Below are 115,343 nucleotides of genomic sequence, written 5' to 3' on the forward strand. Positions count from 1 at the left end.
CGGAGGCCCCGCCAACACCGACCCCGCAGGCCCCCGTTGGTGGTGGTTGTACATAATTTGCGGAATCCAGTCAACAAACAATTGGCGACCAACGTTTTGGGTTTCTTTCAACTGCAACATGAAGAAATCGCGGTTGTTGTCGTGGCCTGCGTATTTTTGATATAGGCGAGGCAATTGTCCCAACGAACGTTTCTCAGGTGTCGAGTTACGCATATACCAATTAGCAACCAATTCTTGTCCGTCGGGGTTGATGTGGGTCATCAAAATAACCACATTGTCAAGAATACGAGTCACTTCTGCATCTTTACGCGAAACCAACTGATAAGCCGTTTCGATGAGCTGCATCCAAGCGACCGTTTCGTTGGAGTGAATCCCTCCGTCAATCCAAACAATGGCCTTACCTTCATTGGCAAGCTCACGCGCTTGGGCATCCGTAAGCCCCTCAGCACGAGCCATTTTAGTCGAAATCTCTTGAAAACGCGCCAGTTTTTTATGGTTTTCGGGCGACGTCACAATCAACATCGGTTGATCGCGGCCTTCTTCTGTTTTTCCAATGTTTACTAATTTAACACGGTCAGAAGTGGCCAATTTTTTAAAATAAGACTCGGTTTGGGTGTAGGTGGCAAGCATGTAATCGTCGCCAATGTTGAAGCCAAAATGCTCTTTGGGAGACGGGATTTGCGCCCACCCAACATGACATACAAGCGCCAGGAGTAGAAGCGGTAACAGTTTTCTCATTTGGATAGTTAGTTTGTTTGTGGTCAATACGGGCAGAACGCCCAATTCACTCCACAAAGTAATAAGAAAATGAGAAAAACGGGTGGATACAGGGGCGTTTCAGGGAGTTTTGTTGATAAATCCCCGTTATTTAGCGATTTGTGGGTTTTCGGTTTGAGGCTCTATCGCTGCATTTATTTTAAACACATAGAAAACATAGGATTTACACATAGGCAACATTAGCTATGTTTTCCATTGTGAAAAATTCTATGTTTTCTATGTAGTAATCCAAAACCAACCTATACCAACCCCGTCTCTATGACTTGTTTCTGGCTGCTGGTCTTCATTTCTTCTGGAATATGAGCTAAAATTTCGGTTTTGAGGGCTTCAATCAACTTTTCTTTGACAAAATACCGAAAACTCGCAATGCCTATCTCACGTACTGGCGCGGGCAATTGAAAATGGCGAATGTTATTTTTTTCTTGTTCGCTCAAATCATTAACCGCCAAAGCAGGCAAAACGGTAATTCCTTCGTTGATTTCAACAATCTTTTTAATCGTCTCGATACTCGCCGAAGACAAATCCACTTGGCGAAAATGACGCTCTTGCACTTTCAACTCACACAAATTAATCACTTGATTGCGCAAGCAATGCCCTTCGTCCAGCAACCACAGTCGTTTGAGATCAATGTCTTTGGGCAACAAATACTTCTTGGTCAACAACTGATCTGTTTTGGCTGTATATACCACAAACTCCTCGTAAAACAAGTGCTGCACCGTAATGTCCGTATCTTGTAAAGGAATGGCCAACAACCCCGCATCCAACTGATTTTGTTTCAATTGTCGGATAATTTCATTGGTTGTTAGCTCGTGAATTTGTAATTTTATCTCTGGATATTTTTGCAAGAAAGAAGGCAGAAAAAGCGGAATCAAATACGGAGAAAGCGTCGGGATAATCCCTATTTTCAGTGTTCCTTGCATGTGTTGCGTATCCGATTCGACAATTTCCCGAATACGAGCCGTTTCTTTCAAGATGACTTTGGCCTGTTCAATCAGTTTTTTCCCAATTTCGGTGGGGACAACGGGTTGTCGGCTTCGGTCAAAAACTTTGACCCCAAGCTCATCTTCCAATTTTTTAATCATCATACTCAAGGTCGCCTGAGTAACAAAGCATTTTTCGGCAGCCGTTACAAAATGGCGATAGGTATCAACGGCGATGATGTATTCTAACTGTTGTAAGTTCATTATAGACAATATTTATACAAATATAGATAATATCAGTTTGATAGATAGTGCAATTCGCTCTACTTTTGGTAAAAAATCAGAAACAACAAACCACTTCAAACCACAACCTCACTCAGATGGATTCAGTACATCACAATGGCAACGGCGAAGGTAAATGCCCATTTTCTGGGGCAGTATTAACCAAAGGCGCAGGCGGCAGAGGCACCTCTAACCGCGATTGGTGGCCTAACATGTTGAAATTGAACATTCTTCGTCAACATTCTACGTTGTCGAACCCAATGGACAAAGGGTTTAACTACGCCGAAGAGTTCAAATCACTCGATTTACAGGCGGTTAAAAACGACCTTTTTGAATTGATGACCACCTCACAAGATTGGTGGCCAGCCGATTATGGTCACTATGGTCCTTTCTTTATCCGTATGGCGTGGCACAGTGCAGGTACGTACCGCACAGCCGATGGCCGTGGTGGAGGTGGCACAGGAAACCAACGTTTTGCCCCGCTCAACAGCTGGCCTGACAACGGCAACCTCGACAAAGCACGTTTGTTGCTTTGGCCTATTAAGAAAAAATATGGCAAAAAGCTCTCATGGGCCGATTTGATGATTTTGGCAGGTAACTGCGCCCTCGAATCAATGGGCTTCAAAACGTTCGGTTTCGGTGGTGGTCGTGAAGACATTTGGGAACCCGAAGAGGACGTATATTGGGGAGCAGAAAAAGAGTGGTTGGCGTTAAGCAACAACCCTCATAGCCGCTACTCAGGTGAGCGCAACTTGGAAAATCCGTTGGCAGCCGTACAAATGGGCTTGATTTACGTCAACCCAGAAGGCCCAGATGGAAACCCCGATCCACTTGCTGCGGCGCACGATATTCGCGTAACGTTTGGACGTATGGCCATGAACGACGAAGAAACCGTTGCGTTGATTGCGGGTGGTCACACCTTCGGAAAAGCCCACGGTGCCGCTGACCCAGGCCAGTACGTAGGGGCTGAACCAGCAGGTGCCGATATTACGGCGCAGAGCATGGGATGGCTCAACTCATACGGTACAGGAAATGCAGGACATACCATCACCAGCGGTTTGGAAGGCGCATGGACTTCAACGCCAACCAAGTGGAGCAACAATTATTTCTGGAATCTTTTTGGATACGAGTGGGAATTGACAAAAAGCCCCGCAGGTGCTCACCAGTGGAAGCCTAAGCACGGCATGGGTGCCGATAGCGTACCTGACGCCCACGACCCATCGAAACGCCACGCCCCTATCATGTTTACGACCGACTTGGCGTTGCGACTTGACCCTGCTTACGAAAAAATCTCTCGTCGTTTCTACGAAAATCCTGACGAATTTGCTGATGCGTTTGCGCGTGCATGGTTCAAATTGACGCACCGCGACATGGGGCCACGTGCTCGCTACCTTGGTCCAGAAGTGCCTGCCGAAGAGTTGATTTGGCAAGACCCAATTCCTACTGTTTCGCACGAACTAATTGATGACCAAGACATTGCTTCACTCAAGGCAGCAATTTTAGCGTCAGGTTTGTCAGTTTCTGAACTTGTTTCGACGGCTTGGGCTTCGGCTTCGACCTTCCGTGGTTCGGACAAGCGTGGTGGTGCCAACGGTGCCCGCGTTCGTTTGGCTCCGCAGAAAGATTGGGCTGCCAACGACCCTGCGCAATTGGCGAAAGTATTGGAAGTATTAGAAGGTATCCAAGCGTCGTTCAACAGCACTCAATCGAGCAAGCAAGTTTCTATCGCCGACCTCATCGTGTTGGGTGGAAGCGCAGCTATTGAGAAAGCAGCGAAAAACGCAGGACTTGACATCACAGTGCCATTTACGGCAGGTCGTGGTGATGCCTCACAAGAGCAAACCGACGTTGAATCGTTTGACGTATTGGAGCCAATCGCTGACGGTTTCCGTAACTTCTCGAAAGGTAGCTATACCATTTCAGCCGAAGAAATGCTCGTTGACAAAGCGCAATTATTGACTTTGACAGCGCCAGAAATGACGGCCTTGGTGGGTGGTTTGCGCGTACTCAATGCCAATACTGGCAAATCGAAGCATGGCGTATTCACTGACCGTCCTGAGACACTTACCAACGATTTCTTCGTTAACTTGATTGATTTCGGAACGACTTGGAGAGCTACGTCGGATGCGCAAAACGTATTTGTAGGCAGCGACCGCGCTACGGGCGAGCCAAAATGGACAGCGACGCGGGTTGACCTTATTTTTGGTTCAAACTCGGAGCTTCGTGCCATCGCTGAAGTGTATGCTTGTGAAGATGCGCATGAGAAATTTGCGCACGATTTTGTAGCCGCTTGGACGAAGGTAATGAACCTCGACCGTTTTGATTTAGCATAAATAGCCTATTCTCTTATATGCTCCGCGCGGTGGCCTCTCTGTAGGTCACCGCGTTTTTTTGCCCCTTCCCGAAAGTTCTGAAACTTTCGGGAAGGTAGTTCATGCGGGGATTTTTTAAATAAAACTCAATTTTGGGGTAAATTAAAGCGCATTGAGCACTCGACGCACTTCGCTTACCGACATTCCTGTCAATTTTGAAAGTACCTCTACCGAAAGCCCTTCTGAATACCCTTTTTTTATCACTTCAATCGCTTTTGATACTTCTCCCTCTATTTTACCTTCAATTTTGCCTTCCATTTTCCCTTCCTCGAAAGCGGTATCCAACGAATTTTTCAAATCACGATAATACTTCAAACTGTCTTCGTAAGACTGCAATTCCGTGTTTGGTTCTTCACCAAACAACTTCTTAAATCGCGCGGCGAACCGTCCAAAATCCGTAAAAGGATTGACGTATCGTTCTCTTATCTCGCTCATTTTCTTATGATTGGCTAACAAAGATACAGCTTTTCGGATTGGGTATAGCTGCAAAATTAATAATCGTTATGATAGGCGCTTACCTTCCCGAAAGTTCTGAAACTTTCGGGAAGGTAGTTCACGGTATAGGGCTTTCCTTCCACTGATTTTAAACGACCATCCGACCCAGATTTCACTTAAATAGGTATCAGTTTTCCACGGCTTCTTCTAAACATGTCACAGAATTAGGGTAAATGGCAGATAACGGGTTATTTTTTGACCTCAACATTGTGATACGTTATAATTTTCCATTCGCCATCCGTTTTTGCCATTACCTGTAATAATCGTGTACAAAGACGCCCCTTATCGTCCAACACCGTACCTGGTAAAGGGCCATTTAAAAAACCTGATGTCCAAGTAAGACACTCGACAAGGGCAACATCGGGTCGAACGAATTTTAGTGCTACGATTTTCATCTCAAGCCTGGTATCCTTAAATTTACCTTTGAAAATATCATCATGTCGCGCGACAAAGGCTTGATGCCCTGTAAAAAACATTCCCAAAATATTTGTAAAAGTACCGTCTTCAGCAAAGTGTTTTGAATAATTGATTGCGTCGCCTTTGTTCCAAGCACTTACTTCATCATTCACAATAGTTTCGATGCTTGTTGTATCTGATTTGGTCTGAGCATGTACGTTACTCATTGCTACTACGACAAGGGCACTTATCAATACACTGACAAAAGCATTTAATTTCATTCGTTTTTATTTTAGGGTGAAACCTCTATTGTTGATTGTCCAATCTCTAACATTAAACGCTTATCTTTTTTCCCGAAAGTTTCCACCACTTTTGGGAGAGTAGTGCAAAGTAATAACCAGCCAATCCAAATATGGTAGCTTTTTATTTAGTGTTTTTGGCGATAGCGAATTAATTTGAAGTAGGCTCTCGTAGAGTACAAGGAGATTTACCCACCCCCTCAAGTATCAACCATTGCCTTTATGTTTCTCTATGATTTCTGCTACTCTGTTAATGCTTATTTTCAATGCTTTGGCTATATTTTCAGCAGAAACACCTATTTCATAAAACCCGATGATTGCTTCAATTTCTTTATTTTCTTCTCCTTTTTTTTCTGCCAAAATCAAATCCTGCGCATCTGCCATTTTTGTGTGTTGTTCGCTGGCAATATCCCGAAGTCTTTTTAAATAAGCGTTATATTCTTTTCTTTCTTTCTCTGAAAGTTTCATTTCATCAAGTCTCTCTCCTGCTTCTTTTAACCCTTTCGCTGAAAAGCTATCTTTAACTTCTGAATTTTTTAAAAAATATATCCACTCATCCAATTTATCTTTTATCCGATTTCCAAACATACCCACTTTTATTACCCAATATTCGGGATATATCTGATGCACCTCCATTTTATTATACAAGGTCATTTGTTTATCCGAAAGAGTCAAAATATCGCCTTTGTGAATGCCTTTAAATACGTTTGTACCGTGATATACATAATCTTTGCCTTGCCCTAAATCAAAATAGGCAATGGTTATCGAAATCACTTTTTTTACATTTGCGTAAGCATCTCCTTCTTTAATATGCTCAGTTATCACTTTTGATGCTCCAAAAAGCATACGGTGGAAGTAGTCGTACTCTTTGCTATTTTGTATCTCAATAATCACCAATTCATCTTTTGAATTTTCTACAAGAATATCTACCCGATTATGTTTATCATCATCGGTTACTTTATTGCTTTCACTATCTAATATTTGCTTTATTTTAATATCTTCTTTAAGGAGTTCTGATAAAAAACCTTCAAGAATATCAAAATTGGCTTTGTTTCTCAAAAGCCGTTTCATTGCCCAATCAAATCGAATTAACTGTTTTACTTTCATTTTTTGGGGTTTAAATAGGTTTACGGTTTTTGAGGGATTGTTGTTTTTCTTTCGTGGAACGGTTGCATGAGCGACGTGGCTGCGAGCGTTGACTTTTCGGGTTGGGCTTTCGCGGCGATTGACGGTAGTACGTTGTTCTCAGAATTTTCATTTAACTTTTACTGAGGGATTATTCTGTTCCGATTACTTTTATCGGTTTACACCCTGGACTATTCATTATGTATCTATTGGCTGCTGAAAGAACTAACGAAATTTTCTCTTCAATGCCTGATTTCGTAATTCCTGGCTGAACTAAAATTATTTCAAATTTTATTGGTTTATCATTATGAGTTGCTAAAAACTCCTGTAGCATTTGAGATGTATCATATCTATAACCAATTAATTCTTTGCCTCTATGCACTTTATCTCGCTCTGCTATTTTCCCTATCAATTTGGTCTTTTCCGTTGATTTCAATGACTTTATACCTTGGCCAACAACTTCATAAACATCGCCAACTCTATTTCCTGCACTTGCATCACCAGAACCCTTGCAATGATAAAATTTGATTAAAATATCATTATTATAATCAATTTCTGCTGTGACAAAATCTGCTGTTTCCCCAGTCCCGTGGTCATACAAAATATAGGGTAGATTAAGGGCGACTATGTATTCATTCAAGACCTCGTGGATTGATTTCATGTTTCTTGGATGTTTTCCTCCTGTTTCTTTGTATCGTTTTGGGTCTTCAACTTCAAATGTGATATCAACGTTTAGTCTTTCCCATTCCCAGGTGAAAATATGATTTTCATCGAATGGTTTATCTATGTAAATCGGTTTAAGATACTTATCATTGTTGCATACGACAGAAAAATCACCATAATAAAAATTTAATGGGAAATTATTAATGTAACTTTCTAAATCATATGAACTTTTTTGCCCTTTTTGGACAGTAATTTTCTTTGAGAGTTCACTATCTAATGATGTAAAGTATTTATCATTATTGAGAGAGTAGATGAATTTACAATCAAAATTATTTCCTCTTATAACAAAGAAAATATTGTCTCTATCTGAACTCTCTTTGTCAAATTCAATGTCAATATTTCTTATATCCGTAGTAAAGCCTTCATAGTTAATACTTACAAATCCTTTATATGTCAACACATCCCAATCAATTGCTATAACATTTTCATTAGGCAGCGTATCAATACCTGCGCTGAGAGGCAAATAATCAAGTGGAGTTCCTGTTTTTACATCAGTTAATTCAGTGAGTTTTTGAGCAAGTTTACTTGTCCAAGATAAAAAGCCTGCAATATGGGATGAGTAATTACTCCATACCTTTGAAGAAGAACTCAGTCCAATTGTTATGTCACTTCCATTTTCTTTTCCTTTCCCGAAAATGTGTCCACGATGATAAATATTTGCATCACTTTTATCAATCGAATTATGTGCGGTTTGACCTGATATAATCTTATAACTTTCGTTTGTTCCATAAGTTGCGCGATTACGCATACCTATGTTGAAAAACTCTGGATCAGAAATTCCACCTAACACACTGTTCAATTCTTCATCAGATAAAATTTTTACATCAGATGCATTAGTTGTATAATAAGCAATAATTTCATAAAACTCAATACTATTTTTAATTGAAGAATTGATGAACAAAAAAGAAGATTTTACATCATAATAAACTAAAACCAAATGATGTTTTATATCTTCAAAAGATTTGATTTTTAGCCACTTTGGCATTCTACTTTCTTTTAATATTAGAAGTAATGCACTATCAATTTCATCATCTTGTCTGTAAATAATTTCTGCCTTGAATTGGGAGAAATCTAAATCTGCTTTTGCGTCAAAGGCACCATTAAAGATTTTGAAAATTTTCACATGATAATATGGCTCAATGCTTTGTAGTGAAAATTCTGTCAATTCTTCAATAGTGTCATCAGCATTAATTTCAAAATTATCAACTAATTCTCTATTTTCAATTTCTTGATTTATCTTATTTTCGCTTAGTTCAATAATTAAGTCCTGCCATAATGAATTGCTTCTATAGAGCATTTTTCTTTCAATTTCAATTTCCTTTGGAATAGCAATGAATTTTGCATTGCCAATGTCATTAGCATTTGTTCGTGCAAATCTTCCGATGAATTGTAATGTTGCTGCAAGAGATTTATGAGGTGAGTGTATCGCAGCAACTTTTAAATTAGGAAAATCAAAACCTTCCCCCAACATATCCACACAAACAATTCCGTCAAGGTCTCCGCTTTTTAATTTTTTTATAGTGCGTTCTACTGTACTACTTGTTAAATCACTATGAATTGTTTGTAATCTTAGCAAAGTGTTTTCTGCATAAATTTTTGACAATTCTTCGGCTCTTGTTTTTGTATCTGTTCTCACCATTAGGTAATGTTTTATCCCTTCTGGCTCGCTTTTTAATACTTGTTCTGCTTTTTTGGCTATTGATATATCGTTAGCATTTTCTTCTGTTACAGGAATATATTCCACTTGTCCGAAAACCTTATCTTGATAGGCAAAAGAAATAGGGTAATTGTAAATCAATTTTGCATTTATATTTTTTTTATCTCTGCGGAATGGTGTAGCAGTAAATAAAACTTGTTTGGAGCTTCTGAAGGCGTGCATCAATCCCGACCAAGTTTTGGCAGGAGAATGATGCGCTTCATCAATCAATATCAAATCAAACAAATCAGATGGTGGATGTGCAATTCCACTTATTTCAGGGCTTATACAATTGGGTGTACTTACAATCACATCAAAATCACGTAATTCATTCCATAAGTCTGTGTCTGTCAGTTTATTTAATTGCTCTTTTACTTTTATCTCTGCTTCGTCCACATCAATTACACCAATTTTCTTTAAAGGTTGTATTTTGTTTAGATTCTCTGCTATTTGACTTCTAACTAATTTACTTGGAGTAACTACTAAAACCCTTTGTGATTTGAGTAAAAAAGCACTCATCATTAGTACGGCTGTTTTACCTGTACCTGTGGGCATAACAACCATTGCTGGTTGTTGGCTTACTGTAAAGTGTGCTGCGATGCTATGAATTGCTCCTATCTGTGCATTACGAAGCCCTTCATCTTCTGGCCTTTCCTTGATTGGATATTTTATGCTGTTATAATATTTTGAGAAGAAACTCATTTGCTATTTATTGTGAGTTTATTTTATCCTTTTTTCTAAAAACTTCTATTTACCCGCAACTTATTACAGGCATTTTCACTTTAACAAACATATAAAAAAAGCTGGACAATCCAAGTTTTATGCGAGACAATTAAATATATAAATTTATCCTGCATAAATTAGATATCAATATAGTTCAGTGGACTGTAAGTTTGGATAAGTTCAGATTTGTGTACGTGTAGATAACGCTATGTAGTTAGTATAGAACATCATTTATTATACTTCCAGCACAGGCTAAAAGCAACTCACGATTTGAACTCATTTGTGCAGCCGCTCTTTTCATAATCTGGAGATAGCCCAAAAGCTGATTTAGCAACAAAGGGTCATCTATTTGTTCTATATCAGCTACATTAAGTTGTTTGATACTCATGGTAATTTCTGGTTTTAACAAAACTACGCAAAAAACATGATTTTTTAGTTCATGCCCTTTTCATAATTATTGAAATACTGGCACCGCAACGCCTCCCACCCTATCCGCTCTCCCCACCCACCCCACCCACTCACACCCAAACGACGAATTTTTCAACCTCAGTATAGCATAAACGCCGATTTGTGCGTTAGGGAATTAGCAGCCATTACCTAACCAGCCATCGTTTTGAGAACTATTTTACGTCTATTGGGTCTTCTACTCGTTGCCACTACTGCCTTTTCACAAGAGTTTTACCAACTTCGGGGATTTGTTCATTCCGAATCCAACGAGCCACTTCCTGGGGTTACGGTTCGCGTCGTAAATGCCAATACGGGTACCGTCACTGACAAAGAAGGGCGTTATCAACTCAAATTATTGGAAGGGCTCAACCGCATTTCGGTGTCGTCGATGGGCTACCAAACGGAGGTGTTTGAAGTGGTGGCGGCCAAAGACCTTGTCAAAAATGTGTACCTAAAAATAGACCAAAAGCAACTCGACGAAGTGGTAGTCAAGGTCAAAAAGCGGGATTACTCCTACGAGGTCATCAAGCAGGTGCTCCAGCGCAAAGATTCGCTCCTTAGGCAGTACCAAAACTACCGCGCCAAGGTGTACATCAAGAGCGTCGAGCGACTGGAAACTAAAAAAGTTGCTCCCAAAAAAGAAGAGGATACCCCCGCCAAAGTCGAAGATGCGCTCAAAAAACCTGTCATTACCGACAGCATCCCTAAATTAAACCTCTTTGAATGTCAACTAGTTCGGCACCAAAGTCGGGCAGGACAGCAAAAAGAAGAGCGCGAAGCGGTCAAGCGGCTGGGCGACCAGAGTACGTTGTTTTTTAAGTCGGTGACCGACGGGGAGTTTAACTTTTACCAAAACCACCAAAAAATCGCCAAAATCGGCGATAACGAAATCACCTCCCCCCTGAGCGATCTAACGTTTTTGAGTTATCGTTTTCAGCTGTTGAAGTACTACATCGACGGCCCCTACAAAATATACCAAATAAAAGTCATTCCTCGCGAGCTGGGCAACGCGCTGTACGAAGGCACCATCGAAGTCATTGAAGATGAATGGGTTTTGCGCAATGTTGACCTTCAAATCACCAAGCGAGGATTGCTGCGTTACGATGAATTTGGCGTAAAACAGCAGTTTGAGAAAGTCCAAAATCGCTGGATTCCGACGCGGGTTACGTACCATTGGAAAGTCAAAGAAGGAAACACCAAAAAGGCGGGTAAAACCGAGGTTTTGCAGTCCGACTACGCCTTTGATTTGGCCTTGCCAAAGCGCTTTTTTGGGGACGAAGTGGGCGTCACCACCGCCGAAGCCTACAAACGCGACACCACTTTTTGGGAACAGATTCGCCCGCAACCGTTGACCCGCGACGAACAGAAATTTATCAAAGAAAAAGAACGGCTCGAAGCGCTGGTAAACTCAAAAGCGTACTTGGATTCGATTGATAAAATTTTCAACCGCATTACGTTTCCCAAGGTCGTGTATTTGGGCATGGGGCACATCAACCGCGAAAAAAAGACCACTTGGCACTTCGACCCTGTGCTGGGGCTGGTTGACCCGTTGGCCATTGGCGGCTGGCGGGTACGCTACGGAGCAGGGTTTTACAAACGCCAAGAAAACCGAAAACAATTGTGGGTCAATAGCAACTTGGGCTATGGGTTTAAGAACAAGGATGTGATTGGTTTTGTGAGTGTTAGCTATTTTTACAATCCCCTCAAAGTCTCCAACATCAGTCTGGCGATGGGCTCAGGTTTCAACGTCATCAACGGCGCGGCGACGATTAGCGACATTGCCCGCCGAAGCAATTTTTACCGAAACCAGTACATCAATCTTATGCACCGAACGGAGCTTTTCAACGGCTTTTATTTCAGCGCTCAAGCCTATTACGAAACCCGCAGCGATTTGTCGAATTTTCAGTTTAGCTCACTCGGCGACCGCATTTTTAGCAATAATGCCCCTCAACCTTTCCCGACCACGCACATCTACCGAACCGTTTTCGGTATCGACTATACGCCGCGCCAACTTTACCTGCGAGAGCCCAACGAAAAAGTCATTCTGGGGTCCAACTACCCTACGTTTAGTCTGAGCATCGACCGCGCTTGGCCTGTTTCAGGCAAAAACACCAACGTTTACACCAAGCTGTCGGCCTCCATACGGCAAACTTTTAACGTAGGTATCATCGGCACGTCGGAGTACCGTATCAGCGCGGGTAAGTTCTTGGATACCACGAGCTTGGCAGTGATGGATTATTCGTACATGCGGGGTGGCGACCGCTATTTTTTCTCGCCTGCCATGTACACCTATCAGCTCATTCCTCGGACGTTTCCCGTGTTCGATTGGCATTTGGAGACGCATTACGTACATCAATTCAACGGCTTCTTGACGAGCAAAATCCCGCTGCTCAACAAAACCAAAATCCGCGAAATGGCGGGAGGTGGCTTTTTGTACGTTCCCGAACGTAAATTTCAGTATTCGGAATTGTATTTTGGGTTGAATCGTATCTTCAAATTGGGACGCGAACGGATTCGCTTGGGAGCGTATTATGTCATCGGCCAGTCAAATACGTTTGGCATAAGCAACGGTATCAAATTTTCCATCGAGCCGTACAATGCCGCGAAAAACACGTGGAGTTTTTAGGCCCTTGCGCATTTGCTTACTAATAATTCTGCATGGCAGATTTGAGTCGGCTTGCACTCAATCATTCGTCTAAACCCAGATTTTCTTTCAATCTCATAATTACATCCGATGGCAGCTCTGTTATTTCGCCTATTAAATCAATGGGAAGCCCCTTTTTCAACATATTAGAAGCTATTTCAGTAGCTCGTTCTTCCTTGCCTTTAGCTTCGCCTTCGTCAAAGGCAGTGTCAATAACATTTTTAAGATCTCTATACGATTTTAAACTTTCCTCATATTGTTCTTTCTCTTCATGGCTAAATTTAGCTATTTCAGCTGCTTCAAATAGGCGTTGAAATATCCGTTCTTGTAATTTTTGCGGCCTTTCTGTCAAGTTCGGCAAATGTTTTAATACAAAGAGCCATTTATCATAAGTTGTCTCTAACTCGTCTTCTGATTTATTAAAATGCGGCATTTCAAGATAAACAAAAGTCAATTTATCATAAAATACATCCCCCTTCTGGTTTTTCAATTGTACCTCATGCCGTACTTCTTTGGTTAAATTACTCTTAGAATCTTCATTAAAGGCAAAATCTAAAATTCCTACGGTATAAACTGCTGAAAGTCTATAATTCCAATCTCCTGCTTGCGCTTGTTCTTGAATGGGAAATGTGGAATAAAATACACTTCTATCCTTAAAATAATTTTGCTTGGCTTTCTGCATTTCCACAATAAATCGTTCCCCACTTGGGCTTATGCAATACAAATCAAAAACTGCCTTTCGATCCATTTCAGTATGCCCTATATACTCGTTTTTACGATAGCTCAAATCAGCTACTTTCTTCTGTTGAGGCAGAATGACATCATTTAAAAAGTTGATTAATAAGTCTTTATTAGGCTCAGTCCCAAAGAGCTTCTTAAACCCAAAATCGGTAAACGGATTAATGTATTTTTCTTTGAATGTCATTGCTCTCTTTATTTATACTGCAAAGTTACGCTTTTTAACGTCTAAAGTTGAGCATATTTCTGTACGAAAAAATATTTTACATACAAATAATGAATTTATTAAGCCCATTTTACATACATTTACAGAATAAATAAAATTGATGTATGAAGGGAACAAATTTGGGCGAGTTTGAAGAGTTGGTGTTACTTACGATTGCCGCCTTAGCCAGCGAAGCTTACAGCGTAGCCATTTGCGACGAATTGGAGAAACATACAGGCAGAGCCGCGAAATTAGGGGTGGTTCACGCTGTTCTTAATCGACTGGAAGAAAAGGGATTAGCCAAAAGTTTTTTGGGCGAAGCCACCAGTGCCCGCGGCGGCAAACGCAAACGCTATTACGAAGTAACCCAAGCGGGAAAAATGGCACTGGTCAACGCCCGTGAAATCCGTGAAGGACTCTGGCGAATCATCCCTGAGCTCAACCTTGGGGGAGCGGTATGAGTACCGCCCCCACTCCTCCCCGCAATGCACAACGGCTCTTGGAATGGTATTGCCGCCCCGAGCTCGCCGAAGATTTGCAAGGCGACCTCTACGAATTTTTTGAGCGTAACCTTCAACGCCGTGGCCTTCGCTACGCCCGCTTTATTTATTGGATAGACGTCCTGAAGTTTATCCGATTGTACACCCTACGTGTGCCTAATTTTTATTCATTTTTTACTTATACCATCATGTTTAACAGCTATTTTAAAACATCACGACGCAGTTTGGTTCGCAACAAACTCTTTTCAGCCATCAACATTATCGGACTTTCCATCAGCATGTCGGTGGGATTATTGATGATTTCTTTTTTGAGTGATTTGCTTTCTTACGATGATTTTCACGAAAAAAAGAACCGTATTTACCGCATCAACACCTCACTCCGACCCACAGGACAACCTTCTATTGAACTCGCCTCGGGGTCGGTATTGGCGGGTAAAAAAATTCAAGAAACATTCCCCAACGTGGAACAAGTAACGCTATTGCGGCGGGGTTTCGGCGGGGATGCCAAAGTAAACGAAACCACGCTTCCGCTGGGTGGGTTGTGGGCGGATGCGTCCTTTTTTAAAGTCTTTACGTTTCCGCTGCTTTCGGGCAATCCTGCGACCGCGTTAAAAAATCCCTACACGATTGTTTTGCCCGAAAAAACCGCCCAAAAACTGTTTGGTGACACCGACGTGCTGGGCAAAAGCATTCGATTTGACACCACCGAATACACCATTACGGGCGTCATGAAAGATATTCCCAAGCTGTCTCACTTACGTTTTGACGCCTTGGTGTCTTTCGCCAGTATCGAACTCCAAAAACCCGATTTTGACGGTGGTTTTATGAATTGGGGCAATGTTTTTTCAAATTATACCTACGTATTATTGCCCGAAAACAGCTCACTTAAAACCCTGCAAGCAAACCTCGATAAGCTTTGTTTGTCGGAAAACAAACAACTTAAAAATCAGCAAATTCAGTTGAACCCCCAATCATTAAACGGCATCACGATTGGCAATCGCTTGGAAAATGCCAGTGGCCCTACCATGAACCAAATCACCATTTGGATACTGGCAGGTTTGGTGCTGGTAGTGATTTTGTCGGCCTGTTTCAATTACACCAATCTCTCTATCGCACGGTCGCTTCGCCGAGCGCGGGAGGTGGGTGTTCGCAAAATCGTTGGTGCGTTTAAGGAACACGTTTTGCTTCAATTTATTACCGAATCGGTGCTTATTTCTCTGATGGCACTGTTGTTGGCATTTGTACTTTTCTTGGTGCTACGGGCACAGTTTTTGGGTCTAGCCCCTCAGCTTACCGAACTCGTTTCATTGGAACTTTCACCCAAAATCATCTTGTATTTTGTCGGTTTATCAGCCTTGGTTGGCATTGCTGCGGGTTTCTTACCTGCGTTATTTTTTGCCCGTATCAAAGCCATTCAGGTGTTAAAAGATGCTTCTTCAGTTCCCCTTTTCCGCCGCGTTAATCTCCGCAAAGCGCTTATCGTTGTTCAATATACGTTTTCCCTGATTTTCATCACTACCACGATTCTTGGTTATAATCAATACAAACATTTTATCGTTTTTAACCTCGGATTTTCTACCGAAAACATCCTGAATATCAACCTAAAAGGCAACAAAAGTGAAATTCTTCGGAAAGAATTGGCCGAAATCCCAAGCTTAACCGACATTTCCACCTCTCGACTTGTCACCAGCTTAGGAAGCGTATATGGCACCATGATTAAGTACCAACAACCAGACGATTCTTCCAATATTGCCCAAAACTACGTGGACGAACGCTATTTACCCTTACACGGACATCAGCTGCTTGCGGGACAACATTTTACACCACGGGCCAAAAGCGAAGAGAGTTCGGAAGTGATTGTCAATGAGCAAGTCATAAAACGATTCAACATCGGTGGTGGCCATCCGACCAAGGCCATCGGAGAACAAATCAAAACCCTCGACGGGAAAAAGTTTACCATTATCGCGGTGGTCAAGGACTTCCATTACCGAACGGTCGAACACCGCATTGAGCCTTTTGTGTTTTTTTATTCCCCCAACGAAGGCAACCTTAACCTCAAAATCAACTCCAAAGACTTGCCCGCCACCATGGCGCAGATTGAAGCCGTGTGGAAACGCATTGACAAAGTTCACCCGTTGGATGCCCGTTTTTACGACGACCAAATCGAAGAAGCCTACCGCCAATTTTCGGTTATCGTGAAAGTCATTGGATTTTTGGCCTTTTTAGCCGTTTGCATTGCGTCCTTAGGCTTGTTTGGCATGGTTGTTTTCACGACCGAAACCAAACTCAAAGAAATCAGTATCCGTAAAGTGCTGGGAGCCAATGAGCCCTCTTTGGTTTATTTTCTTAGCAAAGGTTTTTTGGGGTTGTTGGTACTTTCGGCGGCCATTGCCCTACCTAGCACGTATTTGTTGTTTGATAAATTGGTACTTACCCAATTTGCCTACCACCAACCTATCCATTTTTGGGAACTAACGGTCGGTTTTTGGTCCGTTTTGGCGTTGGCAGTTGTGCTTATCGGCTCTCAAACCCTAAAAGCCGCCCGCACCAATCCCGCGAATGTTTTGAAGAATGAATGAGTAATGATTTGTGTTGTGCTCGAAGGCTTTGCTTTCGAGCACAACACAAACTGCGTCTATTTATTTGTTCAAAATCACAAACTCAATTCGACGATTTCGGTACTGGTCGTTCTTACCGTTTTCTGGATACACCATCGGTTGCTTCATGCCGTAGCCAGCATACGATAATCGGGTTTTATCCGAACCATTTGCAACCAAAAACTCATATACTTCTTTGGCACGATTGATAGAAAGATCATACTGACTTGTTTGTTTATCATATACATCTTGCCCCAAATCGCCACAACAAACGTGCCCACGAATTTCCAATTTAAGATCAGGATGGGTTTTAAGCGCAGCCGCCACCGCTTCCAATGCTGGCAGATTGGTGGTGGGCATGAGGTGGTAACCAAACTCAAAACTCAGCCGTCGAATGATAATCGCGTCGCCGACTCCACTGTTTTGCAAGCTGTCTAAAAAAGCCCGAGCAATAGCCGCTCCCTTGGTTTTTTCAGGGATTTCTTTCACCCCTTTGGTGTAAAAAATGCGGGTAGTGTCATTGGCCACATAAATTTTACGGGTGATGAACAAGGTCGTTTTTACCTGCCACATCGTCGTATCAATGTGCAGCGTATCGCCCTTTAGCGGTTTTCGGTTGCCCACCAAATAGACCGAAGGAAAAGGCGGAAGCAGTTGAATGAGGGTATCTCTGATTGAAACCGTTTTAACGGCGGGTTTGGGCGGAAGCGAGTCACGATATACAATCACCGTTTTTATTTTTTTTGTGGTGTCTTCTTTTGCATAAACCGTAATCCACACGACGCGGTTTTCGGCATCAACATACGGCTGCGTTCGATCAACAGGATTGCGGCGACCAAAGCCGATGATGGCATGAATGTTTTCGCGAGCGAAGCCGCTGGCCATTAAAAAATTCTTTACAGCCAATGCGCGTTTGAGCGACAGGCTGTCGTTGAGCGCATCGGAGCCGTGGCGGTCGCCGCGCCCCGCGATGTTGATGTGGGACTGGTTTTTGTGCTGCGCGGCAAAGTCTTTAAGCAACGTTTTAGCCGCAGGACTCAGCCCAAATTTCCCCTCCGAAAAATAGATTTTGAGCAAGAGACTGTCCTTTTGGGCATGAACTTGCTGGATGCTCAGGAGGATGAAGAGCAGGGGGATGAAAAATTTGACGATACAACTGATTTTCATAGTTGGTATTTTATTTTGCTCGAAAACAAACAAATAACTCAGCAAAAGCCCCTTTATAACATGCGCTTTCTATGTTGAATTTTTACTTATTATTGTTGTTTTTGAATTTAAAATCTGCGACTGTTTTCATTTTATTCTTTTTAAATGTAGCAACATAATGTATTTCTACTCCTGTTCCAGGAGGAGCATATGACATTTTTTTGCCATTTTCAAATTGAGGGTCATCCAGGTTCTCCATGATTACTACCCCATCTTCTGGATTTGCTCTTATATGTTCCATTTGCTGCCTTTCCACATCGTTTATAGGTGCGTCGGGAGGTCTACTATTTGTTTTATAACCAGCAGTGGAAGGGCGGTCTTTAGAGACATCACGAATTCCCGCTTTTTTTTCTTTCTTCTTTTTTCCTGCATCTGTCCATCCCTTTCCACTCAGTCCATCAGGGTCTGTTAGTATAGTGGGGCTTTGATAGACATACCCATATACTTCTAAATTGTGCGGACTAAAGACACCCCCATTACGTTTACCCTCCAAATACTCCCCAAAAATTGGCGGATCCACCGATAACCACATAGAAGTAGCCGCATCATAATACCTCGCTCCATAATAATACAATCCCGTTTTGGCATCTCGTTCTTTTGCATTGTACAAATAGGGAGTTGCTTCAGAACTGTTACGCTCTTCAAAAAATGTCTCTCCAAAGGCCGAATACTCCACGTGTTGGACGGCTTCTCCTAGCACATTGCTTACGTAGGAAGTACTTCCCAAATGGTCTCCGTGGTAAAAATATTGGTTGAGCTCTGCAAGGTGTCCCGTTCCTCTAAACCCATACCCTGCCTTTACGGAGTCATTACTCGGAATCGGACTGACATAAATCGGCGGGCCGTTGGTTGGTTTGGTGGTATTGCCAGGCCACCCAGCAGGAATGTTCCCTGCGGTACTATCCACCAACACGGGTGGTGCGATACCACTGTTTTGGGGTTCGGCATAAAACAGCTTTTGGGTAGGTGGGCCAGGACTAACGCCCAAAGTAGCGTAATAATTGACTCGGTCTTGTTTCAACTGCGCGGCTCGTTGGATGTAATTGACTCCCCCCGCCGTCAGTGCCGATTGAGGAAAAGAAATATTGGTAAAACTTCCCGTACCAATTTTGGAAACAATCCGCTCAGTTTCGACGTAAATGTGCTTGGTAAAGCCCGTCCTTCTACATACCAAATACGGACTTACATAAACCGTATAATTGTCGCGGTGATTGATGGTGCCCGCCGCCGCGCCGTTGAGCCAAGTCCCTTGAACTCCTCCACTGCTTTTTATCACCCTATCTCCCGCCGCATCGTAGGTGTATTCGCTGAGTAGGCCGTTGTCGAGGATGGCCATTAAGCGATTGTCTTCGTCCCAAAAATACTCCGCACCGCCAAAAACCGTGAGGTTTCCGTTGAGGTCGTAACGGCTTTTTTTGTTGCCAATCTGAGTGGGTTGGTGGGGAGCAGCGCCACCGTATTGGTAGTTATATTGGTAATTCCCAGAAGTATCGCGTTTTGTTAATTTTTTGCTGAGAATGTTCGACAAGTTGTCGTAGGACATTCCCAACGTATAGGACGCCGTGTCTTTGCTGCCTTCGTACTGTCCCGTGGCAGCGACGAGTCGGTACAAATTGTCGTAGTTGTATTTTTGACTGGCTTTGCCTCCGAGTTTTCCTTGTTGCGGCAAGCTGTTGTTAATAATCCCTGTGATATTACTGACAGCATCGTAGGTGTAGCTGTTGTTCAGCATCGAACGACCACTTGCCGCCGTGGTTTGCAAGCCTTTAAGGCGGCGACGCTGCTCATCAAAAGTATAATTCATTTCGGTGCCATTGCCGTACTTCATATATACTTTGGTTTCGTATTCGTCGTAGCCTATTTTGCTGACGTACGCATACGCATTCCCCGCCTTTTGACCATCGATACTCGCTAGCCCGCCTGCCCGGTTGTAGTGATAATTAACCACTTCACCATCGGGGTAAGTCATTTTTTTGAGGCGATTCCAAGTGTCGTATTCTTGCTCACTGACGTAAGTAGTATAAAAAACTTCATTGACCAACACCGTCCGAATTTCTTTGGTGACTTCGCCTAATTTCCCGTAGAAAAGCTCTCGCCCACCACTTGCATCTTTTACCAGCGTCAGTCGCCCCGCCCGATTGCCCGAGTTGGGAGCGCCGTAGCTGTAACTTACTTTGTTTTGGTAATAAATGGGATAATCGATATCGACAGGGCGTTCGTAATCATAACCGTACTTGATAGCCCCTCCTTTGGGAATTGTTTTTCGAAGTTGGGCGCTTGTTTTTTGTACCAAGTTCCCTGCCAAATCGTAGCTAAATTCGGTCAAACCCGCATCAGGATGCAAGGTACTAATGCGACGTCCTAGGTTATCGTAGGTATTAACAATGTTATTTTTGAGGTGGTCTTCTACCCGCAACAATTCACTCAGGGCATTATAGAAATAATTGGTAAAAATCGTCCCATCGGGGCCGCCGTACTGCCTCACTTGGACTTGACGGCCTCTTACATCGTCCAATTTTTCAATTCTATTGCCCAGCCCATCCTTGCTTTCGGTAATGAGCTGATTATTAACCGCCGAGTAGCTCATGGTTTCAACCGTGCCATCGGCCAATTCTCGCCGCACCACTCGGTCGGTGATATCATAACTGACTGATTCGAGTAGGTTCCCAATCGTCGTTGATATCTTGGTATTTTCAGCCCCCAGCGCCTCCGTCGTAGGGTAATACTTTTTGACAACCCGTCCGAAAGCATCGTATATATCGCCCCCCGATACAATCATTTTTAATTCATCGGCGAGGTTTTTACCTTTGAAGAGCGCGCCCAATTTTTTGGTTTCAATTTCTCTCCCCAAACCATCCATAAAAGTCACAATATCAATGGAGCTGTCGTATTCAGGGTCGTAGTGACGGGTAAGGGCGTACGGGGTGCTGGCCTCGGGATGGTATTCAAAGGCCAAAGTATATGCTTTGCCTGCGGCCAATTCATAAGGCCCAGTAATGGTACTGATACGTCCTCGGTTGTCGATTCCGAATCGAATTGGTTGGTTTTGAATACTGGTACTTTGAATTCTATTTCCAAAACGGTATTCGTACTCCGCTGTGCTGCTGTAGCCATAAGCATCAGTGGTTTTTACGGGGTAGCTGTGCGTCACATTGTCGTAGGCATATTGATAAAACAGCCGTTGCCCTCGGTAATTGGCGGGGCGTAAAAGTTTACTCAAATTACCGTACTCGTCGTATTCAAGGTCAAAATTGGCCGAAGTTCCATCGGCCAAAAACGCCCGCACTTGAGTGAGATGCCCTTTGCTATCTATAGCGGTCGTACGTTTTCTTTTGGTTCCTTCAGCCGTTGTCACAATTACCTCCGCAGGAATGTTCTTGAGATAAGCAACGTCGTTATTATGGTACGAAACCTTGGCAGTGAGCACGTCTTGAGGCGTGCCATTGCCCGCGTCAATGAGCTTACTAATGTTCCCAAAAGCATCATAATCGTACTGCATGTACGTACTCGCACCAGCCACCGCTTTTCCTTCGTATATCCACCTGTCATTTCGAATCAGGGCAGGAAAAAATACGCTATCACGCACGGCTCTTAACTCGTAGGTATTACTACTTTCACTGAATTTATTGCCCGCAGCATCGCGCAAGATTTCGTTTTTGAGTAACCCTTTTAGGTAATAGTTTTGGTTCAAAAAAACTTCTTCCGAAGTGCGGTACACGGCATTATTGTTAGCCGTATTTAGCTCTTCGGTAACAACATTTGCAAAACCATAAAATTCTCTTTCGCGACGATCATAGCGCCCGTTGGCATAACGAAATCGGCTACGCAAGGTGTCTATCCCGTCGCCCGCTACACCGTCGTACACTTCTACGCTACTCAACGCCCATACGTTTTGGGACGACATTTCGTAGGTATTACCCAAGCGTTCATAATTCATTGAAAAATAAGAACCTAAAGGCCGTTGAACGCGCCGTAACATATTGGTACGCCCAATGGTAGAACTACGCACCGACAAATCTCCTTCGTTTTCGGAATGTACGACATCAAGATAACCATCGCCATTGACGTCCAGCAACTGATCCATTTGCCCCGAAACGCCGTGCCCAACGTTAAAAGAAGGGTTGATACAAATTTTTATAATGATGATGTTGATGGCAATGGTCAGGGCAGCGTTAATAGATTCTCCAACGGAAACGGTTTTATTGAGACTTGCCGCTCCTTTCCAAAGTAGCGGGGGTCCCAAACGGCTACCCGTGTTCAATTGAACCGTCAGTGGATTGGTCGAGGTAATTCGGTCGGGTAAGCCATCGCCATTGATGTCTTGGAAGGTTAGTTGGGTATTATCATCACTGCGCGACATTCCAATACCCGCTTCAATGGTTCCCGAAAAGAGATTTACCCCAATGCCCGCCCCGAAGCTAGTTGATTTACCTTCTTCGATATTTTCAAAATTCCAACGCTCGGGAGTCGAAAATGAATACCCAAGATTTAGGGCTACCTCGCCATTTTTATATACTTTATCGGGCAAACCATCGCCATTCATATCGATCCAAGCCGCCGTTCCTGATTGTTCGTTATAACCAATACTTCCCGAAAGGCCAATGGAGGCATTCGCAGATTTCTGCTCACTTCGGGCATTGGAGGCTGTTTTATTGTTTTTGGCACTGCTTCCACTACGTTTGTTGGAAGCCGACGCTTTGGGAAACTTTCCTCCCAAACTAAGTCCAAACGAATTGGCGGTGGTATTGGTAGGCGACAGCGCATTGGGTCGTCCCTTCGATTCCAGCCCTCCGTTTGGCAGGGTGAATTGAACATCATTGACGTGCAAAACATCAGGGTAATCGTCCCCGTTCATGTCCATCATGTCGAGTAAATTGGTCGTTGAGGCATTGGAATAGCTACCCGAAACCACAAATCCCCCCGAAAGGCTATTGACATCACTTCGTTCGATTTTGGAAACCGCCGTCAACGACGCCCCAGCGCCCAACATCAGGCTATCGACGGCCACATCGTGCTTCCACAAACGGGAGCTACTCATGGTTGTTTTTGACACAAATACCGAACTATCACGGCCTATCCACGCGTTTTTTGTCGCATTACCGTACAGCGGAGCAAAATCCGAATTGGTAGGGCTCTGCACACTTTTAAGGGAATTGGGGTCTTTTCGGTAGCTGGCAGTGTCGGCGAGTATTTTTTTGTAATCAACATTTTTCAGCTCGTTGAAATTCAATTTTGACTCATCCAAAGGACCGTTGCCTTTGTCGCCCGCAAATGAAAACTGCCCCCAACCGCGAAAAAGTGGGCTTAATTCATCGTCCGAATTGGTATATATTCCCGCTGACCGCACCTTATACAGTACTTTGCGGTGTTTTCCTGTAGAGTCACTAACGAGCGTATCTATTTTGCTCCCATAGCCAATTAGGGACATGGCTTTGGCAAAACCCACGTTGGGTACGTGGTACTCCACAAAAATGGGGGTTTGAGGGGGCAAAATGAGCGATAGCGTATCAACAGCGCCCACAATTTTTCCATTTTTGACTTGCAAAATTCGCTTGGCTATGACCGAATTAGGGCTTTTGATGGTGAACACAACAGTCCCACTACTATCAGCTTTGAGGGGGACCAATGGGTACACACGAACGGTATCCGGGGTATTTTTTTCGACAACGGGGGTAGGCGAAAACCAAGTAGTGTACTTGTTATTTTCTGGCACTATCCCGCCTTTTTGTGTCACAGGCTGACGCGTCGAAGCATCCACAAACGTTAATTCATAGTTGGGCGACCAACGCACGGCCGTTCGGTCAATGTACGAATCGGCATCTATCTCAAACCGTAACAAATCTTTGACCGTTACGTTTAGCGCGGTATCTTTCAGCGGGCCACTGACGCTGGTATTTCCTGCAAAAACTCGCTGAAATGGAATAGAAATCCCTCCCAGCGAATCCTTCCGAACGATTCGTACAATGACCGTATCTGAGGTAATTGATTTGAAAAAATCACCCGAAATTTTTAAAATTCCCGAAGCAGGAATCCCCAACGGCTGAATGGCACTGAGGATAAAGTCTTCGGAGGCTTGGTAGTGCCGCGTATCTTTTTTGTTGACATCCAACACGGGTGAAACCGCGCTCACGTAATCAACGATGGGATCCCACTCCACTTCATCGTTTTCACCATTATAAACCGATTGCACCCTAAAATAGACACGATCGCCTTTTTTTACCCTTACATTACTCACCCCTGTCGGTATTTTGGGGGTAAAGTTTCCCGCGCCAATGGCCTCGCTCCACACGACCCCCTCTCGTACCTGAATGCTCACCCTTACGCCATCTTCTTTTTTTGATCGAAGACTGTCCGCTGCTTTTAGCAATTGAACGGGGCCTGAAATGCGAACCGCTCCGTCGAAAGGTGCCGTCCAAAAACGTACGATGTCTTGGAGTGGAAACTCTTTTTCTTGGCGGTGTTGCAGGGCTGTATCGGGGGCAAAAAAAGTTTTATCCACCGTTCCACCGAGAAAAAGCGGATTAGGCGTACGCGTACTCGTTCGTTCAAAAATGGGTTCTCCCTGCGGGTCAAGGTGATTGAAAAAAACCTGCCCGTTAGAAGCAATGTCTATCAAACCATCCCCGTTAAAATCAGACAGATAGGTGGTGGTCGTGGTGGTAGTATTGGTATAATTATACCCAAAAAAGCCCAAAGGTGGAACAATCTGTAAGCCCAGTGAAAACGAAAGTGCATTGCTGGCACTAAAATCATTGACGCCACTGATGGGCTTCAGGTTTCCAAAAGCGTTGGCATTTTTTAGATTAGCCCGATAAAATAGCCGATTCCCTAATTTGATGATTTTGTCGGGAAGGCCATCCCCATTGATGTCGGTCATGCTTACCACTCCTTCATTGCCTGTGTAGTCAAACTCAAAACTTCCTCCCACCGTAAACTGCTTGGTCCAGCCGTCGCCTATAAACCCCACGGTGAGAGCCAGCCCTGCCCCAAAGCTGTTGGATTTTTCGGTACTCAGTACCGAACTCTGGTCATTAAACCCTGGAATGGGATTAATGATGCCACCTTTCGCGCCATCCTTCTCTACGTTCCACTTTGTCAATTCGCCCAAGGGAGCGTAACCAGAGGACGCAAGAACATCGTCGAAATAGTCGAAACGATGCGTATAAAACTCCTTTCCTGCATCATCTAGTTCGGTCACGCTTTCCAACAATGTTTTGTAAAAAGCTCCTTCTTTGTATTTCAAATCGTAGGTACGAACAAGCTGATTTACAAATGTTATGGTAACTTTTCGGAGCAAATCGGCCGTGACCATTTTAAAACCATAACGGGCATCCATACTGACATCTTTTCGCTGTGGCTCCGTCAATTGTCGGTCTCTCGTAAACGTCACCGTGTAAGGGCCTTCGGTAGAAGCTTTATTCGTATAATTGATTTTATCAATATACAGTTGTTGTCCTGGCCTACCGCCTACAACCCCTGGATTTTTTACGTTAGCGTACGTATATTGCACTCGGTTATCGTCCAAATCGCGCGTTTGTACCAATGCCCAATGGGCGATGTTTCCTAGCGTATCTTTGAGAACGGCCGCGTCCACTACGCCTTTCTCGGGCAAACCGCCGTAAAAATTTTTGACGCCGTTTTTATTAGTAACTTCCCACCAATAATTCGACGGATGCGAACCATGTCGGACGATTCTATCAAATCCTCCCTCCACCCGTGGAAAGAATTCTTTTTCAGTAACGCGTTTTTCTAACGTAGCTCGGTGCGCCGTGGGAGCCAATTGTCCCCCTTCCAACTGATACGTTTCGGTTTCCCATTGTGCATCATACCTCGGCACTCCCCAACGAGTATCTAGGTTTATGGCGGGAACAGACAAGTCCCAGCCTAGCCCCAACCAGCCATTACCCCCACCATTGTTGTAGCGGATGCTTAATTCTGGCTGCATTCCTTGCCGCCCCGCAGGAAGTTTTAGACCAAAATCCAATGACGCATTACCCATGGTATTTGCCGTGGGAGGTGCTATCATTACAATCCCCGCCGAAGGATCGGCAGGTTTAAAATCTTTGATAGTCGTAGGCGCATAGCCTTGCGTTTCAGGGGATTCGGGCACTTTTATAATCCCGTTAATCATGTCCGTAAAATGCAGGGTATGAGACAAAACTACGTTTGAGGGCGTAGCCACCGAGTCGAACGGTAGAACGAGCCACTTGCGGAGTTGTTCATCAAAATAATAAGTGCGAATGTCGCTGGCCGTATAGCCTTCAGGAATGAGCGTGCTATCGTAAGGAATACTCAACTGAGCAGCCTTACTAAATTGACTTCCATGCGGCAAGAAACGATACCCTGCCGCCCCCGCTGTTACGTTGACCATGTCTTCGTTCAATGCAGGCAAGTCGATGGCGCGTAGGGCCGTGATTGAAATTGGTTTGCTTTGGGATAAAGCATAGGCTGGAATCTCAATGGAAGCCCCTGAAATCGCCGTCGTAACCAAGGTTAAATCTAGCCCTTTTTCACGGTCAAAATGCCCTAAACTTTCTCCTTGCCTCACCTCAGACGTGTAAACTTGATCCGCTTTTTCAGCGCGCACAAAGCAGACATCCTTGGTAACAATTTCACCATTGGAAAAGGTGGCTTTCAACGACGCCCTAAACGATGTCTTACCAGGATTGTCAAGCAACGCTTCAAATTCACCACGATATACAGGGATGCGTTGGTCACCGCAGGTCAACAAAACGGGTTCTTTCGAGCTCCCTTTTTGCGGTTGAGGAAGGCGAATCATTCCTTTGATATAGGCATTTTGTCCATAAAAAACGCTATCGGGTTGGTTGAGCACAATCGCTTCCTCTCCTTTCGATTGCTGCTTAAAAACGATGCGTACTTGCTTAACTTCGTACTGATAATTCGCCTCCAAAGGCAACGAAAAACGAATGACGTTGTCGCCAGAATGCAACAGCGCCAAAGGGATGGTCTCTTGCTGACTACTCCACGCCTTATTGAGCTGAACAAAATGCGCTCCAATCGCTTGCGATTCGTTGATGCTTCGTGCAACAGACTCGTGGGTGCTTACACCGTACAGTTGATACTCTAAAAACGCTTGAAAGTCAGTACCAGGCAATTCAGGAAGTTGGACATGGAATACATTATCGAAAGGACTATCAATTGATTTTTTGTCCGTCGTCCCAATGCTACCATAAGCAATATCGGCATCAAATCCATATCTTACTGGCTTTGAAACAGACACACTTGCCACCGAAAGCGTTTTAGGAGTGGGAAATACTTCGGTTGTAAAGGCGTTGGTCGTTTTAATTTTTGAACCATAAAACGCAAACAGAACAACAAGCGAGGCAACGACCATCCCTCCTTTGACAAAAATAGATACCCACCGAATCGGTCTTAGGGTTTTCAAAAGGCAGGTTAATTTGTTGACACTTTTCATTTTATCGAACGATAAATAGTTTGTGGGTTGTCACTGACCTGCCCGACTGCAACACAATTAGATAAAGGCCGTGCGTGGTTAGCTGTTCGCTAAACAGGTAGTGGTCAGCCCCGAAAGCTTCATCCGTAAGTACTTGCTTTCCTTCTGCCGAGAAAATAGACACGTGAACGGGAGCAGGTTGATGCAACCTTACTTTGATGGAAAATTTTCCGTTGGAAGGATTAGGATACACTATTTCCGAATGAAATACGCTGAGTTGGGGGCCATTCACTTGGATTTCTCGGGTTGAACTACAGCCATTTTGAGTCGTAATAAGTGTATAAACGCCTTGCTGATTTAACTCAATTTCAGGCAATTGCGACTCTGTCTTATCAGGATTTCGCCAGCGGTACGTTATCCCAGCAGGCATATTTTCAGCCGCGTTAACTCGAACAGGCGCAGCTCCTTCCACCAAAGAATAGGTATCAGACAAACCCAGCGGTAACGGTGCTTCGGTGGGGTTGACCCAGAATGAATCAACGTACATTTGCTGCAACGCATCCGTTACGTTAAGGATATAATGCCCTGCAGAAAGACCGCCGAATTGTGCAGTCGAAAGCTTTTCTGGCTGCTGACGCTGGGCCGCAAATCCAGTTGATTTATTAAAAATTGTGAGGGAATAAGGCGGCTGTCCACCCAAAATCCGAACCTCAAACTGCCCCAAATCAGGCTGTGAGCAGCTCGGCGTTGTTGCTTTAGTGGTGACGAGCAGGTCTTGCGCTACGACAAAAGAAAAGTGATTTTTTTGCGCCTTATTCATTGACCAAATCGTATTAAAATAAGCCAAACCCTGCTTATCAAGGTTTTTCATTTTAAAGAAACAAGTTGCCAAAGGTGCAAACTCCCCCGTTCCCGTGGTATCTACCGCCAGCCAAAACACAGGATTTGGGGGAATGGCAGCAAACACCTGTTTGGTATCCCATACAACTTCCGTCTCCCACAGGTTCTTGCCAAAAGAAGACACCAGCCCCTTTCGTTTCAAAAACGTTGGCATTCCCATCGTTTTGGGGGCAAAAACCAAGGCTTGATCATTGTCTCCCCACAGCAAATACTGGTGATTGTTGAGGGAGGACGCCGCCGAAATGGTGAGCAAATGGGGGGAATGACTACTACTAGCGATTCTCTGCGACCAGCCCGAGGCGTCGTCACGACCAATACCCGCTATGTTGTGGTGAAAAATGGGAGACTCTTCCCCATTCCAAAGGGTTTTACCTAAACTATTCACGTACTTCCCGCTCGATTCAGTGAGCGTAATTCCATATTTTAGTGCCAGATAAGACGCTACTTTTAATCGTTCTTCTCGGTCAAGGACTCGGTTAAAGGCAATCAATTCAGGCACGAGACCATTGAAAACGCTGACGGGCAACTCAGGGGAAGTAGGTAGATTGCCTATGTTCCATGTCTGCTCAGCTACTTCACTACTATCGACGGATTTTAATTGCCCATAAATATTGATTTTAGGCATAGCAGGCGCTAAATCCGTAAAATTCATGTATCGAATAGCTTCCAAATCGGCCACGCGCTCGGTTGTCAAGACGAGGCTTGTTTTCTTATTTTTCTCAATGCTCCAAATCAGCTGGTCTTTTTGCCGTTCTTTGGTCTGATATACTGTAAAGAAGGTGGCACTTGGCAATCTTTCATTGCCTAATGGGAGAAAAAGGCCATTGGAAGGAGTAAGCCGCCGAGCAGGGTGGTAATTGAGTCGCTCAGCGTGGTTGCTGTCGGCCATCCACCATCGAATAGCCCCTGCTACGCCGCCTGGCGCAGGCGTCAGCTGGTTTTGGGAAAACGTTGTGAATGCTCCCCACCAAAAGACAACGACAAAAAAGGCTTTAATAGAAGCTGGGTTCATAGGAGTAATGGTTACGATTTTGACAGAATCGACGCTACTAGCTTCTTGGTTTCTTGATGAGAAGAACGCGTTTTTTGGGGTAGCTACTCATAAACTCCCAGCCCAACGTAAATTGAATTGTATTGTTGGTATTTTTATTTTCGATAAAATTATACGCGTTGGCTTCGGTATGAACTATGTCCGTCAGGCCATAATGATAACGTGCTTCAAGGTTGAGTCCCAGCCCTACAAACTCATACCCAAGCTGAAAATTAAGCCCCAAATTATTTTTTCCTTTCAGGACATTCCGAAGCTGCTGTTGTTGTTCGAGGTCGCTACCAAAAGCGGGCAATTTCCCTGTCCCGCCCGAAGTATAATTTATTTTTTCGGGAGTTAAATTTAGCCCTAATTGGGGGCCAACTCCCACGTTAAATCCATGCAGCCCATCGTGTACTTTTTCAAACGGGTATAGCTTCAACATCAGCGGAAAGTTCAGGTAACGGTAGTTGAATTGCAGGGTGTAGTTGAAGTCTTTCTCCAAGTTGTTGAAGGCTAATTCACTACCTTGCTGGGAATATAAAACGTCGAAATTAAGCGAGGCAATGGTATTTTTCAATTCCCAATTGATACCAAATCCTGCCGTAAATCCCCATTTTCGGTTATTATTCAGGGTATAATTTGTAAAAAACGGCTCGCTCAATATAGTCGTTTGTAAGGCACCAATGCCCGAATAAACCGCACCTCCTTTCAGTCCAACTCGTAAACCGTCAACCGTTTGAGCGTTAGAAAACTGTACAAAAACCCCACAAAAGAGGTAGAAAAAAAAGCATGTAGTTTTCGCTGCCATTGAGTAACGGCATAACGGAGAAGAAGTACTAATTAGAGCTTTCATTGTTGAGAATAGTTTTTTCAAACACAGTAATTGGTTTTCCTATTCCCCGCCACTCCGACAATGCTTTTGTTTGAGCAGTCGTCAAAGTTTTATATTGATTTTTGCCATTGATAGCTTCCGTATAGGCTATACGTTTCTTGGTTTAGCTTCCGAAACGGGCGTAATGAGTCTGGTCATACGTAAGGAAGAGGCTTATTTTTCAATTTAGCTAGGGTCGTAAGACAAGGTAGAAAGAAAAATCGAAATAACCTCCTGAAAACCAGTATATTTTTCACCTAAGAAGCTATTAAGTTTTTTACATCCCATCCCTACCTATTTCACCCGAAAATACCCATCCAACGTCGTTTCTTCTGGCTGGTTTTGCTGTTTGACTTTTAGGATTATATACCAAGTGTTGTTATCCATTTTTTTGCCCTCAATTTTGCTCGAAACGATACGGCTCGCCCACGCCCCAAAAAAGCTACTGGTCATCCCATTAATTGCTTGGGCATTTTCAAAGTCCGAAGTGGTCATATAAGAAAAGGTTGAAAGGGTCGGGTCAAATTCAAACGCAATAAAAGGGTTTCCGCAATCATCACAGGGCAAATCCCCTATAATGTCTTTTTCATAATACCCCACATATTTGTTTCCCGTCTTTTCAAAACGATACGCCAAAAATGAACTTTGGTTGCTTCTGGGCGACAAGGCAATGGAGTGGTTTGGCAAAATTTCAAAAATTTCGAAAGGACGAACATCAGCCTGCTTTTTGCAACCAAATAGCCAGAATAAACATAGAATGGGTAGGAGCTTTTTCATAAGTATATGGCTTTTTTTAAAACAACGAATTAGTGGTCTAAAATAGTGCTATCTATATGACTACGCTTTCCAATTGCTTATACCAGAATTCACCGCCCACTCAACATACTTCTCCACTTGCGAAATAGCGAAATAAGGCAGATTCAGCAATTGAAACCGTTTACTTTGGCGGGTTGTGACAGTTTCGATGTTTAGCTCACAAACCTAGTTTGTAGCAAATAAGGGGCAAATTTTAAGGAATTTTGTAACAAATGGGGGGCAAATTCTAGAGCTATAAGGTTTCAAAAACCTTATAGCTCTGAAACCTTATAGCTCTGAAATCAGTAGAATTACCGCAACGCGTTCCAGTTTAAAATCGCATTCCACAAAAGTGGCGCGTCGTGGTGGTTGAGGTAACGGTGAAGTGGGTCAAACGTAAACGCTACCACTTGGCCTTTGCCAACGGGTACGTTGAAAATAGCACCGTGGCCGATGATGGTTTGCTCATTCCGCACCATCCCCGACAGCACATACGGTGGTTCAGGTTTGGGCGTGGCGGGTTTAGGGTCTTTTACTTCTTTTTTATCGGGCATTCCCATAATCAGCCCCTTGTATTCTTCTTCTTCCTTGAGTGGCTTGGTGCCGTATTGCATCAACATCATATCGCGGTCGCGCTTTTCGGTTTGTAACAATGCCCCTTGTCCTTTGAAAATAGGGAAAGTTTCGGGGTAGCCGTACATGATTGGGTGCGATGGCTGACGGTTTTTCACCTGAATAATCGAACCTGGGTGAAACAAGGTGGGTGATTCGTACCGTTTCAATTCGCGCACAATGCCCAAGTCCGACATGATGCTCGACGAGTTATCGAGGGTAATCAATACCCCACCTTCATCGACAAACTTTTTCAACTCAGCTACTCCCTCAAAACCTGGGCCACCCGTCATGTCATCGGTGCTGCTTGGCGTGCCGTGCGACGGGAACTCGGCGGTTTTGGTGTAAGGCATGGGGCCAAATTTGGCATCTACTTCGTGCAAGAAATTGGCTCCCGTACCGCCCACGCGAGGCACTAAAATCACGTCAAACTGCGACCGCAAATTGCCTTTTTTCAAATGGTCTTTATGAATCGAGGTGTAAGGAATGCCGCGTTGCTCAAATGTAAAGCGCGACCAGCCTTCGTCTTGGGTTTGGTACCACGTATGGTAAATCGCGACGCGCGGCAAACTTACCTCGTGCTGCTTCACTGACGGCAGGGTTTTGGTCGAAATCAAATCCACGCTAAACTTCTCTGCCAATTGCTTTGCTTGGTCGGCCGTTAAGCCCGAAAACACCACGGCTCCCTGTGCCAACGTGTCTTTGCGGCCTTCCAAGGTGATTTTCGCATCCAATACGATGGTTTTGGCGTTTTGCGATTTTGCCCAATAGGCGGCTGGCAATACGGTATTTTGCGCTTTGTAATTCACCACATAGTACGTTCCTTCTCCCTCGATTTTTCCATCGTACTTCACATCGGCAGTGAGCAATTTCAAGTCCGATACTTCGTATTTGAGGGTATCTTGCTGGGTTACATTTACGCCATTGAGGTACTGCAACGTCCACGCAATCGCGTCGTAAGGAGGGAATTTAGCTTCTTTCGGATAGTTTTGTTTCGTCAACAATGAGTACGCATAGTTGCGGTACGGTTGGTTCAACAACACTACATAATCTCCCTGATTTTTACCCGTTTCGGCCTTGTGAACTTCAATTCCTTGGGTACGTAACTGATTGACCAAATACGCTGCCATCGCAGGGTCGCGTTGTTGCTTGCCAATCACAAATGCCTTCGGGCCGTCTTTGGCTGCTTTGGACAGGTTATTCAAGCTTTTTTGGTAGAAATTCTTCAACAATAACTTACCATTGGCCGCCGCATATCCCAACGACGCCAATACCCCCGCTTGCATGTAATTGATGTTGTTTCGGAACGACCAATACACTTTTTCGGTCGCAGGATACGGGCGATACCACTCACGACTTGTCACGTTGTCGCCCGCAAATTTGGCATTGGCCAAGTCACGCATGAAGGTATTCGCGCCCGCATTTCCGTAGGTTTCGTAAAAACGCCCCACGGAGTTGTGGTTGTTGGCCACCCAAATGCCGTACCCAGGATACCAGCCATCGTAGAAAGCCCAGTTGAACACCCCAGGAAGCCCTTGCGCTGCCAACGTCGTCATGTCGTGGTCGGCCATGATTTGCCATTCGCCAATCGCTACGGGATCCACGGCCTCGCTATACGGCCCTGTTCCTGTTGAAATGTACAACAACGGCACCGACTCGTGCAAGTCGAGCATCACCGTAGGATGCCAGTCGAAGTAGGCTTTAAAAATACTTTTTGTGATGGCCTGTGACGCCTGCAAACCGTCGCGGTTGTTATCGTGATAGACGTACTTTCCCCAATATGGCGGTGACGCAGGCATTCCGTCGTCAAAATCTTTGCGTTTTTTAGTGTAACGGTTGTACCAGTCCACCATTTTGTCCCAGCCGTCGGGCTCAGACACGGGGTTAATTATCACAATCAGGTTCTCACGAATGGTCTTGATTTCGTCAGACTGTCCCGTTACCAACCGATAGGCCAATTCCATCAGCATTTCGGGCGAACCCGTCTCGGAAGCGTGCATTCCTCCGTTCAGGAAATACACCACTTTACTATCGCCCAAGATTTTTTGCACGTCGGCCGCATTTACTTTGCGCGGGTCAGCAAGGAGTGATAGTTGTTTTTTGTAATGGTCGAGGCGCTTGATAGTGGCCGCATTGGCAATAACGGACATTTGAATGGGACGATTTTCTTCGGTCGTACCAATCTGTTCGTTGACGATGTTGGGCGACGTCTGCGCTAATTTTTGAAAATAGCCGTAAATATCCGCCGTGCGGTGCAGTACGCCAGGGGCTCCGACGATTTGCCCAAATTGCTTCAACGGCGACGGGATTTTAGGGTCGTTGACCAAATCCAGCACCGACGATGGCAAAAAGCGCGGGTCGGTCGTAAATTCTTTGATTTTTTGGTTGTAAGGCTCGTCGATTTGCTGGGCCTGTGCCGTCAGCGCGAGGGCACTTGCACACGCTCCCGACAACAAGAAACGAAAAAAGGATTTCATATAGATTAGGCTTTGTGTAAATGGTTTTAGACCCCTCTCCCGAAAGCGTTCGAGAGAGAGGTGACAAAGGGAGTCACTCCGTTAGCAAAAAACGTTGTTTTACAAGTGATTCCAGTTGATGAGGGTATTCCAAATCATCGGTGCATCGTGGAGGTTGATATAACGATGCAACGGATTAAACGTAAACGCCACCAAACGACCTGCCCCCACAGGAACGTTGAAAATTCCGCCGTGACCCACGATGGTCTGCTCGTTTCTTACCATTCCCGAAAGCACATACGGTTCTTCTTTCTTGGGTTTGGCAGGCGTCATTTCTTTTGCCGTTTTGTGGTCAGGCAATCCCATGATTGGGCCGTTGTATTCTTCATCTTCTTTCAATGATTTGGTGCCATATTGAAGCACCATCATATCGCGATTGTACTTTTTGGTCTGCAACAACGGTGAAATACCTTTGAAAATCGGGAATACTTCAGGGAATCCGTACACAATTGGGCTATCTGATTTGCGTACCTTAACGTTTACAATAGAGCCTGGATGGTAGAGACCTGGCGTTTCTACTTTATCCAAATCGCGGGTAATTCCTGTTTCCGCAATCATCGCAGAAGTGTTGTCCAAAGTCACCAATACTCCCCCTGCTTCCACAAACATTCTGAGCTGGTTCATCCCATCAAAGCCAGGCCCACCCGTCATGTCAGGAGTGGAATCAGGAAACCCGTGCGAAGGAAATTCTGGGGTTTTGGTATAAGGCAATGGCCCAAATTTTTTATCAATTTCGTGGATAAAATCACTCCCCGTACCACGCATTTTAGGAATCACAATGACATCATATTTACTGCGTAAGTCGCCCGCCTTCAAATCATCTTTTTCGATGGAAGTGTAAGGAATGCCACGTTGATCAAACGTAAAACGCACCCAACCTTCGTCTTGGGTATTGAACCAACTGTGGTAAATAGCCGTCCGTGGGAGGGTCACTTCGTGTTGTTTCACGTTGGCCGTCGCTTTGGTCGCGGTCAGGTCAAGCCCAAACTGCGTTGTAATATTCTTAGCCTGCTCAGGCGTAACTCCCTGCAACACCACCGACCCCGCTGCCAAGGTATCTTTTACGCCACTCAGGGTAGTTTTGGCATCCAACACTACTGCTTTACTCGATTTATTCTGCGCTTTTAGCCAGTACAAGGCCGACAGCACCGTGTTTTGGGCTTTGTAATTGAGGACATAGTCTGTACCCTCTCCTTCCACTTTGCCCGTATATTTCACTTCCTGATTCACGAGGGTAAGGTCGTTGGCAGCATACGTAACGTTGTCAAGGGCTTTTACCTCTACTCCATTCAAATACCCGAGTGTCCACGCAATGTCGTCATACGAGGGGTACTTGGTGTCTTTAGGATAGTTTTGTTTGGTCAACAACGACACCGCCAAATTGCGGTATGGCTGTTCCAACAACACCACATAGTCCCCTGAAGAGGCTTTGTGAACCTCAATGCCTTGCCCACGTAGCTGATTAACCAAGTAGGCCGCCATGGTGGGGTCATTTTGTTTTTGGGGAATGGAAAACGCACGTGGCGATTCGGTTTTTCCTTTTTGGATAGCATTTACTCCTTTTTGGTAAAAATTGGTCAACAACAACCGTCGGTTATTGGCGGCATAGGTCAAGCCCGCCAACACACCTGCTTGCATGTAATTGATGTTGTTTCGGTACGACCAATTCACTTTTTCGGTAGCGGGATTGGGCCGATACCATTCTTTACTCGTTACGGGGTCGCCTGAGTATTTTTGGTTCGACAAATCGCGCACATACGTCGTGGCACCCGCGTTGCCAAATGTCTCATAAAAACGTCCGATTGAGTTGTGATTGTTGGCAATAAAAAACGCGTATCCAGGGTTCCATCCGTCATAAAAAGCCCACGTAAACACCCCTGGTAATCCCTGAGAGGCTAACGCTGTCATTTCGTGGTTGGCCATGGTTTGCCACTCACCAATGGTGATGGGGTCGATGGCATCGTTGTACGGCCCTGTTCCCGTAGAAATATAAAGTAACGGCACCGACTCGTGCAAGTCGAGCATCACCGTTGGGTGCCAATCGTAGTAAATTTTGTACATGGCTTTGGTCAACGCCTGCGACGACTGTAAACCATCGCGGTTGTTGTCGTGATAGGTATATTTTCCCCAATACGGCACGCGAGGGAAACCATCCTCATAGTTTTTACGATCTTTGGTGTAGCGATTGTACCAATCCACTTGTTTGTCCCAGCCATCGGGTTCTGATACGGGGTTAATCAACACAATGATATTATCTCGAACGGCTTTAATATCAGGCGTTTGGGCGGTGATTAAACGATACGCCAACTCCATCACCATTTCGGGAGAACCCATCTCGGGCGAGTGAAGTCCGCAGTTGATGTAATACACCAATTTGGTATCGCCCAACACCTTTTCCAGCTCCGACGCGGGTAATTTGCGCGGGTCGGCCAGCAGCGAAAGTTGTTTTTGGTAGTGGGCCACGCGTTTCATGGCGTCTTCGTTTCCGATGGCCACCAAGTGAATCGGGCGACCTTCTTCGCTTGTTCCTACCTGTTGCATGGTCAGGTAAGGCGAACTTTGCGACAGTTTTTGAAAATAGCCATAGATGGCCGTGGTGTTGTGCAAAATCCCAGGTGCGCCCACAATCTCGCCAAAGTGTTTACGCGGCGATGGTACCTTCGGGTCATCGGTTAGATTGAGCACCGACGATGGCAAAAAGCGGGAATCTGTGGTGTATTCTTTGATTTTTTGGTTGTACACCTCGTCGATTTTCTGGGCGTACGTGGCTGCCGAACAAAAAGCAATGGTAGAAACGGCAAGCGGTCTAAGCAGACGTTTGAAGTACATGTGAGTTAGTTTGGTTAGGACGGATGAAGTAATGCAGACATTAACAGCCTTTAAAGATGGCACTATAAATTGCCTATTTCAAGTATCATTACGATTTAATTTTCTATCCCAATCCTCAAACTTTTCATATTCGTACAAAACATTTTTATAATCCATAAATAGCCCATTCCTTTCTTTTCAAGCCCTGTTGTATTCGCGCCAGATTCACTATTTTTGGCTTTTCAATCCATTTAGTTTCATCAACCCTTACGTAGCCATGTTTAAACCCCTATTCTGGGCCAGTCTTTTCTCTGCCAGCGCAGCCATTGCCCAATCGAGCGTGCATTTTGCCACCCACCCTACCCTGAGCCCCGACGCCAAAACGGCCATTTTTGCCTACGAATCTGACCTGTGGAAAACCGACCTTACCTCGGGCATTACCTCCCGCCTCACAGCCATGCAAGGCAACGAATCTCGCCCACGTATTTCACCCGATGGGAAATGGTTGGCATTTACGGGTACTGAAAATGGGAATGCCGATGTGTTTGTGATGCCCCTCGAAGGTGGTACCATTCGGCAACTTACCCACCACAGCACCTACGATTTGGTAGAAGCTTGGTCGTGGGATTCACAAACAATTTATTTTGAATCGGGAGTACAAAACAGCGGCACGACCTACACCATTTCGGTAATCGGAGGAACGCCCAAACGCGTTTTTAAACATTATTTCAACCGCACGCACAACGTCGCCGAAAGCCCGACGGGCGAGTTGTTTTTCAACGACACCTGGGAAAGTGATGACCAAGCCATGCGCAAGCGCTACAAAGGCGACTTTAACCCTGATATTCAGTCGTACAACCTAAAAACCAACACCTATAAACGCTACACCGACTACCGTGGCAAGGACATGTGGGCGACGATTGACAAAAACGGGGCCATTTATTTTGTGTCGGACGAAGCCAACGGTGAGTACAATTTATACACCTTCGTCAACGGCCAAAAGACGGCCTTGACGTCGTTTAAAGAATCCATCAAACGCCCCCAAGTAAGCGCCGACGGCAGTAAGGTTATTTTTGAAAAAGACTACCAACCTTGGGTGTATGACGTTGCGACCAAAGCCGCTGCTCCGCTCAAAATCAACCTAGTCAGAAACTTTACGCTCACCAAGTGGCAAGATTTTAAAGTAAGTGGGTCAATCTCGGCCTTTGATGTCGCTCCTGACAACAAAAAACTGGCCTTCATTTCGCGGGGAGAATTGTTTGTATCGGACATTGAAGGAAAGTATATTAAACAACTGAAAACCACGGCCAACGAACGCGTTCAGGAAGTAAAATGGTTGGCCGACACTTTGACGTTGTTGGTAGGACAAACCGTAGGTGGCTACCAAAACTGGTTTACCCTCAAAGCCGACGGCAAAGGAACACTCAAGCAACTTACCACGGACACGCAAAACAACCGTCAGCTAGTTTTTAACAAAGACCGCAGCTCGGGCGTGTATTTGAGCGGTCGCAATGAAGTTCGCCTACTCGACCTCAAAACCCTTGAAAGTAAGACGATTGTAAAAGATGAGCTTTGGGGTTTTTATAACGACAACGCCTACTTCTCGCCCAATGGCGAGTACGTGATGTTTACGGCTTACCGCGATTTTGAAAGAGATATTTTCTTGCATCACCTCACTAAAAACGAGACTATTAACCTCACCAACACGGGTATCTCGGAGTCAGCGCCTGTGTGGTCGCCCGATAGTAAGTACATTTATTTTGAGTCCGACCGTATTAACCCAGGCTATCCGTTTGGCCCGCGCAATGTGAAAGTTTACCGCTTGGCACTCACCAAAATCGAAGACCCGTTCCGCAGCGACAAATGGGAAGATTTGTTTAAAGTAACCAAAAAAGATTCGACCGCTACGGCAGCCAAAACGCCCGAAAAATCGAGCAAGAAAAAGAAAGCTACGCCTGCCGAGCCTAAAAAAGAGACCAAGAAAGAAATCAAACCCATTGAGATTGACTTGGCTAACATTTGGGAGCGCATGGAGCAAGTAGGGCCGTCGTTTGGTCAACAAGGCTCTCCCGCTGTTTTTCAAAAAGACGATAAAACCTACGTCATTTACGTTTCTGACCACAGCGAGGGCGAAAACAAACTTTGGCGCACGACCTACGAACCGTTCAAAGCCCCCAAAACCGAGAAAGTGGAAGACGGCGTTCGCGGGTACGATTGGGTACAGGTAGGCGATAAATCGTATTTACTCATCAACGGTAAACTCAAAAAATTCACCCCAGAATCGGGTAAAGCAGAAGATATTTCGATTGACTTCACCTTCCGTCGCAACTTGGAAGAGGAGTTTCGTCAAATGTATTATGAAGCGTGGGCGAGTGTAGAAGAAAATTTTTACAATGAAACCTTCCACGGTGCCGACTGGAAAGCCCTGCGCGACCGCTACGCCAAGTACTTGCCTTATCTCAACCAGCGTGACGATTTTCGGACGTTGTTCAACGATATGCTTGGCGAGCTAAACGCGTCTCACTTAGGATTTTATAGCAACGGAAAAGAAGAGGATGTTTTCTACAAATCTCGCACAATGGAAACAGGGATTCTTTTCGACAACCAGCGTCCGTTTGTCGTTGACCGCATTCTAAAACGTAGTGCCGCCGACAAACACGGAAAAAAAATTGGCAAAGGTGACATCCTCACGCACGTCAACGGTGAGGCGATAGACTCGCTCCAAAACCGCGACGTGTATTTTACCAAACCTTCGTCTGATACCGAAATTACACTGACGTTCCGCCGCAGTAACGTCGATTCTAGCTACTCGGTGAGAGTGCATCCAAGAGGCTCATTATCAGGAAATTTCTACGATGAATGGATGGATTGGAACCAAAATTACGTGGACGAAAAAAGTAAAAAACGGATTGCCTACGTACACATGAAAGACATGGGCATGGGCGAATACGAGCGTTTTGTCCACGACATGACCCGCGATTGGTACAAAAAAGATGCTTTAATTCTGGATTTGCGCTACAACACAGGCGGAAACGTCCACGACTTGGTGCTTAATTTCTTGTCGCAAAAGCCTTATTTGCAGTGGAAGTACCGCGAAGGGAAACCCACCCCTCAACCTAATTTTGGGGTAGCGGCGAAGCCAATTGTATTGCTTATCAACGAACAATCGCTCTCGGATGCCGAAATGACCGCCACAGGTTTTAAAGCCCTCAAGTTGGGTAAAGTCATTGGCACCGAAACCTACCGCTGGATTATTTTTACGTCGGGCAAAGGGCTCGTCGATGGCTCGTTTTATCGTTTGCCTTCGTGGGGATGTTATACGCTTGATGGCAAAAACATTGAGCAAGAAGGTGTCGCGCCTGACATTTACATCAAGCAAACATTTACCGACCGCCTCACCGACAAAGACCCTCAACTCGACCGCGCCATCGACGAGATTTTAAAAGACCTGAAGTAGAATTTCTGTTATCTTTGAAACCCGTTATCGGAATGACGATTGAAAGAATGACGAAGTACGAAGTAGAAACGAGGTGCTCCCCATTCCTAATTTCGTCATTCGTAACTCGTTCACTCGTCATTCACAATACTCTAAATTACAACATATGCCAAGCTGGTACTTAGGAAAAATCAAATACCAACAAGAACAAGAAAACGGTGCGCTCAAGACAATCTCGGAAGCGTACCTTGTGGACGCGGTTTCATACACCGATGCCGAAGCGCGAATTTATCGCATCGTAGCTGACAACACACCTGATTTTCAAGTAAGTAGCCTTACCAAAATGAAGCTCTCTGATGTATTTCATTTTGAGGATGAAGGGGGAGAAAAATGGTTTAAGTGCAAAACTTTTTACGTCTCTATCGACGATAGCAAAGGCGCTGCCAAAGAGAAAAAAATCATCAGTTATATGCTCGTAAATGCCGATAGCCCCAAACAAGCCATCGAACGCATTGAAAAGAGTTTGGCGACGATGTTGATTCCCTACGAAATCACGGACGTGAACCTAACGCCTATTTTGGAAGTGTATCCTTATTCACCCGAAGACGAAGCGCAACAAGTTCCTGCGGGTTTTCGCCCCCTCGCCGAAGTGATGGCAGAGCGCGGAGCTGAGTAATAGAAAATTGACGAGGCTGCTCTTTTTGAGCAGCCTCGTTGCCTTTTAAGCAGTAGAGTACAAATTTTAGGGGATTCGCTTTGACGTAATTCACTGTTATCCAACTCAATTAACGATTAACAGATAACAATTAACCGCTCAGGCGGCCTGCGTGAGCACTTATCTTCTTCGTAATGTTTGCAAAGGCGGCATTACGGGCGTAGCGAAAGGTTGTACCTGCTTACGGTACGCACCCGCAAAATCGAGGGCTAAGTTGGAGAGATAAACCATACCTCGTTTAAAAACCAGATTAACAATCACAATATCATCGTGGGGTACTTTGTCGAAGTGCGCGGGTAGCCATTTGGGCATGTCTTTGATAATCTCCGCAATTCGGGTCAACGTCACCTTTTCGCTTTTGCTAAATTGATGCAAAACCGCCACGCTGTCGGCCTGAACTAGCAACTCAAAGGTAAACATCGACATCTCCGAACCTACGTGTATATCTTTGAGCTTCGACCGCAAATACGCCTGAAACGCGTAGTCTCCGCCTGGAAAAGTAGCAACTTCAGAAAACGGGTAAAAATCTATTTCTTCGCCATTTTCATTGTAACAATGTTTTTCCTTCCGCAAACCCGCCCAATGCGTTTCGCGGCGCTTGAGCTCGCCGTTTTCGTGGTAAACGCGCATTTCACCCCAAAGGTCATTGTTGCGATAGTCGGCAATCCAGTACAATTGCCCCGTTGGATAATACCCCTTTGAAAACCCTTGTCGAATGCCCGCTTGGTAGTCTTTAAAGTTGGTTTCAGTCAGGAGAATTCCTTCTTTATTATACGTTTTGAGGGTAGCGAAGCGTTTTTTGCGGTCGTGAAATGTCAGTTCTTCGTCGTGGTCAACAAATTCCCGACGAATAACGGCACGCTGCAACGAATCAGGGAAAGATGCCTGAATTGCTTGAAGCGTTATTCCCCACAAAATCACCAACAATAGACTGACTTTCTTGCCCATAACTTGTAGATTTTCAAGACAGACTTAAAAACAAACACTTTGATTCACATTAATGTAATGCCGCTAGATGCACCCTGCCGTTTTGAAAAATAAGCGAGATAAGCACAATTTCCCCTTGCGGGTTTTTATCGTAGCGGGCAGGTTTCCATTTAGGCATATCTGTGAGAATGTCTTTCAACTTATTGATTGTCATCAGATGACTATTGGTAAACTTGTGTAACACCGCTTTCCCATCTTCTTCTATGTAAATCTCGAAATTATAGATTTGCGAAGTATTACTAGCAACAAGCTCGTTTAGTTTGGTTTGCAAATACGCTTGCAACGCCCGATCTCCGCCAGGGAAACTTGCTTTTTCCACCAGTTCGTAGTACGGGATTTCATTGCCATCCCTGTCGTAGCAGTGTTTTCTCTTTTGAAACCCCGCACGGTACGTCTCTCGGCGCTTTAAACCTCCGTCTTCATAATATACCCGCAGCTCTCCGTGAAGTTTATTGTCGCGGTAATCTGCGAGCCAATAAAGGTTTCCGCTCGGATAATACCCCTTCGAAAACCCTTGGCGAATGCCCTCTGCGTAGTCTTTGAAGTTGGTTTCAACCAGTAAAGTTCCGTTTTTACTAAAGTGTTTTAACGTGGCAAAACGTTTTTTACGGTCATGAAACACGAGTTCTTCATCATAGTCGGCAAACGCACGGTGGCGTATCGTGCGCCACAGCGAATCGGGCGAGAAAGCTTCTACTTCTTGAAAAGCGATACCCCACAAACAAACCAACAAAACACTGATTTTCTTTAACATAGCTGTTCACCTTGACAATTTAATCAAAATTAACTGCTTTTTTTATCAATATCAATACCCATCAACCACGGGCGACTGTATTTCTGAGGCTGCCAGTCCCAGTCGTTTTTTAGCTTCTTCAAGCATCACAACGGTGGCGGTGGCACCAATACGGGTAGCGCCGAGCGCTTTCATTTTAAGCAGTTCGTCCAGTGTTCTTATCCCTCCTGCGGCCTTTACTTGCACTTCAGGCGTGCAGTTTTTGCGCATCAAACGGATATCTGCTTCTGTTGCGCCTTTGTAATTGTAACTACCGTCGGCTTGCTTGGTATAACCGTATCCCGTCGAAGTTTTCACAAACTCCACGCCCAAGGTACTGCAGATTTTACACAGCTTAACTTTATATTTGTCTTTGGGAAGAAAATCGTTTTCGAAGATAACCTTCAAAATAGCCCCGTGTTTGTGGCATTCTTTCAGAATCGCGTAGATTTCTTTTTTGACGTAGCGCCAATCTTCGCTCAGCACTTTTCCTACGTTTACCACCATGTCGATTTCGGTGGCACCGTCTTTACAAGCCTGTCGGGTTTCGGCTACTTTCAGCGCGATGGTATTACCACCATGAGGAAACCCTACCACGGTACAGACGCCAACGTTACTTCCTTTTAGGAGTTCGGCGGCGCGTGTTACGTAGTAGGGTTTGATACAAACTGTGGCGACATCGTATTGCAATGCCAACGCACAACCTGCTTCCAATTCGGCATCGGTCAGGTGCGGTTGCAACAACGAATGATCTATCATTTTGGCCAGTTCTGAGAGAGAAGTAAACATAGCATGAACTTGTTATGGTCTTTTCTCATAAGAACGTGGCAAAGCTATCCTACTTAGAGCAAAGCTGGCTAATCACGTTATATGCTTCTACAAAACCGTATTCTCCCGACTTACTAAAGTCGTAGCAGGCTTCGTTTTTGTCGAGCAATGAAAATTTAATAACTCCTCTCAAGAAAAAGGCTTCGGCGTGGCGTGGTGCTAGTTTAATCGCACTGCTGCAATCCACCAATGCGCCTTTTTGATCACCCAACGAAGATTTCACCACCGCCCGAATAAAATAACTATCGGCGTTGGTAGGCTCAATCTCGATGGCCTTGTCTAAGTCAGCAACCGCAGATTTTCCTTCACCGATTGTATTTTTGGCAATTCCTCTGGACAAATAAACCTCTGGACGGCCTGGCGACAAATCTTTAGGTTGGGTGTATTTTGTGACAATGACATCCAACAATTTGATGGTATTTTCCGTAATCAAGGTGTTATAATAAGGCAACGTATTGGCCGACGCACCGTTGATTTCGATGGCTAGGTTGTAGTCAGCCACGGCATCTTTGGGTTGCCCAAGTTTTACTTTACAAACCCCTCTCCCGTAGTAGGCCATATAATTTTGTGGGTTGATTCGCACCGATTCGTTAAAATCGGTCAGTGCTTCCGCAAACTTACCCATTTTGCTACGCGCTAATCCGCGATAATAAAACGACTCCGAATCATTGGCATTCACTTGAATAGCTTTTGTCAAGTCAGTAATCGCGCCATTCAAGTCGTTCATGTTGGTACGCGCATTACCCCGACCTGCATAGGCCGCGTTGTAACCCAAATCAATGGCTTTGGTAAAATCGGTAATACTTCCCTTGTAGTCTTTTACGCCAATTTTGCACTGCCCGCGACTGTACCACGCTTGGGCGTTATTGGGCTCCAATACCAGTCCTTTGTCAAAGTCTTGCATGGCACGGCGTTGGTCTTCCATTTTAAACCAAATTTGGCCGCGTTGAAGCAATGCTTTGGCTTCGTTAGGGTTGAGTTCAATGGCAGAATTGAAGTCGCGCAATGCTCCTCCCAAATCTTCCTGAATGACTCGGCACATACCTCGGTATAAAAAGGCTTTGGCATCTTTGGATGTAATGCCAATGGCTTCATCATAATCACGCATGGCACCACGATAATCTTTGAGCGAAACCTTCAGCAAACCCCGTTGGTAGTAGCTCGGCGCGTGATCTGGATTGGTCTGAATGGCAGAGGTATAGGCTAACATGGCGCCCGATACGTCGCCTTTGGTCTGCTTCGTAAGCCCTTCTTCGTAATAGGTTTCCGCAGAATTTTGGGCAAAAGTGATATGACACGACAATAATATACCCAAAATAGGTAGTAGAGTTTTTCTCATAATTTAGCGGTTAGGATAGAAAGTACAATAATACGTCAATCAAGGTATTTTTTGCAACATAACCGACATAAATATTATCAGTTTATGTCGGTTACTATTTTCGCAGGTAGGTTTTGAGTACGTCGGAATCTGGAGTATTATTTCGGAATAAAAATTGTAAAAATGGTACGTGAGTCGTTGTACGGACAACAATATCTTCCAACGGCACTTCTGGAACTCCCAATAAATCAGCCACTTCCTTCCCTAAAAGGAAACGCATCTGGGCTATCGGAAAGTTCTGTAACTGTTTTGTAGGAACCTGATTTTGAAGTACTTTCGTAAGGGCTTGGGTCAGCCCTTTCCCCGCTGTAGATGGCTTAAATTGACGGCGATAAATGGCCCTGTCTAGGTGGTATGCCTCGCGCAAATCGACGGGTAAAAGGCGCTCATTGACTCCAAGTAGGTATCCAATTATATCCCAAAAGTGCAAATACGATTCTTCGTCATTTGTTTGCGTCTTTACGTTCATTTTTCGCAACCCTCGGACAACAATATACGAAAAGGCGAGGTTTGTCCCTGCCATGTCTTCTTGATTAATGGGAAGCCCCCAAGTCGAATCCCACTGGGCATGGTGGCTGGTAAAATACCGAACAACGGCGTGCATCAGCCTTATTTTAAGTACTTTTATTACGTTACGACCATTGCGCCAATCTCGCTCCTGCATGATTTCAAACACAAATTCGCCCGTCTCTTCTAGCCGTTTGTAGGTGTCTTTTTTGATTCGTTCGGTCAGCCAAAGTACTTGGGCACCATTGGCGGCGGCGTAGCAATACGGGAGTGAATAGCAGCCCAACAATAACGCTATCTCGGTTTCGTGCTTCCAAAAAAAAGCCATGCCTTGCGCCATTTTTTGGGGATCTGTCCAAGGAGGCAAATGACCCTGCTGTTCAAAAAAATGAACAACTTCGGGAAGCTGCTCGGCGAACGAACCATTTTTTAAGTCGCCCAAAAAACGCATAAAAACAGTTAACCCCTCTCGGCCTGTTTGCTGGACTACCGCCGCTACCAATGCGTCGGCTGCGGGGTCGCCCAGTTGGCGAAAAGGGGTCAATAAAGTATCGTCAAAAATTCGCGTTTGTGCAGGTCTCATGACCTTGAAACCATTTAAACTATAAAAGGTTTGATAACGCGCGCGTTTTGTTTCTTAAGTTCGATAAAAAGACGATTGAGCATTTCTTCGTCGCGGTAAATTCCAATTATTGAGCCACCCGAACCCGTAAACGACGCCGAAGCCCCGCAAGCACGAGCGGTGTCGATAAGCGCTTGGTTGCGGTCGGTGATGGTCATGATTTGGGCGCGGTAGTCAAAATTTTGGTTAATCAATTCCCCCAAACGTTTAAAATCTTGGTTTTTGATGACGTCACAGCCTTGTTCAGCCACTCCCGCAATGTTTTGCAACGTTCCGACCACGTGCGGGTCGCCTTGCTCCCAACGTTCACGGATGGTATTCAGCACTTTTCCCGATACTTTACTAAGGTCAGTTTTATAAGCAATGTACAATTTGGGCAACATTCGAGGGTCAAGGGGTTCGTAGTAGCCGTACCCTTGTTTTTCGATGAGGTCTCTCGAAAAATCCATATACACACAGCCTTCGTAGCACTGAATGACGCGGTCTTGTAAACCTGCCGTAATGCCCAATTCTTCCACTTCCGATTTGAGGGCCAAGGTCGGCAACATCGGCTGCGGGATTTCGACTTTATAAAACTGCATCAACGCCCGAAGCGTAGCTACCACAATGGCGCTAGAACCCGCCAAACCCACTTGGCGCGGTATGGTCGTACGGTAGCGAACGGTAAAGTTTTTATTGGAAAGCTTGATCCCTTCTTTGTCGCAATACTCAACAAACTTCTTGATGGACGCTTTCACCAACGGAACACCTCCGTGGTAGCCAAGCGTACTGATGGTATCGCGCAGGTGGAAGATGTTTTTGTAAATGTGAGTATCTTGAACTTGGGGTTCAATCTGTAGCTCAGGCGATTCGTACAGCGTAATAGAAGCGCCAAAATTGCGCACCGAAATTGAAATTGTTTTCCCAAAATATCCATCGGAAGGGTTTCCTAGAAGCCCAGCACGGGCATAAGCACGAGTTTCAATCATTTTTTGTGTGTCTGTCACGCCGTAAGCGACTTTCGCTTTCAGCAACCGCAAATTAACAACAAAAAAGCGAAGGCTGCTACCTTCGCTTTCTCATCTTTGGTTAACTTCCCGAAAGTTTATATTTTCGGGAAGTTGTTATTTACCAAAAGTAGTACCCTTAGTTTTTCTTTTTTGTGGTAATAATAATCACCCCATTCTTCCCTTTGTCACCATACGTCGTCGTTGCCGACTCGTTTTTCAATACCGAAATATTGTCAATTTCACTGGGGTTGAGCTTCTTTTCAAGTTCTTCATAATTTACTTCTTTACCATCCAGTATGTAAAGCGGTTGTTCCTTAAAAGGACTTCCCTTTCCATTAAAAATAATTTTTACGGGGCCATCCGTAAGTGTGGAATTTGCAGCCACTTTTCCAAACTCAAACCCAATTGGCAATTGGTATGAGAGGGCAACAGGTTTACCGTTTTGCTTGGCAGGCGTCCAGTTGGGCATGATACCCATGATACGCATTGCTTCTTCATCGCACCCAAAACCAATCCCTTTTACGACATGAGGGTCTTTCACCACTCCGTTTTCATCAATCGTAAATTCTATAAATACTTTTCCTTCTACATGCGCACGGCGAGCTGCTGCGGGGTATTTGAGGTTAGTAGATAAAAAATCACTCAGGCCCCTTACGCCACCTGGGAACTCAGGGTTTTGTTCTGCCTTGGTGAAAATAGTCCCTTCTTTCGACATCGTTGGGGCAGTTTGTCCACCCTGCACCTGACGCCCGCCACCGCTTTGTGATGGAATGGGTTCACCAACGACCGTAACACCTTTCAGCTCTGCTATTTCGGGAATCATAACTACATTTTGTTCCCCTTGCAAGGCATCAAGTACCTGCATTTTGAATCCAATAAAAGAAAAAGCCAATTGTTTTCCACGGGCAACATTTATCGCATAATTTCCCTGCGCGTCGGTGATTGTTCCTCGTTGTAAGTTCACCACAACGATACTGACCCCAGGTAGTCCTTTACCGTCAGACGTTACTACTTTTCCTCTTACCACAAACTCCTCACCTGGGTTTACCAACGTTTGTACTGGAGTAGCACTACGGGCCGCCACCAATACCACCAGACCAATCACAACGGGGACAACCATTAAATAACGGCCCAATACCCATTTAGAACTACGTTTTTTTGTCAACATGGCAATTCTGCTTTTCAATTGTTTTACATCAAAAAAATTATTTGTTAATGTCTGTGGCGATACCCCCAGTGCGTAGCCAGCCAACGTATAGGCATAGCTTAAACGGTCACCGTTGGTCGCGTTTTCATCGGCTATAAATTCATGGATTTCTTTCAGCGAGCGCTTATAAAAAATCAAAATTGGGTTAAACCATAAGAGCGCTTGAACCACTTCGACCCATAGCAAATCCCAACTATGGCGCTGTTGGATATGCACAAGTTCATGGCTTACAACGACTTGCCCATAAACGTTGGCATCCTTTTGGTTTAATACTAAGTAATTAAAGAAAGAGAAAGAGCTCATCGATGAGTCATCGACAGTCACAAGTACACAGTCTCCAAAAGGTTGGTGCTCACCTGCACGAACCATCTTAAAAATTTGAGAAAGTCGCCAAATCAAGCGGCCTAACATAAACAAAACACCGACTAAATAGGCCATTAAAATGCCCTGTTCGAGGGTGAATAGTGGCGGCTTTTCAACCTGAATAACACCTCCGCTCACGGCTCCTAGCGCCATTACCTGCATCGGTACTTGCTCATGCGCCGCTTCGGGAAGCACCACCCAAGGCGCAAGACAAGAGAGCCCCATGACCAGTAACAAGTAGATACGGTTTGCGGTGAAATAGGTATGCTTACGCAGCAAACCCCAATATAAGGCGTAGAACAACACTAGCCCAAAGCTGACTTTGAGGAGATAAGAAAAGAATAACATGGCTCAGGTTAAGTTAGAAATAGTATGGTGTTTTGAACTTCCCGAAAGTTTTACCTTTCGGGAAGTTACGAGCTTGAAGCGACGCGATTGCCGCCAACAGAAGAAGGCTTACGCCCTTGAAATGCGATTACTTACCGCCTTCCTGAAGCAACTTAATAATTTCATCGGCATCCTGAACACTTAGGTCTTTGTCTTGAACAAAATACGACACTAAGTCTTTCACTGAGCCACTGAAGTAATTGGACATCAACTTATTAGCTTCATAGGCACGGTAATCTTCCTTTGAAATAATGGGAAAATACTCGTACGTCTTACCACTAATCGGGCGGTGCGCAATGAAACCCTTTTGTTCCAAAATTCGGATAAAGGTAGAGATGGTATTGTACGCTGGTTTTGGCGTCGGAAAACGCTCCAGGACATTCCATACTACGCCTTTGCCCAAATCCCATAGGATTTGCATTACTTGTTCTTCGGCTTTGGTCAACTCTCTCATGGTTCTCAAAAAGTAGGTTAAAAAATAAAATAATAGACAAATATAAACTATCCGTGTAGTTTTTGCAATTAAAATTTTATTAAATTTTTAGGTCTTGCAAAAAACATTCATTTTAGCGCATTTATTTACGTTTTTGGCCTCTGAGGGCAACAACCGCTATTTCGACACTTGCTCCTCCTGGGAGGTTGTTTACTCCAACCGTAGTGCGGGCTGGGAAATTTCCACTAAAATATTTCCCATAGATGTCATTTATTTTTTGAAAATAAGAGACGTCTTTTAAATAAATAGTTGTATTGACAATATCATCCATCGTCAGACCCGCCGCCGATAGTATCGCTTTGATATTTTCCATGACCTGTGTCGCCTCGGCCTCGAAGCCTCCTGAGACCAGCTGGCGAGATTGTGGGTTCAATCCTATTTGTCCTGCAACAAAAATTAGCCCATTGGCTTCTACTGCTTGACTGTAGGGCGCGATTGGAACAGGAGCTTGATCGCTCTTAATAATTTTTTTCTGAGCAAAAATGCTCAAACTACTCAAAAACAAAGCAAAAATAAGGGCAAAGGGCTTCATAGAATTGGATTTATAACACATTCTGTCGATAATATACCGCAGACTACTAATTTTGCTTTCCAAATTCTGTTTTTTTTTACTAAAAACCAATTTTATGAGCTTACAAACTCTTACCGAGAAAGTAAAAACACTGGTTGGCACTGACAGTGGCCTTGATGCGAGCTTCAAGTTCGTCACCGACGAGGGTGTTGTGTTTGTTGACACGAAGCAAGTTCCGAACATTGTCTCAAACGAAGACTTAGAAACCGACTGTGCCATGGAAATCACTACTAAAAACGCCTTGGATCTCATTAATGGTGACCTTAATCCGATGATGGGTTACATGATGGGTAAGTTCAAAATTAAAGGCGATATGGCTGTAGCGATGAAAATTGCACAAACTTTTGGTAGCTAAACTAAAAAAGCGGGCTTGGTATGCCAAGCCCGCTTTTAGGAGTTAGATTAAAAAACTACTCTTTGTCATTTTTGCTACTCTGTACTTCCGAACGTATTGTTTGGGCTAAATTCTTCAACTCCTGCATTCCTTTACGGACGCGTGTTCCAGCTGCTTGGTTACCCTTGCTGTAGAATTTATCAAAGTCAGCTTCAAGGCTTAACACGAGATTCTTGACTTCATCAAATCTTGCCATAATAATGTACGGTTTTTGGTTTTATAAAGTGTCCTAAACGCCTAAAACAGCGTGTTTTGGCCGAAATTTAGTAATTCTACCCTGAAACACAACAGAAATAATCAAAAAACTAATAAAAATAATGCAATTTCTTAGCCAAAACAAAACACAATTCACATAACCACCTCAAATACAAGAAGTTATACAATATTGTAAATTTACTTAATTTTAAACCTTTTTCCTCAAAAACGCCCTAATTCGCTCAAAAAGGCACATTTCTGAAATTAACGCGGGAAGGAGGATTCTTGTTTTACACGCATCGCTTGGTTGAGGTGACGTTGGTGGTGTGCTACCACAAACAGAAAAACATCACCCAGACGAAATTTGAGCAAAGCTGTAAAAGGAGAAATAATTTTTTGATTCCAATCGACACCTTCGGAGCTTTCAAGGCTATTTTCTAAATCCTGAAGAATCATAAAATACCTTTCCAACACTTTTGGCGCATCCAAATGATACGGTTTTGGTTTGAACATTCCAGGTGAAGGGATTTTTCGCGGCGAAGCAGGATCCACAAAACCAAGCATCATTTTACCGTTGAAACTCATCTCAAAGTCCGTAGCAGAAGAGCGGATTGGCGTTTGTGAAAATTTGAGTTTCAATTGGTTTGTATAGTATTGACTGGCCGCATTGAGATGTACCAAACATTCCAAAACTCCCCAACGCTCGGGGGCTGGTTTCCAGAGCAGTTGCGCCTCTGAAAGCGTTTTAAACTCCAGCGAAACGGTTTGACGAATCTGCTGAATATCTTTTAGAAGTTGTTGTCTTGTCTCTGCAATGTTCATTTTAGCTCAATTGTTCACGCGTTTTTTTGGGCAACGACGCCACTACAAGTTCGTATGAATGATCAATCCAATCGCGTATGAGGGCATCTTTGACCGAGCCATCCACAACCACGGTATTCCAGTGTTTTTTATTCATGTGAAAACCTGGGCGCACACAATCGTACTCTTCACGAAGCTGAAGGGCGCGTTCGGGATCACATTTAAGATTGATACTCAAAGGAGTTGAATCAAGCGAACTGAGTGCAAATATTTTTCCCACTACTTTATAAACCAGCGTTTCATCTCCAAACGGAAACTCCTCTGTCACACCAGCTTTCGACAAACAATACGCTTGTAAGGTCTCAATGTTCATTCCTAACCTATCTTGTAAAGAAGCGATACAACATCACGCCAAGGCACAACAAAAACATAACGATAGAAATACGGTTGATGCCGTGCATCACGCGGAGGGAAGCCGTACTAGGCCGCGAAGGGTCTGGTTTTTGAAATACCCGCAGAAAGTATCCGAATACTTCTCCCAACTGCAAAAATTCAACAATTTTTTTCATTTCTGTACTGTGTTAAGTTCTCCAAATGCATCATATTATCTAACCGACCAGACGCAGCATCTCTTTCGATTCTTTCATCCCAAAGTTTAAAGCGATATTCGTCAAACCAGACGGCCAACTCTTTTAATTGCTCAGGTTTAAGTTGCTGAATTTCGTTTTCTATTTCTTGTACATTCATTTTTCCAACAATTTTATATAGACTCCAACGCTTCGGGTTCAAACCATTTGGCGTCTTCTTTGATTAAATTAATCAATTCATCGACTGCCGCTGCCGCAGTCACCGACTTTTTGACAACCTGCTGGCCACGATACAAGGCTATCTTATCTTTACCAATCCCCACGTATCCGTAATCAGCATCGGCCATTTCTCCTGGGCCGTTGACGATACAGCCCATGATACCAATTTTCACTCCTTTGAGGTGATCGGTCCGTTTGCGAATCATGGCGGTGGTTTCTTGCAAATCAAACAACGTTCGTCCACACGACGGGCACGAAATGTATTCCGTTTTTGACATTCGCGTACGAGCCGCTTGAAGAATGCCAAAACCAATGCTATTTTGTTGTTTTGCCAATCCTAAATCGGTCTGAACCGCGCTTAGCATAATACCGTCGCCCATCCCGTCCACGAGTAAACCTCCACAATCGGTCGCGGCAAAAAGCGAAAGTTCGTCGAAATCGTTTCCTGAATAAGTCCGTTGAATAATGACAGGAATAGTCACGTTCTTATCCATTAAATCAATCATAAAACGACGCATTTCGGGCATAGCGTGCGCATTTTGACTTTCTAGTACCAAAACTACTGGAATATTCCCAAGCGTTTCGGCTGACAATGGCGCACTTGTATCCACCTTTACAAAATTCAAGATGGAACTTTGCTCTTCGGCAACAATAAACTCATTAAGCGTAAACAGAGGAAACTTATGTTCACGGTCCGACTGGGTTTTCCACGTTTCGTAATCCATGATTTCTTTCAATCCCATGGGCAACATAAACGGCACAGGACGCGCACCTGAGTAGATAAAATCAGCGCCAATGTCGTTCATTTTCCATTTGTCAGGAACGGGCAAATAGAAATGACCAATGCTGCGCAAGTCTTCGTATTGTTCAACCTCAATTTGTGAAAAATCGGCAATCACCCGTGGCACGTTTCCGCCCCCGAAATTATAGACTTCCTGCGTTTTGCGACGGCTGTATTGGAAAGGATTAATGGGTGAAGCAACCAACGGAGCGATAGGTTTGCTTACTTGCGCCCGTTGCGTATATCGGTCAATGAGCGATTTTGCCACAGGAGCTTCAAATTCGGGGTCTTCAGTCAAAGAAACGCGAACGGTATCCCCTAGCCCATCTTCCAACAGAGTTCCGATGCCAACGGCCGACTTGATACGACCATCTTCGCCCTCGCCTGCTTCTGTCACGCCCAAATGTAACGGATACGGCTTTAACCCTTCGGCATCAAGTCGGTGGACAAGCAAACGGTACGCTTCTACCATCACCAAAGGATTACTCGATTTCATCGAAAGCACCACTTGGTCGTAGTTAAATTCCTCGCAAATCCGCAAAAACTCCAACGCCGACTCCACCATTCCCAACGGTGAATCACCGTAACGGCTCATGATACGGTCAGACAACGAACCATGGTTCGTACCAATCCGCATGGCCGTTCCGTACTCCTTACAAATATTTATTAATGGTATAAATTTTTCACGAATACGTTCCAATTCACGCTGGTATTCATCTTCGGTATAGTCGATGATTTCAAAGCGTTTTTTATCGGCATAGTTCCCTGGATTGATGCGCACCTTTTCCACAATACGAGCTGCTAACTCAGCCGCATTGGGCGTAAAGTGAATATCGGCAACGAGTGGCACTTCGTAACCGCGCGCGCGCAATCCTTTGCGAATATTTTCTAAGTTTTGGGCTTCTTTCACGCTTGGCGCCGTGATGCGCACATACTCGCAACCCGACTCCACCATCCGAATTACCTGCTCAATCGACCCTTCGGTGTTCATGGTATCGACGGTAGTCATGGACTGAACCCGAATTGGGTAATCAGAACCCATAGGAACGCCCCCAATATTGACCGTGATGGTTTTACGGCGAGAATACTCGGTCAACGAGTTAGCGTATTGATACGACTTAATCGCGTCTTGAAGCGATACGGTGTCGTTGATGATTGTCATAAGCAAGAGTACATTTTGCAGTGAGTGATAAGCCTCACCCGTTTAACGCGACAAAATTACTGATAAAACCCCAAAGAAGCAGGGATTGTTTTTAGCCCAACACCGAAAGCATCGTTTGGCATTTCATTTCGGTTTCTTGCCATTCTTTTTCGGGCTCCGAATCTTCCGTGATTCCTCCTCCAGCGTAGAGCGTCGCTACGTTGTTTTGAATTTTCATACAACGCAAATTCACAAAAAGATGGGTTTCGTTTCCAACGTTTACTGGCCCCAAATACCCGCTGTAAAACTCACGGTTGTAGCCCTCGTGTTGTTGAATAAACGCCAATGCTTCCATCTTGGGCATCCCACACACCGCCGATGTCGGATGGAGCAATTCCAACATCACCGTTCCTAGTTCAGGGAAATTTATCGTCTTAGTATCCACCAAATAGTCGCTTCGAAGGTGCATCAGATTTCCAGCAACGACCGTTTTTGGGCCTTCTTCGAGGTACTCACGAACCCGAATTTTTTTGAAACACGAAATAATGTAACGCCCTACCAAGGCTTGTTCTTCTATCTCTTTTTGGGTCCAAGCCGCTTTTTTGACGGAAATCGGCGCGCCCGAAGCATCAAAAGCCGACTGCGTACCCGCCAACGATACCGTCCGAAACATACCTTCTTTATCGACACTCACCAAGGTTTCGGGCGTGGCACCCAACCAAACTTGGTCAAGCTGCGGCAAATACACCATTGACACGAATGCCGTAGGGTATTTTTCGCACAGGCGTTCAAAGACTTCTGAGAATGTAAAATCAGGAGCCAATTCAACCTGCTTTACTCGCGAAAAAACAACTTTTTTGAATGCTCCTGCCTCAATCGCCTTCACTGCTTTTTGAACCGCCTCCAAGTACGCAAAGTTTGGCAATTCGGGTTGACGTGGGCTGTCAGAAGCTATCACCAACGAAGAAGCATTCGCTGGTCGATTTCGGTAATGATTATACCATTTTTCACGGTTGGGAGCAGACAAATAGGCACTTTCTTGCTCCAACCTCGCCTCTCCATTTTCATCAAAACGAAAATACAAATCGGCTTCAATAAAGAGCGAATTATCTCCTTCGATGTTTAGAAACGGGCTCATGGCAAAGCCCGCGGGCAGCTCATCAAGCGTCATTCGCGTACGAGGGAGCTCTGACCCAAAATTAACAATGAGGTGCTTGTCTTTCTGGTGTGGAAGCCGCCACAGCGCTGCCGCAAAGCCTAACTCACGGGTGCTTTGCCACGCAGAAAGTGGATGTAAGCTGTGATCAAAAAGGGAAGAAGCCCCTGTTGTTTTTAGTTTGTCTGACATCATACTCACCTAACACTTTTTAAAGTAAAAGTGTGCCTTATTTTGGGCAAAAACATTTACTCATAAAAGTGCAAAGGAGCACAATTTGTTCGACAAAAGGCACTTTTTGTGATAAAGTTTGGGTACATCTTTCACTAATTACCACAGAAAGACCGATCTACGTACGTTTTATTCCCATTGGAATTGATGTAATAGCAGCCTCCCCTCGGCCCCACGAGCAGTGGCTTACCGTTGTAAGTTCTAACGGTCGCTTCTACGTCAAAACCTGCATTTGCAACATCAAACTTTTTGTTTTTTAGGACCGTCTGCAAGGGCATAGGAAGGCTACTTAGGAAATCTACCCCCGTCACTGACGACTCAATGTCTTTAATAGTAGTGACGTATTTTAACCAGCTGACGTCTTGATTTGCTTCATTTGTGTTGGGAAAATTAGCCGCAATAACCGTGGAATTTGTGGTTATTGACCCCTGTTCAGGATAAAAAACCACAATTTTATACAGTTTTGAAGGTACATTTATTTTTCCATTGATACGCTGCATTGAGCCGTTTGTACCTGCTCCTCCAGAGCCGTCCATACCCGCGATAATCACTGCCTTGTAACCCGTTTTGACCACATTTCGGCAATACTCTTCCAAGTAAGCCCAAGGTTCGCGGTTGAGTACTGGGGCTTGAGGCGCGATGTTGGTCATCAAAAACGTAGCCGAATTATCTTCCTCCGACTTGGTTCTATCGGCCGAAGGGCAAAGGTGCCCTCGATCAAAACCGCTGTTGGTATAATCGGAGGTCACAACACGGTACCAGCCTTGCTTTAAAGTAGAATCGGGACGAAAGTCATTCTGACGGTCAGAGGTTCCCAACCACGAAGTAGAAAGCTCCCAACTGACCCAATTGGCGTGACGTTTGGTGTTGTTATAGCTTAGCACAAATTGCGGCTTCACCATCAACAAATCGGTTGTATCATTTGGTTTGGTGGGTCGGCCTAGATATAGATTGGGGCTAATTGGCGCGGAAGCTTCCGCTAAGAATGTTCCTAAAATTTCAACACTTCCTCCTTTCTCAACCTCCAAGTTTCGGCACAAATAGCCGTTGGTAGTTTTAACGCTGTGCCCTGTTTTGATAATCACATTATCGTTTTTAGTGGGGACACAATGACAAGACCAAGTTGAAGCGGCCTCCCAATTTCCAGACGTAATGCTTTTGATTTGGGCTTGAGTAAAATTGCAAAAAACACTAACAAAAAACGCAAATAAAAATAACGGGGTTTTCATAACTAATCTTAACCTGTAACTACGCTGAATATTTTTTCTGCAAGTTAAGAGAAATAAATAGACCAATAGCAAAACAATAGCAAACCATTTAATAGTATATTTTACCGTGGTCAATATACTATTAGATGGTTTGCTATTACAAATGATTAGCCCGTCACACCGAGGGCAAACAAGCCCCTAAAAGGTGTAACTTTTAAACAAAAAACCCTCAAATTTCGTCAATTTGAGGGTTTTTGTGGAGTCGGCGGGATATTGCCCAAACCGTGTTTTACTCCACTGATAATCAGGAAAATAGGGCTATATTTAGTCAACTGACAAGGTTTTACTGACAAATCAACTGACATTTTTACTTCGTTTTCATTAGTTCGATTATCTGCTTCAAGTACTCAATTTCTTTTTCCTTGCTTTCGAGCTGAATCCTTAATACGGCAATTTCGGTGCTTTCTTCCATAAGCGCTTTTGTACTGTTATACTCAACAGTATTTTCACCCACGGCATTAATTGCCCCTTGCTGAGTTATGGTGATAAGTGCCTTATCATCAAAGAAATAGCTTGATGTTACCCCCGTTGCTTTCAATATCTTTTCTACTACGTCAGTGGTTGTGTGTTCGCGCTTGTATATGCTGAACAAATTGCTTTCTGTCATGCCCAATAATCTTGCAAACTCAGAATTAGAAAGCCCTTTTCGGTCTCTCAGTGTCTTTACTTTTTCTCCAATGTGCATAGTAGGATAAATTTTTTACTACAAAACTTGACAAGTATTATAGTATTTGTTTTACATTTGTAGTGCCAATATATAAGACAGTTGTAATAAATAGCAAAACAACAGGCTTAAATACTTGGAATTGTCACTAACAAATTATTAAACGGTAAAGCACTATGACACTAAGAGACTATTACGACAACCTCCCAAAGCGGAAACAGGCCGATTTTCGGCTAAAATGGATGCAAAAGACCAAAAAAAGCAGGTCAAATTTCTATTTGATGCTTCGAGACGCTTCCGAATCTGATATTCGGTTTTTTTCTCAAATCACGGGCGTAGAAGCCAATGAGATACACAAGCCTATTGAAGTTCAACTACAAATGTTTTCCACAAACTCAAAATATCGTAAAGCACAATGACACTACTAATCAACTCCAAAAACAAGCAAAAAGATGGGTCTCATTTTAAAAATGTAAGTTTTCAGGTTGCGGCTGAACAAATTATAGCTGGTTTCTTGGAATGCCCTGACCTCAAAGAGTACTATTTCAAACTGTACGAAAATGAAGCCAAAGCCTTTGAGTATCAAACATTAACCTCTCATTAATATGAAAAATCTGAAATTGAATCACGAAGAAGTGTATGCTATTATGTGGCTATTGAATGAAATAGACCAACTAGAACTTAATTGGGATGGACACGTATGCCTAACAGAAAAGTCAAAAGTCTTTAAAGATAAGCAAATCCATTTCTTTATTTCTCGTGATAGTTTAATACACCTACAAAGGATAAAAAATAGGCTTTTAAAATCTAAAAAATCATCAAAAAGCAAACCTTAACCTCTAACTAAAATGAAAACAATTCAAATTACTGAATTTGAAGAAGTCTTTTTAAGACAGATTTATAAAAGAATTAATCAGCTGCCTTTAGATGAATTGGGAGGCATATTTCTAACTATTGAAGGGGAACGAAATGGGGATTTAGATTGCATCTATTTAACTGAATCTTGTGTACAAACCATTCAGTCAGTTTGTCAAAAACTAGACTTACACACATAAATAAATTAAGGGATGTTTGACGAACCACTAATTACCATTATGAACACAGGACTGAAACTAGAATCATTGCTACACTTGAGCCGTGTTGCCAATACTTCATACGATTGTGTGATTGAAGTTGATTACACTCCCGATGAACTTGCAAAGGTTGAGAAATTAAGAAAGCACTTTGAAAAGAACCATGAAAACGATGTTCGTAACCACCTTGAAGCGGTGAGAGTTCTTTTCCCAAAGCCTGACTATATTGTTGGAAATGGAGGTACTCACATTTGGGTTCACCGCACCTCTAACACCTACCAACGTATCATTTACATTGGTTCAGTGGGGAACTGTGAAATGTGGCAACCCAAGCAAGCGCCAAATGTTATTTTCCCCTAATCTGATTCCCTCACACAAAATTTTAATCTAATGTCACAATCAAACTGGTACGATACTCAGCTACTCAAAAAGTCAGTAGCCATCACCGATTATTTGGCCTCAAAAGGAATTGAGGCAGAAAAAACCAGTGGTCATCAACTGGTTTACCTCTCTCCTATTACGGAGGAAAAGAACCCGTCTTTTTTTGTTGACCCCCGTAAAAATTCCTTTCATTGTTTTGCGTCGGACGAGAAAGGGGACATCATCAGGTTAGTACGAATTTTGGATAAAAAGGATTTTTTAGGGGCTTGTATATTCCTTGAAAACTTTCAAGTGAATCATGTTCCTTCCCAAAAGAACAATAAAGTAACTCCCGAAGCTACCGAACAAGTTGTAATTCGGCGTGTCTCCGAACTTCGTACCCCTGCCTTGGTTCGCTATGTTGAAAGTCGAAAAATACCCATTGCCCTTGCCCGTCACTACATTAGTGAAGTCCATTACACTTTGAAAAGAGAAACAAAAGACGCTGATTTTTATGCGTGTGGCTTTCGTAACAACTCGAATGGGTACGAACTACGTACACAAAAATTCAAGGGCTGTACAGACACAAAAGACATTCGTTTTTTACAGGGTAAAGACTCACTTTCAAATGGGTGTGGGGTGCTAATTTTATTCGAGGGTTTTTTTGATTTTCTATCCTTCCTAGCCCATAAAAAAATGCACTCCCCGCCATACGACACCATCATACTAAACAGCACTTCACAGCTAAACAGGGCTTTGCCTGTGATTCAGGAATATAGTTCAATTGTGGCCTATTTGGATAATGATTTAGCGGGAGAAAGGGCATTGGTCAAAATCATAGAAGAAACGAAAATTCCACTGCTTAACGCTTCCAAAAAGTTTTTCCCAAACCACAAAGACTACAATGATTTTCTATGTCAAGCAAAACCGTAAAGCCTTCCAAAACCACCAACGAGGGCGAAGACGTTCCCGAAAGACCAAAAGAATACAGGCCACGCACCGAACGGCAAAAACTCATGGAAGCCCTAAAAGAACGATTTCACTTTCACCTTAACGAAATAAAAGGACGTCCTGAATATTGCCGTTCGGGTGAAGAAGACCCGTTTAACATCACAGGATACAAGCCCGTTGACGAATACGCGGTAAACTCAATCATTAATGAGTTAGACCGTGAAACCGACTTAAAAAGGGTTTCTGCCGATGTAATTTTTAGTATTCTAAACTCCGATTTTGTGCCCCTGTATCACCCTGTCAAAGCCTACTTTCGTTCGTTTGAAAAATCCGAATGGTGGAAGAAAACGGAAGGTACAAGGCACATTGACGCATTGGCCGCCACCTTGCAAACGCCCAATCCGAAAGTGTTTGCATTGTCTGTGCAACGCTGGATGACTTCGAGCGTTTCACAGGTCTTTGAGGGCAACGATGTACTAGGCAAGAACCAAACGGCAATCGTACTGTGTAGTGACGCCCACGGAATCGGAAAAACGAGTTGGATTAGTGCGCTTTGCCCAACTTGTTTAAAAGTAGATTACTATTTTCAGGGTAAAGTTCGTGATTTGGATTCAAACGAAATGCCTACTTTACTTACAGAAAAGTTTATTATCAACATTGATGACCAGTTCCACAACTTAGTACGAAAAGATGATAATACCATGAAAACGTATATCTCACATGGTAAGATTACTATAAGACGTACTTACGCGCGTTACTACCAAGAACTACCACGTTTGGGCAACTTCATAGGTTCTATAAATGGTAATGCTTTTATGAGTGATGAAGTACAACGTAGATATTATCCGTTTGTCGCTTTGGGCGTGGACTGGCCGACACTGAACACCATTGACGTCGATTTTGCATGGATGGAAGCCTACAAAATTTACAAGCTGTACAAAGAAACTAGGGACGAAAAATACCGCTATTGGTGGACACCCGAAGACATTGAAAAGCACTTTGGAGATATGGCAGACTTTAAACAGAACTCACAGGAATTTGAACTTTTCATACAGTACTTTGAGCCTTGCCGATTTGAAAGCGATCCTGGTGAATACATGACCAATGCAAATATTCTTGCAGAACTCACATACTTGTCAAAAGCCAAGAACCTGTCTGATAAAAAATTGGGTTCGGCACTCAAACGCCTAAAATGTTTTCAGACGAAAAAGAAAATTAACGGTGGGTCGGCTCAGGTCTATAGAGTCAAAAAACGAGACTTAGAAGACTTCCAAAACCAATTAAACGAAGTGGGTAAATATGCCCCCAAACAAGGAAACATTTTTTAATTTATAACCAATCAATCACAATGCAACAAATTCAAGTAACAGGACATTTGGGCAAAGATGCCATTATCCGAATTGCCAACGGAAAAGAGTTTTTGACCTTTAACGTTTGCGCTACCGATGGCTACAAAAACCAAGCTGGCGAACGCGTAGAAACTTCTACATGGTATTCGTGTTCTTATCAAAAAACGGCTTTAGCCCCCTATTTAAAGAAGGGTGATAAGATAATGGTACAGGGAGAGTTAAAGGCAAAAATCTACCTCAATGACCGACGAGAAAGCCAACTTGATTTATCGGTTTCAGTGACCCGCGTAGAGTTGTTTACAAAGAAAGTGGAAGCCGAAACCGAGGAATAAGAATCAAAATCCTACATAGCCCCTAAATGCTAAGGGGCTATACCCTATAAAAAAATATATCTACCACTATTTGATATTCCAAAATCTATTTTGCACGTTTGCAGTCCCCAATGAATACTTTATTACATACTTAATCTTGTTACGGATATGCTTAAAAACGTGCTTAAAAAGAAATTGCCGCTGCAAACGGGTGGAAGTCCCGAAGCTTCTTGTTTTACCGTAACTGGTAAAGTAGTCGTTGGGGGTGACAGCGGTATATTATTAACAATCAAACATTTACTGCTATGTGTGCAATCCCCAACGACGCAAGCGCAAAAACAAACCGCATTGATGTAGATACCCGTATTGGGTATATGCTTTACAATCTACTGGAATTTTACCCTCCCGATGCCATTAGGAAGGTTCTTAGCAAAACCCTTTTAATGGCAATGCAATCGGAAAGATTCGATGAAGTGCCATCTACGGAACGAACCGAAATTGCCTTTGTCTTTCAAAGTATCCAAGAAGTTTTTGATATGGCCGACGATGCTACTTTCAGAGACGTTTAAAAAAAAGCCCCTCGTTAGTGAGGGGCTTTTTTTATACTACAAATCTAAGAACTTCACTCATTCTTATGGCTACTGGGTAGGCAATGCCAAAAACCCCTAGATTGATTTCTACAATGTAAAAAGGTGTTTTAACCCCTTCATTGTTTATGAGTGTAATTTCTCCCAACCAAGTGGTAGAAATCGTTTGCCCCTTCTTAAACGTCGCCGTAGGCTTGCTAAAGTCTGGCACCCAATCACCATTATAATTTGGGGAGATATAAGCCGTAGTGCCCTCTTTGGCGGCTACAAACTTATAATTCTCTAATGTGGTTTGAGGCGTAGCCTTTTTCCTTAGTAGAAAAGCAGCCGCCACGCCTCCTAAAAGTAAAGCGGCTTTGGTTTTATTTTCCATGAGTAACTTTTTATGTTGATGAATACAACAAAGTTACCCTTTTATCTTGTCAGTTGCGTACTTCTGCAAAGGCCATTTGTAACGTTTATTGTCCCTGACCAAGTAAGCGGGAATACCTCTTTAGTTCTCGCCGTAAAACTATACGCTCCTTCGGGTAGTGTTACGGTAACAAAGCCGTCAGTACCACAGTCAGGCGCGCTATTTACAGTCCTGTATTTAGTATTTGTACCCCTTAGTGAGCCATTAATATAAATATCTATGTTTCCCCTGTCTCCTATCATTGTCCAAAAAATGAAACTTCCCGTAGTTGGGATACTGGTTATTTTTACACTCTGGCTAAACGTGCTTTTCCCTCCTTCACCTTCTGCTGTCAGGGTTACGTAATAAGTTCCATTGTCTCTAAAGCTATAGGTGGGGCTGTGTTCAATAGAACTTCTTCCATCACCAAAATTCCAATTAAATCGGGTTGCGTCAGTACTAAGGTTTAAAAACTTGATGGATGCCCCATTTCTGTTTGCTCCTTCTTCTCTAAACTCAAATCTTGCAACTGGTGCAGGCGGAACGTCTTTAGCGCATCCAACTAAAAAAAGTACAAAAACTGAAAGTGTTGTAAAATGCTTCATTGTCTGTGTTGTGTAGTTATGGCTTGTGAAGCCCAAACCTACAAAAAAGCACAAAAACGGCAAAAATAGGGCGGGTGGTAGGTAAAAAGTGGTAAGGTGGTAGGTTATTCCTCTTATTTACTTGCAACCTTCGGATATTATGTCCGCTAAAGAAAAAGGACTCGTTTTCAGGCGATTACGACAAAGGCATTTTTTTTGATGTTTTTTTCCCCTTTTTACTTACAACTTTCTACCACCTAAAGAAAAAGTAAGAAATTATTAAGCGGTAGCGGTTTTTGGGTGGTAGGTAGGGTGGTAGATGGTGGTAGGTAGTGGCAAGTAAAAACGCCAAGGTGGTAGGTTGCAAGTAAAAAACCCAACTTTCTATTTATTTTCAATATCTTTTCAGTGTATTCTTGCCGTAATTTCACAAAAAAAGGCACATATACAGTGCCTAGCAAATAGAAAAAGTACCACAAAAAAGCCCGCCCCGTCCTTTTTCTTTAGCGGATTAAATACCCTTCAATAGTTCCGAAACCTTTTTTGGACGTCCCAACGCGTCAATAATACCGTCAACCTCACGCGGGCTATACTTTTGTTTGTGTCCTTTTAAATCTATGCCCCTACTAAGGCACTCTTTCCGAAAAGCTGGAGCAGAAAGACCGTAAAAACTGGCAATGTCGGTCAACATCAAAAATGCAGAATTGGCAGAATCGAAAGCCATTGTAAAGGATTGGTTCAGATTGGTTGGTAAAGATACCCCGTGCTTGACAACTATACAAGTCTTGTAGTACGTTTGAGGCATGGCTTTCACAACCAACATATCTGCGTTAAACTTCACGGCTCAAATCAAAGCCGCCGCAAACGGCCAACCGTTTGCCGCGTGGAATATGCAGTCATTTGAAGGACTAAGAGACTTATTCCTTAACTGGATTTACAACCTAAACACCACGGGCAAAACCGAAAAACAGCGGGAGTTTGGGACAGACTTCCGACGTAGCCCTGTTTCAAACTTTACCATTGAAGAAATCTGTTTGTTATGGATTTTGGTTCAAGACCCTGCCTATTTGGGGCTAACGGAATCATGGGCAGACGATTTCTATTTGAAAATTTATCAACGTGCCAAATTTAACGTTGCGGTCACGGAGCGTAAAACATTCCTTTCAAACGAATTGGAATCCTATAAAACGCTTTCGGCGGAACGTCCTGACGGCATTATTAACAAAGCCCCTGACCCGAACGCATCAAACCCCACAAAAGGCAATAGCACTACCAACGGCGGCACGTCTAGTTTTAGCCTCTGGGAGAGCGTCAAAGCAGCTTTTCAAAGCCCTTTGGTTTGGTTACTGTTTGCTTACTCATTTTACACAATCATAAAAAAACGCCGTCGCAAAGATGACTAACAAAATTTTTGTTGCCTTTCTGCTATTCATTGGCTTTTGGGCTTTTCGGTTGTGGGTCAAAATCACCGCCGTTCAACGTTTCAACTACCGTTCATTACTACCGCGCAACATTCGTTTTGAAAAGGGTGCGTTAAAGTTTGAACTTGAAATGGTCATCGTAAACCCAACCGTCGAGCGTGTTACCGTCGATGGGCTAGACCTTGACGTTTACATAGGAAAGGTACTCATGGGGAAAGCGGTCATTTTTCGCCCTGTCACCATCGAACCCTACACCGAAACGACTCTACAAACGTCGGTAATTATGGGCGTTGATACCCTACTCACGGTCATACCTGACATTCGACTTGACGCAAAAACAGTATCAGTAAAGTTCGACGGCGTAGTGAGGGCTTACGGCCTTACAGCCCCCGTCAACCTAAGTTACGCGCTTTCAATCCCAAGACTTTTCTAAGATGGACTATCAATTTATTTACAACACGGCAGGCGACGCGGTAGGGGTCGAAATTGACAACGTTTTGTACAAAATCGTTGGGGTCGAATACAAACAAAACGGCCAAAAGACGGCAGTAACTACGGCCAACGCCCGAACGCCCACACAGGCCGAAATACAGGCGTTAGCACTGCAAAAGGCGGGTTCGCTTGATACGTACATTTTCAACAACGCATCAAGTACGGGCGTGCAAACAGTCAAAACACAGGAGAAAAACAGCTTTTGGGAGGGGTTCACAGCCGACAAAGTTTTTACGGGGATTGTTTCGGCGGTCACGTCAATCTTTGGCAATAAGTCCCAAACCCAAACGGTTGACCCTTCCGTGTATGGTACAAACCCCTACATAACCCCCGCACCCCAATCAAACAACAACTACCTAATTATCATCGTAGTTGCGGCTTTCTTCCTATTCTTTTTCAAGGGAGACAAAAAGAACAACTAAGCACAAATTTTCACTTCATCAACAATAAACCAATTTTTTAAAATGGCAAAGTTAATTCGTAACGTCGGTAAATACCCGGGTCTCAATGGTACGGCGGTGATTTACTTGGCAGAAGACGACGCACAACGCAAGTTTCTTCTAAACTTTGAATCTTCAAGTAGTGACCCCGCCGTGTTGGGAACAGCGAAATTTATGCCGCGTTCAACCATGGAATCGGCCATCGTTTCAGGCAACGGGGCATTTATCGCCAAATCGGTGGCTTATGCTGACTTGTTAGACACCCCATCGACGGGGCTTTTGGACGCCTCGAACAACGTAACGGTATCAAACGCACGTCAAGGCGGTGGCGCTTACAAACGCGTGTGGGATACTTCAATTGTCTTGTACGCCATCATTGGTGAAGGCTATGCCACCGTACCAACCGATACGTCGATTGTTGCAAGTGCTAGTGACGTAGCAACGTGGAAAGCAGGCGCAACGCTCAAAACTGGTACGGATGAAACTACGACCACTACCACCGACACAGGGATTCTTTCATCGGCACGTACTTTCATTGACGACGTCGTTGATTATGTCAACAAAAACCCGCTTATCGGTGGCCTTATGATTGCAATCGTTTTGTACTTCTTTCTCAAACTGCTTTTCGGTATTGACCTTTTGGTTGAACTTGGTTTGAAAAAGAAATCAAAGAAAAAAGGCCGATAGCCGTACCATAATCGGGTAGTTTCTTAAAACTGAAATCACAAAACAAAAACTTACTACAATGGCTAAAATGAAGAAATTCCCAAAGCAACCGAAGGCAACCGCTTCGCTTTCTACTTGGGAGAAGTATAAGAAAAAGTGCGACGAAATCGCAAAGTTTAATGCGGGTCTTACTGCCGTAAAAAAGAAAAAGGAGGCCATTAAAAGTGGCGTTCAGAAGCAAAAAGACAAACAAAAATAGTCCGCTTCCTTCCCTCACTTCATCAGCAAACATAGGGGTAGGCGACTAACCTACCCCTACAATCTAACGCAACTATGGATGAATTAATCAACTTTCTGCTTCGCAATAAGTCAACACATTTTAACATCAAGGACGCACAAAAACGCCGTGTTGCCTACCATGAGGGGACAAGCAACGATGAAGCCATAGAAGCAGTAAAAAACGAGTATCCCGAACTAGCCCAAGGCAAATACGTACTGACGGCATGGAAAGGCGTCGGAAAAAGTGCAGCAATTGACAAAGCGTTCCAAAAGGGCGAAATAGAAACTTTATTCCCCAATACAAACATGAGTGGTTTTAGTCAACAATCGGGCAACAATAGCATTCAGGCAATGTTACAGGCCGAACGCGAAAAAGGCCGTCAGGAGGCACTTGTCGAGGTGCGTATAATGAAAATAGAAGAGTTCCTTAACGACCGTATCAGGCCGATTTTGAAGGCATTGGAGGAACTGGCAGAACTCGACATCAAAACGCTTCGTGAAGGGATTGAAGCCCTAAAGAACGACGACCCCGAAGACGATGAAGACGCTATCGAAAAACTAGAAAAGTTTGAGCGAGGGGCGAGGGTTGTAAAGTCGCTCATGTCAAAATCTGCTTAATACCCAATCAACTTTTACACTATCAACACTACAACTATGCCAAGCCTTTTTAAGAAAAAGAAACCCGCCGCAAAAATGACGGTAGTACGTCCCGAAAACGAAAAAGTTGAATACGATTTCGAGACCGAAAAAAAAGAATGTATTGAAGCTCTTGTGCAACTGGTAGGCGAACAAAACGCCGCCGAGGGCTTGCACTTCATCAAGACACAGTGCCAAACTGACCCACAGTTTGTAAAAATGATTTTTGACCCTGAAAAACGCGCACAGTTTCAAGGCATTATGACCACGTTAAGCCCTCAAAAACTATTGGGCGGTATTGCTGAGAAATTCGCAGGTATCCTTTAGTCCTATGTCACTATTCCAAAACATTTCCGAGGGGGCGGCAAAAGCCTCGAAAAACCGAAAGGTCGTTACGGTCATTATCGTACTGGCGTTGGTGTACCTCATTCGTCAAGAAATCAGAAAGAAGGTACAAGCCGACGAGTACGACGCCCTTGCAACGAGTCAAAACGCCCAATTAGCCTATCAGATTCGACAGGCTTGCAACCCCTACGGGAGTGTTTTGGGATACTCTCTAATTGACGCCGACGGCACGGACGAACAGGTTCTTTTTGTGATTGCCTCACAAATTACGGACTGGAAAGGGGTTCAAGACTCGTATTTCAGGCTGTACAACGAGTCGCTAGTCTCACGACTTGAAAACGAATTGCAGGGGGATTTTCAAAAGTTCATTGAATCAATCCCTAAGAACCCAACCACCACAGGCGGGACGGGCACAGGTAGCCCCGTAACAAACTATTTGGGCTACAAAGTTTGGACAAGGGTCGAAATGAACATCTACGAAAAAGACAACCCGACTAAGATTGCCAAAACGCTACAAGCCAATAAAATCATTGGTGATTGGGCTGGCGAACAACTTGTAAATGGGGTTGCCTACGTGATAGTTCGGAATGATTTCCTATGGTGGACTGATTACTATTTGGCTAAGAAGTCCAATGTAAAATTTGTAAAACCTTAATTTCAAATGCGCACAATTATTGCAGATAAAGACACGCAAATTTTCGACTCACTGACCAACGAGAAAGTAGAAGTCGTAAAAGTAGGCGATGAAATTGGAATTGAAGCCGATGCACCGCTAAAAAGAAAAGTTGGGGCTATTGTCCGAACTGTAACGGAAGTGTATCGACGTGACGTAAACAAACGCGGCGAAAACGTGCACCGTTTCTTTTGGTTTGTTCCTTCACAGAAAGCAAAACCAACTGCCGAAAATGACCCCGAGTAGCAACGCCCGCGCCTTCATCAAACGGGAAGAAACGGGAGGGAAAGCCCCCGCTTTGCGAGCATATCCCGACGGAAAAGTGAACGGGGTGCAGGTGTATAGCATTGGCTACGGAACGCAGTTTTATGAGGATGGGACACGCGTAAAATCGGGCGACGTGATTACGGCAGAAAAAGCCGAAAGTATGTTTAATGCCGCCGTAAACGAGGCAGGGGCAGCAGTAAGCCGAAACGTAAAAGTTTCTCTAAATCAAAACCAATTCGACGCCCTTACCTCATTTTCTTACAATATTGGAAGCGGTCGTTTTGCGGCTTCACAGGTGGTAAAAAACGTCAATGCACAGGCAAGCACCGCCACTTTGGGCGGTATTTGGAAAAGTTCTTTTGTCACTTTTGAAGGCAAGTTTTTGCAAGGACTTGCAGACCGTCGTACCCGTGAATTTGCTTTATACAGCACTCAAACGGGGATTGTTGCAAACACAAATCTTTGGTTAATTGGAATCCTGGGCTTTGCCCTCTATCGTCGCTCACAATGAGACAATTTTCTGAACTATCGGACAACGCAAAAAATCGGGTATTGACTGAGTTTGTCACGGGCAGACTCACTTTTTCGGAAGTGGAAAGCCTTAACAACGTGGATGCCGAAAGCCTTAAATACGCCCTAACCGATTTCGTGTTCCAACGTTGGCAAGAATTTCGGCCATTGCCGCCAACGCCCGAAAAGGCCAAAGAAACAATGACAGAACGACTAAGAAAGATTTGGGTTCGTTTTCGTTGTTCGTTTGCCTATGACGTCAGCAAAATCTTTGTGCTTTGTGCATTGTTGATGTTCGCTTTTGTGAATATCCCGCGCTGGTTAAGCCATAATTTTCAGATTGACCCCCTATCCAACATTTACATTTCTAACGGCTTCACAGCCCTGTATTACTTAGTATTTGCCCTACTTGGAATTAGTTTGATATTGTTGTTTTTGGACAGGAAATCATACATGTACCTGAACCCGTCCGAACGAACAACCCCGGATTACTTAAGCGAGTTGTTTCAAGCCAAACCCCTGTTACGATGCGTTCTAATTCCATTCAAGTACTATTTCTATTTGTTACTATTTGTGCTTTTGTTAATGTACACGGGCAAGGGACTGGTTCCCGAATAGACAGCGTTTTTTTTGTCGCAGAACGCTACGTAAACACCTTTGAAGCGACCAACCGAAACGACGGCGAAGTGTTCGATTACTTCCGAGGCTTTGCAGGCGATGGAATCAACAAGATGAAGTTCGGGGGCAAACAGTTGGCACATTGCGGCTTTGCGGTCTATGCGATTTTTTACGAAGCAGGGTATAAGTTACCCGTGAAGGAATGGGGGAGAGCAAAGAGTTTTGCAGACTGCAAATTAGTGACCAATGTAGGTAAAGCGTATGCCGTTGGACTGGACAAAGTAAAGCCCGCCAACATCGTCGTTTACCAACCCTTAAAAGGATGGTTTTCAAGCTACCACACTGGAATCCTGAAAGAGAAATACGCCACTTATGCGACCGTGTACGAAAGTAACACAAGCGCGAAAAGTAGCGTTTACAAGACCCAAAACCGTAACGATGGATTTTACCTCAAAATCCGCCCCTACTGGATAATGTGGAAAGTGGTTGATTGCCTTTGCGACGCCACGCCATCAGACCCCAAAAAAGTACAAACCTTAAAAAACAAATACCTCAAAAACTTTAAACCAAACAGAAAATGAAAAACAGCACCGAACTTTTGCGTTTCATTTCCAGACTAGCACAAGCCATTTTGAAGAGCCTGCAAGACCGTAAAATGAACTTTCGTGACTTACCTAATTTCTTGCCGTTGTTGCCCCTTATTCGTCCCGCTTTCGAGGACATTCCCGACGCATGGGACGAGTTCCGACGTATGACCGACGAAGACCGAGAGGCATTACAAATAGTAATGATTGATGAACTTGGTTTAAACCCCGACGACAGCCGAGCCAAGGCGTTGGCAGACAATGCCATTGACGCGGCACTAAGCCTAATAAAATTCGTCGTTTCATTGCGGCGCGTAGTTGAATAGTTGAGTGTAAACAAAAAAGGCTTTCAACTCGAAAGCCTTTTTATTAACCCCTTATCAGTATGTCAAAAATTGGAAAATGGCTAAAAAAACAACCCAAAAGGCGTTTACTCTTTTGGGCTTTGGTGGTTGTATTTGGCTTGTGGATGTATCGCCGATACAACAGCATGAAAACGCCATCGGCACGGGTAGGAACTGGTTCGTTAGAAAACCGAGTGTTTGACCCCAATCGGGTGTATAAAATGATTATGCTCACCGATACGTCACTATGGGAACAACGATACAACGTCATTGCCGCCAATGGGTTTGACACGGTTCAGTTGGTTGTCCCCTACTCCGAGACCTACAACGGCAATTTTGATTTTTACACTAAACTGGCAAACTATGCCGCAAGTTTGGGGCTAAACATCGTATTGAAAACATGGATTAGGATTTCTAACCCAATGCTTTACAGTGAGTTTTCAGATAGTGACTTAGCCAAAAACCAAAGCGGTACGGCTTTGAATAATTCAGGCTTTACGCTGTCTTTTAATTCGCCCAAATGGTCAAAGGTGTACGACTGGATGCGAAAGGTAAAAGTGGCCTTTCAGCCCTTGCAGGATGCGGGGTACATAGTGGCACATTTCCCGACAACGAATGAAACACAAGAATTTGGCTATTCTTTAGATAATCAAGGGGATTGGTCACAAGCAGAAACCAACGGTTCGGGAGGGCTTAACCAAACGCGGGGTATTGCTTACATGAATTACCAAGCCAATCAGTTACGAGAAAAGTTGCACACGATAGCCAACATTTTTGCAGGCTGGCGTAATGGTTTTGACGCGGGTAGTTTTTACTATGATTTCCACAAGTGGGCAGGCTCTTACAACTTCGAGTTTATCGCAGACCATCCCGAAATATGGTTCATAAAAAACAATCCAATGAACGACGGCACGGTACGTTTTAACGGGGCTTTGTGCTACGATTGGAAACGTAGAAAAGCTAAATACTTTTCGGCAGAATACACCAATAGCCCTGATTCTACGACCGCTCAGACGTTGGCCGAAAATCACACACAAATGATTTTGGACGGGTGCAACCTCCTTTCTTTTGCCTTCCACTCTCCCGACTCTAACGGTTCAGGGGCAGCGTTCCAAAAGGCGATTGAAGTTAAAAATATCCTGACGTCAAACGGCCTTTGGAATAGTAACGTAAAGACCCCAAGCAAGTCAGGCGAATTTGTATATACGTTGCAAGAACTGTTTGACAACGGGCATACAGCGGTTTTAAATTCATTCAATACCAACCCTCAAAGAGCGGTAAGAATCGCATATTAATAATGGCAGAGAGACGAAGCGACTACTACAACAACATTGGCCGTTCTGACGGTATTGGCTACAATCCTAACGCCGTAAATGTTTTGTGGCTTGCCGACGAACTGACAGCATTTAAGTACAACGAATCTGATTTTGGTACGAAGGAAAATTATTATTTGTGGCTCAAAGCTCAAGCAGAAAATAATATCCTAGTGTTGCTACAAACCTTATACAATTTAGGGGAGCAAGCAGGCAATACAAATACCCAAATTGGGGCTTATGTCCTTGCTGGAAGTAGCGTTTTAGCCAAAACAGGCGTTTCAACGCTTGCAGCCTCTATTTTGGCAGGAGCTGGCACATTGTTGACTTTCTTAGAAAGAAAGCAAAAAAACTCCGAACTAGAGCTGATAAAAAAGCAGGTTGAACAGGTTAAAAACGAACTTGTAAAACAAAAGCAAATCTATGACAATGCCGTTGCTGAACTTGCATCCATCAGAAATCAGAGGATTGTTTTTGGGTTGATTATCGCTTTTGGGTTATATCTACTCACAAAAAAACGCAAATAAAATGGCATACGTAGCAAACCCACGGGGCGGGGCTACCCGCGATTATTACAGCGTCCCCAAAGTCGCCGTAGATGACCCAAAAGAGTATAACCCTTATGACCCCAATTTAGAATTGGATAGCAACCAGTACAAAGCCTATACTGATTCGTTGTTGTATGCTGTATTGTTCTATGCGGGTTTTAAATTTTTGAGCAAACTTAAAGAAAGGATTTAATGAAAAAGGGAGTCTTATTTCTGCTGTTAATCTTGTTTCTTATTTGGCTATACAGAAAAGAAAAAAACAACTCTGTACCACAAGTAAAAGAAACAATTCCAACCCCTGAAACGAAAATAGTTTACGTTTCAAACGAACTACCTACAAGTGGGTCAATTGTCCACAAAGAATTTTCATTCACTGGATTGACCGACCAAACGTTCACTCACAACCTTGCCCGATTTGTTCATGCAACTGTAATTGTAGGAGGGGAACAAGTGGATGTACATGTCAGTTATCCCGACCTAAATACGGTTAGGATACAGTCAAATTCACCAATTACGGGAACGCTAATCATTCACTAAATTTTAAAACAAAAAAATGGCAAAAAGTAGATTTTTCGACCTTGTACTTGAAGCAGGTGCAGCAATTATAAACCTTCGACTTCCAAACGCGGCGGCAGCTCCTGCAAGCCCCTACGCTGGACAAATTTACTTCGATACTGTTACGAAGAAATTTATGGGTTGGAATACGACGTCATGGGTGGATTTGTCGCAGATTATTACAGGCGCAACAACCATTAAAGGTGAGATTTCAAACGCAAATACCAACCCCGCCTTCCCAACCTCCCCCGCTACTGGTGATATTTACTTCGTAACTACCGCCCCTGGAACGGTTGGGGGAATTGAAGTAGAAATTGGCGACCAGTTGATTCGTGGTACTTCAAGCTGGTTTGTGCTTCAAGCCAACACGATGGCGGCAAGTGAAACCCGTGCGGGGGTCATAGAGTTGGCTACCCAAGCGGAAGCAAACGCAGGTACTGACGCTACGCGGGCTTTAACACCTGCAACACTTTTAGGCTATTTGTCCAACTTCTTTTATTCGCGCCGCGTCGCTCAAACCATCACGTCTTTGGCTGCCAACACGGCAACAAACGTAACGCACGGCTTAAACCTTGCAACACCTATTGTACAGGTTTGGCAAGGAGGGGATGAAATAGAATTGTATGTACAGAGTGTTTCCGCCAATGTTATTAGTGTAACCTCTAATACTGCCCTATCAAACGTTACCGTTGTAGTCGTTGCTTAATCACCATTCGGGCGTACTTTGTTGAAATGTACGCCCGAATAAAAAGCTCATAACAATGAAAAGAAAACAATTTGTCAATATCGCTTTGTTGGGCGGTAGCCTTATAGAGAATTTACGCCCCGATGTTTTGGCCAATGCCCCCGCAAATCCAAACACGGGGCAAATTTATTTTAACACGGCTGACCAAAAATTTTACGGCTGGAATGGGACTCAATGGGTCAATTTCTCATCCCCAACCAAGTTTACGCCTGAAATGTTTGGAGCGTCAGGAAATGGAACAACCAACGACCTAACAGCCTTTAATACTATGTTTTCGGCTGTAACAAATGGTGTTATAGAGTTTACAGCGGGTAAAAATTACCGCCTAAATGGTACGGCTACAATTGTGGCCAACGGCGATGCAAGCAGCAATTTAAAGGTGATTGCTTACGGCGCGAAAATTACTACTACCAATGCGGATACTGTACCAGTACTGAAAATAGACAATACAAAGCGTTTAAACATAGAAGGTTTGGAGGTTGCGGGTACAGTCGATTTTACGGGAATGTGGGAAAGTTCGTTTACTGATTGTAATCTAAAAGATTTGCGCTTTGGGGTAGGCGATACCGCTGGTGATGTTTTCGACGAACATTATTGGAATCGTTTTACACGTTGCCGAGCGCGTACCCTTCACGTCTATACTGGAACATTAGGCGGAGACTATACGGAGTTTAACAGTATTGTATTTGAGTCCTGTTTATTTTGGCAAGGCGACTACTTTATGAAGGTGTACGGCACGGCAAATTTACAGGGCGTGTACTTCAATCAGTGCGACATAAGTTATCAGACCACGGGAAAACTTTTGATTGAGTCCCAAATAAATGATGGTTCGTTAAACTTTCACGGCTGTTATTTGGACGACGAAACAGGTTTTCCAACTGACACGAAAGGGATAAACATCAATGTTACAGGAGCGTCAAATATTCCCAATAGCGCTAACGTTCAGAACTTTGCTTTAAAAGAAGGCTCACGCTCAACGACTGATACACTAAGCGGCGTTAGACAGGGAAGCCGTTCGCCTATGTCTGTACTCAACCTTGTGAAGAATGGAGATTTACGCCATGGGCTTTCACAAATTAAAGTAAGTGCAGGACTTACTGCAGCAATGGTAGCGGGGGCGGGTTATTATGGAAACTTTTTGCGTATAACTGGAAATCAAAATCTTACAACTGATTTTGATGCCATTCCCGCGCCTTACACGGGCTGGTACAACGTTACAGCGATTGCAAAAAATACGGGCAATACTCAGATTATTACCGCCAACGTCGTGAACGGTTCTGAGGTTCTTTACAATCCTGTTTCTTTTCCTTCTAGTACTGAATTTGTGGTTAGTTCTTGTCATGTGTACCTAACACAAGGGCAATTGTACAAGCTAAGAATTTACCTACAAAACGGTGTAGCAAATACGTTGGATTTTTCCTATGTTGCTTTAAGTTTTGGCAAAACGGGGCTATTAGGGTTATCGGCTCACCCTGACGCGTTAAAAGATATTACAATTGCAGCAACTGACAGCCCAATTAATTTATGGCAAAACGGAGACTTTGAAAGTCCAACTTTACCCGCAACGCTTGTCGGTAACGGTGCATTAATACAAGATAGTTGTACAATTGTCACCGACGCGGCCAATGACCAAACTGGGAACACAAAACTACTACGCTACAATCCTGTAACAAGTGCCGATTTTCCATCTTTGTCATTTCTTCTTAACACTCGTTTTTTAGGTAGTGCAAAGCAAATCGGGAAAGTAACGCTAACGATGCGTTGTAAGCCCATCGGCGGTTTTGTCAACTTTGTGCTTAATACTGGCGGTACTGATTCTTACTTTACGCCTGTGTACACCCTCAATGCGTGGAATACTTTCAGGGTAACAATAGATGTACCAAGTAACGCTACCAAAGTAGATTTTAAGGTGCAAATGGCAGGGGCTGGAACGGCTAAAGACCTGTACATTGACGCTGTTACAATGACATTAGGCAATGTGTCACTCCCGTGGACTCCTTCGCCTTTGGATGTAACTACCGCAAGCGTAATAGATGATTTCAAAATAAATGTTCGCTCTTTTGGTGCAATTGGGAATGGTACTGCAAATGACACATTAGCGATACAAAGCGCGTTAAATGCGGCACAGTCTGCTGGAAAAACAGTGATTGGAAACAAAGGGGATATTTACCTTTTGGGTATTCAGGGCACAAAAAACTTTATGACATCGTCAGTGACGGGTTTGCCATTTTGCATTGAAGTACCGACAGGCGTAAAATTAGACTTACAAGGTTCAACCTTGAAAAGTCTTAGTGATGCTGTATTACTGTCAAATAAACAATCATCCACTGAATCCGACATTGATATTGAAGTACGAAATTGTGTTCTTGATGGGGGGGGAACACTCCTAAGCTCAAAGCCTCTAATATTTTTCTACGGAGTTACAGGGTTTAGATTTACGGACATTATAGCCCAAAATTCAACACACTTACTAAGTACTTTTACGAACTTAACAAAAGCACATTTTGACAATCTAACGGCAAAAAACATTGTTGGTAATGCGTGGCAATTTGGGTTGCCAACACCAAACCAAGAAGTCCGTGATTCATATATTGGTAAAGTATTTTCTTTTGATGTTACGCCCGAATCAGAGCCTATATTTCCCGGTAGTCCATTTATCGGGAATTTAATCAGATGTACGGTTGATTTAATATTTGCAAGAAATGTGGGTTCTGGTGCCAAAATACAGCAAGGGAGCAAGGACATAGTAATTTCAAAGGTAGATATTAAAACTACCAATAGTTCAGGTCTTAACTCAGGTTTTAAAATTCAAGGAACAAGCACGGAAAAAGTAGAAAATGTAGTTGTTGATTTGGTGAAAGCCATGGAACAAAAAGGTACAGGCTTGTTTGTTGAAAATGCAAAGAATGTAAGGGTTAACTCTTATATTGGATATGGCAATGCAATAACTGGGGAGTATCCAGATATTTGGTTGGCAGGTGATAACGTTGGCATTGGTCAAGCAACTTCAATAAATTCAGGGGGTACGGGTGTTTTAGTACGTGCAGACGCTCAAAACTATTACATTGGAGAAGCAAATATTACTGAATGTGGGGTAGCTGTAAATTCATCGGCGGTTTTTCTGAGTGATGCAAGTAAAGGCACAATTAATAGTATAGTGGCTACTGACAACCGGGCCACAAAAAAAATGCAATTTGGTTTGAATATTTCAGGAGCAAACTGTAAAGGCTTTTGCGGAAATCTGGTAGTGAATGGCCTAGCAGATTCTTCATGGTTGGCATTTATGGGCGCTAACTCTTACGGTTTTGGTAATCTTTCTTTGACTACTGCACAAAGAAATGACATGATAATTCCAACGTCCGGGCTAAGGTTATTCAATAAAACTACAAATCAATACCAGTATTATAACGGTAGTACATGGGTATCGTATTAGAATAATATTTGGTCTGACAAATAAAAAAGACCCTCAAAGAGCCACGGCCACCGCAGGAGCAGGCGCCCATCAGGTTCGATGAGGGTCTTTTTGTGTGTTTTATGCAGAATTTTATTCTGTAAATAGACTTGTCCGTAAAATGTAAAATAATAGCAGATATAAGAGCCTGGACACTCACATATCTGACAAAAGCGTGAATGGCCCTAGTTTTGTAACACTTGCAAATTCACAATCTAAGAGGTAAATTTGTGAACAATCGAGCAATAATAACGGTCGCCGAATCACAATGTTAGTACTATCTTTATTTAGTGGAATCGACCTTTTAGGCAAAGGTTTTCAACATAACGGGTTTTGTGTTGTAAGCGCGGGAGATATTATTTTAGGTCAAGACATAAGAAACTTTCGTTCTATGCTGGGAAAGTTTGACGGTGTAATTGGCGGCTCACCATGTCAGGATTTTTCACGAGCTAGACGAACCGAACCCACTGGATACGGTTTAGAAATGTTGGCCGAATTTGAGCGCGTTGTCCGTGAATCCCAACCTAAGTTTTTTCTACTCGAAAATGTCCCTAACGTGCCTCAAATTTCGGTCGATGGATACCAAGTACAACGTTTTTTTCTCAATGCAAACGAAGTAGGAAGCGCACAGAATCGACATAGATACTTTCAGTTTGGGACAAAAGAAGGTTTACTTATTCACGTGCAAAGACAATCAAAACCTAAAATGTCTGAAAAATGCGTAACGGCTACCGAAGGCAAGCGAAGTAATTACAGAACATGGGAGGAAGTTTGTAAACTTCAAGGCATTGAAAATGAATTTGATTTGCCCGACTTGACCAAAGCTGGAGCCTACAAAGTAGTGGGTAACGCCGTTAATCTGAACGTTTCAAAGGCCATAGCCCTAGCAATTAAACACGTACTTTCTTCCCCTACCCCGCCAACCTTTCAAAGTGCAAAAACGTGTGGGTGTGGTTGCGGCCAAATTTTACAAGGTTGGAAAAAAACCGCTACCGACGCTTGCAGAAAAAGAATAAGCCTAAAACGTGAAGCGCCTGGCACTAGCAAAGGCAGCTGATTCACACTTTGTGAACGATCTGTAATTTGTATCCCTGGTACATTCACAATTCTACCATACTTCCTTTAATTCTTCATTTTGCATCGAAACCCCTAAAGAGCGTAAATAAGTGTCCGTTTCTTCAAGGCTACTATGTCTCAAAAGCCCTTGTAACTTTCTAGGGTTTACTCCCGCTTCAATCGCCCTGCACGCCCCTGTATGTTTCCATGAGTAAAGGGTATATCCGTAGGTTTCTAGCCCTGATTGCCTTAAAGCTACCGTATGTCGGTTGTACGCGTAATTTTCTGAGCATTGACCTTTGCCTATCCAAGTTAGCAGTTTCCCAAATAGAAAGTTGTTAGATGGGGGAATGTTACCAATTAAATCCAAAAGCGATTTATTGATAGGCACCGTTTGGGTCTTCTTATTTTTTGCAATTGCTCCTTTTATGGTTATAGTCTTTCTTTTTAGGTCAATGTCTTTCGGTGTCAATTGCCTAATTTCCCTAGGACGGATAAAAGCACAATAAATGAAACGAGTAAAAAGGAACAAAACGGGGTCATTTTGTTTTAGCCATTCTTCAAGTATGATTTGATGTTCTTTGGTAAAAGCAATGTTAGCAGTAGATTCAGTTTCCAGAAGTGATTTAATGCCGTCAAAAGGGTTGTTTGGGATAATTTCACGTCCAACAGCCATCCCAAAAAATGTACTTATCGTAGTTACATTTTTGTTTATAGTGACGTTTGAATTGCCAACAACTTGTAAAAGATAGTCACGAAACATAAAGACGTGCTTTTGTTTGAAGTCCTTTATGTCAATTGATTGCATTTTTGAAACGGCCAAAAACTCAAAGAATTTGCCTAAAATTGACTTGTACCCACTCCCTGACTTTTTGCGTAACTCCTTTACTTTTATGGATAGCATATCATTCAAAACAGCTACGATGTTGTTTTGTGCAGGGCTTTTTTCAGGCTCATGCCCTTTTGTTTGGTCAATAACCATTCCCGACAATAAATCATTATTGACAGACGTAATAAATTCCTTTGCCCAACGCTCTCGTTCTTTGACGGTTTTAAACTTGCTAGGAACACGTTTTTGTTCAGTTACTAACTTTCCTTTTTGAATATCGAATATTTTCCACTGAACAAACCATCGTGCCTTTAAATCCTTTTCTTTGGGGTACAATTCGGCCAATACATAAGGGTGCATAGTGATAAAGTTTTACTGACAATTGAACTGACAAAATGCAAAAAGCCGCCAAATCTTTCGATTTAGCGGCTTTTGTGGAGTCGGCGGGAGTCGAACCCGCGTCCAGAACAAGGAAACCGTACGCCTTCTACACGCTTAGTTTTGATTTGATTTTCGAGCTTCGGTAAGGTTCAAAACAGACCTGAGCCAATGCCTTATTTGCTGGTGTCTTACCGCGTGTTAGCAACGTTAGCGCGGCCAGTCTCGCGGTTCGACGCCCCTTGACCCAACCAGCAAGACGGAAGTTGGAGGAACGATGGCTAATGGTTAATCACTCCGGATTAAGCAGCCATAGCGTAGCTATAATTGCCAGCTATTGTTTATGCGTGTTTTTAACAGGACTCGCGCACACGTCCCGACGTGCTTATACGTATTGCTTCAACTCGCTGTCAAAACCAAGGCGACCCCTTCGAGTTGGTTTTAGGCTAACAGAAATGCTTGTTAAAAAAGTTCAAGCTTTCTGTTTTTCTTTTGAATTTGCTCCAATGAACTAGTGCGCAATCGGTCGGGTTGTGAGCAATCCTCCTCACGTTTGGATTTCCTCCAATGCACGATTGAGACAATTACGCAATCAGTCGGGTTGTGAGCAACCCTCTTCACGTTTGTGAACAACCCTCCTCACTGTCATTTTTATTGCTGAAGGCCGCTTACACCCGAAAAATAGGTTTTGGACGAACTACTCAATACTGCCGCTGATGAATATACCGCTCCTCCCGTTTGAAATTCCCATTTTTTAGCACCCGACTGGACGTCAACGGCAAAAAAGCGCCCGTCGATTCCTCCTACGTAAGCCAAACTATCCGTCACGACGGGCGAGGCTTGGATGCGGTTGGTGGACCATGTCTCCCACTTCTTAGCGCCTGTTTTGGCATCTACTGCGTACATTTTGTGGTCGTTGCTCGCCACAAATACCACGCCATTGCTCACCGAAGGTGAAGATAAAACAGGCCCGTCGGTTCTAAACTCCCACAATTTTGCCCCTGTTTGGCTATTTACTGCGTATAATTTTCGGTCAAAACTACCAATATAGAGGCTCCCGCCCGATACCGTAGGCGACGAACTCACTTCTCCTCCCGTCGAAAAATTCCACTTTTTGGCCCCTGTTTCCGCATCAAGTGCATAAACGTTGTAATCATTGCTACCGACATACACCACTCCATCTACCACCGACGGCGATGAATCTACGCCCGCTCCTGTGCCAAACTCCCACAGTTTTGTTCCTTTTTTAGCATCGAGGGCATACAAATTATTGAAACCACCTACATATACTTTACCATTCACGACCGTCGGTGACGAGATGCTAATTCCATCAGCGACAAACTCCCATTGCTTTGCTCCTGTTACGACATCAAGGGCGTATAGTTTTGAGGTAAAGTTTGATGTTCCCCCCATTCCTACATAGACCGTATTTCCCGAAACTGTGGGTGCGGATGAAATACCCATATCCAGCGCAAACTCCCATACTTTTGCGCCTGTTTTTAAGTCAACCGCGTAAATATTTTGGTCCGAACTACCGACAATTGCCATTCCAATGGCCAAAGTTGGCGAAGAGTGCACCGTGCCTTTGGTGGCAAACTCCCACAATTTGGCGCCCGTTTTGGAGTTAAGTGCGTATAATTTATTGTCACTGCTTCCAACAAACACCGCATCAATCCCCTTCGGCATGGGGTCTTCTTTTTTGGAACAATGGGTAAAAATTTGAAAAGCGGCAAAGGTTGCTGCTGCAAAAAATGAACGATTGGCTATTGATTTTTTCATGAACAAAAAGATAGACGAGACGTTTTGTTGTCTAACGACTTTGCAGGTCAATTAGTATGATTTGGGTTTGGGCGTAGTGGCCATAAAATCTTTCAGATAAAAAGGTTCAAAAGCAGCCACTACTTCAAATTGCTGCTTTTGAAAGCGCTTCCAAGCCAGTTCTCCCACCGTTTTGGCCGAAGGAAAAATCGCGGCTGTAGGAAAATGAGCATTCGGATTTTGCCCCAATAGCCGCTGGCATTTTTCGGCACCATCGCCAAAGAACACCACCGAACGCTCCGTAAGTAATTCAGTAAAAGATTGTTCATCCATAATTTTGGCCTGGGTCGCTTCTACAAAATGAAGTTCGGCGTCCAGCACCGCGCAATATACTTCCATGCGGCGAGCATCAAGCATCGGGCAAAACAAGTAATTGGCAGAAAAAAACGACTTTAACTGTAGCGTCATGGCCTCTAGGGTATTGACACTTATCAAAGGTTTATCTAACGCAAAACACAACCCTTTGGCCGTCGAGACCGCTATTCGCAGCCCCGTATAAGAGCCTGGACCTTTTGCTACGGCAAAGGCATCGACATCAACAAGCTGAAATCCAGCGTGTTCAACGGCATTGTAAATCAAAGTCGTAAGCATTCCAGAAGACGACTTTTCGGCTAGAAGGTCGTAGTTGGATAGCAATTGGCCGTCTTGGTGGAGCGCCACCGAACAGCCGCGGGTCGAAGTATCTATGCTAAGTAATAGGGGCACTTTACAGATTAACGTTTGAAGTTTACAGTTTACAGTTATTTTTGCAAACTTAATTATTCGCCCTTCAAAATGAGTCAAAAAGTTCACTTTATCGCCATCGGTGGTAGCGTAATGCACAATTTAGCCATTGCCCTCCACCGTCAGGGTTATCAAATTACGGGTTCGGACGACGAAATCTATGACCCAGCGTCTTCAAGACTCCAAAAATTAGGTTTGCTTCCTGCCGAAATTGGCTGGTTTCCCGAAAAAATTCACCAAGGACTTGACGCTGTCATTCTGGGAATGCACGCCCGAAAAGATAATCCCGAACTCGCACGTGCCCAAGAATTAGGAATACCTATTTATTCTTATCCAGAATATATTTACCAACAAAGCCAGAACAAACAACGCGTGGTGATTGCGGGTAGTCACGGCAAAACGACCATCACGTCGATCATACTCCACGCGTTGCGCGTCAACAATCGTCAGTTCGATTACTTGGTTGGTGCGCAATTGGAGGGGTTTGAAACGATGGTCAAACTTACCAAGTCAGCGCCTCTAATCGTCGTTGAAGGAGATGAATACCCCGCTTCCCCTACCGACCTTGCCCCTAAGTTTTTGCATTATCATCCTCACATTGCGCTCATTAGCGGTATTGCGTGGGATCATTACAACGTATTCCCTACGTGGGAAGGCTACGTACAACAATTTGAACAATTGGCCGATTCGTTGTCAAAATCTGGGGTATTGGTCTTTGACGAAACCGACGATATGCTCGATGTCATTGGTAAAAATGAGCGCGTGGACGTGCGATCGGTTCCGTACAATGTTCATCCGCACAAGATTGTCAATGGCCAAACGTTTTTGACAACGCAAGCCTACGGAGATGTTCCTTTGTTGATTTTTGGGGAACACAACATGAAAAATATCAGCGGGGCTTTGGCCGTATGCGAAGAAGTAGGACTCACACAAGAGCAATTCTACCGCGCCATCCAGACGTTTAAAGGAGCAGCCAATCGCATGGAAACCTTGGCTAAAAACGCTCATTCAGCCGCGTTCAAAGACTTTGCCCACGCTCCTTCTAAGGTAGAAGCCACCACCAAAGCCGCCAAATCGCAATTCCCAGCGCGCGAACTGGTTGCCTGCGTAGAATTGCATACGTTTAGTAGTTTGAATAAAAACTTTTTGGGACAATATGCCCACAAACTCGACGCTGCCGATGTAGCAGTCGTTTATTACAACCCCCATACACTCGCCCACAAGCGCCTTGAGCCCATCGAACCTGAAGAGGTAAAAGCCGCTTTCCAGCGCCCATCGCTCGAAGTATTTACCGATAAAGACGCTTTACAAGCTTTCCTGACCTCGTTGTCATGGAAAAATAAAAACTTACTTATGATGAGTTCGGGTACGTTTGGAGGATTAGAATTGAAGGGATTAGCATCACAGATTATTACCTGAATATAAAGCAACGCCATGCGTTTTGTAGATTACCTTTCCATAATCAGATCTGCTTGGAACGATTTCGATTCGACCAGGCCCATTGAATTAATTGAAGACATTAGCGCCCGCGTTTCCACCAATCACGTCTTCCGCGTGACCCTTGAAGGTGGAGGCCACGTCATTGCCAAACTTTCGTACTTTGGGAAGTTTGAGCATTTTAAAGAAGACCACCGCCTGATTCACACCTTGGCCAATAACTTGCTGTATCCGTTTGAAAACGTATTGGCAAAGTCGTTGGTCAAAAACAATCAAGTGTTTGTGTATCGCTACCAAGAAGAAGGACTTGATGTATGGGTGGTTTTCTATAACCCGATTCGAGTCGCCGAAAAAATGCCTCGCCGTTTGGAAGAACATCATATCCGTACGTTGGGGTCTCAGATTGCTAAATTTCACAAAGCCTGTGCCAGTGTGAGTACTGTCATGCCAAAGTCTTCGAAAACGCTGCGTTCGGACGTCCAAGATTTGCTCAGTATGCTCAACACCGAAACAGGACGTTATGAGCATCGAATGCACATCGAAACCTTGCGGCGGCAGTGCAATCTTTTTCTGAAACATCGCAAAGAGATGGTCGCCAACGCCGTCGAAACAATGCCTGTGTTTTTGGATTGGAACATTGGTAACTTCTCAGTTACGGAAAAACTAGAACTTTTTTCGCGCTGGGATTACGATTGGTTCCGCATTAGTTATCGGGTCATGGATTTTTACTTTTTCAGTAGGGTTTGCTCCGACGCTGGTGACCGAACTGTCTTCTCCTACCTGATTGAACCCTTGGCCGAAGAGCGTTTTGGGTGGTTTTTGGAAGAATACCACAAGGTTTATCCGCTGACCGAACGCGAAGTTCGTTTCTTGCCCGAAGCGTATCGCTTTTTTATCCTCAACTACGTCATCAAATACGGTCGGTATTTTTTCCATCGTACCTACGCCACAAAATTGCAGCGGGAAGCGTACGAAACCTATTTCCCGTCAATTGATACATTCTCGGTTGACCCTATTTTAAAACGATTAGGACTTTAAACTTTAAATCCTAAAGCTGTAAGGTTTTAAAAACCTTGCAGCTTTCCCACCTACCCATGCTTACGATTGACTCTTTTGCCGATGTTGCCGCCCGCTACCAAGTTTTTTTCTTCGATGCGTTTGGGGTACTCAAAAACTCCCACGGGCTTATCCCTGGAATTCCCGATACGTTTGCGTATTTGAGAGAGAACCAAAAGCAGTTTTACATTTTGACCAACGATGCTTCGCGTAGCCCCCAACAACTCGCCGAATCGTATTGGCGAATGGGTCTGATGGACATCACGCCTGACAACATCATTTCGTCGGGGATGTTGGCAAGAGAGTATTTGGAATTAAAAGTAAATCAGGGAACGGTGGCGTATTTGGGAACAGAGGATTCTGCCCACTATATCGAATCTTCGGAACGCAAAGCCCTATCCATCAGCGAATTAAACCTAGACGCAATTGGCGATATTAACGCCCTTGTGATGCTCGACGATGAAGGTTTTGATTGGAACACCGACCTCAACAAAGCCACTAATTTACTCCGCCGACGCAATATCCCCGTGATTGTGGCCAATACCGACGCTACGTATCCTACGTCCAAAACCCAAGTCGCGATTGCCATCGGTGGCGTAGCCGATATGCTGGAAAGTATCGTTGGCAAGCAGTTTATTCGTTTTGGAAAACCCGACGCTCAAATGTTTATGTTTGCCTACGAGCGGGTAATGGCACAAAATCCTGCGCTCGGTAAAAAGGACATCGTGATGATTGGCGACACGCTCCGCACCGACATTTCGGGAGGGAATAAATTTGGGCTTGATACCGTGTTGGTACTGACAGGAAACATTCCCGCCGAAGACGCCGAAATCCGCATTCGCAGTACGGGTATCATTCCTACTTACGTGTGCGAATCGGCCGTTATTGGCTAACTTCCGTTTCGTCTTAGTTCTCGTTCAATGGTTTCTTTGTACAAATAAAAATCGACCTGAAACGTATGCCGAGGCGAAGCGTTATAACGACGCCTCATCTGCTGGGTGTCGCGTTTGATGTCTTTTGTCATGGAAGCAACATCAGGCAAACGACAAGTTCCTTTTATCAATTTAGCGACCCATTTGGCTTGAACTTCAGCCAACGGCATAATGGCACCCAATGGCTGAATCAACCCTACAAAATATAGATTTGGCCAATCGGGATGTATCACTTTTTTGTACAACCGAAATTCGTTGTTCGCACTCACCTCAAACGCTTGGTCTTTCAAAAACGGGAACGTCGCTTTGTAACCTGTTGCATACACAATCAAGTCATAGGTTTCGGTCGTACCGTCTTCAAAAACAACTTCTTTTCCGCGAAACTCCTTGATATTGGGCTTATAATCAATCAAACCTCGGCCACTCAAATTGAGCAATTCTTGTGACACGGTTGGGTGTTCTTGCAAGGGTGGGCGCTTAGGAAGCGGCACGCCATACGCCTCTTGACGACCTCGGGCGAGCAAAAGGGACACTTTGAGCAAAAACCGCTGTACCGACAACGGCAACTTCGCCGTCAAGGGATTTGCCAGGCTATCAAAAGGTTTGCTCAAAATCCAGTTGGGCAAAATGTACGCCCCGCTTCGCGTTGAAATCGTCACCCGACCCGAATGGAGTTTGGCCGCCTCACAAGCAATGTCCACGGCAGAATTCCCAATACCCACAATCAGGATATTTTTGTACATGATTTGTTCAGGCACGCGGTAGTGATGCACGTGCAAGACTTCGCCCGTAAAGGTTCCAGCAAAAGGTGGATCGGGAAAACGAGGGTTCCAATGGTGGCCGTTGGCGACAATGACGTGGGTATATTCTTTTACCTCTCCACGGTCGGTTGTCACTTTATACAAACCATTGGTTGTAGGCACAACTTCGGTAACTCCTGTATTGAAAGTAATTGAATTTCGCAGGCCGAAATGGTCCACATATTCTTCAAAGTACTTAATAATCTGCGAATGATGCGGAAACATGGGCAAATCGCGCGTGAGCGGATAATCGCTATACGCCATGATTTCGCGGTTGGTATTGATGTGCAACGACCGATACGCCGACGACATTTGGTTGTCATTGTTATAACGCCAATTACCCCCTATGTTCGAGCCTTTTTCGAAACAATCATAGCTAATTCCAAGGTCTTTGAGGGCTTTCGCCGCCACCATCCCTGAGGAACCCGCCCCAATGATACATACTTGTTTTTGCATAATCATTCCGATTTTTTTAACCAACTTTCGACCAAAGAAGCAATCATTGCCGCGCCTCGGGTATTAAAATGCAAGTTATCTTGGCTCAAATCCATACCATGCGACAAGCAGATTTTATCCCAATCTTGCCCCAAAATTTCGTGTTTGACCACGCTCATATAGACCAATTTTAGGGTATCGTCGTAGGTATATTTGAGTTTTTTGGGGTGCTGTTGCAGAAACTCCTTCATTCGTTCGCGAACGGACAAATACGTCAAGTTTTCGCGTTCGGCAACTTGTTTGATAAATGCACTGTAACGGTCGGCTTTGGCATTAGCTTCGTTTTGAAGGTCTTCGCCCATGATTGGCAAGGAGATTAGCGCAATTTGGGCGTTGGTTTCGGTCGTTAAGCGCCGCACAATTTCGGTATAGTTACGTTGGTATCCCTCAAAATCGGGGGTTACATTTTTGGCTATTTTTTTGAACTGATAATAACTGTTCAAAGCCCCTTTACTCACGGTAGCATTGACGTCATTGGTACCAATTAGTAACGTTACGTAATCAGGCTTTGTCGCGATGATTTCATCTAAACGCGCTAAAACCGTGTACGAAAGGTCGGAATTAACACCCGCATTGTAGAAAAAATACGGCTCTCCCAGCCAGCGTTCGAGCATATCCACGTAGTTGACGCTGACATTCCCGTGCGTGATGCTATCGCCCACGCACACCACCACTTTTTTACCCGCAGCCTCTGCCAATGGAACTTGTCCTTTTTTAGGAAAATGGTCAGGACGATGATACCGAATTTTACGTTCGAGGTATTTATAGATAAGAAAGACAAGCAGTAATAAACTACCGACAGCAATCAAGAATACGCTCATAAAAAACAAGATAATACATTGGTAATGAAAAAATTACACAAACTTTCTAATTGGCACACCCTTGCCCAACAACCGCTTTAAAGTTGCTATTTTTTTCGGCGACAAAGCCTGGTTGTAGCGTAATAGACTTTTTGGCATCATACGTCATAGTAGCGCCCGCTTTTACCGTGTTCACGCCCGTAATGGCGTTAGAAGCTTTCACGTCCCCTACTGTTCCTGCATTAAAAGTAGTCGTTACAGTCACATTCTGTGCGCATACTGTGACTTGGTATGAACTCGAAATCGAAGCGCAGCTTCCAATGCTACAGGTAGCGGAATAAGTTGTAGTTTGCGATGGATGCTGCACAATGCTATTGCCTATTAAACCTGCTGACCATGACACGGTTCCTGCACATCCCTGAGCAAACAAAGTCACTTCTTGACCCGAAGATACCGTAGATGCCGTTGAAGTAATGGTCGGGGGCTGGGGAGGTAACGCTGGAACGGTGACCATTTGGCTCAAAATAATATTCCCAGAAGCATCTTTCAAATACACCCGATAATTTCCACCTCCAACGTTTACCGTCTGACTGGATGAAAAAGAAGTCGAAATAGCCCCGTTGCCATTGACCCAAAAATACTGATAACCACTTGGAGCAGTAATCGAATACGTGTTATTCGAACAACTGAGGGTCAGCGAGGGCAGCGCTGTAGCACTGTAGGGAGTTGCGTTGGTAAAAAACGAATTATCCAACGCACTATTCCACCGCGATGCCAGCTCAGAGACGGCTTGTTGACCATTGGTCAAATTTTCAAGGTGGGCGCCATCAGGGCGAGGCGTCTGTAGATTATCAGTTTCAGGGCCTGCAAAAATTTTATCCGCAGGGCTTATTGTAAGATTTTGGCCTGAAATGATGTTGGCATCCGCTACACTAAAATAAGAAGCCCTTGACACTACCCAAGGGAGCATAATTTTACCCGAATGATTCCGCGAGCGATTAATGACATACTTTAGGCTATCGCGGTATTCATTGGCAGAAGTATTGTCGTTGGGGTCGGCATTGTTGTTCTTGTGCGTATCTGACTCGCCTTGGTGCCACAGCACTGCTCGCACTCCAAACATTGATCCATAATAATTTAAGGCTTTTCGCAAATAATTATACGGGAAGTTGGGGTTTCCCGCGTACAAAATCCCCACGTGAACATTGACCGAAGGAAGCCCATCCGCACTTCGGCTCCAATTCCCTACCGAAGAACCATTTGCAGCAGCATTAAAAAACATAACGGGTACGTTATATCGCGCTATGATGGCATCCCCGAGTTCTCCCCAAGCCCAAGATGAAATTCCGTTGGGGGCAATTGTTGCCCCTGCGTTGTTCAACGTCGAAATCACGGGAAAAGGTGGATCCACATTCTGGCAAGTTCCGCTGGGGCACGGCAATGTCCAATTGACATATTTTACACGACCTTGCCCATCTGAAGAAGCTTTTGCCCCATGATTATCGACCCCTTGGGCATTGGACTGCCCCGCAACTACAAATACCTCTCCTACCCCCACCCTCGACAATGTGGTCGTTTGAACCACATTATTAAATAAAATCGAGCGCACTTCGAGGGTGTACCAGCCGCCCAACACACTAAACAAACTTCCCGAAAAAATTCCACCAGAAGGATTGATATGAATGGCTGTCCAATCAATATTTTGACCACCACTAACGGCAACGAGTCGAGCCTCTATGCGATCGACAGCCCCCGTATAACTCCCTCCTACGTGAATCGTTGCCAAGTTGGACGCATTTCGTTGAAAAATAGCACCATCAAACGGGAAAGAAACAGATAATTGTGCCCATAAATGCAGCGAACTGCCGCACAGCAGACAAAGACAGAAAACGACCTTTTTCCAAGGGTTCTCACAAAAGTAGAAAAACATTTTAAAAGGTATTTGTGGGGTTTATGGTGCTGTTCGTCTTGTACTCGACATACCGTTGCAAATTGCTTTTTTTTAACGAAAAACCTATAACTCACTTCTCAAATTCTTTTCTCACGTATTTTTGTACCTCACAAAACCTATGTTGCACGATGCAAGCATTTCTTTTCGACCTCGACGGGGTCATTGTAGATACCGCCCATTTTCACTACCAAGCTTGGCGGCGGTTGGCCAACGAAAAATTGGGGTTTGATATTTCAGAAGAGTTTAATGAAAGCCTCAAAGGAATCAGCCGTACCGAATCGCTCGACCGCATTCTTGCTCACGGCGGTGTCTCGCTCGACGATGTGACCAAAGAAGCCTACGCCACCCTCAAAAATCAGTGGTACGTAGAACTTGTTAACCAAATGACCCCTGCCGATATTCTTCCTGGAATCATTGAATTTTTGGCACAAACACGGGCCGATGGTATAAAAATTGCCCTTGGATCGGTGAGTAAAAATGCCAAACCTATTTTGGAACATATTGGTATTTTATCTGCTTTTGATGCCATTATTGATGGTACAAAAATCTCCAAAGGCAAGCCTGATCCCGAAGTTTTTTTAAAAGGAGCCGAAGAGCTAGGAATTTCGCCTAGCGAGTGCGTAGTGTTTGAAGATGCCGTTGCGGGGATTGAAGCAGGACTACGTGCAGGGATGAAAACAGTCGGAATAGGACAAGCTGAAGTTCTGACCAAAGCCGATATAGTTCGTTCTGACCTGAACAACTTCACTCCCAATGAGTTAAAAAATATCTTGTTCCCCGAACAATAAATCTAAAAATAGTACCCAAAAAAAAGACAGGATTTTTTTTGGAATAAATTGTTTTCTATCTATATTTGCACAACTAATAATGGTGTGGATATAGTCGGAAAGCTGTTCGAGGATTTCGAACAGCTTTTTTATTTTTCATTGTGCTTCGTCTATTGAATCACATAAAAAAAGCGGGGTTTCCCCCGCTCTTGATTAACCTGCCGTTACTTTAAATTCCGATGTGGTATGAAACTGAATGTCGGGATTGTTGTCTCGATTCATCCGAACCATCCATTCCGAATCAGCTAAAAACACTGGGTTGTCGTCTTTGTCGTACCCAATTTGGGTTCCTTTCAAACGGATATATTCTTGTATTTTCTTAGGGTCTTCGCTGGTAATCCAACAGGCCCGCGAGGTGTTCATCGGTATCCAACGGCATTTGGCGCCGTACTCGTGTTCGAGACGGTACTGAATTACTTCAAACTGAAGCTCTCCCACTGTACCTACGACTTTCCGATTTCCAGGCTGTACCGTAAACAACTGCGCCACCCCTTCGTCGGTCAACTGCTGAATCCCTTTTTCCAGTTGTTTCGACTTCATAGGATCAAGGTTGATCAACTCTTTGAAAATCTCGGGTGAAAAACTTGGAATCCCTGCGTATTGTAGGTCTTCTCCTTCCGTCAGCGTATCTCCAATCTTAAACGTCCCTGTATCGTACAAACCAATCACATCGCCAGGAAATCCTTCGTCCACAACTTCTTTGGCTGAAGCCATAAAACTGTACGGATTGGAAAAACGCACCGATTTGTCTAGGCGCGTATGGTGGTAAAATTTACCTCGCTCAAAAATCCCTGAACATACCCTTAAAAACGCAATACGGTCGCGGTGACGCGGGTCAATGTTAGCGTGAATTTTAAACACAAAACCCGTAAATTTCTTTTCGAGTGGATCAACCGAACGCACATTCGTTGGACGGGCCGCAGGAAGGGGAGAAATTTGGCAAAATGCCTCCAATAGCTCACGTACACCAAAGTTGTTGACCGCACTGCCAAAAAACACGGGAGCTACTTTGCCCGACAAATACGTATCTCGGTTAAAGGTATCGTACACGCCTTCGATAAGCTCCACGTCTTCCCGCAGTTGATTGGCATCACGCTCACCTACTTTTTGGTCAAGTTCCGACGAATCTAATTCCAATAAGGCAACGTCATCTTCCACCTTCGTTTTGTTGACTTTGAAGAAATACATTTGTTTCTCCAGCAAGTGATACACCCCTTTGAAAGTCGCTCCACCGTTGACAGGCCACGTCAGAGGACGGACTTTTAGATTGAGTTTTTGTTCCAATTCATCCAATAAATCAAACGGATTTTGCCCTTCACGGTCCATTTTATTGATGAATATAATCACTGGGGTATCTCGCATCCGACACACTTCCATGAGGCGTTCGGTTTGTTCCTCCACCCCTTTTACGCAGTCAATCACCAAAATTACTGAGTCCACCGCTGTAAGCGTGCGGTAGGTATCTTCGGCAAAGTCTTTGTGACCTGGCGTATCGAGGATATTGATAAGCAGGTCATTATATTCAAACGTCATTACCGACGTAGCCACCGAGATACCACGTTGTTTCTCGATTTCCATAAAGTCGGAAGTAGCCGTTTTCTTAATTTTATTGGATTTAACAGCCCCTGCCGTTTGAATTGCTCCCCCAAAAAGTAGCAACTTTTCAGTGAGCGTCGTTTTTCCCGCATCTGGGTGACTAATAATCGCAAACGTACGCCGTTTGGCGATTTCTTGTTCTATTTTTGACATATTATAGGCATTCGAATAAAAAGTCCGCAAAGTTACGGCTTATTTCCCGTAATTTTTCACCACTACTTTTTCGGAAGTATAGACAATTCGGTTTTGGCCATTTTCATGGTATAACAACCCTAACTGATAGGTTCCTGGAAGAACATTATCTTGAAAAACCCACGCTTCAAACCCTTCTTTGAAATAATTACGTGTTTTTAGAAACGCTTTCCGATCACGACTAGGTGTCAAACGGGCCGCCGAAATATAGGAAGTAGAGTCATTTGTAAGCAAAACAAACAGTGCATTTTTCGCTTGACTTTGGTCGATAGCTATCGACGAGTTTGCTATTTTTTGAATCAAAATTCCACCATAAGCAGGCAGCGTATCCACCTGATGTGTAAAAGGAACTACACTCAATTTAGTTGTGTCTGCTCTCGTAGTTGGAATTGTCAACGAAGTATCAAGGGGTAAAACGTACATTTTTCGTTGAATCGACTCATCAAAATATTTTTTGGTCACGCTATTGGTCATCGTTTCTAGTTTCCCGCTCACCCGACCATGTGCCCGCAACGACAGCGCATCTGCCACCAGCGAATTTCGGAAGTTAACCACTTCAGGCGCGGCAAACAGGTAGGTTCCCAAGAAAAAAAGCCCACCAAAAAGCGTCATTCCAATAGCCACAAACTTGCGCACCTTTTGGGGAACCAAAATGAGCAGCGTCGAATACAAGGCCACCATTGCCATAACCGAATAAATCATGTAACGCGCGGGGGTTTCTAAAGCTTGGCCAGCACGGGCAGTTGCTACCCCCAAGCCCGTAATGAGCAACCACGCCAACAATGCCAACAGGGATAAATTTTCGGGTTGCTGGGTAAAGGTGGTCAGGATTGTGGGGCGAGAAAAGGTGGACAACTCTTTACTCCTCTGCCGAAAGACCGAAATCACAAACGTCCCTCCTACCCAAGATGCCAATGTGAGCAACGCCAAAGTGATAGCTCCCCCCAGCACGGCAACTTCGGGCAAACGCCCACGCAGGTACGACGCCCCAGCACCAAAAAATGAAAGTAAAGTAAGGAGTGAATTTTTGAAACTTTTGTCCTGATTTAATGACCCAAAGCCAAAAGGATAATACCAATAAAAAGCAACCGTCGTGAGAATACAAGCCAGCAACCACACCAACGCAGCACGGTAACGATACTGAAGTAAAGGAATCAACAGCCCAACATACATACCAAATAGTCCGTTTCCATTGGTATAGGTTAGCAAATAACCTCCTATAATTGCTCCTGCCAAAGTACCCCACTTAGGGACAGCAAGTAAATAGTAGGTGATAATACCCACCACAAAAGAAGCGGTATATTGCCAAAGTGCGGCTGCCCAAAAAATATTCTCGTGATACGCAGGCGTAAAAAGAAACAGCCCAACTGGAAATACAAGATAAAAAGGCAATTTATTGGCAGACAGCACTTTCCAGAAATAACCAAACAAAATAGCCACCAATACACTACCCGCCAAAATCAACGTTCGGTAGTTGACTTGCCCCGTCAACAAGTAATCAATCCAAAAAGCAAGCTTTGCTGTAATCACCCCATGGCCATTGTGCTTGAACTCCAATGCTTGAAGAAATGCCTGAAATGTAGGGGCGTCCGTAAACTTGATGATATATTCCAAATAGGCATAATCATCAAAATAAGGGACATTGACTGCATTCTGAAATACGAAGCGATAAAAAACAAATGCAATGCTAAATAGCAGGAATGCAGCGAGATAATTAAAAAATTTCATGCGGGCGACACTTGGCGAGCCAGCAAAGATAGCCTATTTTTGCCAAAAACATTTCATCAATGACACGCTACTTATATATTGTTCGGCACGCAACCGCAGAGGACTCTATTTCTTTCTTTAAGGATTTTGAACGTGAACTTTCTGCTTATGGTAAAGCTGAAGCTACTCGCATGGGCCGTTTTTTACATACTAAAGGGCTTGTCCCCGACTTGCTCATCAGCAGTTCGGCTCCCCGTGCGTTTCAAACTGCCCAACTTTTGGGCGAACAATTAGGCTACAGCAAAGATAAAATTCAAAGCACCCGCGACTTGTACGACGGAGGCCCAAGATCTTACATCAACACCGTTAATCGTGTTCCTGAAAACTGTACACACTTGATGATTATTGGGCATAACCCTGACGCAAGTTACTTTTCAGATTACTTAGCCAACACTGATATAGATTCTATGGTAAAAGGTGGCGTGATTACCATTGCCTTTGAAAACCTTCAATGGAACGAAGTTTCTGCCGAAACAGGAAAGTTTATTAGTTATGATACTCCACCCAACTTTTAAATTAATGAACCGAAATCGAAAAATATTTATCATTGTTAGCATCGTTTTTATTGCCATTTTTGTAGGCATTGCCATTGATATGGCAAGCCGTACAACCGCTCCTTGGAACAAGAAAAAACAGCTTGTCAGGGCATTTGATGTCACCAGCGATGCCGACTCTATTGGAATTGATACTACTACTGTCAACGTTAAATAATAAAGGCGGCCTGCGGGCCGCCTTTATTATTTACTCTATTTTTATTTTCGCTTCTTCTTCACCGTAAACGGCACACATATATCCACAGGACAGCAATTCGTCCCCGCTTCGATGATGACTGGACAACAGCCGTTGGCTGGGCACGTCTGGTTCGTCGCTGTGAAGGTATAGACTCCCACTTCTGAGAACAATACCACATTCCCCGTCGCGACCGACGTTGTACCTCCATTTTTGAACCACTGTACGTTCGTTAAATAAGCTGGCAGGCTCACTTCCAGTTTTTGATTTGGACATAAGTCAAACGGCACCGTGAAGCACTGTTGGTCGATGTCGTCTTCACCACCTTTGCCATTGCCTGGTGTGCTGTCTCTGTCTTTCTCGTTGGTCTTGCTGATTTCGGCCGTGTTCAAATGGATACCCGCCTGCGTTGCCTTCACTTGGTAGCGTAACGTCACCGTATCGCCTCCCGCAGCGATGTTGCCTATGTTCCACTTAATCACATTGCCACTGATTGTCGCACTACCACGACTTGCCACAAAGCTGCCGCTCACAAATTGAACCGTCGTCGCAACACTATCAACAACCTCTACACCCGTCGCGTTCTTGGTCCATTCGTTCCACACTTTTATCGTGTAAGTCAACACATCACCAACGCGTGCGATTTTTGTATTAATCGACTTCTTCAACGCCAAGTCAATTGTATCGATACAGCTTTGCGCATTAATCGTCGCTGGTACACGGCTTGTGCTCACTGCCGTTGGACAGGTCGGGTCTGTGCTACGTGCTTGGGCGTAGAAAACCGTGTTCGCCGTCACTGTGCCACTTGGTTTGTAATTTAAGCCTGTTGATAATACCGTTCCGCCCGTTTGCTGGCTAAACCATTCTACCGTCGCTAGTCCTACCACCGTCGCTTTCAACGTTGGGAAGGTATCACCGATACAAGCCGTCAAACTTGGCGTCAACAACTGTGGCATCGCTGGGTTACAGTTACAATTCACGCCCGCAATGATCGTATCTGACTTACAAACCGCGCTTAAACTGTCAGTAATAATCACATTCTGACCCGATGGAATGCCTGATACCGTGTAAGGATTCGTGCCGCTCAACGTGCCTTTGCTCACTTTCACAATGCCTAACTGATTATTGATAGTGAAGGTAAAGCTATAGGTTTGGGCGTCGTTAGAACATACTGGGGCCGCTGAACTAATCGACGATTTGATACAAGGTTGTTGACAAACTGGGACAATCACTTTCACCGTATCTTGACAACCATTTACCAAATACACAAAATCAAATGACTTGCCTTGGGCAGTAGCGTTGGTGATACTTACCAAGCCAGCACTGTTCACCGTCGCGCCCGTTGGGTTACCCGTCAACGCTGACCATGTTCCTCCCGTCGGCGTTGCTGATAGTTGAACGCTCGCTGGAACATTGCCATTTGAGCACACCAACGTAGTATCTTTGCCTGCGCTTGGTTTGGGGTTAACCGTCACCACTACATTCGCTGTGTCCTTACAACCAGCGGCGTTTTGAGCAACCAAAACGTAGGTCGTCGTACCCGTTGGTTTTACAGAACTTGGCGTTGCTACTGCTGTGCCGCCCGCTGTGCCGACTGTCCACACTGGACTCAAATACGTATTGTAATTGGTAATCTTCGACGTTAAATCCACTGACTCACCTGCACAAATTGTCGCAGAACCGTCGGCAATCACTGGCTTGGCAAGTACAATCACTTGCGCTGTATCTGTACATGTTTGACCGCCTGAGGTAATTGAATACACAAACTTATACGTACCTGCTGCATTCAAACCACTGATATTACCACTGGCGTCTATCGTCGCTGCGCTTGGGTTGGCGGGGCTAACTATTGGTGCCCATGTGCCGCCTGCCGTCACTGCCGTCAGTTTCGCCGTACTCGTCGGTTGACATACCGAGGCCGCATCAGCACCTGCATTTGGCTTCACACAACCCGCACATGGGGCTACCGTTACTACAATCGTGTCTTTGCAACCTGCGGCCGTGGTGTAACTAAATTGATACGTTCCCGCTACCGTCATACCCGTTACGTTATTACCCGTAATCGTCGCGCTAGCAGGAGTCGTTCCGATTTGTGACCACGTTCCACCCGCTGGACTTGGCGACAAGGTTATACTTGTTGCTAACGTATTCGTCGCGGCATTCACGCACACCAACGTCGTGTCTTTACCCGCATTTGGTTTGGCATTCACTGTCACTACCACATTCGCCGTGTCTTTGCAACCAGCTGCATTTTGAGCAACCAAGACGTAAGTCGTTGTGCCCGTTGGTTTCACTGAACTTGGCGTTGCTACTGCCGTGCCACTCGCTGTACCTACCGTCCACACTGGACTCAAGTACGTATTGTAATTGGTAATCTTCGACGCCAAATCAACCGACTCGCCTGCACAAATTGTCGCGCTGCCATCGGCAATCACTGGCTTGGCAAGTACAATCACTTGCGCTGTATCTGTACATGTTTGACCGCCTGAGGTAATTGAATAGACAAACTTATACGTACCTGCTGCATTCAAACCACTGATATTACCACTGGCGTCTATCGTCGCGGCGCTTGGGTTGGCGGGACTGCCAATTGGTGCCCATGTGCCCCCCGCCGTCACCGCTGTCAGTTTCGCCGTACTCGTTGGTTGGCATACCGAGGCTGCATCAGGACCTGCGTTTGGTTTTACACAACCTGCGCATGGTGCGACTGTTATTGCGACCGTGTCTTTGCAACCTGCGGTCGTCGTGTATATAAACTGATACGTGCCTGCTACACTCATACCCGTTACGTTATTACCCGTAATCGTCGCGCTAGCAGGAGTCGTTCCGATTTGTGACCACGTTCCACCCGCTGGACTTGGCGACAAGGTTATACTTGTTGCTAACGTATTCGTCGCGGCATTCACGCACACCAACGTCGTGTCTTTTCCTGCGTTTGGTTTGGCATTCACCGTCACTACCACATTCGCCGTATCTTTACAACCAGCTGCGTTTTGAGCAACCAATACATAGGTCGTTGTGCCAGTTGGCTTCACCGCACTTGGCGTTGCTACTGCTGTGCCGCCTGCTGTACCAACTGTCCACACTGGACTCAAATAGCTAGCATAGTTTGTAATCTTCGTTGTCAAATCCACTGACTCTCCTGCACAAATTGTGGCAGAACCATCAGCAATCACTGGCTTGGCAAGTACAATCACTTGCGCGGTGTCCGTACACGTTTGACCACCACTTGTTACCGAATACACAAACTTATAAGTGCCCGCTGCGTTCAAACCGCTGATGTTTCCACTCACATCTATCGTCGCCGCGCTTGGGTTGGCGGGGCTGCCGATTGGTGCCCACGTGCCTCCTGTCGTTACCGCCGTCAACTTCGCCGTACTTGTCGGTTGGCACACATTCGCCGCATCGGCACCTGCATTTGGCTTCACACAACCTGCGCACGGTGCTACTGTCACCGCGACCGTGTCCTTGCAACCTGCCGTTGTCGTGTAAATGAACTGGTACGTGCCTGTCACCGTCATGCCTGTCACGTTGTTGCCCGAAATCGTCGCCGTCGTTGGAGTCGTGCCCAGCTGCGCCCATGTGCCGCCTGCTGGACTTGGCACTAAGGTGTAGCTCGTCGCCAAAGTATTTGTCGCTGCATTTACACAGGCTAAAGTCGTGTCTTTACCCGCATTTGGTTTGGCATTCACTGTCACTACCACATTCGCCGTATCTTTACAACCAGCTGCGTTTTGAGCAACCAATACATAGGTCGTTGTGCCAGTTGGTTTTACTGAAGTGGGCGTTGTTACCGCCGTGCCGCCTGCTGTGCCTACTGTCCACACTGGGCTCAAATAGGTGGCATAGTTCGTGATTCTTGTTGTCAAATTCACCGACTCGCCTGCGCAAATTGAAGCACTACCGTCGGCAATTGTTGGCTTAGCATTCACCACTACTTGTGCCGTATCCGTACAATTCGGGCCACTGACCGAATACACAAAACGATACGTTCCTGCCACAGTCATGCCCGTTACGTTGCCATTGGCATCAATGGTCGCCGCAGCAGGGTTGGCAGGACTACCAATCGGTGCCCATGTGCCGCCTGTAGTAATGGCCGTTAGTTTAGCTGTCGTGACTGGTGCACAGACGCTCACATCATTTCCTGCATTTGGTTTGATACATACACAATTTGGAAGCGTAAATTTATCGGTGTCTTTGCAAGCTGTGGTTGTTTGAAAACCTACATTAATGGGAACATCCACTTGGCCATTGCTTGGCATATTGAAGTTTACCGTCACTGGCGATAGTACCCCTCCTGCAACATTGATAATACGGGTTGAATCTCCCGCGGTCACAACGATGTTTTCGCCCGATGGATTACCCGACCAGGACACTACTATATCCAATGGTGCTTTGTCATCTTTGCAAGCACCTACGTTTACTGCATCTATATTTAATACACAAACGGCTGGCTGACACGGCAAAGGTGTGCGTATGGTCTTGCTATCCTTGCAAGTGCTAGTTCCACTAAACACCGCATTAAGTACATAATCTGTATTATTGGCAGGAAGCGTAAACGATACCAACGCGGGCGAGGTCGCTGTCGTCAAGTCAATGGTTTTGGTTACACCATTGAGGGTAACGTTGATATTTTGTCCACTTGGCGCATTTGCCCAAGCTACAAACACATTGGCTGTTACTTCACTGGCAGTACCTGTCCATACGCATGGACTGAGTGTATAATTCGTGATTTTGACATCACAATTCGTATCTTGATAAATACCCAAATCCCATGTACGGTCATCCTCGCCTGCATCTAAGGTTGTTACAATCGTAATGATACCATCAGAGTCTAAAGCATCATTCCCCCCCTGATTGCTGGTGGTGGTTACGTAGCCTGCTGGCGGATAAAACTTGGCAAAGTAATCGCCAGGTTGCAAGGTAGAGAACAAATATTTACCCGCACCATCAGTCACCGTAAAGCCGACAAATAGATCGGTAGTAGGATCTGAAATGCCATCGCCATTGTCTTTATAAAGTTCCACGCGCACGCCTGAGACCCCCGTTGCTCCGTCGTCCTGAATACCATTTTTGTTGGTATCTATCCATACATAATCACCATACACCGCGGGTTGAATGGGTTTGAGTTTAATCCCCACTTTAATAGGCTCGGCAGCCAATAGTGGTTGATTATTGTCGGTACGAGTAGCGACAAACCCAAAAGAATTCCACGCAATTTCGTCATTGGTAGGGGCATCTACTGGCGCTCGCATCGGCCAGCTGAACACCAACGAATCGCCGCCAATCAATGTTTTTGTACCAAAATCAATTTTTACCGCCTGAACTTGCGTAATATCCAAAGGTGGCGTCACGCTCCAGTTAGGAGGTGTACAACCCGTTGGGAAAGGCGAAGGGTCAGAGGGTTGCTTTACTTCATCGCGGCAAGGATTAGAAACAGTTGTATAATAAACTGTTACCCCTGCTGGCGCAGAAATTGGATTGGCCAAGTTGGGTCGCCACTGACTCTGGCGAGGTTGGGGATCAATCACGCCTCGATCGCCCACAAAAGGTAAAATATCAATGATTTTGATGTCTTTCATCACCACGTTACCTGTATTTTTGATGATGAGACGATAGTCTGCGTCTCCACCTGGTACCGTTTGCCCAAAGGCAGGATAACGAGAATAGGCAACATCGCATAACCCTTTGACCCATTTGATGGATTCCATCGACGCAGAAGCTGCAATATTGATTTCACATTGCCCGTGATTTGTATTAGACCTTCCTACCAACTCAGTGGTATTTCCGTCCAAGTCCCAATCCTTCGTATCCGTAAAATTACCAAAGTTGTAGTCTGGCGCATTCGCAGAAGCATTGGAGAAGGTAGCAATAAAATCGGCATTATAAGGCCCAGGGGGAAGGGCTGGCGAAATCTTTACGGAAACACGCACAGTAAATCGTTCACCGTAAGGCACTACCGTTCCGCTTGGGAATGTCCAGCGATATAAATCTCGTAGCACCCCTCCCGTTGTTATATAATTAGGAATAATCTCTAAGGTAGGCGGCGTAATACCAGTATTATTAGCAAAAATTACGGAACCTGGCACATAAATTGAGCCCGAAGGAATTAATAAAGCACAGACTGGATTTAGACCGTTTGAATACCCGATATCTGCGACTAACGTACCAGAAAAAGTCACCGTTCCTCCCGCGACTTGCACGCAATCCGACGAATGGGCTACACTATATATAGCCCTGGAAGTAGTAGGCCGTGGTTGTAAAGTCACCGAACTATTACACACCGTTCGTCCTGCTTGGTTGGGTATTCCTGCTGTTGTACTTGTCCACTCCATGCAGTTAGTGACTGTTTCGGCAACGGTCACCTCACCTATTGCTTTAAAATGCAATATCTGGCTACTCGACAATATCGAAGCGTTGGGCATGAAAGGACTTGTTAAAACAAACTTAATTTTTGTAAAGTAAGTCCCCGAAGGAAGATCAGGAACGCCTACACCAGCACCCAATGCAACCCAGGTACTTCCCGACACATTGGTCTGGTACTCAATGTGGTGAATATCCTCCCAATCAAGTACCCGTACCCCATTGTATTCCGCATCTTGGTCTATGATAGCGTTGGCGGGGATGGTTTCGATGATTTCCACATTTTCCAAAGGCACGTTTCCAGTATTGGTAAAACTCCACCCATACGAAAATCGCTGGCCTGGAAAGTAATTCCCACTTCCACCTTTGGTCAATACCGCAGCAGTGACAGGATTTGCTAATGTCGTTGTCTCTATTAAATCAGAAACACAGTTGCCTCCCACATTGTCGCCATTATTGAGCACAGCCGCACTCCCTGAAAAAGGAGTGTAATCAACCGTAGCAGTATTGGTCACGACATCGGATGCATTAAAAGTAGGTGAGTTAAATTTCACCTGAATATCTAAATTAAAGTAAAAACTTTCCCACGTGCCATTGCCATATTGTCGTAAGGTCAAATTGGGTATAGTGGCAGTAACCACCCCTGCGGAATAGGTTCCTGTCCCGACTTGGGTACCGTTAATGTGAAACACTTTGGCACTGATAAACTCTGCATTGGCGGGTAAATTATCGGTTACGGTAATATTCGTTGCCTGCAAAGTTCCAAAGGGGGTAACCAGAGGGTTAGAACCTCCGTTTGCAGAAACCCGAATCCGATACGTGGTGATGTTGTTGATAGCCCCACCATTGAGCAATGTTTTCAGGGCACAAATCCGAGGGACGGCCGTCACATTGATACAATGATTTTTAGCGCCCGAAGTAGCCCCACTGCCATCGGTTATCTCAGCGGTTGTGCAAAGTTGGGTATTATTGGGCGTGGTCAGGTTGTTGGTTCTGACAATAAACTCCAATACACCCGTCGAGCCCGATGGCACTGGGTTAATAAAGGTTATCGTCAGTTTTTTGGCCCCTACCGTATTGGTAAACACAAAGTTCGCCACTGGGGCGTGGGTAGTTCCTACAAATTCGCCCACGGTATAAATATTATCGGGCAAATTAATAACGGCCTTTACATTGGAGGCGTTTCCTGTGGTACTGGAAACAGAATAATTTAATTGAAGCGTGTACTTATCCCCCGATTGAACGGTGGTCAAGTCATTTTTCTCTTTGTAATCCAACGAAATCGTTACCTGTGCCTTCGCACACAAGACAGTTCCCAGTAGCAAGGATGTCAGATAAAATAACCTACGGATTTTTGGATAAATAGAAGGAATGTAGATGTACTTTTTCATGGGTAAAATGTTTGGAATAGTATGTATCAAAGACCATCCCAAAAAGTACACAATTAACCAAAACGGATACATACGGCTCCTTATAGGATACCAAAGGAAGAATCAAATAAAATTACTTGCGAAGACACCTAAAAAAGCGAAAAAAAACCTCAGCTACAATTATGATGCCGACAAGAAAAACGCCCCTCTAAAACCTAAAATTAATTTACAAATAAGATACTCATTGAAGTTATGCCTGCATGGAATTTTGTTCAAAATCAATTTAACAAAAAAATATTAAAAATTACACAACTATTTGATTTTAAAAGACATAAATAAAAATAAATTCAACAAAAAGACATATAAATACATAAAACTATCAAAATAATTATAACGTTTATTTATTTATAATGGATACTTTTAAATAGAAAGTCATGAATCAAATCCCAATATATATAACTCATAAAATTTTAATATTCCAACACTATAAATACATATACTAATTTTTATTTTTCTCAAAAAAAAACACCTGCCCAACTTGACTTTAGGCTACTTAAATATACCAAAAATAACTTCCATTTTGGTATTTGCCAATAGGGACAAAACAAGCTTTTGACCTACAAAAGCATAAACAGACTAAAGCCGATAAGTTTACTAGCTAAATTTGGTATATAGACTTATATCCCACTAAATAATAGTATTGAGGTTTTTCGACTGCAATTCATGTTTTGCGCGCCGACTTATTGGGAGAAAATGCCCTTCCTCAAGCTCTACTTGGCTCTTTTCAAAGTCTATTTTTTTGACGAACTTTTTCTGAACCAAAAAACTACGGTGTATTTGCAAAAAGCGGCCTAGAGGCAGATGTTGTTTCAACAACGTCAGCGATTTTTTAAACGCATAACGCTTGGTCTTGGTCTGAATGAAGGTGTAGGTACGTTCTACCTCGATATACAGAATGTCTTTAATCGCAATAATTTCACCGCGAGATGTACCCCTGATAAATTGTGGTTCTTGCCTGATTTGTTGCGATAAGATTCGGATAGCGCTCTCCAAGGTATTTGTATGAAAGGGCTTCACTAAATAAAATACGTGCGTAAAATTGGCGACCTTCTCATAGATTTGGGGCACGTCTTCATTGATGATTAATATAATCGGAATTTGGAAAGCCCCTAACGATCCCAAGCATTCCTTGTCTTGGGCCGTTGCATCTTCAAAAATCGTCGCAATAATTAAGTCCACGTGACTTACTTCAATCAAATCAAGTCCTTCATCACAAGAGCCAACTTTACCAACGATTGAGTAGCCTAAATTAGAAAGCAGGAGTTCAAAATGAGAGTTTTCCAGCGGATTGGATTGGATAAACAAAATATTCATAGGTGAGAATAGAGTGGTAAAAACCAGAAATCTTGGGCAAAAGAATTACTTATTATAATAAATACCTAAAGAAAATCTACAAACGTTTGCTTAAAGGGTATATTCGATTTATATCAACATGTTTAATAGGCATATAAAATATGTCTATTAGAAAAGTGTAGAATTGACACAAGTATAGTTTCGTAACCGTTTTAATACCTAATATACCCATTCAATACCGTTTAATAAGTAGTCCCTTTTTAGCTTTAAAAAAATTCTTACTTTTGAAATCAGTATAGTTTACAATCGTTTACCCTACCAGTAATATGATACATATAGACCCTATTTCCAATCAAGTGGCTCCTCCCTACGTTAACATTTTTATTAAGCAAGAAGAATTACCACACGTTGTAGAACTACTTCTACAAACCAAGGTACCCTTTGTTGTGAGCCACCAACCTAACGATGTAAATGTGCCTACACCTTCGAGCTATGATGCTACAAACCAAGCTAGTATGGAAGACCCACCTTATGAGATGGGCGTAAGCTCAAAATCGCAAGAAGGGCATGTAAAGCGTCTTTTTTCTCTAAAGAAGGAAATTGAACGAATGATTGATTATTATTTATCGGCGGGTGAAGAGCCAAATGTAGAAGTTGTTGCCCAACGTTTAAACTTTAAAGTATCGGTATTCAAAACGCATTTTAAAGATGCTTATGGCAAACCATTTTATCAATTCTATATTGATAGAAAAATGGAGTACGCCGCCGAATTATTGCGAAAAGGAGTCAGGGGAGCACAGGTATCCCTACGAGTAGGGTATTCTCATCCCATTAAGTTTAATAAAATGTTCCAGAAGCATTTTGGGGTAACACCAAAAAAATACCAAGAAGCACTAAGTATTTATTAGAGGACCTCGTTCTGACAAGCCGTTGTTAGAAGTATAGCCAATGGGCTTTGACTCCATATTTTCGTGTGTATTCCAACGTCGGAGCAGGTATTTTCACTGTATTTAGCAGAAAGAATAATGCCTTTACGCCTTTTCGACGGGTTGGAATACGCCGAAAATCTATGTCTAACGACAAGTAGTATTGCCGATAAGGGTCATATCCTAACATCCTACTTTTTTCGATTTCTGCCCCTACCATATCGTGAATGCCGTATCCAAACGACACACTCAGCCACTTCGGAAAGCGAGAGGCTGGTATAAAAGAAGCTACATTGAACGAAAACCAGTACGTTTGTCCATTGTAATCCTTCAGCCATTGTTCACTGAGATTTTGCCCGAGTAGTTCGGGGCGAACCTTCGCAAGTGACGTCGGGTGAAAAGAAAATTTGGGAACAATACGTTCTTCGTTCCAAAGTGCATACTGACCTAGGTACAACGACGGCCCCAGCACGTTGGCCACCATGTCGGAAGGGGAAAAACCATAGGTCGGGTACTGAAATCCGTCCAAAATTTCGATAGGAGTCAAAAACAAAAAACCCGAAAGCGCACCGTACAAGGCAGCTTGCTTGCGGCTCACATTGGTTTGCTGATAAAGCGCCGCAGTATGGCGACAAATTTGATACGCCGTAAAGAAATGCCCTACCTTGTCGAGCTGTTGCCACTCGTGCGCATCGTCACTTACGTGGAAATGACTGAAATCATTGGTCTTGTACCACGCCTTGCTCAAGCCATAAATAGACCCAACGTAAGCTGCGCTCTCTCCCGCCATTATCCAATGCAAAGCTCGGTAATTGGGTTTAACGTTCAGCGAGTCTTTTTGTGCAAAAGCGCATCCTCTCGCCAACGTGAAAATACACAATGCTAGAATTACTAACTGTCGTCTAATTTGAGGCATTATGATGGTTAATAACTTCCTTGGTACTTTCGTACTCCCCATTCGGCTGTTGCCAACAACAACAACAAGAAAAACAACCACTTGTTCTGAATCAATTCGGACAAATCTTCAGCACTATCTAGGCGGTCGGGGGCCTTGTTTTTGAGCAAATAGTCTTTCAATTGTTCGATTTGGTCGGCCTTCACAAACTGCCCGCCTGTTTGTTGGGAAAGTGCCCGTAGCATTCCATAATCAGCCGTCAGGTTGAGGGTTTCAAGTGCCAAATCACGCACAATAAATTGCCCTGTCACTGATTCTATTTTGTTTTGCAAACTGGTCGTTGCTTTGTATTGATACACCCCTTGACCAAGACCACTCAACTCAAAACGCGAACTTCCTTCGGCGTTGGTGTAGGTATAAGGCTTGGTTTTTCCGCGTTCGTCCGTGATCTCAAGGCGAATGCTTTGTCCGTACGTTTTTTCGTAAATGTCGTTATATACTTCGGTTTCAAACGTCACTTTGTCGCCTACGTTGTATTCATTCGCCAACGGATAGACCCGAAACTTGCGTTTGTCTTCTTTGACCGAAATCAACTGAATCACTTTTTGAAGCAGTTCATCCACGGCTTCTTGTTTTTCGGTCAAAGCGTACTCTTCCATTCGCCATTGCCAAATCCCCTCCCCTGCCAGTACCGCCGACTTGCGAGCGCCGCCCGTGTTCAGCACCAACAGCGGCTTTGTAGTTTTGAGATTGCCTACGTTTTGATACAACACCACTTCACTCCCTGGCGATAAGCGATATTCCCCAAAAGGAACCGTCAACGGAGGCATTTTTTCCAAAATACGGAGTTTTTCAGGATCCAGGTTTAAGAGGTTAAAGTTAGGGTTAAACCGTCCCGAAACTTTATCAATTTGGCCTGGGTTTGCCATCACCGTCACGGCCGAATTGAGCTGACTGGCCTTGGCAGTATTGGCTTGCGAGCCTAAAATGAAGAAAAGAGGCGTATTATCGCGTTGTAAATAACGCTGAATGATATCTCCCCCGATGTTGAACAAATCGGGCAGTTGGTGCAAAATAATGAGGTCGTATTTTTTGTCGGGGTAAGTTTCAGCCGACGGGTTGACGCCAAACACTTTGACATCCACCTCGTAGTTGAGGTTTTTCTCTAAAATGGTCCGAATCGCTTTAATGTCTGGGTGCGTGGCCAAGGCCAATACGAGCACTTTTTCTTTGCCGTCAATGATGTCGAGATAGACATCGCGGCGGTTGTTTCGGGTTGTAAACTCTCCTTTCAGCGCCTCCACCTCAATGACATAATGTTGAAGCCCCTTGACGGCCGAAGTTGCTTGAAAAGAGATTTGTTTAAAATCATCCTTCTGGTTAAAAGTCACGCGTTGACTACTCAGCGTTGAGCTTCCTTGTCGGAGGGTCACGGTGACGGTCTGTCCTTGAAAACCACTGGCGACAATATCAGCGTTAATTGGGAATTGATTTCCCAAGTAGGCAATTTTATTGGCCGCAATGTTCTTGATACTAATGTCGCGTTTGGGCAAGGTATCCCCTACGCCTACGCTATGAATTCGGAATGGATAATTGGTAAAAGTGGGTGCAAGTCCTTGGTTGCTAATGCCATCGGTGAGCAGTACCACATCGGTCAAGTTACGACCTTCGTAATTACTCTTTGCTCCTCCCAGCATGTCAGCGAGATTGGTAGTAGGCTGATTAAAAGCCACTTTCGACAACTCTTCTTGGTAATTTTCGGAATTTAAGGTTTGAACGGCCACATCTATTCCTTCATCGGCGAGGGCTTCACGAAGGTTTTCGAGGGCTTCAAGGGCTTTTTTTCCATAGCTTGCTACCGATTCGGAGTTGTCAATCGCCAGTACCACCTTCGACTTATCGCTGAAAGTTTGGACACTTCTCAACAGCGGATTAAGCAGTAAAAAAGCGATGATACTCACCAGCGCTCCCCGAAAAAAGGCAAGCGCGTAGTTGGTTGTTTTACTCCAAATGGGTTTGGGTTGGTAAAGAAAAAAAGCATAGGCTGCCCCTGCCAACAAACACAATCCTACGTACCAATATGGTGTCTGAAAAATAATCTCGGCTGCAAACATTAGAGAATTATCGGTTATTTATTGTCCATTTTAAATCAGCTACCCGCTTTTATTCAATAACCTACCTTATTTTTATTTGTTACAGAAAAAGGCTTGGGATAAAAACTTCCCGAAAAGCTTGAAGCTTTCGGGAAGTTGAATCTATGTTTTACATCACCATTCCACCGTCCACTTGTAACACCTGCCCTGTGATGTATTTCGACATATCAGAGGCCAAAAACACGATACAGTCGGCTACTTCTTCGGGAGCGCCACCGCGTTTCAACGGGATTCCCTGTTTCCATTCTTCGATGGCTTTTTCGTTGAGTTCGCCCGTCATTTCGGTTTCGATAAACCCTGGCGCCACAGCATTGCAACGAATATTGCGTGAACCAAGTTCTTTGGCCACTGATTTTGTGAAACCAATCATTCCCGCTTTAGAAGCCGCATAGTTGGCTTGGCCAGCGTTTCCTGTCAAACCTACCACCGATGTAATGTTGATAATTGACCCACTGCGGGCTTTCATCATCACTTTAGTAACGGCTTTGGTCAAGTTAAAGATTGACTTTAAGTTAACGCGAATTACCTCGTCCCATTGTTCTTCGGTCATGCGCATCAACAAGCCATCGCGGGTAATACCTGCGTTATTAACTACCACATCAACCGTGCCGAAATCTGCCACAACTTGCGCGACAAGGTCTTCGGCCGATTTAAAATCAGAAGCATCTGAGCGATACCCCTTTACTTTTGTTCCAAATTGTTTGAGTTCTTCTTCTAAGGCTTGGCCTTTTTCGACGCTCGACAAATACGTAAAGGCCACTTGAGCCCCCTCTTGGGCAAAGCGAGTGGCAATGGCTTTCCCGATTCCACGAGAAGCCCCCGTTACGATAGCGACTTTGTTTTGTAAAAGAGACATGTATAATCAGTTTTGAATAAAATTATAGCTTAAAGACCATCCATTTACCATATTAATGCTTCGGGAGCTTCGTCAAAGTATTGTTTTAATTCACTATCTACTTTGGCCAATAAGCCCATTTTATAGTATCGTTGCATTTCCTTCCAAACGGTTGGATGGCTTTCTTTTAAAATACCATCTTTCAATTTTTCTAATAACGTTAAAGCAGCATTACTCTTTTTCTTTTGAACATACTCTGCTATTCGTGCTTTGTACATACTAAACGCGTTCTCACGTGCTTGCCGAAGAGGCTCCCGTTCTTCATGATTTAACCTTAGCATTTCCTCGTAACTATACTCCATTTTTTTCTTGTCATTTGCCGACAAGGTAGGTAACGGAAAAAACTTAAATGTCCCCGACAAGTCCAGTATTGCAAATTGAAGCGGGTCTTCAGTTCTAGGATTTATCAGTGCGGCCGCTCCAACTGGCGGCTGCGTTGCTGATTGACCTTTTGGAGGATTTACGACGGCAAAACTACCATCTTCTTGTTTAAAAATCGCAAATTTATTGTTTTTAGGCCCATTGCAAGGGCCACAAGCATATACATAGTTTCCCCAATCAAAGCATTTTTCAGGAAACAAATCTTTTGGATAGATATGCTCTACTTCATCTCCAAGTGAGTCTTCACAATACACACAACGGCGAGTGCTGTTGCACATTTCGGTAAGTTTTTTCTTAACTTCCTTAAAAGTCGCATTCGTTTTGGTATTTTTTTTTGGAAAAAGTTCTTTCGCCTTGGCGCTTCGCTCAGAAAATGTTCCCAGCTTATCTATGATTTCCTGAAAAGACTTCAAATCATCCAAAACTGACTGTGAAGGGGCAATATTTTGAGGTAGCTTAATCATCCTTCCAATGCTTTTTCCGTAGGAAAAATCTTTTTAAGCTCTATCAATTCACTTTCTTCGTTTTTTGACAGCGAGCCTAACAACGATTTAATATTTAGCTCGCCCAAGCGAGTCCGTTTATCATTGGCTTCGGTCGAAATAGTGACCGATTTCCCAAAAACCTCCGTACTGTATGCATCTAATACGTTGCCAAAAATAAGCCGTTCGCGGGGAATGCCATCAACCAATCCTGATGGAACAGTACTATTTGGCGCAGCCAAGCGCCAAATAGTACCTTTTTCCGCTGCCCTACAAATCAGAGGGCTATGCGTTGTAACAATAAACTGAATGTTAGGAAAATACTGGGTAAACCATTGTCCAATTTTGGTTTGCCAAGTAGGGTGTAAGTGGGCGTCCACCTCATCGATTAAAACCACGCCAGGTAAATCGATGACCATTGTACCTTTTCGGATGGTTTTAAAGACAGTATTTGCCCCATAGATACGTATCAGTTGACGAATCAATTCAAACGTTAGGCTCAAAATAGAACGATATCCATCACTCATTTGATTGACATGTACGGTTGTCCCATAACCATCTTTAAATACAACCCCTTCGGAGCTAATACTCTCAATGGTAGCATTATGAGGCAAAAAACTAGGGGAGTTGACCAGCTTTTTGATGTCATCTATAATATCTCCCTCTTCCTTTTGTTCTAATACCTGATAGTTAAGTTTTACGAGCCAATCCAATGCCTCAGTTAGAGCAACATCTTCTCCGAAAACTGACAAGTGAGCCCCAAGTTTTGGCTGTGAGTAAAATACTTTCGACCATTCAGGATTTCCACCCGCAAATCTTCGAAAAGGACCATAAGCCACTGAAAACCAACCATTCCCCTGCCCCCAGTTATATTTAAAAGGATCAGGTTTTAGGTCTTTTGATTCTCGCAATTCAACCAAACCATTGGTACGTCTTAGCTCTAAAATGTTCGGAATTTGTTCATTTTTAAGCTTTCTCTGTTTTCCTGTATGCTTGTCTTCACTGCTTGATTCGATGGCAAGGGCAATTTTTCCCTCATTTGAATTTCGATTTAGCCATTCTCGCCAGTCAGCCCGTAAACCTAGTACTTCTTTAGGACCAACTAACGCCAATGCAATTGCTCTCACTACACTCGACTTTCCAGCCCCGTTGTCTCCAATAATCACATGCCAACCCGCAGGCTGCTCAAATATCATCTCAAATGATTCAATTGAGCGAATATTTTGAATTTTAACCTGCTTGATGTACATAAGTTTACTGCTAAGTTGCTGTTTTTAGTGATGTTTAACTTACTTAGGAAACACATTCTCCTCCACCAATTGGCACAGGATATGCCCTAGTAAGATATGGCACTCCTGAATACGAGGGGTATCTTTGGAAGGAATATTAATCAAAAAATTACTTACTTCTTTCATCTTTCCTCCCGTTTCGCCCGTCATACCGACGGTAATCATGCCGAGTTTATTGGCCGCTTCGAGGGCTTTGACGACGTTGGGCGAATTTCCTGAAGTTGAAATCCCGACCAACACATCGCCTTCTTTGCCCATTGCCTCAATCATCCGAGAATAGATGACATCGTAGCTGTAGTCGTTTCCGACCGCCGTTACGTAGGATGAATTGACGTGCAATGCCTCCGAATACAAAGGTGGACGGTCGTAATAAAAACGGCCGCTAAATTCGGCCGCTAGGTGTTGGGCATCGGCAGCACTTCCGCCGTTTCCGCAAAAAAGTACTTTTTTACCCGCTTTGAAGGCTTCGGTCATCGCGGCAGCTACTTCTGCTACGGTATTGAGTAAAGTTTCGTCGGCTAAAACGCGATTTTTTGTATCAATGGAAGCCTGTACGATGGATTGAATTTTAGACATTAAAGTAAATGGTTGTGCCCGAAAAACTCGGTTCAAAGGTGATACAATGATTTTTAGACTAACCACTATACACCCCTACCGCAAAGAATGGGCCATCAATGAACGCGACAAAAATACAAAACTTACCCTAGGATTGCATCCCCAATCGACTAATCCTTACCGTTGGCTCTTTTAACTTCTCGATTTCACGGATGACTTCAACAATCCCGCGCAACGGAATGTTCACCCACGAAGGACGGTAGCTGATTTCGTATCCGAGTTCATAAACGGCTTTTTCGAGTAAGAAAAACAGCAATAAAAAGTTGATTTCGTTCTGACTTTTAAACAACGGATGCGGCCAACCAAAGGCTTCCAAATAGGCATCCATGTAGGTATCGCGCATGAGTTTGTACCAACGGTCGGAAACGATTTGAAGCTTTTCGGACGAAATGCCCTTGGTTTCGGCACTTTCAAACAGCTTGGCACTCACGGCATAGTGGTAGCTGCGAATCATCCCCGCTACGTCTTTGAGGGGACTATGTTTTATTTTTCGTTCGGCAATGGTGGCTTCGGGTTCGCCCTCAAAATCAATCACAATAAAATCGCCCTTGTCGGTCAGCACTTGTCCCAAATGGTAATCGCCGTGAATCCGAATCCGCAGCGAATCCAACGGCCGCGTTAGCATTTCGTTGGCAAAATCATCAATCAACTCCCGCGCTTCCATAAAAATCCACGCCAAACGTTGCGTCGGTTCATCGAGTTTGTCGTAATTTTCAATCAACAACGCATACCTACGGTCGAGGAGGTCGGTAAGGCGTTTTAGTAAAAAACTACGGTAAAAATCGTCAAATTTTTCAGGGGCAAAGGCTTCTTCTGCGCTAGGGGCAAACAAACCAAGGTGCATTTCGCCCGTGCGTTTACCCAACAACGCCACTTGCTCAAACACACTTTCGTTAATACCAAACATTCCCGACGGGACGCCGTACATAAAGTCATTGAGAAAATCGCCCGTTAGTGCCCAGTTGTCTTTTTCGGCCCGAATGGCTTGTTGCATCATGCCCAGCGTTACGTCGGGCTGCCCTGCTCGTTGCCACGTAATACTTCCCGCGTAGGCTGGAATGTTGCTAAAATCAGAGTGTTGGGTCAAAAAACTGACCATTTCCACCTCGGGGTTGGTTTGGTCAAAAAGTTTTCGGTACAATTTCATAAAGTATTTCCCGCCAAACAACATCGCCGAGTTACTCGAATCAACGGGCAATACGCGGCTGTCAATCACCTCTGGCGCGTCTGCCTCCGCCAGCCCTCTGCCTTTGGTCGCTTGCAACTGCCCGTCGTCGGTCGAAAGCGCAAGTTGACCATATATAGACGTATATAATTGATGCCTAAAACCCGCGTCGTAAATTGCATCAATCCATTGTGAGGTATCTGTTTTTTCAATCACTCCCTTGGCGGGAACTTCCATCTCTAACTCCACTTTCGCCAAGGGCAACTGGTATAGCTCGGGTGCTCCATCGTGGTAGGTCGCCTCCACTATCAAGATTACGGCATCTCCTACGGGTAAAGTATGAAGAATTTGAAATCCTTTTTGAGGGCGGGCTTTTCCCGCAAACCACCGACAAGTATTAAAATAAGTAGGAAACACCTGAGTTTCGAGGTGTTCGATTTGAGTAGTAGTCAAATGTATCATCTTCGGTTAAGTGTTTTGAAAAACAGTGGTATGCTGTTTCAAAAGGTAAATATACAAGTAGTAGGGAGTAAAGTAGAAACTACCAAATATAAATAGCCGTAGGACAGGGTCCTACGGCTATCGTTCTTAACCTAAACTAAATCGTATGAGAATTTTAAAATGAATATCTATTTTGAAATCTCGGGTCAAAGTTCTGCAAAAAACCAATCGCCCAAATCACCCGATATGCGCCATTTTTTTCGGCGTTTTCATGGCACAAAACTAGCAAATGCCCCTCAAAGCGTCGTTAAAAGCATTGTTAGGCTTTATTTAAGTTTTTTTGGGGTAGCTAACTATGGGGGTAGCTAAAAATGAGGGAGGTATCCAAATGAAATACGGTTTTTTGGGGAAAGAGGCTACTGAAAAGAAAGCCCTTTTCTGAAAAAATACGCAGAAAAAATGCTCATTTCCTGCATAAACAAACTTCACATTGGGATAACATTGGGCAAAATAAACCACTAAAAACGGGTGATTTCTGGCATACATGAATTGGGGAACTTTGTTGTGGCAATTGTTTCTAGTTGCCACGACAGATGTAAAAACCAAATTATCCAGTTCATCTATGAAAAAAAATCTATTGTTTCTGATGCTTGGTATGCTGCTAAGTGTCGGGTTCGTCCACGCCCAAAACCGCACCGTAACGGGAAAAGTTACTGCTAGTGCAGACGGCAGCCCACTGCCAGGGGTCAATGTCCTTTTGAAAGGCTCAAATACTGGTAGCTCTACCAATGCCGAAGGCGCCTACCAAATTCAAGTTCCTAACGGTGCTACCCTCGTTTTTAGCTTTATTGGTTATGCCAACAAAGAAGTAGTGGTAGGGAGCCAAACAACTATTAATGTTTCACTCACCGACGATGTCAAACAGCTCGGCGAAGTGGTCGTAACGGCCGTCGGAATCGAACGTAGCAACAAAACCTTGGGGTATTCGGTCGAGCGCCTTTCGGCAGATAAGCTCGTTCAGAAATCGGAGCCCGATGTGCTGAAAGCTATGCAAGGAAAAATCCCTGGGGTCACCATCAACGCCTCAGGAGGAACTGCGGGTAGTTCGTCGCGCATTACCATTCGCGGTGCTAACTCGTTTTTTGGATCGAACCAGCCTCTCTTTGTTGTTGATGGGATTCCTTACAACAACGACCTCAATGAAAGTGGCAACTTCCGCGACAACGGCGCCTCGTTCTCAAGTCGTATCGCCGACCTTGACCCCAACAACATTGCCTCAATGACGGTGCTAAAAGGAGCTGCCGCCGCCGCTTTGTACGGAACTCGGGCCGCCAACGGGGTGATTGTGATTACGACCAAATCGGGCACCAACAAACTTTCTAAAAAAGGCTTAGAAATTACGTACAATTCTTCGTTTTCGGCCGAAAAAATCGCCAGCTACCCCGACTTCCAAAACAAATATGGGGCAGGTTCGCAGCAGGTATATGCCAATGCCAACGGAACGTGGGGACCCGCTTTTGGTTTGGGACGAATCTACAACGCCGCAGGGGGTTGGACCAACACCACTGCTCCCGTTGACTCCATTCCTATCTGGGTGGGTTACAACACTTACGCAGCCAACTACCCCGCGATTGCAGCACAGTACGGCCTTCGCCCCAACGGCAATGTAGCCTACCAAGCCTATCCCGACAACGTCAAGAATTTCTTTCGTACGGGCAATGTCTATGAAAACTCCATTAGCATCACGGGTGGAGGCCCAAAGGCGAGCATCACTTCGGTGATTTCGCGCACCGACCAAAAAAGCTTTTTCCCTGGCTCGGCCTTTGAACGTACCAACATCAGCATTGGCGGAAATACCACCCTTGAAAATGGCATCGTCGTAGGTGCGAACTTGGCCTATACCAATACCGTTCAGGATAGCCCACTTTTTGGGGGTGATGGGACGTCACCACTCGCGCGGATGTTCCAACAGCCTCGTAACTGGCCACTCGACAAGCTTCCTTACGAAGATCCGTTTGGAAACGGTGTATTCTTCTTCCCATTTGGGCAAGCAGACAACCCTTTTTGGTCAATCAACAACAGCATTTATACCAGCAAGGTCAACCGCATTTCGATGAATGGTAGTCTTTTGTATGACATCACCAACTGGATGAATATCAGCTACAAAGGCGGCTACAACACATACAACGACAACCGCTTTCAGCGGATTTCGGCAGGGTCGCTTTCGGGTGCACAAGGCATTGGAAGTATGCAGTTTGATGCCATTTCTTTTGGCGAACAAGACCACAATTTGCTCTTGAATTTCAAACACGATTTGACGCCCGACATTGACCTCCGTGCCGTGATAGGTGC

The 115,343-nt window shown here is 44.2% G+C and carries 96 protein-coding genes and 1 other RNA gene (2 of these 97 cut by a window edge); 43 read left to right on the forward strand and 54 right to left on the reverse strand.

Annotated elements, in window-relative coordinates; genetic code table 11:
• Together AC23N5_RS16990 and AC23N5_RS16995 are read right to left on the reverse strand one after the other, a co-directional pair.
• A protein-coding gene (locus AC23N5_RS16990) for a M14 family metallopeptidase (protein WP_183979288.1) crosses the window boundary here: on the reverse strand, positions 1-738 show its start. The gene continues 2,025 nt to the left of window position 1, outside the view; the window shows 738 of its 2,763 coding nt (coding positions 1-738); its start codon is at positions 736-738; its stop codon lies beyond the left edge, outside the window.
• 278 nt (positions 739-1,016) lie between these two features.
• Positions 1,017-1,961 (reverse strand): hydrogen peroxide-inducible genes activator, encoded by a 945-nt coding sequence (locus AC23N5_RS16995; RefSeq protein ID WP_028526849.1) that lies wholly within the window; start codon positions 1,959-1,961, stop codon positions 1,017-1,019.
• 116 nt (positions 1,962-2,077) lie between these two features.
• Between AC23N5_RS16995 and katG the strand changes: the two genes are divergently transcribed.
• Positions 2,078-4,312: a catalase/peroxidase HPI gene (gene katG, locus AC23N5_RS17000; protein WP_487756500.1), complete on the forward strand. Its 2,235-nt coding sequence runs from the start codon at positions 2,078-2,080 to the stop codon at positions 4,310-4,312.
• 141 nt (positions 4,313-4,453) lie between these two features.
• On the opposite strand, the gene AC23N5_RS17005 is transcribed toward katG, so the two are convergent.
• The 5 genes from AC23N5_RS17005 to AC23N5_RS17025 all read right to left on the reverse strand — a co-directional run bounded on the left by AC23N5_RS17005 (position 4,454) and on the right by AC23N5_RS17025 (position 10,196).
• Positions 4,454-4,786, reverse strand: a complete 333-nt coding sequence (locus tag AC23N5_RS17005) for a hypothetical protein (protein ID WP_487756501.1) — start codon at positions 4,784-4,786, stop codon at positions 4,454-4,456.
• A gap of 248 nt (positions 4,787-5,034) precedes the next feature.
• Positions 5,035-5,523 carry an SgcJ/EcaC family oxidoreductase gene (locus tag AC23N5_RS17010; protein WP_183979294.1) on the reverse strand — a complete coding sequence of 163 codons (489 nt, stop codon included), beginning with the start codon at positions 5,521-5,523 and terminating at the stop codon, positions 5,035-5,037.
• Positions 5,524-5,748: 225 nt separating this feature from the next.
• Positions 5,749-6,648: an Rpn family recombination-promoting nuclease/putative transposase gene (locus AC23N5_RS17015; protein ID WP_487756502.1), complete on the reverse strand. Its 900-nt coding sequence runs from the start codon at positions 6,646-6,648 to the stop codon at positions 5,749-5,751.
• Positions 6,649-6,817: 169 nt separating this feature from the next.
• Positions 6,818-9,787 (reverse strand): DEAD/DEAH box helicase, encoded by a 2,970-nt coding sequence (locus AC23N5_RS17020; protein ID WP_487756503.1) that lies wholly within the window; start codon positions 9,785-9,787, stop codon positions 6,818-6,820.
• A gap of 235 nt (positions 9,788-10,022) precedes the next feature.
• A complete protein-coding gene (locus AC23N5_RS17025; RefSeq protein WP_487756504.1) occupies positions 10,023-10,196 on the reverse strand; it encodes a hypothetical protein in 174 nt (57 codons plus the stop codon).
• A gap of 225 nt (positions 10,197-10,421) precedes the next feature.
• Between AC23N5_RS17025 and AC23N5_RS17030 the strand changes: the two genes are divergently transcribed.
• Complete coding sequence (locus AC23N5_RS17030) at positions 10,422-12,881, forward strand: DUF5686 and carboxypeptidase regulatory-like domain-containing protein (protein ID WP_487756505.1); 2,460 nt, start codon at positions 10,422-10,424, stop codon at positions 12,879-12,881.
• Positions 12,882-12,942: 61 nt separating this feature from the next.
• On the opposite strand, the gene AC23N5_RS17035 is transcribed toward AC23N5_RS17030, so the two are convergent.
• Positions 12,943-13,824: an Rpn family recombination-promoting nuclease/putative transposase gene (locus AC23N5_RS17035; RefSeq protein ID WP_183979298.1), complete on the reverse strand. Its 882-nt coding sequence runs from the start codon at positions 13,822-13,824 to the stop codon at positions 12,943-12,945.
• Between the two features lie 143 nt (positions 13,825-13,967).
• On the opposite strand from AC23N5_RS17035, the gene AC23N5_RS17040 reads away from it, so the two are divergent.
• A complete protein-coding gene (locus tag AC23N5_RS17040) occupies positions 13,968-14,303 on the forward strand; it encodes a PadR family transcriptional regulator (protein ID WP_183979299.1) in 336 nt (111 codons plus the stop codon).
• Positions 14,300-16,921 (forward strand): ABC transporter permease, encoded by a 2,622-nt coding sequence (locus AC23N5_RS17045; RefSeq protein ID WP_487756506.1) that lies wholly within the window; start codon positions 14,300-14,302, stop codon positions 16,919-16,921. Before AC23N5_RS17040 ends, AC23N5_RS17045 begins: the two co-directional genes overlap by 4 nt.
• Before the next feature lie 60 nt (positions 16,922-16,981).
• On the opposite strand, the gene AC23N5_RS17050 is transcribed toward AC23N5_RS17045, so the two are convergent.
• The 7 genes from AC23N5_RS17050 to AC23N5_RS17080 form a co-directional block, all read right to left on the reverse strand.
• Positions 16,982-18,106, reverse strand: a complete 1,125-nt coding sequence (locus AC23N5_RS17050; RefSeq protein WP_487756507.1) for an OmpA family protein — start codon at positions 18,104-18,106, stop codon at positions 16,982-16,984.
• An 82-nt stretch (positions 18,107-18,188) separates the two neighbouring features.
• Positions 18,189-27,551: a SpvB/TcaC N-terminal domain-containing protein gene (locus AC23N5_RS17055; RefSeq protein WP_487756508.1), complete on the reverse strand. Its 9,363-nt coding sequence runs from the start codon at positions 27,549-27,551 to the stop codon at positions 18,189-18,191.
• A 31-nt stretch (positions 27,552-27,582) separates the two neighbouring features.
• Positions 27,583-29,472, reverse strand: a complete 1,890-nt coding sequence (locus AC23N5_RS17060) for a DUF8202 domain-containing protein (protein ID WP_487756509.1) — start codon at positions 29,470-29,472, stop codon at positions 27,583-27,585.
• A 37-nt stretch (positions 29,473-29,509) separates the two neighbouring features.
• A complete protein-coding gene (locus AC23N5_RS17065) occupies positions 29,510-30,343 on the reverse strand; it encodes an outer membrane beta-barrel protein (RefSeq protein WP_487756510.1) in 834 nt (277 codons plus the stop codon).
• Between the two features lie 312 nt (positions 30,344-30,655).
• A complete protein-coding gene (locus tag AC23N5_RS17070; RefSeq protein WP_487756511.1) occupies positions 30,656-31,138 on the reverse strand; it encodes a hypothetical protein in 483 nt (160 codons plus the stop codon).
• A 329-nt stretch (positions 31,139-31,467) separates the two neighbouring features.
• Positions 31,468-34,245 carry a M14 family zinc carboxypeptidase gene (locus tag AC23N5_RS17075; RefSeq protein WP_487756512.1) on the reverse strand — a complete coding sequence of 926 codons (2,778 nt, stop codon included), beginning with the start codon at positions 34,243-34,245 and terminating at the stop codon, positions 31,468-31,470.
• A gap of 99 nt (positions 34,246-34,344) precedes the next feature.
• Positions 34,345-37,113, reverse strand: coding sequence for a M14 family zinc carboxypeptidase (locus tag AC23N5_RS17080; RefSeq protein ID WP_487756513.1), 2,769 nt, complete (start codon positions 37,111-37,113; stop codon positions 34,345-34,347).
• 256 nt (positions 37,114-37,369) lie between these two features.
• On the opposite strand from AC23N5_RS17080, the gene AC23N5_RS17085 reads away from it, so the two are divergent.
• Positions 37,370-40,549, forward strand: coding sequence for a S41 family peptidase (locus tag AC23N5_RS17085; RefSeq protein ID WP_487756514.1), 3,180 nt, complete (start codon positions 37,370-37,372; stop codon positions 40,547-40,549).
• Positions 40,550-40,694: 145 nt separating this feature from the next.
• Positions 40,695-41,204 (forward strand): DUF4494 domain-containing protein, encoded by a 510-nt coding sequence (locus tag AC23N5_RS17090; RefSeq protein ID WP_028523071.1) that lies wholly within the window; start codon positions 40,695-40,697, stop codon positions 41,202-41,204.
• A 159-nt stretch (positions 41,205-41,363) separates the two neighbouring features.
• Here the strand turns inward: AC23N5_RS17090 and AC23N5_RS17095 are convergent, their stop codons facing one another.
• The 9 genes from AC23N5_RS17095 to AC23N5_RS17135 all read right to left on the reverse strand — a co-directional run bounded on the left by AC23N5_RS17095 (position 41,364) and on the right by AC23N5_RS17135 (position 50,308).
• Positions 41,364-42,191, reverse strand: a complete 828-nt coding sequence (locus AC23N5_RS17095) for a toxin-antitoxin system YwqK family antitoxin (protein WP_487756515.1) — start codon at positions 42,189-42,191, stop codon at positions 41,364-41,366.
• A gap of 49 nt (positions 42,192-42,240) precedes the next feature.
• Complete coding sequence (locus AC23N5_RS17100; protein WP_487756516.1) at positions 42,241-42,984, reverse strand: toxin-antitoxin system YwqK family antitoxin; 744 nt, start codon at positions 42,982-42,984, stop codon at positions 42,241-42,243.
• Between the two features lie 51 nt (positions 42,985-43,035).
• Positions 43,036-43,791: a deoxyribose-phosphate aldolase gene (deoC, locus tag AC23N5_RS17105; protein WP_183979314.1), complete on the reverse strand. Its 756-nt coding sequence runs from the start codon at positions 43,789-43,791 to the stop codon at positions 43,036-43,038.
• A gap of 49 nt (positions 43,792-43,840) precedes the next feature.
• Positions 43,841-45,169 (reverse strand): tetratricopeptide repeat protein, encoded by a 1,329-nt coding sequence (locus AC23N5_RS17110; RefSeq protein ID WP_183979315.1) that lies wholly within the window; start codon positions 45,167-45,169, stop codon positions 43,841-43,843.
• 94 nt (positions 45,170-45,263) lie between these two features.
• On the reverse strand, positions 45,264-46,298 hold the full coding sequence (locus AC23N5_RS17115) for an oxygenase MpaB family protein (RefSeq protein ID WP_487756517.1): 1,035 nt from the start codon (positions 46,296-46,298) through the stop codon (positions 45,264-45,266).
• 14 nt (positions 46,299-46,312) lie between these two features.
• On the reverse strand, positions 46,313-47,305 hold the full coding sequence (locus AC23N5_RS17120; RefSeq protein ID WP_183979317.1) for a mevalonate kinase family protein: 993 nt from the start codon (positions 47,303-47,305) through the stop codon (positions 46,313-46,315).
• A 157-nt stretch (positions 47,306-47,462) separates the two neighbouring features.
• A complete protein-coding gene (locus tag AC23N5_RS17125) occupies positions 47,463-49,244 on the reverse strand; it encodes a M56 family metallopeptidase (protein WP_487756518.1) in 1,782 nt (593 codons plus the stop codon).
• Between the two features lie 127 nt (positions 49,245-49,371).
• Complete coding sequence (locus tag AC23N5_RS17130; protein ID WP_122931478.1) at positions 49,372-49,737, reverse strand: BlaI/MecI/CopY family transcriptional regulator; 366 nt, start codon at positions 49,735-49,737, stop codon at positions 49,372-49,374.
• Positions 49,738-49,858: 121 nt separating this feature from the next.
• Positions 49,859-50,308 carry a RidA family protein gene (locus tag AC23N5_RS17135; protein ID WP_487756519.1) on the reverse strand — a complete coding sequence of 150 codons (450 nt, stop codon included), beginning with the start codon at positions 50,306-50,308 and terminating at the stop codon, positions 49,859-49,861.
• Between the two features lie 94 nt (positions 50,309-50,402).
• Between AC23N5_RS17135 and AC23N5_RS17140 the strand changes: the two genes are divergently transcribed.
• On the forward strand, positions 50,403-50,702 hold the full coding sequence (locus AC23N5_RS17140; RefSeq protein WP_183979321.1) for an SCP2 sterol-binding domain-containing protein: 300 nt from the start codon (positions 50,403-50,405) through the stop codon (positions 50,700-50,702).
• Between the two features lie 55 nt (positions 50,703-50,757).
• Here AC23N5_RS17140 and AC23N5_RS17145 read toward each other — a convergent pair whose 3' ends face one another.
• The 9 genes from AC23N5_RS17145 to AC23N5_RS17185 all read right to left on the reverse strand — a co-directional run bounded on the left by AC23N5_RS17145 (position 50,758) and on the right by AC23N5_RS17185 (position 57,805).
• Positions 50,758-50,937: a histone H1 gene (locus AC23N5_RS17145; RefSeq protein WP_122931480.1), complete on the reverse strand. Its 180-nt coding sequence runs from the start codon at positions 50,935-50,937 to the stop codon at positions 50,758-50,760.
• 263 nt (positions 50,938-51,200) lie between these two features.
• Complete coding sequence (locus tag AC23N5_RS17150; RefSeq protein WP_487756520.1) at positions 51,201-51,758, reverse strand: DinB family protein; 558 nt, start codon at positions 51,756-51,758, stop codon at positions 51,201-51,203.
• A gap of 1 nt (position 51,759) precedes the next feature.
• On the reverse strand, positions 51,760-52,110 hold the full coding sequence (locus tag AC23N5_RS17155) for an MmcQ/YjbR family DNA-binding protein (protein WP_183979323.1): 351 nt from the start codon (positions 52,108-52,110) through the stop codon (positions 51,760-51,762).
• A 7-nt stretch (positions 52,111-52,117) separates the two neighbouring features.
• On the reverse strand, positions 52,118-52,306 hold the full coding sequence (locus AC23N5_RS17160; RefSeq protein WP_183979324.1) for a DUF6728 family protein: 189 nt from the start codon (positions 52,304-52,306) through the stop codon (positions 52,118-52,120).
• Positions 52,290-52,484, reverse strand: coding sequence for a hypothetical protein (locus tag AC23N5_RS17165; protein WP_487756521.1), 195 nt, complete (start codon positions 52,482-52,484; stop codon positions 52,290-52,292). Before AC23N5_RS17165 ends, AC23N5_RS17160 begins: the two co-directional genes overlap by 17 nt.
• A gap of 13 nt (positions 52,485-52,497) precedes the next feature.
• Positions 52,498-54,486, reverse strand: a complete 1,989-nt coding sequence (ispG, locus tag AC23N5_RS17170) for a (E)-4-hydroxy-3-methylbut-2-enyl-diphosphate synthase (protein WP_487756522.1) — start codon at positions 54,484-54,486, stop codon at positions 52,498-52,500.
• A gap of 91 nt (positions 54,487-54,577) precedes the next feature.
• Positions 54,578-55,816 (reverse strand): chorismate-binding protein, encoded by a 1,239-nt coding sequence (locus tag AC23N5_RS17175; RefSeq protein WP_487756523.1) that lies wholly within the window; start codon positions 55,814-55,816, stop codon positions 54,578-54,580.
• A gap of 131 nt (positions 55,817-55,947) precedes the next feature.
• Complete coding sequence (locus AC23N5_RS17180) at positions 55,948-56,937, reverse strand: DNA/RNA non-specific endonuclease (RefSeq protein WP_487756524.1); 990 nt, start codon at positions 56,935-56,937, stop codon at positions 55,948-55,950.
• Positions 56,938-57,427: 490 nt separating this feature from the next.
• A complete protein-coding gene (locus AC23N5_RS17185; protein WP_487756525.1) occupies positions 57,428-57,805 on the reverse strand; it encodes a helix-turn-helix domain-containing protein in 378 nt (125 codons plus the stop codon).
• A gap of 155 nt (positions 57,806-57,960) precedes the next feature.
• On the opposite strand from AC23N5_RS17185, the gene AC23N5_RS17190 reads away from it, so the two are divergent.
• The 9 genes from AC23N5_RS17190 to AC23N5_RS17230 all read left to right on the forward strand — a co-directional run bounded on the left by AC23N5_RS17190 (position 57,961) and on the right by AC23N5_RS17230 (position 62,397).
• Positions 57,961-58,203: a hypothetical protein gene (locus AC23N5_RS17190; RefSeq protein WP_487756526.1), complete on the forward strand. Its 243-nt coding sequence runs from the start codon at positions 57,961-57,963 to the stop codon at positions 58,201-58,203.
• A complete protein-coding gene (locus tag AC23N5_RS17195) occupies positions 58,200-58,388 on the forward strand; it encodes a hypothetical protein (protein ID WP_487756527.1) in 189 nt (62 codons plus the stop codon). Before AC23N5_RS17190 ends, AC23N5_RS17195 begins: the two co-directional genes overlap by 4 nt.
• Position 58,389: 1 nt before the next feature.
• On the forward strand, positions 58,390-58,620 hold the full coding sequence (locus AC23N5_RS17200; RefSeq protein WP_487756528.1) for a hypothetical protein: 231 nt from the start codon (positions 58,390-58,392) through the stop codon (positions 58,618-58,620).
• Between the two features lie 12 nt (positions 58,621-58,632).
• Positions 58,633-58,839: a hypothetical protein gene (locus AC23N5_RS17205; protein ID WP_487756529.1), complete on the forward strand. Its 207-nt coding sequence runs from the start codon at positions 58,633-58,635 to the stop codon at positions 58,837-58,839.
• A 12-nt stretch (positions 58,840-58,851) separates the two neighbouring features.
• Positions 58,852-59,217, forward strand: a complete 366-nt coding sequence (locus AC23N5_RS17210; protein ID WP_487756530.1) for a hypothetical protein — start codon at positions 58,852-58,854, stop codon at positions 59,215-59,217.
• Positions 59,218-59,247: 30 nt separating this feature from the next.
• Positions 59,248-60,150: a toprim domain-containing protein gene (locus AC23N5_RS17215; protein ID WP_487756531.1), complete on the forward strand. Its 903-nt coding sequence runs from the start codon at positions 59,248-59,250 to the stop codon at positions 60,148-60,150.
• A complete protein-coding gene (locus AC23N5_RS17220; RefSeq protein ID WP_487756532.1) occupies positions 60,132-61,496 on the forward strand; it encodes a VapE domain-containing protein in 1,365 nt (454 codons plus the stop codon). Before AC23N5_RS17215 ends, AC23N5_RS17220 begins: the two co-directional genes overlap by 19 nt.
• Before the next feature lie 20 nt (positions 61,497-61,516).
• Positions 61,517-61,849, forward strand: a complete 333-nt coding sequence (locus AC23N5_RS17225) for a single-stranded DNA-binding protein (RefSeq protein ID WP_487756533.1) — start codon at positions 61,517-61,519, stop codon at positions 61,847-61,849.
• Positions 61,850-62,133: 284 nt separating this feature from the next.
• The gene (locus AC23N5_RS17230) at positions 62,134-62,397 is read left to right on the forward strand and encodes a hypothetical protein (RefSeq protein WP_487756534.1); all 264 of its coding nucleotides are present in this window, start codon (positions 62,134-62,136) and stop codon (positions 62,395-62,397) included.
• 31 nt (positions 62,398-62,428) lie between these two features.
• Here AC23N5_RS17230 and AC23N5_RS17235 read toward each other — a convergent pair whose 3' ends face one another.
• The 3 genes from AC23N5_RS17235 to AC23N5_RS17245 all read right to left on the reverse strand — a co-directional run bounded on the left by AC23N5_RS17235 (position 62,429) and on the right by AC23N5_RS17245 (position 64,114).
• Positions 62,429-62,788, reverse strand: coding sequence for a hypothetical protein (locus tag AC23N5_RS17235; RefSeq protein WP_487756535.1), 360 nt, complete (start codon positions 62,786-62,788; stop codon positions 62,429-62,431).
• Positions 62,789-62,829: 41 nt separating this feature from the next.
• Positions 62,830-63,411 carry a PKD domain-containing protein gene (locus AC23N5_RS17240; protein ID WP_487756536.1) on the reverse strand — a complete coding sequence of 194 codons (582 nt, stop codon included), beginning with the start codon at positions 63,409-63,411 and terminating at the stop codon, positions 62,830-62,832.
• A gap of 490 nt (positions 63,412-63,901) precedes the next feature.
• On the reverse strand, positions 63,902-64,114 hold the full coding sequence (locus tag AC23N5_RS17245) for a hypothetical protein (RefSeq protein ID WP_487756537.1): 213 nt from the start codon (positions 64,112-64,114) through the stop codon (positions 63,902-63,904).
• A gap of 79 nt (positions 64,115-64,193) precedes the next feature.
• Between AC23N5_RS17245 and AC23N5_RS17250 the strand changes: the two genes are divergently transcribed.
• The 19 genes from AC23N5_RS17250 (at position 64,194) to AC23N5_RS17340 (ending at position 78,334) form a co-directional block, all read left to right on the forward strand.
• Positions 64,194-64,793, forward strand: a complete 600-nt coding sequence (locus AC23N5_RS17250) for a hypothetical protein (RefSeq protein ID WP_487756538.1) — start codon at positions 64,194-64,196, stop codon at positions 64,791-64,793.
• Positions 64,786-65,244: a hypothetical protein gene (locus AC23N5_RS17255; RefSeq protein WP_487756539.1), complete on the forward strand. Its 459-nt coding sequence runs from the start codon at positions 64,786-64,788 to the stop codon at positions 65,242-65,244. Before AC23N5_RS17250 ends, AC23N5_RS17255 begins: the two co-directional genes overlap by 8 nt.
• 1 nt (position 65,245) lies before the next feature.
• Positions 65,246-65,725, forward strand: coding sequence for a hypothetical protein (locus AC23N5_RS17260; RefSeq protein WP_487756540.1), 480 nt, complete (start codon positions 65,246-65,248; stop codon positions 65,723-65,725).
• Positions 65,726-65,767: 42 nt separating this feature from the next.
• Entirely contained in the window at positions 65,768-66,430 is a 663-nt protein-coding gene (locus AC23N5_RS17265) for a hypothetical protein (protein ID WP_487756541.1), read from the forward strand.
• Between the two features lie 67 nt (positions 66,431-66,497).
• Entirely contained in the window at positions 66,498-66,668 is a 171-nt protein-coding gene (locus AC23N5_RS17270) for a hypothetical protein (RefSeq protein WP_487756542.1), read from the forward strand.
• A gap of 74 nt (positions 66,669-66,742) precedes the next feature.
• Positions 66,743-67,306: a hypothetical protein gene (locus AC23N5_RS17275; protein WP_487756543.1), complete on the forward strand. Its 564-nt coding sequence runs from the start codon at positions 66,743-66,745 to the stop codon at positions 67,304-67,306.
• A gap of 36 nt (positions 67,307-67,342) precedes the next feature.
• On the forward strand, positions 67,343-67,651 hold the full coding sequence (locus AC23N5_RS17280; RefSeq protein ID WP_487756544.1) for a hypothetical protein: 309 nt from the start codon (positions 67,343-67,345) through the stop codon (positions 67,649-67,651).
• A gap of 4 nt (positions 67,652-67,655) precedes the next feature.
• Positions 67,656-68,324 (forward strand): hypothetical protein, encoded by a 669-nt coding sequence (locus tag AC23N5_RS17285; protein WP_487756545.1) that lies wholly within the window; start codon positions 67,656-67,658, stop codon positions 68,322-68,324.
• Positions 68,325-68,330: 6 nt separating this feature from the next.
• Complete coding sequence (locus tag AC23N5_RS17290) at positions 68,331-68,588, forward strand: hypothetical protein (RefSeq protein WP_487756546.1); 258 nt, start codon at positions 68,331-68,333, stop codon at positions 68,586-68,588.
• Positions 68,575-69,120 (forward strand): lysozyme, encoded by a 546-nt coding sequence (locus tag AC23N5_RS17295; protein ID WP_487756547.1) that lies wholly within the window; start codon positions 68,575-68,577, stop codon positions 69,118-69,120. Before AC23N5_RS17290 ends, AC23N5_RS17295 begins: the two co-directional genes overlap by 14 nt.
• The gene (locus AC23N5_RS17300; protein WP_487756548.1) at positions 69,117-69,737 is read left to right on the forward strand and encodes a hypothetical protein; all 621 of its coding nucleotides are present in this window, start codon (positions 69,117-69,119) and stop codon (positions 69,735-69,737) included. The genes AC23N5_RS17295 and AC23N5_RS17300 overlap by 4 nt, the downstream gene beginning before the upstream one ends.
• Entirely contained in the window at positions 69,647-70,318 is a 672-nt protein-coding gene (locus AC23N5_RS17305) for a hypothetical protein (RefSeq protein ID WP_487756549.1), read from the forward strand. The genes AC23N5_RS17300 and AC23N5_RS17305 overlap by 91 nt, the downstream gene beginning before the upstream one ends.
• A complete protein-coding gene (locus AC23N5_RS17310; RefSeq protein WP_487756550.1) occupies positions 70,315-70,647 on the forward strand; it encodes a hypothetical protein in 333 nt (110 codons plus the stop codon). Before AC23N5_RS17305 ends, AC23N5_RS17310 begins: the two co-directional genes overlap by 4 nt.
• Before the next feature lie 59 nt (positions 70,648-70,706).
• A complete protein-coding gene (locus AC23N5_RS17315) occupies positions 70,707-71,960 on the forward strand; it encodes a hypothetical protein (RefSeq protein WP_487756551.1) in 1,254 nt (417 codons plus the stop codon).
• Positions 71,961-71,962: 2 nt separating this feature from the next.
• Complete coding sequence (locus AC23N5_RS17320; RefSeq protein WP_487756552.1) at positions 71,963-72,505, forward strand: hypothetical protein; 543 nt, start codon at positions 71,963-71,965, stop codon at positions 72,503-72,505.
• A gap of 1 nt (position 72,506) precedes the next feature.
• Entirely contained in the window at positions 72,507-72,719 is a 213-nt protein-coding gene (locus tag AC23N5_RS17325) for a hypothetical protein (protein WP_487756553.1), read from the forward strand.
• A 360-nt stretch (positions 72,720-73,079) separates the two neighbouring features.
• Positions 73,080-73,787: a hypothetical protein gene (locus tag AC23N5_RS17330; protein ID WP_487756554.1), complete on the forward strand. Its 708-nt coding sequence runs from the start codon at positions 73,080-73,082 to the stop codon at positions 73,785-73,787.
• A gap of 385 nt (positions 73,788-74,172) precedes the next feature.
• Complete coding sequence (locus AC23N5_RS17335) at positions 74,173-77,259, forward strand: hypothetical protein (RefSeq protein ID WP_487756555.1); 3,087 nt, start codon at positions 74,173-74,175, stop codon at positions 77,257-77,259.
• A gap of 286 nt (positions 77,260-77,545) precedes the next feature.
• Positions 77,546-78,334 (forward strand): DNA cytosine methyltransferase, encoded by a 789-nt coding sequence (locus AC23N5_RS17340; RefSeq protein WP_487756556.1) that lies wholly within the window; start codon positions 77,546-77,548, stop codon positions 78,332-78,334.
• 51 nt (positions 78,335-78,385) lie between these two features.
• On the opposite strand, the gene AC23N5_RS17345 is transcribed toward AC23N5_RS17340, so the two are convergent.
• The 4 genes from AC23N5_RS17345 to tsaB all read right to left on the reverse strand — a co-directional run bounded on the left by AC23N5_RS17345 (position 78,386) and on the right by tsaB (position 82,063).
• Complete coding sequence (locus tag AC23N5_RS17345) at positions 78,386-79,507, reverse strand: tyrosine-type recombinase/integrase (protein WP_487756557.1); 1,122 nt, start codon at positions 79,505-79,507, stop codon at positions 78,386-78,388.
• Between the two features lie 87 nt (positions 79,508-79,594).
• Positions 79,595-79,969, reverse strand: a transfer-messenger RNA (tmRNA) gene (gene ssrA, locus AC23N5_RS17350).
• A gap of 222 nt (positions 79,970-80,191) precedes the next feature.
• A complete protein-coding gene (locus tag AC23N5_RS17355; RefSeq protein ID WP_487756558.1) occupies positions 80,192-81,319 on the reverse strand; it encodes an outer membrane protein assembly factor BamB family protein in 1,128 nt (375 codons plus the stop codon).
• A 51-nt stretch (positions 81,320-81,370) separates the two neighbouring features.
• Positions 81,371-82,063, reverse strand: a complete 693-nt coding sequence (tsaB, locus tag AC23N5_RS17360; RefSeq protein ID WP_487756559.1) for a tRNA (adenosine(37)-N6)-threonylcarbamoyltransferase complex dimerization subunit type 1 TsaB — start codon at positions 82,061-82,063, stop codon at positions 81,371-81,373.
• A 69-nt stretch (positions 82,064-82,132) separates the two neighbouring features.
• Here tsaB and AC23N5_RS17365 point away from each other — a divergent pair, with 69 nt between their 5' ends.
• Genes AC23N5_RS17365 through AC23N5_RS17375 form a run of 3 tightly spaced genes read left to right on the forward strand, consistent with a single transcriptional unit; the run spans position 82,133 to position 85,467 of the window.
• Positions 82,133-83,500: a UDP-N-acetylmuramate--L-alanine ligase gene (locus tag AC23N5_RS17365; RefSeq protein ID WP_487756560.1), complete on the forward strand. Its 1,368-nt coding sequence runs from the start codon at positions 82,133-82,135 to the stop codon at positions 83,498-83,500.
• 15 nt (positions 83,501-83,515) lie between these two features.
• Entirely contained in the window at positions 83,516-84,556 is a 1,041-nt protein-coding gene (locus AC23N5_RS17370; protein ID WP_122931495.1) for an aminoglycoside phosphotransferase/kinase family protein, read from the forward strand.
• Between the two features lie 56 nt (positions 84,557-84,612).
• Positions 84,613-85,467, forward strand: coding sequence for a TIGR01459 family HAD-type hydrolase (locus tag AC23N5_RS17375; protein WP_487756561.1), 855 nt, complete (start codon positions 84,613-84,615; stop codon positions 85,465-85,467).
• Here AC23N5_RS17375 and AC23N5_RS17380 read toward each other — a convergent pair.
• From AC23N5_RS17380 to AC23N5_RS17390, 3 genes are read right to left on the reverse strand one after another with little or no spacing between them, the layout of a single operon-like run.
• Complete coding sequence (locus tag AC23N5_RS17380) at positions 85,464-86,762, reverse strand: flavin-containing monooxygenase (protein ID WP_487756562.1); 1,299 nt, start codon at positions 86,760-86,762, stop codon at positions 85,464-85,466. The two genes, AC23N5_RS17375 and AC23N5_RS17380, sit on opposite strands and share 4 nt — an antisense overlap.
• 2 nt (positions 86,763-86,764) lie before the next feature.
• A complete protein-coding gene (locus AC23N5_RS17385) occupies positions 86,765-87,622 on the reverse strand; it encodes an SGNH/GDSL hydrolase family protein (RefSeq protein WP_487756563.1) in 858 nt (285 codons plus the stop codon).
• Positions 87,623-87,668: 46 nt separating this feature from the next.
• On the reverse strand, positions 87,669-89,531 hold the full coding sequence (locus AC23N5_RS17390; RefSeq protein ID WP_487756564.1) for a 3-coathanger stack domain-containing protein: 1,863 nt from the start codon (positions 89,529-89,531) through the stop codon (positions 87,669-87,671).
• A 149-nt stretch (positions 89,532-89,680) separates the two neighbouring features.
• On the opposite strand from AC23N5_RS17390, the gene pgmB reads away from it, so the two are divergent.
• Positions 89,681-90,340, forward strand: a complete 660-nt coding sequence (pgmB, locus tag AC23N5_RS17395; RefSeq protein ID WP_183979353.1) for a beta-phosphoglucomutase — start codon at positions 89,681-89,683, stop codon at positions 90,338-90,340.
• A gap of 192 nt (positions 90,341-90,532) precedes the next feature.
• On the opposite strand, the gene AC23N5_RS17400 is transcribed toward pgmB, so the two are convergent.
• Both AC23N5_RS17400 and AC23N5_RS17405 read right to left on the reverse strand, forming a co-directional pair.
• A complete protein-coding gene (locus AC23N5_RS17400) occupies positions 90,533-92,128 on the reverse strand; it encodes a peptide chain release factor 3 (RefSeq protein ID WP_183979355.1) in 1,596 nt (531 codons plus the stop codon).
• 39 nt (positions 92,129-92,167) lie between these two features.
• Complete coding sequence (locus AC23N5_RS17405) at positions 92,168-93,895, reverse strand: hypothetical protein (protein ID WP_487756565.1); 1,728 nt, start codon at positions 93,893-93,895, stop codon at positions 92,168-92,170.
• A 59-nt stretch (positions 93,896-93,954) separates the two neighbouring features.
• On the opposite strand from AC23N5_RS17405, the gene AC23N5_RS17410 reads away from it, so the two are divergent.
• Both AC23N5_RS17410 and AC23N5_RS17415 read left to right on the forward strand, forming a co-directional pair.
• A complete protein-coding gene (locus AC23N5_RS17410) occupies positions 93,955-94,449 on the forward strand; it encodes a SixA phosphatase family protein (protein WP_487756566.1) in 495 nt (164 codons plus the stop codon).
• Between the two features lie 4 nt (positions 94,450-94,453).
• Positions 94,454-94,645, forward strand: coding sequence for a hypothetical protein (locus tag AC23N5_RS17415; protein ID WP_183979359.1), 192 nt, complete (start codon positions 94,454-94,456; stop codon positions 94,643-94,645).
• Between the two features lie 41 nt (positions 94,646-94,686).
• On the opposite strand, the gene AC23N5_RS17420 is transcribed toward AC23N5_RS17415, so the two are convergent.
• Positions 94,687-102,417: an SdrD B-like domain-containing protein gene (locus AC23N5_RS17420; protein ID WP_487756567.1), complete on the reverse strand. Its 7,731-nt coding sequence runs from the start codon at positions 102,415-102,417 to the stop codon at positions 94,687-94,689.
• A gap of 666 nt (positions 102,418-103,083) precedes the next feature.
• Positions 103,084-103,770, reverse strand: coding sequence for a LytR/AlgR family response regulator transcription factor (locus tag AC23N5_RS17425; RefSeq protein ID WP_487756568.1), 687 nt, complete (start codon positions 103,768-103,770; stop codon positions 103,084-103,086).
• Between the two features lie 305 nt (positions 103,771-104,075).
• Here AC23N5_RS17425 and AC23N5_RS17430 point away from each other — a divergent pair, with 305 nt between their 5' ends.
• Entirely contained in the window at positions 104,076-104,657 is a 582-nt protein-coding gene (locus AC23N5_RS17430) for a helix-turn-helix transcriptional regulator (protein ID WP_487756569.1), read from the forward strand.
• A gap of 25 nt (positions 104,658-104,682) precedes the next feature.
• On the opposite strand, the gene AC23N5_RS17435 is transcribed toward AC23N5_RS17430, so the two are convergent.
• The 7 genes from AC23N5_RS17435 to AC23N5_RS17465 form a co-directional block, all read right to left on the reverse strand.
• Positions 104,683-105,591, reverse strand: a complete 909-nt coding sequence (locus AC23N5_RS17435) for a DUF2279 domain-containing protein (RefSeq protein ID WP_487756570.1) — start codon at positions 105,589-105,591, stop codon at positions 104,683-104,685.
• Between the two features lie 8 nt (positions 105,592-105,599).
• Positions 105,600-107,684, reverse strand: coding sequence for a vWA domain-containing protein (locus AC23N5_RS17440; RefSeq protein WP_487756571.1), 2,085 nt, complete (start codon positions 107,682-107,684; stop codon positions 105,600-105,602).
• A 148-nt stretch (positions 107,685-107,832) separates the two neighbouring features.
• Positions 107,833-108,579 carry a 3-oxoacyl-[acyl-carrier-protein] reductase gene (fabG, locus tag AC23N5_RS17445; RefSeq protein ID WP_028526963.1) on the reverse strand — a complete coding sequence of 249 codons (747 nt, stop codon included), beginning with the start codon at positions 108,577-108,579 and terminating at the stop codon, positions 107,833-107,835.
• Between the two features lie 44 nt (positions 108,580-108,623).
• Positions 108,624-109,463 carry an HNH endonuclease family protein gene (locus AC23N5_RS17450; RefSeq protein WP_487756572.1) on the reverse strand — a complete coding sequence of 280 codons (840 nt, stop codon included), beginning with the start codon at positions 109,461-109,463 and terminating at the stop codon, positions 108,624-108,626.
• Positions 109,460-110,731: an AAA family ATPase gene (locus tag AC23N5_RS17455; protein ID WP_487756573.1), complete on the reverse strand. Its 1,272-nt coding sequence runs from the start codon at positions 110,729-110,731 to the stop codon at positions 109,460-109,462. Before AC23N5_RS17455 ends, AC23N5_RS17450 begins: the two co-directional genes overlap by 4 nt.
• A 39-nt stretch (positions 110,732-110,770) precedes the next feature.
• Complete coding sequence (locus AC23N5_RS17460) at positions 110,771-111,346, reverse strand: D-sedoheptulose-7-phosphate isomerase (RefSeq protein WP_122931509.1); 576 nt, start codon at positions 111,344-111,346, stop codon at positions 110,771-110,773.
• A 127-nt stretch (positions 111,347-111,473) separates the two neighbouring features.
• Positions 111,474-113,012 carry a maltokinase N-terminal cap-like domain-containing protein gene (locus tag AC23N5_RS17465; RefSeq protein ID WP_487756574.1) on the reverse strand — a complete coding sequence of 513 codons (1,539 nt, stop codon included), beginning with the start codon at positions 113,010-113,012 and terminating at the stop codon, positions 111,474-111,476.
• Between the two features lie 601 nt (positions 113,013-113,613).
• On the opposite strand from AC23N5_RS17465, the gene AC23N5_RS17470 reads away from it, so the two are divergent.
• Positions 113,614-115,343, forward strand: partial view of a SusC/RagA family TonB-linked outer membrane protein gene (locus AC23N5_RS17470; protein ID WP_487756575.1) — the 5' portion only. It continues 1,561 nt past the right edge of the window; the window shows 1,730 of its 3,291 coding nt (coding positions 1-1,730); the start codon lies at positions 113,614-113,616; its stop codon lies off the right edge, out of view.

Source organism: Runella sp. R5_40 (assembly GCF_057652295.1).

Excerpts from the sequence above, each read along its gene's own strand:
- AC23N5_RS17290 (WP_487756546.1), top strand. The coding sequence starts at position 68,331 with ATGCGCACAATTATTGCAGATAAAGACACGCAAATTTTCGACTCACTG.
- AC23N5_RS17390 (WP_487756564.1), bottom strand. The coding sequence starts at position 89,531 with ATGTTTTTCTACTTTTGTGAGAACCCTTGGAAAAAGGTCGTTTTCTGT.
- AC23N5_RS17085 (WP_487756514.1), top strand. The coding sequence starts at position 37,370 with ATGTTTAAACCCCTATTCTGGGCCAGTCTTTTCTCTGCCAGCGCAGCC.
- AC23N5_RS17155 (WP_183979323.1), bottom strand. The coding sequence starts at position 52,110 with ATGAACATTGAGACCTTACAAGCGTATTGTTTGTCGAAAGCTGGTGTG.
- AC23N5_RS17385 (WP_487756563.1), bottom strand. The coding sequence starts at position 87,622 with ATGAGCGTATTCTTGATTGCTGTCGGTAGTTTATTACTGCTTGTCTTT.
- ispG (WP_487756522.1), bottom strand. The coding sequence starts at position 54,486 with ATGACAATCATCAACGACACCGTATCGCTTCAAGACGCGATTAAGTCG.
- AC23N5_RS17190 (WP_487756526.1), top strand. The coding sequence starts at position 57,961 with ATGACACTAAGAGACTATTACGACAACCTCCCAAAGCGGAAACAGGCC.
- AC23N5_RS17015 (WP_487756502.1), bottom strand. The coding sequence starts at position 6,648 with ATGAAAGTAAAACAGTTAATTCGATTTGATTGGGCAATGAAACGGCTT.
- AC23N5_RS17125 (WP_487756518.1), bottom strand. The coding sequence starts at position 49,244 with ATGTTATTCTTTTCTTATCTCCTCAAAGTCAGCTTTGGGCTAGTGTTG.
- AC23N5_RS17145 (WP_122931480.1), bottom strand. The coding sequence starts at position 50,937 with ATGGCAAGATTTGATGAAGTCAAGAATCTCGTGTTAAGCCTTGAAGCT.
- AC23N5_RS16995 (WP_028526849.1), bottom strand. The coding sequence starts at position 1,961 with ATGAACTTACAACAGTTAGAATACATCATCGCCGTTGATACCTATCGC.
- AC23N5_RS17410 (WP_487756566.1), top strand. The coding sequence starts at position 93,955 with ATGACACGCTACTTATATATTGTTCGGCACGCAACCGCAGAGGACTCT.
- AC23N5_RS17200 (WP_487756528.1), top strand. The coding sequence starts at position 58,390 with ATGAAAAATCTGAAATTGAATCACGAAGAAGTGTATGCTATTATGTGG.
- AC23N5_RS17115 (WP_487756517.1), bottom strand. The coding sequence starts at position 46,298 with ATGAGACCTGCACAAACGCGAATTTTTGACGATACTTTATTGACCCCT.
- AC23N5_RS17340 (WP_487756556.1), top strand. The coding sequence starts at position 77,546 with ATGTTAGTACTATCTTTATTTAGTGGAATCGACCTTTTAGGCAAAGGT.
- AC23N5_RS17365 (WP_487756560.1), top strand. The coding sequence starts at position 82,133 with ATGAGTCAAAAAGTTCACTTTATCGCCATCGGTGGTAGCGTAATGCAC.
- AC23N5_RS17285 (WP_487756545.1), top strand. The coding sequence starts at position 67,656 with ATGTCACTATTCCAAAACATTTCCGAGGGGGCGGCAAAAGCCTCGAAA.
- AC23N5_RS17110 (WP_183979315.1), bottom strand. The coding sequence starts at position 45,169 with ATGAGAAAAACTCTACTACCTATTTTGGGTATATTATTGTCGTGTCAT.
- AC23N5_RS17040 (WP_183979299.1), top strand. The coding sequence starts at position 13,968 with ATGAAGGGAACAAATTTGGGCGAGTTTGAAGAGTTGGTGTTACTTACG.
- AC23N5_RS17240 (WP_487756536.1), bottom strand. The coding sequence starts at position 63,411 with ATGAAGCATTTTACAACACTTTCAGTTTTTGTACTTTTTTTAGTTGGA.
- AC23N5_RS17270 (WP_487756542.1), top strand. The coding sequence starts at position 66,498 with ATGAAGAAATTCCCAAAGCAACCGAAGGCAACCGCTTCGCTTTCTACT.
- AC23N5_RS17460 (WP_122931509.1), bottom strand. The coding sequence starts at position 111,346 with ATGTCTAAAATTCAATCCATCGTACAGGCTTCCATTGATACAAAAAAT.
- pgmB (WP_183979353.1), top strand. The coding sequence starts at position 89,681 with ATGCAAGCATTTCTTTTCGACCTCGACGGGGTCATTGTAGATACCGCC.
- AC23N5_RS17080 (WP_487756513.1), bottom strand. The coding sequence starts at position 37,113 with ATGTACTTCAAACGTCTGCTTAGACCGCTTGCCGTTTCTACCATTGCT.
- AC23N5_RS17320 (WP_487756552.1), top strand. The coding sequence starts at position 71,963 with ATGGCAGAGAGACGAAGCGACTACTACAACAACATTGGCCGTTCTGAC.
- AC23N5_RS17330 (WP_487756554.1), top strand. The coding sequence starts at position 73,080 with ATGGCAAAAAGTAGATTTTTCGACCTTGTACTTGAAGCAGGTGCAGCA.
- AC23N5_RS17255 (WP_487756539.1), top strand. The coding sequence starts at position 64,786 with ATGACTAACAAAATTTTTGTTGCCTTTCTGCTATTCATTGGCTTTTGG.
- AC23N5_RS17235 (WP_487756535.1), bottom strand. The coding sequence starts at position 62,788 with ATGGAAAATAAAACCAAAGCCGCTTTACTTTTAGGAGGCGTGGCGGCT.
- AC23N5_RS17230 (WP_487756534.1), top strand. The coding sequence starts at position 62,134 with ATGTGTGCAATCCCCAACGACGCAAGCGCAAAAACAAACCGCATTGAT.
- AC23N5_RS17095 (WP_487756515.1), bottom strand. The coding sequence starts at position 42,191 with ATGGGCAAGAAAGTCAGTCTATTGTTGGTGATTTTGTGGGGAATAACG.
- AC23N5_RS17280 (WP_487756544.1), top strand. The coding sequence starts at position 67,343 with ATGCCAAGCCTTTTTAAGAAAAAGAAACCCGCCGCAAAAATGACGGTA.
- AC23N5_RS17250 (WP_487756538.1), top strand. The coding sequence starts at position 64,194 with ATGGCTTTCACAACCAACATATCTGCGTTAAACTTCACGGCTCAAATC.
- AC23N5_RS17120 (WP_183979317.1), bottom strand. The coding sequence starts at position 47,305 with ATGATTGAAACTCGTGCTTATGCCCGTGCTGGGCTTCTAGGAAACCCT.
- AC23N5_RS17400 (WP_183979355.1), bottom strand. The coding sequence starts at position 92,128 with ATGTCAAAAATAGAACAAGAAATCGCCAAACGGCGTACGTTTGCGATT.
- AC23N5_RS17140 (WP_183979321.1), top strand. The coding sequence starts at position 50,403 with ATGAGCTTACAAACTCTTACCGAGAAAGTAAAAACACTGGTTGGCACT.
- AC23N5_RS17185 (WP_487756525.1), bottom strand. The coding sequence starts at position 57,805 with ATGCACATTGGAGAAAAAGTAAAGACACTGAGAGACCGAAAAGGGCTT.
- AC23N5_RS17310 (WP_487756550.1), top strand. The coding sequence starts at position 70,315 with ATGAAAAACAGCACCGAACTTTTGCGTTTCATTTCCAGACTAGCACAA.
- AC23N5_RS17295 (WP_487756547.1), top strand. The coding sequence starts at position 68,575 with ATGACCCCGAGTAGCAACGCCCGCGCCTTCATCAAACGGGAAGAAACG.
- AC23N5_RS17435 (WP_487756570.1), bottom strand. The coding sequence starts at position 105,591 with ATGCCTCAAATTAGACGACAGTTAGTAATTCTAGCATTGTGTATTTTC.
- AC23N5_RS17375 (WP_487756561.1), top strand. The coding sequence starts at position 84,613 with ATGCTTACGATTGACTCTTTTGCCGATGTTGCCGCCCGCTACCAAGTT.
- AC23N5_RS17065 (WP_487756510.1), bottom strand. The coding sequence starts at position 30,343 with ATGAAAGCTCTAATTAGTACTTCTTCTCCGTTATGCCGTTACTCAATG.
- AC23N5_RS17075 (WP_487756512.1), bottom strand. The coding sequence starts at position 34,245 with ATGAAATCCTTTTTTCGTTTCTTGTTGTCGGGAGCGTGTGCAAGTGCC.
- fabG (WP_028526963.1), bottom strand. The coding sequence starts at position 108,579 with ATGTCTCTTTTACAAAACAAAGTCGCTATCGTAACGGGGGCTTCTCGT.
- AC23N5_RS17220 (WP_487756532.1), top strand. The coding sequence starts at position 60,132 with ATGTCAAGCAAAACCGTAAAGCCTTCCAAAACCACCAACGAGGGCGAA.
- AC23N5_RS17045 (WP_487756506.1), top strand. The coding sequence starts at position 14,300 with ATGAGTACCGCCCCCACTCCTCCCCGCAATGCACAACGGCTCTTGGAA.
- deoC (WP_183979314.1), bottom strand. The coding sequence starts at position 43,791 with ATGTTTACTTCTCTCTCAGAACTGGCCAAAATGATAGATCATTCGTTG.
- AC23N5_RS17265 (WP_487756541.1), top strand. The coding sequence starts at position 65,768 with ATGGCAAAGTTAATTCGTAACGTCGGTAAATACCCGGGTCTCAATGGT.
- AC23N5_RS17305 (WP_487756549.1), top strand. The coding sequence starts at position 69,647 with ATGCGTTCTAATTCCATTCAAGTACTATTTCTATTTGTTACTATTTGT.
- AC23N5_RS17465 (WP_487756574.1), bottom strand. The coding sequence starts at position 113,012 with ATGATACATTTGACTACTACTCAAATCGAACACCTCGAAACTCAGGTG.
- AC23N5_RS17100 (WP_487756516.1), bottom strand. The coding sequence starts at position 42,984 with ATGTTAAAGAAAATCAGTGTTTTGTTGGTTTGTTTGTGGGGTATCGCT.
- AC23N5_RS17275 (WP_487756543.1), top strand. The coding sequence starts at position 66,743 with ATGGATGAATTAATCAACTTTCTGCTTCGCAATAAGTCAACACATTTT.
- AC23N5_RS17450 (WP_487756572.1), bottom strand. The coding sequence starts at position 109,463 with ATGATTAAGCTACCTCAAAATATTGCCCCTTCACAGTCAGTTTTGGAT.
- AC23N5_RS17430 (WP_487756569.1), top strand. The coding sequence starts at position 104,076 with ATGATACATATAGACCCTATTTCCAATCAAGTGGCTCCTCCCTACGTT.
- AC23N5_RS17205 (WP_487756529.1), top strand. The coding sequence starts at position 58,633 with ATGAAAACAATTCAAATTACTGAATTTGAAGAAGTCTTTTTAAGACAG.
- AC23N5_RS17005 (WP_487756501.1), bottom strand. The coding sequence starts at position 4,786 with ATGAGCGAGATAAGAGAACGATACGTCAATCCTTTTACGGATTTTGGA.
- AC23N5_RS17090 (WP_028523071.1), top strand. The coding sequence starts at position 40,695 with ATGCCAAGCTGGTACTTAGGAAAAATCAAATACCAACAAGAACAAGAA.
- AC23N5_RS17260 (WP_487756540.1), top strand. The coding sequence starts at position 65,246 with ATGGACTATCAATTTATTTACAACACGGCAGGCGACGCGGTAGGGGTC.
- AC23N5_RS17405 (WP_487756565.1), bottom strand. The coding sequence starts at position 93,895 with ATGAAATTTTTTAATTATCTCGCTGCATTCCTGCTATTTAGCATTGCA.
- AC23N5_RS17035 (WP_183979298.1), bottom strand. The coding sequence starts at position 13,824 with ATGACATTCAAAGAAAAATACATTAATCCGTTTACCGATTTTGGGTTT.
- AC23N5_RS17355 (WP_487756558.1), bottom strand. The coding sequence starts at position 81,319 with ATGAAAAAATCAATAGCCAATCGTTCATTTTTTGCAGCAGCAACCTTT.
- AC23N5_RS17440 (WP_487756571.1), bottom strand. The coding sequence starts at position 107,684 with ATGTTTGCAGCCGAGATTATTTTTCAGACACCATATTGGTACGTAGGA.
- katG (WP_487756500.1), top strand. The coding sequence starts at position 2,078 with ATGGATTCAGTACATCACAATGGCAACGGCGAAGGTAAATGCCCATTT.
- AC23N5_RS17165 (WP_487756521.1), bottom strand. The coding sequence starts at position 52,484 with ATGAATGTACAAGAAATAGAAAACGAAATTCAGCAACTTAAACCTGAG.
- AC23N5_RS17425 (WP_487756568.1), bottom strand. The coding sequence starts at position 103,770 with ATGAATATTTTGTTTATCCAATCCAATCCGCTGGAAAACTCTCATTTT.
- AC23N5_RS17325 (WP_487756553.1), top strand. The coding sequence starts at position 72,507 with ATGGCATACGTAGCAAACCCACGGGGCGGGGCTACCCGCGATTATTAC.
- AC23N5_RS17370 (WP_122931495.1), top strand. The coding sequence starts at position 83,516 with ATGCGTTTTGTAGATTACCTTTCCATAATCAGATCTGCTTGGAACGAT.
- AC23N5_RS17160 (WP_183979324.1), bottom strand. The coding sequence starts at position 52,306 with ATGAAAAAAATTGTTGAATTTTTGCAGTTGGGAGAAGTATTCGGATAC.
- AC23N5_RS17060 (WP_487756509.1), bottom strand. The coding sequence starts at position 29,472 with ATGAACCCAGCTTCTATTAAAGCCTTTTTTGTCGTTGTCTTTTGGTGG.
- AC23N5_RS17050 (WP_487756507.1), bottom strand. The coding sequence starts at position 18,106 with ATGAAAATCAGTTGTATCGTCAAATTTTTCATCCCCCTGCTCTTCATC.
- AC23N5_RS17070 (WP_487756511.1), bottom strand. The coding sequence starts at position 31,138 with ATGAAAAAGCTCCTACCCATTCTATGTTTATTCTGGCTATTTGGTTGC.
- AC23N5_RS17455 (WP_487756573.1), bottom strand. The coding sequence starts at position 110,731 with ATGTACATCAAGCAGGTTAAAATTCAAAATATTCGCTCAATTGAATCA.
- AC23N5_RS17195 (WP_487756527.1), top strand. The coding sequence starts at position 58,200 with ATGACACTACTAATCAACTCCAAAAACAAGCAAAAAGATGGGTCTCAT.
- AC23N5_RS17300 (WP_487756548.1), top strand. The coding sequence starts at position 69,117 with ATGAGACAATTTTCTGAACTATCGGACAACGCAAAAAATCGGGTATTG.
- AC23N5_RS17245 (WP_487756537.1), bottom strand. The coding sequence starts at position 64,114 with ATGGCTTTCGATTCTGCCAATTCTGCATTTTTGATGTTGACCGACATT.
- AC23N5_RS17420 (WP_487756567.1), bottom strand. The coding sequence starts at position 102,417 with ATGAAAAAGTACATCTACATTCCTTCTATTTATCCAAAAATCCGTAGG.
- AC23N5_RS17175 (WP_487756523.1), bottom strand. The coding sequence starts at position 55,816 with ATGATGTCAGACAAACTAAAAACAACAGGGGCTTCTTCCCTTTTTGAT.
- AC23N5_RS17135 (WP_487756519.1), bottom strand. The coding sequence starts at position 50,308 with ATGAAGCCCTTTGCCCTTATTTTTGCTTTGTTTTTGAGTAGTTTGAGC.
- AC23N5_RS17010 (WP_183979294.1), bottom strand. The coding sequence starts at position 5,523 with ATGAAATTAAATGCTTTTGTCAGTGTATTGATAAGTGCCCTTGTCGTA.
- AC23N5_RS17020 (WP_487756503.1), bottom strand. The coding sequence starts at position 9,787 with ATGAGTTTCTTCTCAAAATATTATAACAGCATAAAATATCCAATCAAG.
- AC23N5_RS17025 (WP_487756504.1), bottom strand. The coding sequence starts at position 10,196 with ATGAGTATCAAACAACTTAATGTAGCTGATATAGAACAAATAGATGAC.
- AC23N5_RS17415 (WP_183979359.1), top strand. The coding sequence starts at position 94,454 with ATGAACCGAAATCGAAAAATATTTATCATTGTTAGCATCGTTTTTATT.
- AC23N5_RS17130 (WP_122931478.1), bottom strand. The coding sequence starts at position 49,737 with ATGAGAGAGTTGACCAAAGCCGAAGAACAAGTAATGCAAATCCTATGG.
- AC23N5_RS17150 (WP_487756520.1), bottom strand. The coding sequence starts at position 51,758 with ATGAACATTGCAGAGACAAGACAACAACTTCTAAAAGATATTCAGCAG.
- AC23N5_RS17380 (WP_487756562.1), bottom strand. The coding sequence starts at position 86,762 with ATGCAAAAACAAGTATGTATCATTGGGGCGGGTTCCTCAGGGATGGTG.
- AC23N5_RS17210 (WP_487756530.1), top strand. The coding sequence starts at position 58,852 with ATGTTTGACGAACCACTAATTACCATTATGAACACAGGACTGAAACTA.
- AC23N5_RS17225 (WP_487756533.1), top strand. The coding sequence starts at position 61,517 with ATGCAACAAATTCAAGTAACAGGACATTTGGGCAAAGATGCCATTATC.
- AC23N5_RS17315 (WP_487756551.1), top strand. The coding sequence starts at position 70,707 with ATGTCAAAAATTGGAAAATGGCTAAAAAAACAACCCAAAAGGCGTTTA.
- AC23N5_RS17215 (WP_487756531.1), top strand. The coding sequence starts at position 59,248 with ATGTCACAATCAAACTGGTACGATACTCAGCTACTCAAAAAGTCAGTA.